The organism is Bacillus sp. 196mf, assembly GCF_003217275.1.
In the GTDB taxonomy this organism is placed as follows: domain Bacteria; phylum Bacillota; class Bacilli; order Bacillales; family Bacillaceae_G; genus Bacillus_A; species Bacillus_A thuringiensis_S.
Window position 1 is genome coordinate 115,343 of the sequence record NZ_QJTG01000001.1, and the last position, 112,182, is coordinate 227,524.

A 112,182-nucleotide genomic window follows, 5' to 3' on the forward strand; every position below is an offset into this window, starting at 1 on the left:
TCATAAGAAAGGCGGGGATAAATAATGACAGGATTAATTCAAAACCGTGATGCCTTTCTAGATAACATTGCAAAAGAACTTGGGCGCGCGCGTAAAACAGAAGGTGTAGAGCGACCAGTATGGAAAAGTAATGTGAATATAGAAACGTTAAAAGATTGTTCACAAGAAGAATTACTAGAAGTGTTTAAAAAGCAATGTACAAACATTCATACAACTGTAGTAGAAACGACAAATGACCGATTAGGTGAAGACCTTCAAAAAGTAATCATGGAAAACGACGGTGGACCTATTTTATTATCAGCAGATGAGCGTTTTGATGCATATGGTTTAACATCTTTATTTAAAGAAGAACTTCCAAAGCGAGACGTTGAAGTAAACGTATGGGATCCAGAGAGAAAAGACGAAAATATGCGTTTAGCTGAAAAAGCGAATATTGGTATTGCATTTAGTGATTATACATTAGCTGAATCTGGTACAATTGTTGTACAAAGTCATAAAGGGCAAGGACGTTCTTTACACTTTTTACCGACTGTATATTTTGCTATTATTCCACGTGAAACACTTGTGCCTCGTATTACACAAGCAGTTCAGGATATGAACTTACGCGTAGAAAATGGGGAGACAGCGGCATCTTGTATTAACTTTATTACAGGGCCAAGTAACTCGGCTGACATTGAGATGAATCTTGTTGTCGGAGTACATGGACCATTAAAAGCAGTATATTTCATCGTATAAAAGAGGGGAAAGCAGGCCAGAAAATGGCCTGCTTTTTAGTAGAATAAAGGATAATATGAAGTAGAAGTTCTCTCCTTTTTTTGCTATGTTTTTTGGGAAAGGAGAGGAAGGGATGTTCACTTATTTATATGCACTGTTAGCAGGGATGGTGTTTGGTTCTTTTTTTATGCTAGTTGCGATGAGGGTTCCATTAGGTGCGTCTATTATTACCCCGCGTTCACATTGTTATTATTGCAAATATGTGCTAAGGCCAAAAGAACTAATCCCCATCATTTCATTTTATATACAAAGAGGCTGTTGTACGAATTGTAAGAGGAAAATTCCAATTATGTATGTAGCATTTGAATGTATAACAGGAAGTATATTTCTTCTTACCGTGTATATGATTGGAATAGAACGAGAGCTTATTATCATTTTATCCCTTTTTTCGCTACTTCTTATTATTTCAGTTACAGATTACTTATATATGTTAATTCCTGATTGTATTTTAATTTCGTTTGCCATTTTACTCATTCTTGAAAGTGTTTTTGTACAATTAGTTACTTGGACAGATAGTATAGTTGGTAGTGGTGTTATATTCATTTTGTTATATTGCATGCAAAAGATATATCCAGAAGGGCTTGGCGGAGGTGATATAAAACTACTTTCGTTACTTGGGTTTATAGTAGGAGTGAAAGGCGTTTTTATCATTTTATTTTTAGCATCTTGTTTCAGTCTTTGTTTCTTTGGGGTGGGTATCGTATTAAAACGTATAGAAGTACGAAAACCAATTCCATTTGGTCCTTTTATTAGTCTTGGGGCAATATGTTATGTATTGGCCGCATATTCAAATTAGAGAGGGAATAGAAAATGAACGTATATATGGATGATCAAAGAAGTTGCCCGTTCGGGTATGTGCCCGCAACTACAGTAGAATGTGCTTTGCAAATGGTTCGGGATTATGATGTGAATATTCTTTCCCTTGATTTTAATATGGGGTGGGGAGCAAAAAATGGACTGGATTTTGTAGAAGCTTTTTGTACAGAGGGGTTATATGTAAATGAAATTCACCTTCATACGAATGATGTCATCGGTATGCACAAGATGAAACAGAGAATGGATAAGGGAAAGGAAGAAGGAGAAATTAATCCTCACCTTGTTGTTAAATACGTGGGAAGCTAAAAACTCCAAAGTAAAACTTTGGAGTTTTTAATGTTTCATATGTGCTTGTAAAGGAATAATCTCTTCTTGTTGAGCTGCTGCGATTTCAGTTTCTTCCTGTTGAACTTCAGGTGTTTTTTTTGTTAAGTAGTGGTATACCATACCGACAAATACTGATCCGCCAATAATGTTACCGATTGTAACAGGAATTAAGTTATGAATAGCACCTGAAAAAGAAATTGTCTCAGGATGTGGTGAAACTAAAGATAAAGCAAAGAGTGACAAGTTTGCAATACTATGTTCGTAACCAGATAAGAAGAATGTGAAAACAAGTAGCATCATGACCATTATTTTTGCCGTGTCGCCTTTAACCTGAGATGGTAAGAAGCAAGCAAGACATACGAGCCAGTTACATAAAATGGCTTTAAAGAATAACTGCATTGTAGGTGTGTTCATCTTTCCTTCAACGACTTTATTCATTAGGTGACCGTGATCAATTGCTTCAAAAATTCCAGTTGCGTAAAATAGTAAGGCAAAGAATAACGCGCCGGCTAAGTTACCTGCATAACAAGCAACCCAGTTACGAAGTGTATCAGAAATCGTTGTTTCTTTTCTTAAAGTTGCTACAGTAAAGTACATTGTGTTTCCAGTAAACAATTCAGCACCGCCATATATAATAAGTACGAGAGCAATCCCGAAAAACATAGAAGCAGCTAAATAAGTTGCTGGTGAATCTGCAATGTGAAAAAAGTTACCTAATTTAAAACATAGTACAATAATAAAACCGATATAAATACCCGCAAGTGCAGCACGAATAAAATATTGCATTGGGTTTGTATCTAGCATTTTCTTTTTGCTTTTAGCCAGTTTGACAACATAATCTAGTCCTTGTTCTAGCATGAGTAATACGCTCCTTTAGTAAATCTTCTATAAATACTCCTTATATGAATAAAGTACATGGAATTGTTCTCACTTTCAATAAGTTTGTGCAATGTTTCACAAAAAGGACATACATACGTTAAGAAAACGTTTACAAAAGGTAGTATAATGGAATTTTTTCTGGACATTGAGAGGAAGAAAGGAAAAAGAAAAAGCGCTGTAATTACAGCGCTTTTTCGTCTAAATTCTTTTCTACTTTTACTTCTACTTCTTTTGAGAAGAACCAACCACCAACTGCGATTCCGACTAATACAATCCAGAATGTAAGCTTCCACGGAGTGGATTCTGGGAATGAATGTGGAATTACATTTAATGCAGGGTGTGCTAATGTATAAACTGCTAGCTTCACACCAACCCAACCTACAATTAAGAATGCTGCAGTTTCAAGTCCTGGTTTACGTTTTAAGATTTGCACGAATGCAGTTGCTGCAAATCGCATAATGATTAATCCGATAAGTCCACCTACAAAGATAACAACGAATTGCCCAGTATCTAGACTACCAATTGTACCTAATCCTGTTTTTGGTAAAGTCATTGCTAGTGCAACCGCAGCTAAAATTGAATCAACTGCGAAGGCGATATCAGCAACTTCAACTTTAAATACAGTCCACCAGAAGTTCTCTTGTTTTTTCTTTGCTTCTTTTTCTTCTGTTTCTTCATCTGTATTCTTTTTAACATATGTTTTAAATAAGTGATTACCAGCGATAAACATAAGGTAGATGGCACCGATTGCTTGCACTTGCCATACATCGACTAAGAACGAAATCATAAATAACGATCCAAATCGGAAAACAAATGCCCCCGCTAATCCGTAAAATAGTGCTTTCTTTCGTTTTTCTTCTGGTAAATGTTTTACCATAATTGCAAGAACAAGAGCGTTATCAGCCGCTAAAATCCCTTCAAGTGCAATTAGGATGAGTAATACCCAACCATACTCCAATAATAATGATACATCCATGTACATTCTCCTCTCATCTCTATAAGTTCTAAATAAGTGAAGAATTTCCCCACTATTTAGTTTCCCCATACTCCTGCCTATTAACTTTGGAAGAATTTGGAAATGAATACAAAAAAGACCTCTGCCGTTAATAGGCAAAGGTCTTGCTAGACATATGTAATAAAAATGCCAACAAAGCCGGAAGAACTAAGTTCTACGTAATGACGACTTTGTTTCCAAGAAATATTCTTGGACGCTACTCCCCTTTGGAGATATGTTATTGTATTCTCATTATATGGATAATTGATACGGTTGTCAACCTGTTAAAATATCTTCATTAGGATATTTTATTTTCCGGTTCTTTTTACGAGCAAATGAAAAAGCCAATGTTAAAGGCCCCATTTTCCCAAAAAACATCATAAAGATAATAATAGCTTTTCCGATTATAGTTAAGTGGGGTGTTAAGTTCATACTGAGGCCAACAGTCCCGAATGCTGAAAATACTTCGAAAGCACTCATCAATAGAGGAACTCGCTCAGTAATACTCAAAATTAAAATAGCAAAAAAGATAAATGAAATGGAAATAATAGTAATGGTTAATGATTTGACAATGAGAGTATCTTTAATGGATTTTTTAAATACGACAATATCCTCTTGTTCTTGTAAAAATTTAAATACGCCAAAAAATATGATTAAAAATGTTGTTAACTTAATCCCACCACCCGTTGAAGCACTACCAGCACCAATAAACATAAGGAGCATCATTAATAGGAGGGAAGGTTTTGACAATGTAGAAATATCAACAGTATTAAACCCGGCAGTTCGTGTTGAAATTGCTTGAAAATAAGAGGCCATTCCTTCTTCAAATGGGGTAAAACCTCTCATAGAAAGGGAGTTATGGAACTCGAATATAAAAATAAAAAGGGTAGCAATAATGTTGACGATTAGAGTAGAAGTGAGCATAAGTTTTGAATGTAGTGTAAGGTTTTTAAAGTTTTTCTTTCTTTTTATGTCTACAATTACTGTAAAACCAATTCCACCTAAAATGATGAGAGAGGAAATGACGAAATTGACAAGAATGCTATGAGAATGGGACATTAAATTATCGCTCCACACAGAAAAACCAGCATTGTTAAAGGCTGAGATTGAATGGAAAAAACTATAATAGATCCCTTTGGCAACCCCATATTTGGGTACCCATTCAAAAGAAAGAATTAAAGTAGCGATACATTCGACTGTAAAAGAGAATAAAAATAATGCTTTGGCAAGACGGATAACGCCGCCGATATTCGTTTGATTTAATGCTTGTTGTAATAAAATACGGTTTTGAAGACCGATTTTTCTTCCGAGCATAATAGCAATTAAGACCGCAAAGCTCATAATGCCAAGCCCGCCAACTTGTATAAGCGTTAAAATGACACATTGTCCAAATAAAGTAAACACTTTTCCAGTATCCACAACACCAAGCCCAGTAACAGTACAAGCGGAAACGGTTGTAAATAAGGCATCGAGCCATGAAATGGACGTTGTCGTAGCAATTGGCAGTTTTAATAAGCATGTGCCGACAACTGATAATACAATAAAAGATAAAGTAAGAACGCGGGGAGGGCTCATGCTAATATTAATCCGTTTCATGTCACATATTGCTCCTTTCGTTTTGCTTTGATTAGTATGTGAAAAAGCACTATTATGTATGTTGAAAATAGAAAGAGGCAGATAATATCTGCCTCTAAGCCATATGTTATATAATTATCCACGTAATTGTTGTTGAGCTAAAGCAACAAGACGTTTTGTTACTTCACCGCCAACTGAACCGTTAGAACGAGATGCTGTATTAGAACCTAAGCTTACACCAAATTCTTGTGCAATTTCATATTTAAATTGTTCAAGCGCTTGTTCTGCACCTGGAACTAATAATTTGTTTGTTTTTACCATGTTGATACACATCCTTATGAGTAGTCCAGTTCAGCTAAGTTCTTATCTAAACTGGTAACGTTATTTTATGTGGAAATGACATACTCATACGCGGAAGTAATCGGTGCGATTAGAAGTTCTTGGATAGAAAAAAAGAGTAGCAACTTTGCTACTCTTTTTTTAGTATTGTCGCTGTTCCTTCCACGACAATATCATCTGATTGATTATATATGTTTGTTTGCAGCGTAATGATTTTTTTATCGTCACGCTTCTTAATAACCTCTGCCACAACGCGAAGTGTATCACCGATTTTGACAGGGGCACGGAATGAAACATTTTGGGATAAATAAATCGTATTTTTGCCTGGGAGTTTCGTTCCAAGGATGGTAGAAATAAAACTCGAAACGAGCATACCGTGAGCAATACGTTCTTTAAACATTGTCGTTTTTGCAAAAGAATCTAAAATGTGAATAGGATTCACATCTCCAGTCAATTTTGCAAAATTGATAACATCTTCATCTGTAATTGTTTTTGTAAGGGATGCTTGATCACCGACTTGAATCTCATCATAACGAAGCTCCGGAACAGTTTGTGCTTCTTGAAATGGATTCATTTTGTCCTCCTTCTTTTCCATATCGAAAAATGTTAGCCATCTTGATGTAGTAGGAGGAAGAAAGAGTTTTGTTTGTGCTGCAGTTAGCTCCCACATTTTTCTTACTTGATGGAAGTAAATAGATTTTTTGAGTTTTCCTCGAACTTTTTTGCGAGTTCCAACTGTTTTGACTTGAACTCTTCCAAAAAACCCTCTAACTGTTTTTGAGCCTCTTCACGTTGTAATTGTTGTTGCTCAATAAATTGTTTTGTTGTTTCTTCAAATTGACCGCTTGTTTGTGTAAGAATTGACAAAGATGTTTTTGTAGGAGAAACAGTCAGCTGCTGCATATGAGCAGAAAGTTCTTTCCACTTGTCTTGCCACTCGTTAATTTGATCATTTAAGGAGTTACCAGTTAATTGTTTCACGTAATCTGTATATTGGTTATTGAACTGAGCAGTGATTTGTTGTAGTTCTTTTTCTAGTTCATCTACTCCTGATGTTAATTTATGCAAAGCGTCTTGTTGTTGTTTTAATGTTTCTAAAGTAAGTTGCTCTAATTGTTTCCCAGCTGAAGAAAAAAGGGAAAGTGATTGAGACCAGTTTTTCCAAAATGCATCGACTAATTCGTATGGTTTAGTTTCCATTGTTTGACCCCCAAATGTTTTTTTACATATTGTGAACGCAGATTACTCTGCTGTACCACCAGGTGAAGATGAAGAATCCTTTTCATCCTTTTCTGGAGAAGTAGAAAATGGAAAGAATGCATTGGTGTATAACGTGAAAAACGTCCGCAACATATTTTGATAATGTTCAAAAGAAGTCGCACATGTTGTTAAATATTGCTCTCCATATTCAGTTAAAGAATAAATTCTTTTTGCCGGCCCTCCATCGCTTGTATCCCAAGTAGAAGAAATAAGGTTTTCTTTTTCTAATTTGCGTAGTGTTCTATAAACATTACCTTGGTCAACAGAAGAAAAGCCGATATCCATTAGCATTTGAATAAGTTTGTAACCATGAAGACTCCAGTCTTTTAGACAGAGAAGTAAGAAGGGAACTAAGAAGTTTTTTGGCATGGAGTTTGGTTGTTTCGCTTGGTTGTTCTCCAAACTTTCGCGTTGTTCTGGTTCATTTTGTAGCATGATTGTGCATCACCTCATGAATCAGTTAGATGGAATTTTTTGCTTATAAGTGCAATTTACACCTATCTGTTTTTAAAGTCAACATATTTGTTAGAAAATAGAAAAAAATAAAATATAGACTTGAAGTTTTATTCAGAATATTAGAAAATAGTGAATAGGTTGAATTGTTTCAAAAAAGAAAAAGGGAGTGTAGGTAAAGTGATTGATCAAAAATTCGATCCACTACAAGCATGGAAAAATGCTTATGAACAAACCGAAACATTTTGGGGAAAAGCGCTCAATGAAACAATTAAAACAGAAGAATATTCTGCTTGGATGGGCAGCGTTCTAGATTTGAATTTGTTTTATCAAAAAGCATTAAATGATACGACAAAAAACTATTTAGAACAAGTAAATGTGCCGACGAAAGAGGATATCGCAAGAGTGGCTACGCTTGTTATTAACTTAGAAAATAAAGTAGATAACATTGAGGAGTTTCTAGAGGAGAAAGTAGATTCTTTAGGACAAGCTCCTACATTAAAGCGTGATGTGACAAAAGTGAAACAAGATATTCGTACGCTTGAAACAAAAGTAGATCAAATTTTAGAATTGCTAGAAAAGCAAAATGCAGTACTAGCTAAACTACAAGTACCTGTAAAAGAAGAGATAAAGCCTGCGAATAAGCCGGAAAATAAAAAATGATAAAAGCGCTTGTTTATAACAGGCAAAAGAGAGAGGGAGAATCTCTTTTCACATGTAAACGGCGAAACATAATTATATAGGGACTCTACAGTATGAGTACCAAAATGATTCATAACAATCGTTCACAAATTCATTTAAGGGGGAAAAGAAATGGTTCAATTAAATGGAAAAGTAGCAATCGTAACAGGTGGAGCAAAAGGGATTGGAAAAGCAATTACAGTAGCGTTAGCACAAGAGGGCGCTAAAGTTGTTATTAACTATAATAGCAGTAAAGAAGCAGCTGAAAACTTAGTAAATGAACTAGGAAAAGACGGACATGACGTTTATGCAGTGCAAGCGGATGTTTCTAAAGTAGAAGATGCAAACCGACTTGTAGAAGAAGCTGTGAATCATTTTGGTAAAGTTGATATTCTTGTTAATAATGCTGGTATTACAAGAGATCGTACATTCAAAAAGTTAAATCGTGAAGATTGGGAGCGCGTAATTGACGTGAATTTAAGTAGCGTATTTAATACGACAAGCGCGGTTCTTCCATACATAACGGAAGCGGAAGAAGGAAGAATTATTAGCATTTCTTCTATTATTGGTCAAGCAGGTGGATTTGGCCAAACAAACTACTCAGCAGCAAAAGCGGGTATGTTAGGATTTACAAAATCATTAGCGTTAGAACTTGCAAAAACAAATGTCACTGTAAATGCAATTTGCCCAGGATTTATTGATACTGAAATGGTAGCAGAAGTGCCAGAAGAAGTACGTCAAAAAATCGTTGCAAAAATCCCGAAAAAACGTTTTGGTCAAGCTGATGAAATTGCAAAAGGTGTAGTATACCTATGCCGTGACGGTGCGTATATCACAGGTCAGCAATTAAACATTAACGGCGGATTATATATGTAATGAAGTAAGAAAAAAGTGCATATCCATAGCAGGAATGCACTTCTTTTTTTAAGAAGGAAATCGACCAAAAAGGAGATAAAAAAATGACTACATTCGCAACAGAATGGGAAAAGCAATTAGAGCTATACCCAGAAGAGTACCGAAAAGCATACCGCCGAGTGAAAAGGGCGAGTGAAATTTTATTACGTGAACCAGAGCCGCAAGTAGGATTAACGCCGAAAGAGGTTATTTGGACGAAGAATAAGACGAAGCTTTATCGCTACATTCCAAAACAAGAAAAAACACAAAGAGTTCCAATTCTGTTAATATATGCTCTTATCAATAAACCATATATTATGGATTTAACTCCTGGAAATAGTTTAGTGGAATATCTAGTGGATCGTGGTTTTGATGTGTATATGCTTGATTGGGGCACATTTGGTTTAGAAGATAGTCATTTGAAATTTGATGATTTCGTGTTTGATTATATTGCAAAAGCAGTAAAAAAAGTAATGCGAACTGCAAAATCGGACGAGATTTCTTTACTTGGTTATTGCATGGGTGGAACGCTAACTTCTATTTATGCAGCACTTCATCCGCACATGCCAATTCGTAATTTAATTTTCATGACAAGTCCTTTTGATTTCTCTGAAACAGGATTGTATGGTCCTTTGTTAGATGAGAAATACTTCAATTTAGATAAAGCGGTTGATACATTTGGAAATATTCCGCCAGAAATGATTGATTTCGGAAACAAAATGTTAAAACCAATTACGAACTTTGTCGGTCCATATGTTGCTTTAGTAGATCGTTCAGAGAATGAGCGCTTCGTCGAAAGCTGGAGATTGGTTCAAAAGTGGGTTGGTGATGGTATTCCGTTCCCAGGTGAATCATACAGACAGTGGATTCGTGATTTTTATCAAAATAATAAACTGGTTAAGGGTGAACTCGTTATTCGCGGACAAAAGGTAGACCTTGCAAATATTAAGGCGAATGTCTTAAATATTTCCGGGAAACGTGATCATATTGCTTTGCCATGTCAAGTAGAAGCATTACTAGACCATATTTCTAGCACAGATAAACAATATGTATGTTTACCGACAGGGCATATGTCTATCGTTTACGGTGGAACAGCTGTAAAACAAACATATCCGACGATTGGAAATTGGCTTGAAGAGCGTTCTAATTAAAAATAAAAAATCCAACTAGCCTATGTTAGTTGGATTTTTTTATGGAAAATAACAAAACATAGAAAGGAGAAACTTATATTTTAGGAGTATAATTATGAAACTTATGAATGGTAAGTTGTTTTGGAATACAGGAGTTTCTGTACCTTGTTATCCACTGTTAGAAAATGATATGATATGTGATGTGCTCGTAGTCGGAAGCGGCGAAGCTGGTGCTCATATAGCGCATTCGTTAGCGAAAATTGGCATGAGTGTTACGCTTATTGAAAAAAGAGCAATTGGGTGTGGTAGCACAGCTGCTAATACAGGTTTACTACAATTCCTTCATGATAAATCGTTAACCTCCCTTATCCATACATTTGGTAAAGAAAAAGGGGTACGAGCATATAAGCTTTGTTATGAAGCGCTAAGAACAATGGAAGAGGTTATACCGACTCTTGATATTGATCCCCATTTTATTCCGCGAAATAGTTTATATTATGCAAGTAAAAGTGAGGATGTCTCATTTTTACAAGAGGAATATAATACGTTACAGAATTATGGATTTCCAGTTGAATATTTTACAGAAGCTGATATTAAGAAACGTTATTCTTTTGCAAAACAAGCAGCGTTATATACGCAAGGTGATGCTGAGGTGAATCCGTATTTATTAGCGCATAGTTTTTTGCATAAAGCAAACCAAATAGGAGCTAATATATATGAACATACAGAGGCAATACATATAAAAAAACGCCAAAATGATTTAATTTGTTACACGAAAACAGGAAATCAAATTGTAGCAAAGAATATTATTATGGCGACAGGTTATGAAGCGCTTTTTGGAAAGAAAGAAAAAAATACAACAGTAGAAACTTCTTATGCAATTGTAACAAATGAAATAGATCAGTTTGAAGGCTGGCATGAGCGATCGTTAATTTGGGAAACGGAACGGCCTTACTTATATTTTCGAACGTATCGAAACCGCATTATTGTAGGCGGATTAGATGAAGCGATGCAAATTCAAACAATCGGTGATACGAAATTATTGCATAAGCGTGATATCCTTATTAATATTGTAAAAGAGATGTTCCCGCAGTATAAAAATATACAGGCAGACTACTATTGGGCAGCCGCATTTGGTGGTACTCATGATGGTCTCCCCATTTTAAAAGAAGACGAAAAGATACATAATTTGTTTTACGCATTGCCGTATGGAGGTAATGGAACTGTATATGGAATGGTCTTTGCCAAATTATTTGAACAGTTATTTACAAATAAAGAAAGGGAAGATTTTTCTTTATTTAATCGATAGAAAAAAGGTAGCGAAGTGATGGAATGAGAGATATAAAAAAGTTTTTACAAAAATTACGTCCAGTACAACTCATTGTTTTATTTTATTTATTAGCAGTAGTTGTATCGGTAATCTTGCTTAGTTTACCGTTTGTTACGAAACCTGGTGTGAAATGGACATTTATAGATGCCCTTTTTACATCGGTTAGTGCGGTAAGTGTTACGGGGCTGTCTGTTATTACGATTTCAGATACGTTTACTACAGCAGGAATTATTGTTTTAGCCCTTATTTTACAATTAGGCGGCTTAGGAATTATGGCGCTTGGTACATTTGTTTGGATCATTACGGGGAAAAAGATTGGTTTGCAAAGAAGAAGATTAATTATGGCAGACCATAATCAAGGAAATTTATCGGGTCTTGTAGAATTGATGCGTTCTATTTTAATTGTAATTATTTCGATAGAACTTATTGGAGCAATCCTATTAGGTACAAGATTTTTACTTTACTTTCCGACTTGGCAAGAAGCTTATTTTCACGGTTTCTTTGCAGCAGTTAGTGCGACTACGAACGGTGGATTTGATTTAACAGGACAATCGTTAATTCCGTATAAAAAAGATTATATTGTTCAAATGATTCATATGTTACTAATTATTTTAGGGGCGATTGGTTTCCCTGTGCTAATGGAAGTGAAGCAATTCCTTAGTAAAAGAGGACAACAATTATTTCGTTTTTCATTATTTACAAAATTGACGACAACAACATTTTTTGCACTCGTTGTTGTTGGTACAATTATGATTTTTTTACTGGAGAGAAATCACTTTTTAGTAGGAAAGTCATGGCATGAAACGGTATTTTATACATTATTCCAATCTGTGACGACGCGAAGTGGTGGACTTGCTACGATGGATATACGTGAATTGTCACAACCGACGCTTTTATTTATGAGTATATTAATGTTTATAGGGGCATCTCCAAGTTCGGTTGGGGGCGGAATACGTACAACTACATTTGCTGTTAGTATATTGTCACTATACACCTTTGCAAGGGGCGGTAGAACAGTTAGAGTCTTCAAACGTCAGCTACATGAAGAGGATGTACTAAAAGCATCTGTCGTTATGACGATGGGGATTTTGTTATGTGCTACTGCGCTATTCATTTTATCTATTACGGAAAATGTACCGCTTATGAGCTTAATTGTTGAAGTTTGTTCTGCTTTCGGAACGACGGGACTATCAACAGGTGTTACGCCTGATTTAACAACTGTTGGGAAACTTGTACTCATTGTGCTTATGTTTATCGGACGCGTTGGTATTTTAACATTTATTTTAGCTAGTGGTGGAAGGGAACAACCACCTCGCTATAAATACCCGAAAGAGCGGATTATTATTGGATAGTATGAAACCATTCTACCTACGTTAGGTAGAATGGTTTTTTAGTCGTTAATACCAAATTGTGGATGCATAAAAGCTTCATTTTTATTATCCACTTCGTTTTTTAGTAACTCTTGATTTTCTTCTGAAATCCACCCAATATCATTTGTCGGATGGATCCACTCATCGCCAGCCATAATGGCAGGATCTACTTCATCACTCCAATTGTTAAGCGGACTGTTCTCGGAATTATATTTACTGTCTCCAATTACAACATTATATTGATTCACAAAAGGTTGTTGCATCGTTTTTCCTGTTCCTTTAAAAGATGGAAAATTCATTTGATGCGGGAGCGTTTCGTCTAAAATTGGTGATTGAATCTTTTCTTTTTTCTTCAAAATTATCGCTCCTTTTTATAATGATTTCTTCATATGTAGTATTTCCATCTAACGCCCCTTATGTACTTGTTAACACTTGCCAGTAATAATTATTTTAAGTTGTTTCAAACTAGAGTAGAAAGTGATTTCTTGAGAGCAGGTGAATGTATTGGTAAAAAGAAAAGTGAAACAAAATGCGGCAATCAATAATAATAAAACTCCGAAAGAAAGCTTACCAGATGCAGAATTTGCATTAGAGTATGAAGGAGAAAATAGCGCAAAGTATGCTAATCGTAATTCAAAAAAAGGGAAACAAAAATGAGGCGTTTTTTACAAACGCCTCATTTTTTTGTGGGATTATAAAGGTTTTTTTTAATTATTTGTAAATTTAGTGTTTTCTATTAGCAGAAAAATGCGAAAAAACATAGAAGTAGCAACGTATTACACAAAAACAAACAACAAACAAAAGATTAATGTTGGTTTAATACTGCTTTTACACTAGTTGTTTATATTTGAGTTGTACATAAGATTTGTAAAAGGAGAGAGAAACAGTGAAAAAAACAATCTTTAAAGCTGTAGCGACTGGAATGGTATTTTCGTTATTAATGGGGTGTGGTGCAAAGAAGGAAGAAAGTGCTGGAGCGAAAGTGAAAGATGACAAATTATCTGGATCATTAACTGTTTACACAGCAATTGAAGAAGAGCTTGTACCAATTTATCTTGATTCCTTTAAAAAGAAATATCCTGATGTGAAATTGAACATTGTACGTGATTCAACAGGAGTTATTACTGCGAAATTGCTAGCTGAAGGGAAAAATACACAAGCAGATGTTGTATGGGGAACTGCGGCATCAAGTCTATTAGCTTTAGATAAAAAAGATATGTTAAAAGGATACTCTCCAAAAGGAGCAGATCGTGTTCTTCCACAATTTAAAGATGATAAGCAACCTGAAAAATGGGTAGGAAATACTGCATTTATGACGGGGATTGCTGTAAATAAAGAAGAGTTAAAGAAGAAAAATTTACCGATGCCAGAATCATATGAAGATTTAACGAAACCAGAGTATAAAGGAACACTTGTTATGCCACATCCAGCATCATCTGGAACAGGATTTTTAACAGTTTCTGCATGGCTACAAATCATGGGTGAAGATAAAGGCTGGGATTACATGAAGAAACTTCATGATAATATGGCAAGTTATACGCATTCAGGATCAAAACCAGCGAAATTAGCAGGAGCAGGTGAATATCCAGTCGGTGTATCAATGGTTTATAGTGCTTTAAAAGAGAAACAAAAAGGTGCACCAGTTGAAGTTGTACTGCCGAAAGAAGGATTAGGGTGGGAAGTAGAAGCGAACGCACTTATTAAGAAAGATAATGCGAAAAATGATAAATTAGCACAAGCATTTTTAGATTGGGCAATTACTGATGATGTAATGAAGTTATACTTTGAGAAAAATGGATTTGCGACAATTAAAAATGATTATAAACTTCCAGAGGGATTCCCGAAAGATGTTACTGAAAAATTATATAAAAAGAATGACTTTAAATGGGCAGCAGAAAATCGTGACAAAATCTTAGAAAAATGGGAAAAAGAGTTTGGCCAAAAAGCAGAACCGAAAAAGTAAGTGAGTGGGAGAGAGAAAAATGAGCGAATATTTATCAATTCAACACATTCAAAAACAGTTTGATGCATTTACAGCGTTAAAAGATATTTCTTTTACTGTGAACAAAAATGAGTTTGTTTGTTTATTAGGCCCGAGTGGCTGTGGGAAAACGACGTTGCTTCGCATTTTAGCGGGACTAGAGGAACCAACGACTGGCAGTATAGCTGTGAATGGAAAAGATATTACAGCATTGCCTCCTGGAAAGAGAAACTTCGGAATGGTTTTCCAATCGTATGCTTTATTTCCGAATTTAACAGCACTTGAAAATATTGAATACGGCTTAAAGACAAAAAAATATGGGAAAGCAGAAGTGAAAGAGAAAGCGCTAGATGCGTTAAAACTTGTAGATTTGCTGAATGTAAAAGATAAATATCCTGCTCAAATGTCTGGTGGACAACAGCAGCGAGTAGCACTTGCACGTGCGCTCGCTCTGTCTCCAGATATTTTGTTACTCGATGAGCCGTTATCAGCTTTAGATGCAAAAGTGCGTGAAAAATTACGTAGGGAAATGCGTGATTTGCAAGAGAAAATAGGAATAACGACGATTATGGTAACGCATGATCAAGAAGAGGCATTAACGATGGCTGATAAAATTGTTGTAATGAATCATGCGGAAATTATGCAGATTGGAACACCAGAGGAGATTTATCAAAGACCAGCCAATCCGTTTGTGGCAGATTTTATTGGTTCTATTAATTTCTTTTCGAAAAATAACGAAGAACATGCAATTCGTCCTGAACATGTAACAATTGTACAAAAGGACGGTATTAAAACAGTTGTGGAAAGTATGGAATTTCGCGGATCTGTATATCGGACGGAAGTGCGAGTCGTAGAAGAAAACACACACCTTTATAATGAGAAAATTGTAGTGGATATATTAGCATCAGAAGTAGAAGCAACGGCTATTAGAAAAGGAAAGCCGATTCAAATCTCTTTCTCAGAAAATCATATGTTGTCATATGGAAAGAAGGTCATTGTATAGATGGAGATGTTAGAAAACTATAAGGTAGAAAGTACGAAAAAAAAGATTAAGAGAAGTATAGGGAAAGAGGAATGGATCCAAAGGCTCGTAATTATCGGTATGATTCTTTCCTTCCTTATCATACTTGTATTACCGCTATTACAACTATTTACACAAGCTTTTTATAATAAAGATGGAGTTTTCATTGGTTTAGCGAATTTCAGTAAATATTTCACAACACCAACTTTAGTTCAGTCTTTACAAAATACAGTATGGATTTCGGGCGCAACAACAATGATTTCAGTTGCAATCGCATTCGTTTACGCATATGCAATTGCCCGTACGAATGTTTTTGGAAAGCGCGTATTTCAGTATGTAGCGTTATTACCATTGTTTGCACCAACGATGATGCACGGTATAGCACTTACATATTTATTTGGTAATCAAGGGCTAGTAACGAAAGGAATGTTTGGTTTATTTGAAGGTATACAAATCCCTTTATATGGACCAATAGGAATTGTAATAGCTGAAGTTATGTATACATTTCCGCAAGCCTTTCTCATATTGCTAATTGCCTTTCAAGGATCTGATTATCGTTTATATGAAGCTTCTAATATGTTAGGAGCCAGTAAAACAAAGCAATTTTTCACGGTTACTTTACCTAGTGTAAAGTACGGATTAATTAGTGCAATGTTTGTTGTGTTTACACTTAGTTTTACTGATTTTGGGGCACCAAAAATTGTTGGTGGGCAATATAATGTGCTTGCTACTGACGTATACAAACAAGTAATTGGACAGCAAAATATGCCGATGGGTGCAACTGTCGGAATGATTTTATTAATCCCAGCTATATTCGCATTTGTAGTTGATCGTATTACGCAAAGAAAGCAGGCGAATTTCTTATCTTCAAAAGCAGTACCATACAGAATAATAGCTAATAAGAAAAGAGATGTAATCTCATTCATATATTGTAGTGTGATTACCCTTATGATCATTCTATTATTTGTTGCAGTTGGTATTGCTGCAAGTGTGAAAGTATGGCCATATAATATGAGTTTTACATTTGAGCATTTTAATTTTTCCAGTTTAACAGGAGATGGACTTGAAGCATTTAAAAATAGCGTAATTGTTTCAGCAGTTACAGCAGTTATTGGGGCGATCTTAACATTTGTATTCGCATATGCAATTGAGAAAATAGACCAGCTACAATTTTTTAGAAAAACAGGTTACTTTTTCTCTATAGTGCCGTTAGCGATACCAGGTTTAGTACTCGGATTAGGATATGTCTTTTTCTTTAGTCAACCAACGATTCAAATTCTTGGACTATCAGTAACGAATCCGTTTCATTCTTTATACGGAACAATCGCTGTATTAGTACTAGTAAATATCATTCATTTTTATTCTGTAACATTTGTCACGGCAACGACTGCCTTAAAGAAATTAGACCGAGAGTTTGAGCTTGTTTCGCAGTCGATGGGTATTCCGTTTTATAAAACATTCTTCCGAGTAACAGTACCAATGTGTTTACCAGCAATTTTAGAAATGGTAATGTACTACTTCGTAAATTCAATGGTAACTGTATCGGCAGTTGTGTTCCTATATGCAGCTGATTTTAAACTAGCTGCCGTATCAATCGTAAATATGGATGATGCAGGAAATGTAGCGCCAGCAGCTGCAATGAGTGTACTTATTGTTGTTACAAATATTGTAGTGAGAGTTGTATATGAATGGGGAACGAAAGCACTTCGTAACCGAACTTCACAATGGCAAAAAAGATAAGTAAGAAGGGTGATGGACAGAATGAAAATTGAAGCAGTTATTTTTGATTGGGCAGGTACGACGGTTGATTACGGATGCTTTGCACCACTAGAAGTATTCATGAAGATTTTTCATAAACGCGGCGTTGAAATTACAGCAGAAGAAGCACGTAAGCCAATGGGATTATTAAAAATAGATCATGTAAGGGCACTAACAGAAATGCCTCGTATTGCGGATGAGTGGAAGCGTGTCTTTGGTCACTTACCAACAGAAGCAGACATTCATGAGATGTATGAAGAGTTTGAAGAAATTCTCTTTTCTATTTTGCCAAATTATGCTAAGCCGATTGATGGGGTAAAAGAAGTGATCGCTTCTTTACGTAAGAGAGGCATTAAAATCGGTTCAACAACTGGTTATACGAGAGAAATGATGGATATTGTAGCAAAGGAAGCAGCGTTACAAGGATATAAACCTGATTTTCTTGTTACGCCAGATGATGTTCCAGCAGGCCGCCCATACCCATGGATGTGCTATAAAAATGCAATGGAACTTGGTGTGTATCCGATGAACCATATGATAAAAGTAGGGGACACAGTATCAGATATGAAAGAAGGTAGAAATGCTGGAATGTGGACAGTTGGTGTAATTCTTGGAAGTAGTGAGCTCGGTTTAACGGAAGAGGAAGTGGAGAGTAATGAGGTGAATCTATGTCTGTAGTAGGAGAAGAAAGAAAGCGAACCATTCTTGAAAAGGTAGAATTTAAAGGAAAAGTAAAGGTTTCAGAATTAGCGAGAGAATTTGCTGTATCAACAGAAACGATTCGTCGATATTTAGAAGAATTAGATCGTGAAAAGAAGCTGAAAAAAGTGTATGGTGGAGCTGTTCAACTTCCAGGCGCTGGGGTAGAGGCGCCAATGTTAGAAAGAGAAATGCTACATATAGAAGAGAAGAAAAGAATTGGTTATAAAGCAGCGACATTTGTAGAAGATGGTGATGTCATTGCAATTGATGATGGAAGTACACCGCTTCAAATGGTTCCATACCTTGTTCATCGTAAAAACTTAACGATTGTAACAAGTTCATTTCCAGTCGCAACACAATTAATTTCTTCTATTAATAAAAAGATGTTTCACGGTGAAGTTTTATTTATAGGTGGAAAAGTATCTCCAAAGCATTCGCGTGTATCAGGGTCTATTTCTCAGCAAGTAATACAGCAATTCCATTTTCATAAAGCGTTCGTTTCGATTGATGGGTTATTACCTAGCTTTGGAGTTTCCAGCTTTGAATTAGAGAAAGCGAAATTGTCAGAGGCGATGATGAAATTAGCTGAGAAAACATATATTTTATGTGATCATACGAAGGTAGGCGTGAAAGGGAATTATCGTATAGCAGCATTTTCACGTATTCAACATGTAATTTGTGATAAAAAAATGCCATATAGTTTTGAAGAAGAACTTATGAAGCATAATATTCAGTGGACAGTTTGTTAAATAAAGTGAAAGTACCTAAACTCCCGCCTAATTTTTAGGAGGGAGTTTTATTGTCTGCAAATCGTAAAATAAAAGATTTGCATTTATGCAAAAAGTGGACACATTTTCTCATCTCTTTCATATAATTTACCAATACAAAAAAAGTTGGTCGAAGGAAAGAAGGGAGAACATGTCAGAACGAATATATAATAAACTTGTATTGTACGCGAATATTTTGCAAAAAATTGGTGTCATCAATGAGAAGGAAAAAAGTGAAATTCTTCATACGATAGGTAAAAAAGCCCTTTGAATAAAGGGCTTTTTATTTTTATCTTTAAAAATATAAATTTAATGTAATATTCTCATTGACAATGATAATGATATTCATTATCATTTATTTGTAGGTAATTGATAAGGGTTATCAATTATAAAAATTGTATATGATAGGGGATATTATTTTGAAAAAAAATTATATGAAGGCGCTAGTAGTAGCGACAACATTAGCAATTCCATTTGCTACGTATTCTACTCCAGCATTAGCGGCATTAAAAGTTGAAGCAAATCAATCGGTAGCAGCAGCGAGTGATCGCACGTATGATACTGAAATTAAAATATATAAGGACCAAAAAGACGAGCCATCTATGGTTTCTCAATATATAAAAGATCCTAAAGTAACGATTGCAGCTGGTAAAAAAATTGTCACTGTAACAATGCAAGATAGCGATTATTTTCAATATCTTAGAATAGAAGATAGAAACCAGCCTGGTGTATTTCATGATGTGAAGGTTTTGTCAGAAGATAAGAGGAAGAACGGAACGAAAGTAGTCCAATTTGAAATTGGCGAGTTTGAGAAGAAGCACAATATGCAAATGCATATACTTATTCCAGCTATTGGATATGATCACAAATATCAAGTTCAATTTGAAATTAAAGATCCAACTGTAGGTAACAAAGAAACAGAGAAACCAGATGATAACTCTAATTCAGGCAATACGGAAACGGATAATCCAGTTGATAATCAAAATATGATAACAGATAACAAATTAAGAGAACTTGTGAATAAAAAAGTATTTAATAGAAAAGATTTAAATACACCAATTACGAAAGAAGAGTTATTACAAGTAAAGGATTTATTTTTAAATACAAATGAGATACTTGATTATAGTGCATTAAAATATATGCCAAATTTAAAATCTTTAACAGTTGCGAATGCGAAGATAAAAGACCCGTCGTTCTTTGCGAACTTAAAGCAATTAAATCATTTAGCTTTGCGTGGTAATGAATTTGCAGATGTAACGCCACTTGTTAAGATGGATAATTTAGAATCTCTTGATTTAAGTAATAATAAAATTACAAACGTTACACCACTAACTGAAATGAAAAATGTAAAAAGTTTATATCTATCAGGCAACCAAATAGAAGATGTAACAGCATTAGCGAAAATGGAACAACTAGATTACTTGAATTTAGCAAATAATAAAATTACGAACGTTGCTCCATTAAGCGCTTTGAAAAATGTAACATACTTAACTTTAGCAGGTAATCAAATTGAAGATATTAAAGCGTTATATTCATTACCTTTAACAGACTTAGTATTAACACGTAATAAAGTTAAAGATTTATCCGGCATTGAGCAAATGAAGCAATTAGAAGAATTGTGGATCGGGAAAAATGAAATAAAAGATGTTACTCCTCTAAGTAAGATGACACAGTTAAAACAATTACACTTACCTAACAATGAGTTAAAGGATATTACGCCATTATCAAGTCTAGTAAACTTACAAAAGCTTGATTTAGAAGCGAATTATATTTCAGACTTATCACCAGTGAGCAATTTGAAAAAATTAGTATTTCTAAGTTTTGTTGCAAATGAAATCCGTGATGTCCGACCAGTTATAGAACTAAGTAAGACGGCTTATATTAATGTCCAAAATCAAAAAGTATTTTTAGAGGAAACAGAAGTAAATAAAGAAGTAAAAGTACCTATATATGAAAAAGATGGTGAGGTTTCTACGAAAATCCGTCTGAAGAGCGATAACGGTACATATAGTAATGGTGTAGTGAAATGGAGTACACCAGGTGAGAAAGTATATGAATTTGGTGTGAAAGATCCATTCGCGGATACAGGAATTTTCTTTACAGGATCTGTTATTCAAAATGTAGTAGAAAGTAAAGACGGTAATACATCTAAAGAAGATGAGAAAACAGAAGTGGTAGAATTTAAAGATGTACCAAAAGGACATTGGTCAGAAGAAGCAATTAATTACTTAGCGAAAGAAAAGTTATTTATAGGCTATGGAAATGGTGAATTTGGATTTGGGGATAACATTACTCGTGGACAAGTAGCACTTCTAATACAAAGGTACTTAAAATTAGAAAATAATCTAAAACCAAAAACGACATTTACAGATACGAAAGGAAATATGTATGAAACGGCTATTGATGCAGTAGTTCAAGCTGGTATTATGACAGGGTATGGAAATGATACATTCCGTCCAGATGGAGTATTAACTCGATATGAAATGTCAGTAGTACTACAAAGAGTATTTCAGTTAAAAGAAAATGAAAATAGTGCAGAGAACTTTAAAGATATACCAAATGGCCATTGGGCGAAAGGATATGTGAAAGCTTTAGTAGATAATAAAATATCAAAAGGTGACGGGGAAGGGAACTTTTTAGGAGATAATTTCGTAACACGTGAACAATACGCACAGTTTTTACATAATGCAATAAAGAAATAAGGTGAAACTTTAATCAGTGGGGGTCTTACTGTCCGGCAAATAGCGGGATAAAAAATGAGGGAAATAAGCTATTCTTTAATTAAAGAATAGCTTATTTTTTTATGTGCAAAATGAAATAGGCAATAGATAGAAGTATAGACATATGAATAGCCTATTTTAAAGAAGAACCACGAAACTATATTGACAAAAAAGCGTTCTCATGTGATAATTCAATTAAATTTTTAGAATAATCAAAAAATATTCCTTTTACATAGAAAGGATTCGAACCTTATATGAATATTATGCCGGGGGTGACGAAATGTTATTTTTTCTGAAGAAATGGAATGAATTAAAAGATGTGAAATCTGAATTGGCACTTCGTGATTGGTTTTATGGTACCAAAATTAGTTTATCGCTATGTACGTCAAAAGAGCCGTTAACATTCTTAGTAAATGTTGAGGGAAGAGATAAAGGGCTATTTTCGGAAGAAGATTTTATTGTCGTAAATTGCATGTGCGAGTCAGTATTTGAAAATGAAGAAAAACCAGCTGCAGAGTCATTTATGCATGCAGATATTTATAAAAAAAGTAGTGCAGGATGTATTTTACAAGTGCAGACTGTAGATAGTCATTTAATATCAGAGTTATATGGAGAAGAAGGAGAAGTAACGTTCGATAAACGCAGTGTGGAGCGTGTTTTCGGAAAAGAAGGTATAACAGAAATGACAATTCCAATTGTAGAAGATGAAAAAAAATTCGCTGATTTATTAGAAAGTAATGTTCCGAATTTCATTGAAGGTGGAGGAGTAGTTCTTGTTCATAATTATGGCATGATTGTGTGGGGGAAAACGCCAGAAGAATCGAAAAAATGGCTAGAGGGTATAGAATATTTAATGAACTATCATGTAAAGTTATTAATGATTAAGGGCGCAAGGAGCTCTGTTATATAAAAATGTATGTGATATGGATACAAGTTAATAAATAAATGAAAGCGTTTTAAAAATAATTTCACTCATAAAATATAGGTCTCCTTATTATATATAGATTACATGTTGACATGTAAGGAGGAACATATTTTGCGAGTTAAATATCATTTTCTGCCAAAGCAGCAAGTAACATTTTGCAAAATAAATGATTCTGGTGAAGAGGCACTGCAAATGATGAACGAAACGGGATTTCGAGCCATCCCGGTATTAGCAGAAGATGAGAAGAAATTCACGGGGATTATTTATAAAGTAGATTTATTAGAAAAAAAATGCAATAGCGGATTAGATCATGTAAGTGCAGGAGATATGCTTGACAATTCCGATGCATTTATTTTTGAAAAGGATTCCTTCTTCAGAGCCTTTTATGTAATTCGTCGGCTTCCGTTTTTAGCCGTGCTAAATGATTATAATGAATTTGTCGGTATGTTAACGCATTCGAATATATTTGATGTTATTGAAGATTCATTTGGTATGCGAACAGGTGGTTATATATTAACAATTGCAACACAAGATTGTAAGGGGACGATTAAAGAGCTTGGGACATTGTTAAAAGCATATAATATCGGTGGTTTGTTTACACTCGATAACGGTGATCAATATATCCGTCGGGTTATTGTAAATATATCAGATGAGTTAGATGAAACAGGATTAAAGCAATTAATCGGAAAAATAGAGAAAAAAGGATTCAGAGTGAGTCATGTAGATTATATTTAAGTTAAAAAGAAAAGTACCTATCTGTTATATACAGATAGGTACTTTTTTGTCCCGTTATTTGTGGGCGGTAAGATCCCCACCTCAAAATTCAGTGAAAGCAATGGGGGGCTTCCCGTAAAAGCCCGATTGGTGAGGGCTGGTTATATGTGAGTAATGAACTTTATTTTGAAACAGGAGGCGGGGATAATGCTAGATCAGATAAAAAAATAAAGTCTGCATGCTCACGAATTTTAGGGATAGAAGTTTCAATAACGCGTGATGTAATTTCACCTGGGGGGCCCACATGCCCGATAGCTACCATAATAGGCTTTTCTTGAATTTTTTTGATGAGTAATTGGGCTTGTTTTGAAATATGTCCTGCTGTATACACATCATCAAAAAATAGTTGGTTTTCAATAATAGGAACTCCTAATTCTTTTCCTATTTTTGGGACGACACTATTAGGATTCGTTTTACTATCTAAGTAAAATAAACCGTGTTTTTTACAAGCAGCAAGTATAAGGCGAACAATTCTTTCATCTGCTGTTACTTTTGACCCCATATGATTGTTCATTCCAATTGCATGCGGAACTTCTTGAATTGCTTGTTCAAGTCGGTTGTTTATTTCTTCATCGCTTAAATCGGTTGTAATGGCTTTTGGTCCAAGCCATTCTTTTTTACCTTTAATAGGTTCCATTGGCATATGTATAATAACTTCATGACCTTTTTTATGGGCAGCTATTGCATCTTCTTTTGTGGAAGGAAGAAAAGGCATAACAGCAACAGTTAGTGGAATTGGAAGTGACAACATTTGATTAGTCCCCTTCATATTATTGCCGAAATCATCAATGACAATAGCAACTTTATTCGTATGAGCAGTTGCTTGAATAGGAAATAAGAAGGACGGTAAAAACAAAACAATGATGAATAATGCAATCGTATATTTTCGCATATAAATATTTCCTTTCTCTTGTTATCCCGCTATTTGTGGGTAGTAAGACTCCCACCTCAACATTGGGCTGGATAGGTGGGAGATTCACTGTCAATAAACGCTCGATTGGTGAATGCTAATAATCAGTGGGGCTGAACAAAAAACACTGATGAAAGTTTCACTTTATCAATCATCATTATGTTTTGCTTTTTTATATAAATTAAACAAAAAATGTCGAAGAAAAGTAGGTGGAAAATTAAGAATCCCCGGTTTACGTAGAATTTGTAAAAAAAGAAGATGAAAAAAATGTCTATTATTGCGAATGTATTTACAAAGATAGAATAATTTGTAATAATTCTCAAAGTGAGGGTAAAGATTTGTAAATTACAGGGAGAAAATGTTAAATTTTCTGATTCTTCAAATTTGCATATGATTAAGTAGTTAAAAAAGTCAATGGAGAAGTGAACTTGAGAGCATGGAAGTATAATAAGGGGGATATGGATGTTTACTGTAAAAAGGAAGTACACATTAGAAAAGCTTTCACGTGATATTCATATGAAACGTGAAGAAATGATTCAACTAGGATTAACAAGTGGGCTAAATAGTAAGGAGACAATTCAAGTTAGTCAAGAATTGGACAAGCTTATTTTACAATATCAGTGTTATAAAGAAAAACAAACACCGAAATGGTTTTCAATTATAAAAATACCTATTTTCCAAATCGGGTATGAAGGAAAATCAAATAATTTTTGGCGAATGCTTGTCGCTGGTTTTATGAAATAAGTATAATTACCCTTATAGGATAAGGATAATTATACTATGTGTAACGGAATTTCGATATGAACTGTCGTTCCTTCGTTTTCTGTACTGTCAATAAAAATATGCCCATTATACATCTCTACAATTCGTTTACATATGACAAGTCCAAGACCTGTTCCAGTATCTTTATTAGTAAAGAACGGATGAAAGAGGTGTTTTTGAATATGTTGTGGAATCCCTTTCCCAGTATCTATAATCTGCAATTGTGCATGTGTTTCATTGTTTTTTACTACAATGGTTAGTGTATCATTAGAAGTCATAGCCTCAATTGCATTTTTTGTAATATTTAAAACCACTTGTTTCATATGGTCTTTCGAACAACGGATATGAACAGGATGGTCTGGCAAATGTAAATGGAATACAATGTTATGTAAATTCGCCTCAGATTGAATAATTAATGCTACCTCATTTAGAATTGTTCTTACATCATATGTTTGTTCGATGATGGCGGTTGGCTTTCCGAGAATAAGAAATTCACTTACAATTTCATTGATTCGCTCTATTTCTTGTTCAATTACGGAAAAGTAGAACTGATCTTGTTCATCTTTATATTTCTCTTTTAATAGAGCGACGAGTCCTTTAATTCCAGTAAGAGGATTACGGATTTCGTGTGCTGTACTTGCTGCAAAAGTTCCAACTAATTCAATTTTCTGTAGTTCGTTTTGTTGTCTTTCAATTTTTGTTTGACGTTTTAACAACATATATTGAGCAAGTAAAAATAAAATAGATATTAAAAATAAAGTAGCGATACACTCTATTGCAACCCACTGGTATAAGGTTTTCTGATGAATAGGTAATGGAGAAACAGAGACCTTCCAATTTAATCTTTGGAGTGGGGTAGTAAGCATATTAGAATGCGTATCACTTGTGTCGTTATTATCATCGGTTAGAAAAACTACATCATGTTTATCAGTTACCTCAAAATGGTATTGTGGTTTAATGGCATTTAAAGAAGATGAAATGTAATCAAAGCGTAAACTAGCTAATAATAATCCTGAGAGCTCTTTCTGTTTATTGAATATGGGGGTAGCAATCATAATAGCTTTATGTCCAAGAACGCGATCAGTAATGACTGATGATACAGTGGTTTTTTTAGTTTGTAGCACGTCTTGAATATATTTACGGTCTGAAACATCTATAGGCTTTGATTCATCTTCAGATGCGATTGTAATGACCCCTTCTGGTGTAGCGTAATATAAACCAGAAAAGCGTGCATCGTTCCCATCTGTATCATGTACAATTTGTTTAATGCCGTTTATATTACCAGTCTCGGTGCCTACAACTTTTGCAAGCATGTCTAAAGCAGAAATTGCTTCACCAAGATGATGATCTAAATAATCTCTATATAAAAAGAGAACTGTATGAGCGGATAATTTGTTTTCCTGTTTCATTTTATATGTATGATACGAATAAAATGTAGCACCAATCCCTATTGTCGGTAGGATAACAAGCAATATATATATAATTATGCTTTGGAATTTGACTTTCAAATGTGGTACTCCTTCTTTTTTTATTATCATTATATATAAACTATGTTAAAATTGTCATGTTTTTATTCAAGAATGATTCTTAATATATTAGGGGAGAGGAAATGGATGAGTGAATGCTCATTCGGAATTCACATGAAGTATGAAGTGGCATTTTCTTTTTATTGGTGAGAATTTAAGTGAAGGGTTGAAAGTTGTATGACATCAAATAATGAACGAGAAGATATTTCTCAATCTTTAAAAGTATTTATTGCATTATCTCGTGTACATCGTTCTGTTATGGATACTACAAATAAATCTATACAAAGTAACGGATTAAATCCAACTGAATTTGCTGTATTAGAACTGCTATATCATAAAGGCGGTCAACCACTCCAGCAAATTGGTGAGCGCATTTTAATAGCCAGTGGCAGCATTACATATGTTGTAGATAAGCTGGAGAAAAAGGGATTAGTAAAGAGAATCCCATGTCCGAATGACAGACGTGTTATTTACGCGCAATTAACTGAGTCTGGCGAGAGCTTTATTGCTTCTATTTTTCCGGGGCATGAGAAAGTTATACATCAGTCTTTTGAAATGTTAACGAAAGATGAAAAAGATGAATTACTTGATCTATTAAAAAAAATTGGGAAGTATGAAAAATAATAATATGTTCCAAAGGAGCTTTGGATAAATAAATCCAGGGCTTTTTTATTTGCAATGAACTCAGAGTAGTCACTGCCGAATTTTGTTGAAAATTAAGAGGGAATTCGAGAATACGTATTGAATTATAATAAAGGTATGTAATGGAGAGGAGGCTCGTTCATGTCATTTAAAGACTATGAATATAAACGCCCAAATATTGAAGAGTTAAAAGAGAAATTTACTATTGCTTTAGAGAAGTTTGATAACGCAAAAACTGTAGAAGAACAAAAACAAGTCATTCATTCAATTAATGAAATTCGCAACGATTTTGGTACAATGGGAAACCTTTGTTACATTCGCCATTCTGTTGATACGACGGATACTTTTTATAAGGAGGAGCAGGATTTCTTTGATGAATTCTCTCCAGTTGTACAAGGATATGGTACAAAATATTATAAGGCACTTATTAATTCTCCATTTCGTGAAGAATTAGAGGCGTATTATGGAAAACAATTATTTGCTCTAGCAGAATGTGATTTAAAAACATATTCAGATGAAGTCGTGAAAGATTTACAATTAGAAAATAAATTATCGTCGCAATATACACAGTTATTAGCATCTGCAAAAATTGACTTTGCTGGAGAAGAAAGAACGTTATCGCAATTGATTCCGTTTATGCAAGGAAAAGAAAGAAGCGAACGTAAAGCAGCAAGTGAAGCATACTACGGATTTTTAGCTGGAAATGAGGAAGAACTAGATCGTATTTATGATGAGCTTGTTAAAGTGAGAACGAAAATCGCAAAATCTTTAGGTTTCAAAACCTTTGTTGAACTTGGATATGCAAGAATGTACCGTACAGATTATAATGCGGAGATGGTGGCTAATTACCGTCAGCAAGTGCTGGATTATATCGTTCCCGTTACAACGGAATTAAGAAAGCGACAACAAGCACGTATCGGTGTAGAGAAGTTAGCTTATTACGACGAAAACTTTGAGTTTGCTACAGGTAACCCAACTCCAAAAGGAGATGCGGATTGGATTGTTGATCATGGAAAGACGATGTATAAAGAGTTATCGGCTGAAACAGATGAATTTTTCAATTTCATGCTAGATAACGATTTATTAGATTTAGTTGCGAAAAAAGGAAAAGCTGGTGGCGGATATTGTACATATATTGAGAATTATAAAGCGCCGTTTATTTTCTCAAACTTCAATGGAACATCTGGTGACATTGATGTATTAACACATGAAGCAGGTCATGCTTTCCAAGTATATGAAAGTCGTAAATTTGAAATTCCAGAATATAATTGGCCAACATATGAGGCATGTGAAATCCACTCTATGAGTATGGAATTCTTTACATGGCCATGGATGAAGCTATTCTTTGAAGAAGATGCAGATAAATATTACTTCTCTCACTTAAGTTCAGCACTTCTGTTTTTACCTTATGGTGTATCTGTTGATGAATATCAACATTATGTATATGAAAATCCTGAAGCATCACCTGAAGAGCGTAAGACAGCGTGGCGTAACATAGAGAAGAAATATTTACCGCATCGTGATTATGAGGATAATGATTATTTAGAGCGCGGTGGTTTTTGGCAACGTCAAGGGCATATTTATAGCTCACCTTTCTATTATATTGATTACACGCTTGCTCAAATTTGTGCGCTACAATTTTGGAAACGTGCAAGAGATAATAGACAAGAGGCATGGGAAGATTATGTGAATCTGTGCCAACAAGGTGGAAGTAAATCGTTCTTAGAATTAGTAGAAGTTGCAAATTTAACATCACCATTTGCTGAAGGCTGTGTGAAAAGTGTTATTACAGAAATTGAAGCATGGTTACATGCGATTGACGACACAAAATTGTAAAAAACATGCGCTTTTTTTCACATGTTTAACATCGACATAATGGGAAAATGATGAGATAATAAAAGAAAATTCAGAATACTAAAGAGGTGTTTCTAATAAGGAGCACCTCTTTTCACCAACAAAAAGGGGGGAAAGAAGTATGCTTCAATCTAATATGGATGTGAGTTTAGAAAGTTTAGTAAGCTCATTACAGTCTACTCGAAGCACGCTATTATCAGAAATTGAAATGTTAAATGATACAGAAGTGAATGTAAAGCCACGCCGTGATAAATGGAGTATTATTCAAATTTTACACCACTTGCATTTAGTTGAACAATCTGTCACGTCTGCCCTTGTATATGCTTTACAAAAAAATGAAAGAAACATGACTCCATTTAAAGACCTCCAACTTACGCTTGATCGCACACATAAACGAGAAGCTCCTCAGCAAATGCAACCAACAGAAACTTTAATGAAAAAACAGCAAGGAATTCAATTACTAGAACATTCACGACAAGAACTATTACATGCGCTTCATAGTGTTATAGATGAAAAAGATCTATTTGAAAATGGATTAAAGCATCCTGTTTTTAATGATCTGAATTTGTATCAATGGGTTCAATTTCTTGATTTGCATGAACAAAGACATCTTACGCAATTAAAAGAGGCGAAACATGCAATTTTGCAGCGCTAAAGTGGAAGAAGTGGGAAACCACTTCTTTTTTTGATACGTGCATAGTTTTCTTTCTTATTTTGGAATACTACATGGAGAAAGAAAAGAAGGAGTTGAAAAAATATGTCTAAGAAGAAGCGAGAAGAAGAGCGCGCCTGGAAAGCGCGTAAAGAAAATCAACAACCGCACGGAAAAGTGAAAGCTTTTGCTGAATTAGTTGAAGGAACAGAAAAAACGTGATGATTATTTCATCACGTTTTTTGTATGAGTGGAAAAGTTAATAAAAAGGTTGTACCGATTCCTTTTTCACTTATAATATCAATTTTTCCATTCATAGCTTGAACAACACTGAATACGACCATCATTCCAAGTCCAGTGCCTTTTTCTTTCGTTGAATAGAAAGGCGAGCCAAGACGTTTTACTTGTTCTGAATCCATACCGACTCCTGTATCTTTTATATATAACTGAATATGCTTATGATCAGGAACTAATGTGAAATAAAGATCACCGCCTTTTGGCATAGCCTCAATGCAATTTTTTAAAATATTTAATAAACATTGATTTAGTTTTTGCTTTTCTCCAGCGATAAAAAAAGAAGTGCTTTGCTTTATATAATGAGTACGTACATTTGTTAAATTAGCAAGCGGTGTAATTAACGACAATGCATGTAGTAATTCTTCTTCTAACTGTAATGTTTGTTCTTTTTCAATGCTTGGTTTAGCAAAGGTTAAATAATCTGTAAGAACATGATTTGCTTGTTCAATGCCGTTAATGGCAATGTCGATATATAATTTTCGTTCCTGCTCAGTGCATGTATCTGATTGTAACAGTTGTAAAAACCCTTTTGTTGAAGTTAATGGATTGCGAATTTCATGAGAGATAGACGCTGCCATTTCACCAATTAAATGAAATTTTTCAGCATTTATAAGTTCGTTTTGGAGACGAACTTGAGTTTGTAATATGTGTAGTAAATATAAAATTAGAATCGTACCAAGCATTGAACATAACTCATACACAATAATATGCGGTATATAATCAGTCTTATTTGTAACCTTTGAAAGGAAGAAGGGTATCCAACTAAATCCGTATGTGAGACTGTAGATAATAGCAAGTGTTATTTTTATACGATTAGAAGTTCGATTGAAAAATTTATATGTTAATAGTAGAACAATAAATAGAAGAACAGAACCGATAAGAGATGGGAAAACACCGATCCCACCTAATAATAAGCGATATATGTTTAATACAACTAAGATAGAACCACCAGCAATAGGCCCTCCCGTTAATGTACCGACAATTAATACAATATGGCGCATATCAAATTGAAAACCATTATTTGTTTTTGCTGCAAATGTAATACAGAGTACGGTAGCGAGGCAACAGAGTACAATGAATATAGCTGAATTTAATTTAGGAGAGCGTTTCCCTTTTTGATTCCAAAATAAATGATATACGAGCATTGTAATCAGGATGAATAATATATTTAAAAAGAGATAAATAATAAAGGATTTCAGTGGGATGCCTCCTCTCTTCTTATATTAAATTAATCATACTATAAAATGAAAGAAATGAAATGATAAATAGCGGAAAAATCAGAAATTTTTACGCTAGTATACAATATGTTACAATAAGCTGTGTCAATGAAAGAAGAAATTCCGTGCACCGCGCGGGAGAGGTTCGCGAACTCCCTCTATAAAAAACTATGGAAACAACAATATCCTTAGGTATTGTTTTGTTTTTTTATTGTGACAGTTCAAGAACGTTCTTTCTTCTTATTTATAGTAGAGAAGGAGAATGAGTGAAATGAAAAAAGAAAAAGCAGTTGTTGTTTTTAGTGGAGGACAAGATAGTACGACATGTTTATTTTGGGCAATAGAGCAGTTTGCGGAGGTAGAAGCTGTAACATTTAATTACAATCAACGTCATAAGCTAGAAATTGATTGTGCAGCGGAAATTGCAAAAGAGCTAGGAATAAAGCATACGGTACTAGATATGAGTCTATTAAATCAACTTGCTCCAAATGCGTTAACGAGAACGGATATGGAGATTACACATGAAGAAGGTGAATTGCCGTCGACATTTGTAGATGGACGAAATTTACTCTTCCTATCATTTGCTGCTGTATTGGCAAAACAAGTTGGAGCACGTCATATTGTAACCGGTGTATGTGAAACTGATTTCAGTGGTTATCCAGACTGCCGTGACGTGTTTGTGAAATCGTTAAACGTTACTTTAAATTTATCTATGGATTACCCGTTTGTCATTCACACGCCACTTATGTGGATTGATAAAGCTGAAACATGGAAATTATCAGATGAACTTGGAGCATTTGAGTTTGTTCGGGAAAAAACATTAACATGTTATAACGGAATCATTGGTGATGGTTGCGGTGAATGTCCAGCATGTCAACTTCGTAAAGCAGGATTAGATACGTACCTACAAGAACGCGAAGGAGCGAACAACTAATGGATAACTTTTTTGGATTTCGCATCGTAGAGAATTTGCAAAAAATGGACAAGGATATTCAGCGTAAACAACTCAAATACCATAATAAAAGAGTAATGGTCAGCAAGGAATTTACATTTGATGCAGCACACCATTTACACTGTTATGAAGGGAAATGTAAAAACTTACATGGTCACACATATAAAGTTGTATTTGGAATTAGTGGATATGTAAATGAAATAGGTCTTGCAATTGACTTTGGAGATATAAAAGAAATTTGGAAGAATGAAATCGAAATTTATTTAGATCATCGTTATTTAAACGAAACGTTACCTGCAATGAATACGACTGCTGAAAATATGGTCGTTTGGATTTATGAAAAGATGGCAGAAGCACTAACAAAAGAGAATCGAGTGAACGAATATAAAGGAGCTCGCGTTGAATTTGTTCGTCTCTTTGAGACGCCGACTAGTTATGCGGAAGTAAGACGGGAGTGGATGCTTGATGAGTAAAATCCCTGTCTTAGAAATATTCGGTCCGACTATTCAAGGTGAAGGAATGGTTGTAGGGCAAAAGACAATGTTTATCCGTACAGCTGGTTGTGATTATAGCTGTGCTTGGTGTGATTCTGCTTTTACGTGGGATGGATCAGCTAAAGATCAAATTAGACAGATGACACCAGAAGATATTTGGGATGAGCTTGTTGCAATTGGAGGAGAAAATTTTTCTCATGTTACGATTTCAGGCGGAAATCCGGCATTACTGAAAAATATTGAGTTTCTTCTTTCAATATTAAAAGAAAATGGAATGCGAACGGCAATTGAAACGCAAGGGAGTAAATGGCAAGATTGGTTACTTCAAATTGATGAGGTAACAATTTCTCCAAAACCACCAAGTTCGACGATGAAAACAGATTTTCAGAAGTTAGATGCTATTATTCAGAAACTAGCAGGAAAAGATATTAGTTTAAAAGTAGTAGTATTCGATGATCATGATTTTGAATATGCAGTTAAGATGCACGAACGTTATCCAGGTGTACCATTTTTCCTGCAAGTAGGAAACGATGATACAAAAACAGTGGATGATGCGATGCTTATTAAAAAATTATTAGATAAGTATGAGTGGCTGATTGATAAAGCTGTAAATTGTAAAGAGATGAATGATGCAAAAGTATTGCCTCAGCTTCATGCGTTAGTATGGGGAAATAAACGCGGCGTATAACGAGAAGGGATGTTTAAAATGACTGGAAGATTAGATGAAGATTTAAAAGATGTAACATTATTAGGAAATCAAAATACAAAATATTTATTTGAATATAGCCCAGAAATATTAGAGGTATTTGATAATAATCATCCAAACCGTGATTATTTTGTAAAATTCAATTGTCCTGAATTTACAAGTTTATGTCCGAAAACAGGACAACCAGATTTTGCAACAATTTATATTAGCTATATTCCAGAGCAAAAAATGGTAGAGAGTAAATCTTTAAAGTTGTATTTATTTAGTTTCCGCAATCATGGTGATTTCCACGAAGATTGTATGAACGTTATTATGAACGATTTAATTAAATTAATGGATCCACGTTATATTGAGGTATGGGGGAAATTCACACCACGTGGTGGCATTTCAATTGATCCATACTGCAACTACGGTCGCCCAGGGACGAAGTATGAACAAATGGCTGACTACCGCATGATGAACCACGATCTATATCCGGAAACAATTGATAATCGTTAATAGAAAGAAAGGGCCTGTATACTATACAGGCCCTTTCTTTCTATTATATTATGCATTTTGATTAATGACAGTATAGTTTTTATGACTTACAACTGTAAGAGGTTCCATATCTAGTTCTCTAAAATTCTTCATAATTGTTATATCAACAATAACAGAGTTTTGATTTACTTTTTGAACACGGCCTTGCATTCCACCTTTAAATTCGATGATATCTCCAGTTTCTGCGATCTGCATAAGCAACTCTCCTTGTTACAGTTTTCCCAAAAAAAGAATAAATTTGGGTTTTTTTTATTTCCTCCTATTTTGAACCATATTTCCTACTTTGTAAATGTTTCCAAAGTAAAAATTCGAAAAATATTCACTTTTTGTAAGAAAATATGTAGAAAATCCATGTTATTTGAAAAAAATAGCAAAAATGCGGGAATCTTTATATCGAGGTATAATGAAAAAGTAGAATAACCTGCTGAAGTGGGAGAAATTAGAGGCGGTAAAATGATGTTTGAATTTGTGGGGAGTGTTATAGCTTTAATTTTATTTTTATTTTCTTATATGCATTTAAAAAAGATTCGTCAATATGATACGAGTACATATTTTGATGGGATGGATGGTATCCATGCTTCGATAACGCATGATAGTGGTGGGGAGATGTAAAGGTATATGACTTTCTTTTCTTGCGTGGTATGATGTTTAGAACTAGTGCATAATAGAGTTCGTAAGTGATGAATGGAGAGTGAAAAGAATGAAGATTTCTTTTATTCGTCATGGTTGTTTAGGTCGTATAAGAGAACCGATGACAATTAATTCATTTCACGAATGGATGAAACAGTATGATTCCGAGTCAATGATACAAAAAGCTAAAATGCCGATAGAAACAATAGAGGCAATTGAAGCAGCGAAATTTGTCTTAACAAGTGATCAAAGGCGTGCTGTACAATCAGCAGCTGAATTAACGGATTCTTTATCTTTTATGCAAAACTCTCTTTTTAGAGAAGCTGAAGTTCCTTCATACTTTTTTGCTCCGAAGTGGTTGAAATGCACAATTAAGGTATGGATGTTCATTGGGCGCACATTATGGATACTTGGCTACCATAAAGATGTTGAGTCTTATAAGGAAGTAAGAGAGAGGGCAAAGCAAGCGGCTTACCTGTTACATCGTTATGCTCTCGTACATGGAAGTATTGCTCTTGTAGGTCATAATTATTTTAATTCGATGATTGGAACGGAGCTGAGGGCAATGGGATGGTCTGGTTCTCCTATTTTGCATAGAAAGCCATGGGGATGTACAACATATACGTTTCACGAGGCGATGGATGGAAATATATTAAATACGAATTTAACATAAAAGCACACGATTTATATAAATCGTGTGCTTTCTTTTTAAGATATAGAAATTTTGACGTTTAATGGTTTTACGAGATGAGCATAAGGTTCGCCTACTAGCATAACAATTTCATCTTTTTTATAACCTAACTTTTCGTATAGTGAATAGGCGCGTGTGTTTTCTAAATTAACAAGTAAAGCGATTTTTTCATGCCCTTTTTCAGTTGCATAGATTTCGGCAGCTTCAATTAATTTAGAACCAATACCTTTTCCACCGTGTGCACTTGAAACTGATAATGTATCAATGTAATACTCATCAAGCTCAGCTTCTTTTTCTAACGTAATTGATTCATCTTTATGTAATTCTCTTAAGTGATGTACAATTGGTGCGTCAAGCTGTGTTGCTTCACTACCGTGATAAGCGACAATAATTCCAACTGCACTTTCGTCTTGTTCATAAATAAAACAGTTTTCGTAGCTCAGACGGTTATTTTCTTTTGAGAACCATGTCTCAAGTCCTTGTAATACTTCTGCTTCAACTGTGCTACCTGTGATTTTTTCAGCAATTTCATGCAGAGCATTATACAATAAAGGAGCTATTGCCATTGCATCTGTCTTTTTTGCTTTCCGAATCATAGTATCCCTCCTAGTTCTATTTGTATATTGTAGCATAGTGGTATGGAACTTTGCATAATTGAATGCCGAAATGTTTGATATAGAGAAGTAGCTATGTTAGTATATGATATTTAGTGGACATATAGTAAAACGATATTGTTTGCGAAATAACGAAAATAAAATCATGGCATAACAACAAGATAAAGTGAAATGTTAATCAGTAAGATTTTTTGTTCATTCCACGACTGATTAGTAGTCAACACCAATCGGACTACCCGCAAATAGCGGGATAATTTTACAGTTGTTGACCTATAGAATATACGATAGAATAAAATATTGCAGAGAGGTGAAATACATGGATAAAGAATTAGCAAATACAATTTTAGATCAGCTGAAAAATGGTGAAATAACGGAGTATGTTGTTACGAAAGATGTATTTTATACGTTCAGAGAAGTTGTTGTAAATAGAGAAGACTTTAAGCATTTCATTGGTAACGCACAGCGAGGCGGGCAAGTGATTTATACATATTCAGAAACGCCACGTTCATAAAGGGGAATTTTGATCAGCAGGGCATCCCTCACTGATTAGTAACCTTCACCAACTGGACGTTTAATGCGGAATAAATAAAAGATAAAGGAGAGGGGAATTATGGGCGATTTTAAACAAGGCATTTTACCACATTGGGATTATATGTGGAAAGATAGAGCCGGCAATAGATTTATGGGAATGGTTATGTATCCAGAGAAACGAAAATGTTCAGCAAAAATGCTTCAGAAAATAAAAAGAGCATATGAAGAAGCGATAGAAATTAAAGTAACTGTACAAGTTCAACATACATATCAGTATGTAGAAGGAATGATTGTATACTTTGATGAAGAGGCTCCTGTATGTACAATGCTTGATAAAGATGAAAATCCACATCACATATTTGTAAAAGATATTTTGCGTATTGAGCACTCTGAATAAACTTTTCATAAATAAATTGAAGTTCCATAATAATAATCTTTTTCTATAATAGTTATCTTTTAGTATGTAACGAGAGACGAAAGTATATGTATAATATATTTAATAAGGTAAATTTGATAAATGTAATCGTTTTTTAGAGCAGATTATCGTTTTATATCTGTTCTTTTTTGCGTGATGCTGGAGAAATATATTTCTTCAGCATCTACCGTTTTATGACAAAATATATTGTTAACTTTTTTAAAAATAAGGTTAAATTCGTTGACAACTTTTTTGAAAAGCACTTTATTGACATGAGTTTTAGAATGTTGTTTCATAGTCATTGTATTGAAAAAAAACGGCTATCATGTCGAAAAGTAAAAGTTAAAAAAAGAAAGAATTTATACATATATCTTGTGTCTTATTTTGAAACGTAATACAATATATAGAGAAATCAAGAACAACATATAGAGAATATAGATTTGAGAGGGAGGGTCGGAAATGTTAGTTGCATATGATTCTATGACAGGAAACGTGAAGCGTTTCATTCACAAATTAAATATGCCGGCCGTTCAAATTGATGAAGATCTAGTAATAGATGAAGACTTTATTCTTATTACGTATACAACAGGTTTTGGCAATGTACCAGAACGTGTTTTAGACTTTTTAGAGCGCAATAATGAAAAATTAAAAGGCGTATCTGCAAGCGGCAATCGTAACTGGGGAGACATGTTCGGTGCAAGTGCTGACAAGATTTCTACTAAATATGAAGTGCCTATTGTATCAAAATTTGAGTTATCTGGAACAAATAACGATGTAGAATATTTTAAGGAAAGGGTGCGGGAGATTGCGACACATTGAACTGAATAATGAAATCACGCAAATGCAGGACGGTTTTTATCAGCTTCATAAAGATAAAGAGGCATTAGAAGTCTTTATGGAAGAAGCTAGAGAGAATACCGTTCCTTTTAATAGCGTGGCAGAGCGAATGGAGTATATGAAAGAACATGATTACTATTACAACGTTCTGGACGAGTATAGCTTGGAGGAAGTAGAGGAAGTATATAACATCGCTTATGGTGAAAACTTCGAGTTCCAATCTTATATGGCAGCATCTAAGTTCTACAAAGATTATGCGTTAAAAACGAATGATCAAAAACAATACTTAGAAAGCTATGAAGATCGTGTAGCAATTGTTTCATTATACTTAGGACGCGGTGATGTTTCGAAGGCAAGACAATTCGCAAGCATGATTGTAAAACAAAACTACCAACCAGCGACACCAACCTTTTTAAATGCGGGAAGAAGCAGAAGAGGAGAAATGGTGTCTTGTTTCTTGTTAGAGATGGACGATAGCTTAAATTCGATCGGCTTTAACATTAATACTGCGATGCAATTATCGAAAATCGGCGGGGGAGTAGCTTTAAACTTATCTAAGCTACGCGCACGTGGTGAGCAAATTAAAGGTATCGACAACGCTGCAAGTGGTGTAGTACCTGTTATGAAATTGCTTGAAGATTCGTTTTCATATGCGAATCAACTTGGCCAACGAAAAGGTGCCGGTGCAGTATATTTAAACATTTTCCATTGGGATATTATTGAATTCCTTGATACAAAAAAAATAAATGCCGATGAGAAGAGCCGTATTCAGTCTCTATCAATCGGAATTATCGTTCCAAGTAAGTTCTTTGAGCTTGCTGAGAAAAATGAGCCTTTCCATGTTTTCGCACCTTATACGGTTTATAAAGAATATGGCAAGCATTTAGATGATATTGATATTGATGAAATGTACGATGAATTAATGAGCAATCCGAAAGTGAAGAAGAAGCCACTAGATATTAGTGCACGTGATATGCTTATTAAAATCGCTATGATTCAGCTTGAGTCTGGTTACCCATACTTAATGTTTAAATCAAATGCAAATAATCAACATCCATTGAAGGATATTGGAACTGTGAAGATGTCGAACTTATGTACAGAAATCTTCCAGCTTCAAGAAACTTCAGAAATAAATGATTACGGTACAGATGACATTATCCGTCGTGATATTAACTGTAACTTAGGATCGTTAAATATCGTAAACGTAATGGAAAATAAAGAAATTCGTGAAGCGGTTCATGCAGGAATGGAAGCTTTAACAGCTGTTTCAGATATGACGATCATTCCGAATGCACCAACCGTGAAAAAAGCAAATGACGAGCTTCATTCAGTTGGACTTGGAGCAATGAATTTACACGGGTATTTAGCAAAAAATAAAATCGCTTATGAAAGTGCAGAAGCGAAAGAGTTTGCTCGTACATTCTTTATGATGTTAAATTACTACTCTATTGAGAAAAGTATGGAAATCGCTACAGAAAAAGGCGAGACATTTAAAGACTTCGATAAATCTGATTATGCGAATGGCACATACTTTGAAAAGTATGAAACGACAGATTACAGCCCAGTAACTGAAAAAGTTCAGCAACTATTTGAAGGAATTCATATTCCAACAAAAGAAGATTGGACAAGTTTAAAAGAGCAAGTGCAAAAGAATGGTTTATACAACTCATATCGTCTTGCCATTGCTCCAACACAATCAATCAGTTACGTTCAAAATGCAACTTCAAGCGTAATGCCGATCGTAAGTCAAATCGAATCAAGAACATATGCGAACGCGACAACATATTATCCAATGCCGTATTTATCAAAAGATACGTTCTGGTACTATAAATCTTCTTACGATATGAATCAGTTTAAATTAATTGATTTAATCGCAGAAATTCAAGAACATATTGACCAAGGAATTAGTACAATTCTTTACGTTAATAGTGATATTTCAACACGTGAATTAGCACGTTACTACATCTATGCACATAAAAAAGGCTTAAAGAGTCTGTATTATACGAGAACACGTAAATTAAGTGTGGAAGAGTGTGTGGCTTGTACCGTTTAATGGCATATTGCCATACTAAATGAATAACCCAATAGTATGAGCAGGGTTATGAACCCTGCTCATACTTGGTTTGTTCTACTAAACGGTTAGCTTTTCATTGTTAGATGGAAATTTAACCGTTCAGTAGAACAATAATAGATATAGGGGTGATTCAATGCGCGCTGTTAACTGGAATAAAAAGGAAGATGATTTCAGTTTAATGTTTTGGAAGCAAAACATCGCTCAGTTTTGGACAGAAGAAGAAATCGCGGTTTCGTCTGACAAAAATACTTGGGTGCAATTATCGAAAGAAGAGCAAATTGCTTATAAGCGTGTATTAGGTGGTTTAACACTTTTAGATACGAAACAAGGTGGCGAAGGAATGCCACTTGTACTTGTTCATCTTGAAAATTTACAAGCGAAAAGTGTATTAGCTTTCATGGGAGCTATGGAAGAAGTACATGCGAAAAGTTATAGTCACATTTTCACAACATTAGCTACAGAAGAAGAAATTGATGATATTTTTGACTGGGTAGACAATCATCCGTTACTTGAGAAAAAAGCTGGTATTATTACTAGTTACTATCGTCGTTTATTAAAGCCTGAAGTAACGAAAAAAGAGTTATACATGGCAATGGTAGCAAGTGTGTTCTTAGAAAGTTACTTATTCTATAGTGGATTCTTCTATCCACTTTACTTAGCTGGTCAAGGTAAACTGACGGCAAGTGGTGAAATTATTAACCTTATTATCCGTTAACTTATGGCGGCTTTTGGTAGAGATACCAATTGAAAAACCCTTTTAATTGCTGGGACCCCCTATTGTAAATTTATCTGTATTATTATTGATGAATATATGCATTCAGGTTATTCTCTAACTATCAATAGATGGAAAGGAGAATAGCTGATAGGGCAATCAGCAGCGAAGCCTTTATCTAGCGATAACATGTACGGAATTTACTATTTAAAAATCAATGGGAAGTATTATATTGGTAAAGATGTGAACGTTTCAAATTTAAAACGAATTAGGGAACATATGTGGATGTTAAAGAGTGGTACACATTATAATAGGTATTTACAAGCAGTATATTGTAAATATGAATCCACTTTAGAATATGGAATTCTAGAGGAAATAGAATGTTCATTGGAAGAATTGAGTGAGATTGAGCAACAGTATATTTGGCTGTATGATTCTTATAATAATGGCTATAACTTGACATTAGGCGGAGAAGGATTGGGTGGAATTAAATTCACTGAAGAACAATTAGAGAAGAAAAGGCAACGTGTTATAGGTGAAAAAAATCCACAATCAAAAATTACAGATGCACAATTTTTTGAGATTGTAGAACTACTAAAGTGCGGAAAGACAAATCCAGAAATTGCTGATATGTATAATCTTCATCCTAATTATGTATCTTTAATTCGACATAAGAAACGTTATAAATATCTTTGGGGAAAAGTACAAAATTATTTGCCGGTTAAATCTGAACACCAACTGAAAACAAGGGGACGTGTTACTCTTGAAATGTTTTTGGATATCGTTCAGATGCTACAAGCCGGTGAATCTAATGCATCCATTGAAAGAAAACATGGGTTATCGAGCGGCACAGGAAGCCGTATCAGACATCGAAAACTGTATAAACAGTGGTGGGTGCGATACGTAGATAAAGGAACGTTCAACGACTATCCCAATGGCGGTGAAATTCCGCAAGAGGAGTAGGGCCAAGCGGTGGGTGAGAATCCCTTAAATCGAAATGGAGGGCTACCTGAGAAGGTAGATGATATAGTCTCTTCTTACAGGAAACTGTAAGCTGTATAAACGGCATAGGAGTAGCGAACTTATGTGAAGGTAAAGGATGAGTCAATTCACGGCGTATTCGTCGGTATTTTAGCACAACAAATCTTCGCAGAACTTTCTGCAGAAGAGCAACAAGAAGTGCAAAAAGAAACACAAGAGTTATTAATGGAACTATATGAAATTGAAATGGCCTATACAGAAGAAATTTACACTTCTATCGGTCTTGTAGAAGATGTAAATCGTTTCGTTCGTTACAATGCGAATAAAGGGCTTATGAACTTAGGACTTGAGCCGAAGTTTGAAGAAGAAGAAATTAACCCAATCGTTTTAAATGGTTTACGTACAGATACGAAAAACCATGATTTCTTCTCTGTAAAAGGAAATGGTTACGTAAAAGCAACGAACGTTGAAAAGTTAGCTGACGATGACTTCGTGTTTAACTTTTAATATAGGATTATAAAGAAAAGCTGTCTTATTCATTGATAAGACAGCTTTTCTTTATAATTTTGTTTACATAACACTATTATTTCTATATAGCGATTTATGTTTGGGAAGTTCTATTCGGTTAACGGATAGAACTTTTTGTAATTAAATGGGTATTTACAAACTTTTTGTATCAGTGTATTATTTAACTGGTACACCGATACAAAAGGAGGGAAGAAATGAAAATAGAGTTTTCTCCAAATACACCAATTTACATTCAGGTAATGGAATACATAAAAAAAGAGATCGTAACAGGACATTTATTGCCTGGTGATAAAATTCCCTCTGTCCGTGAATTAGCGAGTGAATTACAAGTGAATCCAAATACGATTCAGCGTACATTTCAAGAGCTAGAACGGGATGGAGTTGTTGTAACACGTAGAGGAATGGGACGGTATGTAACGAATGAAGGGGAGAAAATTATGGAGCTGCGAAAAGAGATGGCGAAAGAATTACTTCATTCTTTTATAGATGGAATGGACAATTTAGGTTTTTCAGAAGAAGAAATTCTTACAATTCTTCGTTCTTCATTACATGATAAGAGGGAGGAGAGCCAATGACAGAGCTATTAAAAATAGAAAACTTATGGAAGAGATACGGATTAAAAGCAGTGATCCGTGAATTAAACATAGAGATTACGGAAGGGAAAATCGTTGGGCTTGTTGGAGATAACGGGAGCGGGAAAACGACGTTATTGAAAATGATTGCAGGCTTGCAACACCCTTCTGAAGGCAGTATCACAATAGACGGTAAAAAGGTAGGATTACAGACGAAAGAAATCGTTTCATTTATGTCCGATAAGCCAGTCTTTGATGATTGGATGACTGTAAAAGACGCTTTATTTTTCTACCGGGATTTTTATAAAGACTTTGATATTCAAAAAGCGGTAGATACGATTGCAGAATTTAAAATACCGTTAGAAGAAAAAATTACAGCATTGTCAAAAGGTATGATAGAGAAGCTGCAAATCATTTTAACATTTTCTCGAAAAGCGAAGCTATACGTACTGGATGAGCCATTGGGCGGGATAGATCCTCTTTCTAGAGAACATGTATTGGATCTAATTCTACAGTTCTATAGAGAAGATTGTACGATATTAATTTCCACTCACTTAATAAATGAAATTGAAAATATTTTTGATGAAGTGATCTTTTTAAAAGATGGAGAAATGGTTCTATATGAAAATGTAGAAGAAATTCGTTTTCAGAGAGGAAAAGCAGTTCATGAATTGTTTAAGGAGGTGTTTAGTAAGTGAAGTCAGTACTTTCCTATTTATGGAATGTAAATAAGAAAAGATATATTGTTACTTTTTTATTCTTTGTGCTAATTGAAGCTGTGTTATTTTCACAAATGATTGTAAGAAAAAGTGATGCGGCTATCAGTAGACAAGAGGGTATATTTGGAATCATTATGATTATATTTTTCTTTTATATTGTTTATATGTTTATACAAACAATGAAATCATATTCACGCTTACTAACTAATCCGATGTTACGACTTACAGCAATATCTGGGAAACAATATGTAATTTCTATGCTTATTTTCTCATTTATCGCAATGGCTATATGGTATGGGATATGTGGAATTCTTTTCTACGTAAGTTATATATTAGCTTTTCCTACGACTTCTGTATATGTAGAGGCAAAAGAGATTATGCAAGTAGGCATAATTAATAATTTAATATATACGATAAGCGATTTATTTGAGTTTTTGTTTAGTGTGTTACAAATCATATTAGTAATTACTCTAGTTAAGTTACTTACGAAAAAGAAAAAGGCGCAAAATATACTAATCGTTATTATTTTTCTAGTAATAAATATAGCGATTACTTTAGCGACAACCTTGCTAGGAAAATTAGCTCCAGCTTTCCAAGTATTGCGAAGAGTAGAATATCATAGTGAAAGCAAGAGTCTGTTTATTAATATGTTTCAAGAAAATGGATTTAACATTTTTAATATAAGTTTCATGGTAATGGTTAGTGCTCTAATAATATATGTAATTGCTTATATTATCGATAAAAAACTAGAAGTCTAAAGGAGGAATCAGCATTGGGAAACGTAGTAGTAAAGTTAGAGAATGTTCGAAAAAGGATTGGTGGAACGGAAATTATTCGTGGTTTATCATTTGAGGTTCGTGAAGGAGAAGTATACGGATTCCTTGGGCCGAACGGTAGCGGTAAGACGACGACGATCCGTATGATGACAGGTCTTATTTCAATGACAGAGGGCGATATTACAATTTGTGGACATAGTATTCGCTCGGAGCGTGAAAAGGCACTAGAGCAAATTGGAGCGATTGTAGAAAATCCTGAACTATATGATTATATGACAGGAATGCAAAACTTAAAGCATTTTGCGAACATGGCCATTACTCCAATTAGTAAAGAGCGCATTGCTGAGATTGTAAAGCTTGTTGAATTAGAGCATGCGATTCATAAAAAGGTGAAAACATATTCACTTGGTATGAAACAACGTTTAGGAATTGCACAAGCATTACTTCATCAGCCGAAAATCTTAATTTTAGATGAGCCGACAAATGGATTAGATCCAGCTGGTATTCGCCAAATTCGTGATTATTTACAACGTTTAGCGAAAGAAGAGAATATTGCTGTAATCGTATCAAGTCACTTATTGAGTGAAATTGAATTAATGTGTGATCGCGTTGTTATTATTAAACAAGGTGAGTTTGTACAAGAGTACAACTTACATGAAAAAGTGAAACATGATGAGGCAGTCGTTGTAGCGTTTGAAGTAGATGAAGTTCAGAAAGCAAATGAAATCATTAAAGGTAAAGCAAAAGGGAATGTAATTGTAGCATCTGTAACAAAAGACAACATTCCGCAACTTGTAAAAAAACTTGTTCATGCTGATGTGCTTGTATACGGAGTTACTGTTCAAAATAAAACGTTAGAGGATGAGTTCTTAGCGATTACTGGGGGAGTGAAAGCGTAATGTTTAAATTAATTCAAAATGAATTTTTAAAGTTGCATGCGAAAAAAGGTATGTATATTTTAATTGGTGTCATTGCGGCACTCGAAATTTTAGGTACTTTAGCAATGTTGAAGTGGGGAAAAGGTGATGAGTTTAAGGGATCATATTTAGATTATGCAAACTCAGAGATTGGCTTAATTGTTTTATTTACAACGATTTTTGGGATTACACTTGCTGCCCGTACTCTTACTGATGAGTTCCAAAAAGGTACAATTAAACAATTGTTAATCCGTCCAAGAAAAAGACTTGCAGTTTTATTTTCTAAATATATTACAGTGTTATTAGCAATGTTATTTATCGTATTAGCTGGTATGCTAATTGCAATGATTATTGGCGGTATTGTAATGGATGGTAGTAAAACAGAATTAACGTTAGGAATCGTAATGAAGTCCACTTTATATCAACTACTTTCACCATTCTTTTTTGCAACACTTGCATTTTTCCTAGCAAATGTCTTTAGAAAGTCTGTATTACCATTAATTATTACGATGTTCCTATTCTTCTTACAAGGTGCAATTAACATGGTATTAATAATGTTTGCAAAAGGTGTAGCGAAGTTTGTAGTATTCAACCATTTGGATTTAAGAGCTTACGATAGTAATAAATTAATCAATGGTGGAATGGAACCAACATTTACAGAATTTACGTTTACAACTTCATTATTACTTGTAGCTGCATACTTTGTTGTGTTACTTGTAGCATCAAGTGCATTATTCCAAAAACGTGACGTATTATAATAAAAGAAATCCCCGCTTGTAAAAACGGGGATTTTTATTACATAAATTTCACTTGGATTGCAACTTGAAGAACAGCGATATGGTATTTTAAGAGCTATGCTGTTTGAAATGATTTGAGAAAAATAGGAAGGATTTCAACTATATTCATATTATAATTTAGTTATCCTGCTATTTATAGGGAAAGGATTGCCTATAAAGTACTGATTAAAGTTTTATTTTATTTTTACTATCTTTGGGGGTGTTCTATATGCACTATGCATTTTCACGTATAAGGCTACGTAGCTTTTTTGGATGGATGATTATAGGGGTGTTCCTTATAATGATACCATTAGGTCTAGCAAATGTTTCTGAGAATACGATGGAGGTTATTTCACAAATAACTGTATTTTTTGTATTTCCGTTACTTTGGCTATACGTAAAAACAAATAAAAATAATGTTGTATTTAACAGTTTTTTTGATAAGCCAGGACGTTTATCTTGGGGATTAATTGTATTAGCAACGATAATGGGGATGATTTTTTCAGTTGGCATATCTCAGATTCAATTTTACATATTAGCACATACGTTACCGAATTTCTTAGTTACTATGCTAGAAGACGGAAATGTTATTAATACGAGTAACGTATATATGACGATATTTACTTTCATTTCAGCATGTGTGTTAGCACCTATTATGGAAGAGGTTATTTTTAGGGGATTTTTCTTACAGCGGATGGCTCATAAATGGGGAATTAAAAAAGCTGTAATTATATCTTCAATTATTTTTGGCCTAGGACATTTTGATGTTATTGGTGCGTTCATGTTTGGTGTCGTTATGTGTCTTTTATACATAAAAACAAAAAATATATGGACGAATATAGCTGTGCACGCTCTAAATAATTTGATTGCAACAAGTATGCAATTTTTCGGTGGAGAAGAAAGTGGTACAATCTCAATTACTGAATTACAAGCGCAAAGTAATTTATGGATTGGTATCGGTCTTACAGTTGTTGGATTACTATGGTTAATTCCGTATGTTTGGAAACAATGGCGTACAGTAAAAGAAGTTGGTGTGCCACCAGTACGTTTTATAAATGAGCAAAAAGTAGTGAATTCATCACAAGAAAATGAAGTGTATAGTCAAGTGATCGTAACCGATAGATTGATGGCCATAGAGTTACCAGATGAGGCTGTAAATAAGCTTCGGTTAGAAGAAAATGATTATGTAACAGTAGCTGTAGAAGAAGATAAAATCGTTATAAAGAAAGCACATAATAGATAATTAAAAAGTAGCTCTTAGGAGCTACTTTTTAATTTGTAATAATTTCTACACGAAAATTATTACCGTTCTTTACATATTTAATATCTGTAACAGTGCGGACTGTCTTTAAAATCTCCACTTTTTCACCAATTCGCGGGATGGTCGGAACATTGTCCCAAATACCAAGCAAGTCATCTAATTGTGCCGTTTTTTCATAAAACCAGATTTTCAATGTAAAGCCCCTTTCTCGAACTTTATGTATTTTAATACATAATATAGTATTTTTATTCTTATTGTAAGGGGTTTTTTTATATTTTATGAATAAAAATAAATTAATCTTCTGGGAAGATATGTTCAATATCAGGAGTAAGAGATACTTCTGATAATACGATATGAGAAACTGTCGTTGCATATGAAGAAACATCATTGATAAATTCTTCAAGTTCAACGAGTGAAGGAACAGAAATTTTTACAATGTAGCATAAGCTTCCTGTTACTCGGTAACAAAAACTTGCAGATGGATAAGACTGAATAAATTGTTGCATACGTGTTGTATCACCATTCTTTAAGGTGATTTCTAAAATACAATCTAAAACTAGTCCTGCCTTTTTATAATCAATATCAATTGTGTATTTTTGAATAACACCTTCGCTTTCGAGCTTACGAACACGTTCTGAAGTAGACGGAGCAGATAAGTTTACTCGTTTAGCCAATTCACGCATCGAAAGGCGACTATCATTATATAATTCATTTAAAATTTTTCGATCAACACGGTCTAATTGCATTTGTAAATATACCTCCAGTAAAATAATGATTTTTGTAAAGGGAAAATATAAATTAAGATTCATATGAAATGTAAAGTGAACGTTATTTATTTTACAATAAAACAGAAGGAAATAGGAGGGGAAATGATGGAGAGAATTTCATTATCAAATGTAGGAGATACAAAGTTTCAAAAGTTATTAGGGCATAATTCGGATATATTACACTCGTGGAGTAAGTTAGAAGATACACTGTACAATAAAGGAACTCTTTCAGCAGAGTTGAAGGAGCAAGTGAGAAGAACATTAGCGTATGGGAATGAATGTCTGTACTGTATGGCAAAGGGAAGACCAGATGATGTGCAAAAGGCAGAGGAGATTGGTGTAGCCGTTACTTTTGCGCATACATTTGTTCATGACCGAAAAGCAATAGATGATACTATGTTTCACGCATTAAAACAATATTGGACAGAAAAAGAAATTGTAGAGCTTTGCGCCTATGTTTGCTTTATTACTGCGTCACAACAACTTGGTTTTCTATTTCAATTACAGCCAAATTAAGGGGGAAATGATGACAAATCAAATAGCACTTATCATAATCGATGTACAAAAGGCATTTCAATTACCAGATTGGGGCGAGAGAAATAATATTTTTGCTGAAGAAAACATGAGAATTTTGTTAGAAGAATGGAGAAAAAGGAAACGACCAGTTTTTCATATTCAACATGTAAATAAAGAAAATGCTCAGTCAATGTTTTATGAGAGAGCGGAAACGGTAAACTTTAAAGAAGAAGTGCAACCACTACTTGGTGAAGTGGTTATTCAGAAATTCGTTAACAGCGCGTTCATTGGGACAAATTTAGAAGAGCGATTAAGAAAGAACAAATGTAATGCAGTAGTGGTTGTAGGATTAACGACAAATCATTGCGTGGAAACTACGACACGAATGGCAGGGAATTTAGGATTTACAACATATTTAGTGAGTGATGCAACGGCTACTTTTAACCGTAAAGGTTTAGATGGTAAGGAGTATAGTGCAGAGGATATTCACAATATGACACTTGTAAATTTACATGAAGAGTTTGCTACGATTGTGACGACAAAAGAAGTGTTAAAATTATTTTAAGAAAATAATTGCGAATTATGTAGAAAAAAATAAGAATATTTCGTATAATCTAAGTACAATCATTTTGAAAATAGGGGTGGCATCATATGGAGCAAATTTCAGTAAAGAAATTAGAAGAGGTACTTGTTGTAGCAGGGGATGATAAACAGAAGCAAAAGGAATTTTATGAATTGCTCTTATCTACTGAGTTTTATGTTGCTGGTTCACTAGAAGCAGAGGACGGGGCAACAGAAGGAATACTTCGTTTGCGTCATTTCCAAGGAGAAGGTAGATGGATCGTTCCGTTCTTTACACAAATGGAATTTGTAAAAGATGTGTTGCCAGAAGGAACGCCCCTTATTACGATACGTGGGAAAGAGTTATTTGGTAGCATTGAGAAAGATGCTACAGCTGTATTAAATGTTGGCACTGATATAAGTAAAACATTTATTCCAGAAGAAATTGCAGATATCGCATCTGGACGAATTTTTAATTATTATAAGTAAAAGTAAAAGTAAAAGGAAAAGCGTAATCGCTTTTCCTTTTACTTTTTAATTTGAATATGAAGTGGCTATACCAGAAGAAATAGAGACTGTTTTATTATTCGTGTTTATTGTCGCTGTAGCTCCAAGTGGAATACCGATGTTTGGACTTATATGTCCAATTGGTAAATCGAATAGAACAGGTATATGATATGGCGCGAAATATTCATATAATATTGTTTGCAATGATTGAGATGGCTTTGAAGGAGTGCAGTCGTGACAACTTGTGAAAATAACGCCCCTGCATTCATTAAACTTTCCAGATAAAAGTAGCTGATTTAACATACGGTCAATGCGGTACGGTTCTTCACCAATGTCTTCAAGTAATAAAAGTGTATTGTCCGTATTTATCTCATAGGGCGAGCCAATTATACTTGCTAACACAGCTAAATTTCCTCCAACTAACGTACTTGTAACTGTACTGTGAGAGCTAGGTACGATACATTCTGATGCAGATAAGATGGTTGAATACGGATGGAATAGCTGATTAAAAGAGGATAAAGATAGGGAATCAATACCTTTTCCTAGTTCTTCAATCATCGGACCATGAAATGTTATAAGCTTTGCATAACGTGAAACAGCAGTATGTAAAGCTGTAATATCGCTATATCCCCAGAAGATTTTTGGATTCTGCCTAATAACTTCATATTGAATGTGAGGAAGAAGACGAGCACTTCCATAACCACCTCGTGCACAAAAAATTGCCTTCACTTCATTATTTGTAAATGCTTCATGTATATCGTCAAGCCGAACTTGATCACTTCCGGCTAAAAATCCATATTTCTCGTAAACACTCTTCCCGATTATTACGGATAACCCCATCTCTTGTAATACATTCACACCTTTTAATACATTTTCGATTGTAGGTGGACCAGATGGTGCAATAATCATTACTGTATCACCTTGCTTTAATGCATTTGGATAAATCATTAAGCTCAGCCTCCTTCTCTTTCAATATATTCGCTTCATTTGAGGTCCAACCCTTGCATAAGCAGGGGAAAGCTTATCAAATAAAGAAGATATAAGGGAAATAGGAGGGAAAATGATGTTTACAAGTCGAGTAACAGACATATTAAAAATTGAGTATCCCGTTGTTCAAGCCGGTATGGCAGGCGCGATTACGACGCCAGAACTCGTTGCAGCAGTAAGTAATAGCGGAGGATTAGGGAGGCTTGGAGCGGGCTATATGAGCCCAGAACAAATTCGTGAAGCGATTTATAGAATAAGAGAACTAACAGATAAGCCTTTCGGTGTTAATTTACTTGTAACGAAAGAGATACAAATAGAAGAAGAGAAGGTAAATGAGGCGAAAGTATTACTAAGCGGAGTGAATAGAGAATTAGGTATAGAAGTAGAAGGAACGTTAAAGCTTCCAAAAAGCTATAAGGAACAATTACAAGTGCTATTAGATGAAAAAGTACCAGTCGTTAGTCTTGCATTTCAAACGTTAGAAAAAGAAGAAATAAATGATTTAAAAAGAAGTGGAATAAAAGTTATCGGAACAGCTACCCATGTGAAGGAAGCGAAAGTACTTGCCGAGCTAGGAGTAGATATTATTATCGGACAAGGTAGCGAAGCAGGAGGGCATAGAGGAACGTTTATTGGGAAAGAACGAGATGCTATGATTGGTACTTTTGCGTTAGTACCTCAGTTAGTAGAAGCTGTTCCGCATATCCCAATTGTCGCAGCAGGTGGTGTAATGAACGGACAAGGGCTTGTTGCGGCATTGGCACTAGGAGCAAAAGGTGTTCAAATGGGATCGGCCTTTTTAACAAGTGAAGAGAGTATTACGCACGATGTGTATAAAGAAGCGGTTTTACATAGTACAGATACGAGCACAACGGTAACTCGTGCGTTTTCCGGGAAATATGCACGGGGTATCCGGAATGACTTTATAGAGAGACATGAAGGAAAAGAAGAAGGGCTTCCGATGTATCCAGTGCAAAACGTATTAACTTCTAAAATACGCCAAGAGGCAGCGAAGCAAAATAAGGAAGAATATATGTCACTTTGGGCAGGACAGGCAGCATCGTTGGCACGAATCGAATCAGCTCAGCATGTAGTGGAGCGAGTTATGAAAGAAGCGGAGAATGCAATCGAGCAATTACAAAATATATATAAAAAGACCACTTGAGTAATTCAAGCGGTCTTTTCATTAGTTTGCTTTATAAAATTGTTGGATGGCTTCGTCGATGTAAACCCAGCCTTTCCAACCTAAGTGCATATGATCTTTTAAGAAGTATTTATCGTATTCATGATTTGAGAAGTCGGCAATTGGATAACCAGCTTTTTCGATTTGCTCATGAACTTTCTTATAGTATGCTTCGCGGCGTTCTTTCGGGAAGCCAGCGTAGTCGTACCAAGGACCTTTGACAGGAACAGAAATGAAGAGCGGTTTTGCACCAGATTGTTTTAATAAATCAAGTACAATTTGTAAATCTTCATATTCTGGCGATTGGTCATAAGCATCATTTTTTAAGTAACCTTCACGTTGCTTTAATTTTTTCTTAATTTTGCTATTGAAATAATCATCTTCAATACCGTATTCATTAGATCCAGATTCTACTGCACCTGTTTGATCCGCATGTTTACGAGCCTCTTCCCAGTTCATTTGTTTTAATGAAGGATCAAGCTTTTCTTTGTGCGGTTTAATATTAAACATAGCTGTAAATAAATCTTTACGATCTAAAATGTTACGATAAATATAAGCGAAAGGTTTAGCAGCAAGTGCTTTTACTTTATACTTCGTATCATCATAAGCAATGCCTTCAAGCGAAATTTTTAATAAAGTTTCTTTTTTTACAATCTCAAAGTTTAATAAACGCTTTGCAATTTGTTTTTTCATTTCAGGTTTTAAATCATTGTTGAAAATGAAATGGTAACCTTGTTGCTTTGAAAAGTTAGGTGCAAAGTGCGTTTCATCAATACCTTGTGGTACAAACCATTGCGGAGAAAGAACGAATACCATTTTCTTATCTTTCAATTGATCCATTGTAGATGCGAAGTTTAACACATGTACAAGGTCTTGTGTTCCGCCGCGTCCAAGAAGGAATGGTGTGAACCCTTCAGGCTTTACTTTAAAATAATTAGATGGATGGAAAGCATCCATACGTGCGAATTCCGATGAACCGTACATCGGAAGATATTTTGGATTTGCTAACATCTTTTGCTGTAAAATCATACTTTGAATTTTTTCTTCTTTTAAAGAAGTAGCAGCTTGTTCTACTTTTTCATCACTTAAAAGTGGAAGTAGGAAGCGCGTTGGAATAAGTAAGAATACAGCAAAAAGGGCCAATGCTAAAAGCATCGGACCAAATTTTGCTTTGTTCATCGGATTTCTTCCAACTTTTTAATAACCATGTTTGGTGTAGCCCACTCGTCACGGTCAAAATCAGAAATAGAAACTTCAATATCTAAACGCTCTTGGAATTCAACTAATAAAGATACTACAGCGAAAGAATCAAGGATACCTTCTTCAAATAATTGAACATCTAAGTTTTCTTTCACAATATCGTTTTCACATACTTCTTCTAAAATATCTAATACTTGCTCTTTGAATTCTGCCATTTTTAAAATCTCCTTTATATCCGAAATATATTATATGTGCAACTTCTTAATGGAATAAGAAGGGTGCATTAAAAGTATCTGTTAAGGTGTCCAGAGAAAATTAGGAAACCGAAACATACAACGTGGAACGTAATTACAATCGCAAGGACGTGTGTAAATTTATTGTTTGGCCAAAACTTATGCTTTTTGTTTTTTCGTTCGAAAATATCAAATAAAATAAACAGTGCGGCATGATATAGACCATAAATAACATACTGCGCAACAGCGCTTCCTTGGATGTGCCAAATTCCCATAATGAAGAAGTTTAAAAATGCACCGATATACGAAATTGTGTAACGGTTTTTAATTAACTTTTTCTTCGTTGCAAAAAAGACGAAACGCATGTAAATAAAATCACGGAACCAGAATGATAAACTCATGTGCCAGCGGTTCCAGAAGTCTTTAATATTACGACTAAGGAATGGCTTATTAAAGTTTTCTGGCGTTTTAATTCCCATCATATAACTGATACCAATTACGAACGCACTATAACCTGCAAAGTCAAAGAATAATTGCATGCTAGTAGCGTACATAAAAATCACATTAGATAAAAGTGTATCTTGATTGGCGAATACAGCCTTTACAAGATATGTTGTTATCAAGTGCGCGATTATAAATTTATACAGGAAACCTTGGAAAATACGGTTAAACCCTGTATATAGTAACTTTTGATATTCCTCAGCACTAGGCGGCTTTTGAATATCTTTTTGGAATCTACGGTAACGATCGATAGGTCCACTTGAAATCGCAGGGAAGAATAAAACGAATTCCCAGAAATTAAAGAAGGAAAGTTCTTTAATTAAATTATCACGAACTTCAAAGACCATTTGTACAGCTCTAAATGTTACATAAGACATACCTGCGAAAACAATAAAATGCAATTCAGGTACAAATGGTGCGACTTTTGCCAAAATAAGTGGCAAAATCGATAAAATAACAGCTACACAAAACATGAATGTACTATTATTTTGTTTTCTTAAAATTAAATAGCCTTTAATAAGGGCATATTGCCAAATAATAAATGCGGCTAACATAATCGCTTGCTTCGGTTTATCCGAGAAGATAATAGCAATCATGACTAATGTTAAAACGGCATTATATTTACGCAACATTTTACCTTTTAATCCAGCTATGATAGTAGGTATTAATAAAATGCCCACTATAGCGAAAAAATAAAATGATCCATATGCGGTCATGCTGTAACCTCACTCAATAATTTTTTGCGATCTACCTTTCCATTTGGTGTCATTGGAATAGAAGATTGATACATGAATTTACGTGGAATCATGTAGTTTGGTAATCGCTCATTGAGTTCTTTTTTGATTGCAGATGTTAATTTGAATTCTTTTTCAAACGAATGTTCTCCAGGAACAACAACCGCTAATAAATAATCGTATTTCTCACCTTTTTTAATTGGAACGATAACTGCACCTTCTACGTAAGAACACGCACGAAGGTGATGCTCAATTTCTTCTAATTCCATTCGATAACCATGCAGCTTAATTTGGAAATCAAGACGACCATTATAGAATAGAAGACCATTTTCAACATAGCCAGCATCGCCTGTTTTATAGGCGCGCTCACCGTCAATCATAGTAAATGCTTTTTCTGTTAATTCAGGGCTGCCTAAATATCCAACGCTTACGCTTGGACCGACAATTACGATTTCGCCTTTTTCACCATCAGGTGCAATCGTACCATCTTCTTTCATAATAAGAAGGCGACAGTCTGATTTACAGTAGCCAACTGGAAGTGATTTGTATTGATCAATCACTTCTTCTGTCACGTGAATACCTGTTACAGCGACAGTAGCTTCTGTTGGACCATACGTATTCATAATTGTTGCATTTGGGAAACGCTCAATTAATTTTCTAGCTACTTCATTTGGTAACACTTCACCGCAGAATAAGAATGTTTTCATGTTTGGTAGCATATTCTCAGAGAAAGATGCTTCCATTAAACACATCTCTGCGAAAGAAGGTGTGGAAGTCCATACTTGTATATCCGATTGCTCTAAAGAAGCAAACAAGTCTTTTGGACGCGCAATCATATCTTTATCGATTGCCCAAAGCGTACCACCTGTTACTAATGATGGGTAAATATCCATAACAGATAAATCGAATGAGAAAGGTGCTTGGTTTAAGAATACTTGCCCTGTTTGTAAGTTGAAATCTTCTACAGCCCATTTTGTAAAGCTAACAAGGCAGTTATAAGTAATCTGAACCCCTTTCGGATTACCTGTGCTTCCTGATGTGTAAATAATGTAGAAGTTCTCATCACCTTTTACCGCATGTTCAGGATTTGGAGTGTTCCCTTTATGAGTAAAGAAAATATCTTTTAAGTTGTCTTCACTTACGATGCGAACTGGCAAATCAGTTACAGTTACTTCTGCTGCCGATAAAAGCAATTTCGCACCAGAATTTTCAGCGATACGTTGTACACGATCAGCTGGGATAGATAAATCTACAGGAATGTAAGCATGTCCAGCTTTTACACATCCTAAAAAGTTAATAATCATTTCAGGTTGCATATGGCCATACACCATAATTGGTGAACGATCGTCTGGATACTCAGAAGAAATCCAATGTGCTAACGCATCAGAATCTTCCTTTAATTGTTTGTACGTAATTTTCGCATCTCGCCAAACAAAAGCGGTTTGATCAGGCGTTTCTGCAGCCCACTTTTCAATTTGTTCTAATAACTTCATAACGTTCCCACCCTAGAATTCATTGTAAATAAATGTACTTGTGTTTGTATCATGGAATCCATACAACCAAAGTAATGCAAATAAAATTGCAAGGTAATAAACCGTCTTTGCAACCCATTGTGTGAGTGGTCGAGACCATATCTCTTTTAATCTTTCCATGTCTTTCCCTCTCTTAATGAAATAATAGCTCTTTGTAGGTATCATGTCCTACATTATTGTGAAAAAAACAAAATCCCACATTTTAGGTAAAAATAAGTCAAAAGGCTCTTTTCTGATATTAGCACTAAATACTAAAAAAGAAAATCCCTAACTTAGCAATTATATTACATTCAGCATGAATTTGTAATGGGTTTGACATGTAAATAGAAAGTGGATTGTGTGAATACATAAAAGTGGACTATAAGAATACGTAAAAATGCAGTATTTGTTTTTATTAATCATTTAAGACGGAGTAAAATTTAAAATTTCTAGTTCTTTTGAAAAGGAGGAAATTATCATGAATAGAGTGTGGAAGAGTCTAATTTCGGAAGAAAATATCGTGAAATGGAGAAGGCATTTTCATAAGTATCCGGAATTATCATTTCATGAAAAAGAAACTTCGCAATTTATATATGATACACTATGCTCATTTTCTTCTTTTGAAGTAACGAGACCGACGAAGTATAGTGTACTAGCAATTAAAAGGGGTGTGAAGCAAGGGAAAGTAATTGCGATTCGAGCTGATATAGATGCTTTGCCAATTCAAGAGGAGACAAGTAAATCTTATACATCTGTGAAAAAAGGAATGATGCATGCATGTGGGCACGATGCTCACGCAGCTATTTTATTAAGCACTGCAGAGGTGCTTAATAATATGAAGGAAGAGTTTGTAGGAGAAATTCGTCTATTCTTTCAGCATGCAGAAGAAGTATACCCTGGTGGTGGACAAGAAATGGTTGAGGCTGGTGTTATGGACGGTGTTGATTATGTAATAGGTTTACATGTTATGTCTGGCTTGGAAAGTGGGAATGTAGGAATTGTATATGGACCGATGATGGCAGCACCAGACGTATTTACAGTTGAGATCCAAGGCAAAGGAGGGCATGCGGCGCGGCCAGAAGAAACGATTGATCCTATCGCTATCGGAGCGCAGATTATTACAAATCTACAACATATCGTATCTAGAAATACAAGTGCTTTCATGCAAAGAGTCCTTTCAGTTACTCAGTTTCATGGGGGAGTGGCTGACAATATTATTCCTAGTACAGCAACTTTAATGGGAACTGTTCGTTCATTTAATCAAGCATTGAGGGTGGAAGCAGAAGGGAAAATCGAAAAAATTGTGAAAGGAATTACAGAAGCACATGGAGGATCGTATACATATACGTATCGATATGGATATGATCCGGTTATTAATGATGAATATATTACGAAAATAGTAGAAGAAAGTGCACTACATTTGTTTGGGAATGAGCGTGTTGTGAAGCTTGAACCTTCTATGGGTGGGGAAGATTTTTCAGCATATTTAAGAAAAGCACCCGGTTGTTTCATTAAATTAGGAACAGGTAATGAAAATATATATACTTGTTATCCACATCATCATCCGAAATTTGACGTGGATGAATCAGCATTAATTTGTGGAGTGGAGCTATTCTTAGAGACTACTATAAGATTACTAAAATCATAGAAAAACAAAAAAAGGCAACTGCGCTCTATCGCAGTTGCTTTTATTTCTTTCCGTCAGAGAGGGCTGAGAAAGAACTATGCTCATTTATAGTATATGAATAGCTAACGGACAAGCTTGTACATTTTAATCATTTTTTTAAAAATAGTTATTGACATTGATAATCAATGTCAATTAATCTAAATATAGTTGAAATTGATAATTATTATCAATAGGATGGATGCGACATGTTAATGAGAAAAAAATTTCACCTTCTACGGAGGGGATTAAAAGATAAAAATAAAGATGTTAATCAGCATATGGAATGGCAACGAAATGTAATTCGGTCTGAATATGTAGATGAGAAGAAGAGCATTCAAACAGAAAAAGAGATACAAAGTAAAGGGAGAGGTTCAGTTGAGTAAGTTAGTAATGATTTTTGCAAGTATGAGTGGAAATACAGAGGAAATGGCTGACCATATTGCCGGCGTAATTCGTGAAACAGAAAATGAAATTGAAGTTATTGATATTATGGATTCACCAGAAGCTTCTATATTGGAACAGTATGATGGAATTATTTTAGGTGCATACACATGGGGAGATGGTGATCTTCCTGATGATTTCTTAGATTTTTATGATGCAATGGATTCTATTGATTTAACTGGGAAAAAAGCGGCAGTATTCGGATCATGTGATTCGGCTTATCCGAAATACGGAGTGGCGGTTGATATTTTAATAGAAAAGCTACAAGAGCGCGGAGCAGCAGTTGTGTTAGAAGGACTAAAAGTAGAATTAACGCCAGAAGATGAAGATGTAGAAAAATGTTTACAGTTTGGAGCTGAATTTGTAAAACACCTTTCTTAATGGCAGAAGGGAGCTGAAGAGCAAGTGCATGAGAAAATCTCAATCAAAACGATGACAGATTATCATTTGTATGATTTTATGCGGTGTCCGCATAAATTTTATTTTCGTCATATAAAAAGAAGAGAACCTTCTTCATTTGAATGGCAACAAATAGCGCAAATGATTGTGAATCAAATTATTAACGAGTATTACACGCTACCTGCGGGTCAACAAACGAAAATTGTACTTTTAATATTAATAGAAAAGTATTGGAAAAAAGTAAGGATTAATATGTTTGCTTCGAAGACGGAGTACTATATTGTATTAGCGAAGCTAACGGATCACTTATTACAGTTTGTTGAAAGGGATGATAGTCAGACACCACCATTGTTTTTATACGAGAAGTTTCAAACATATATGGAAGAGTTAGGTGTCCACATGTCATTGACATTTGAAGTTGGTGAGTGGAATGCTGAGTCGTTTGTAATTAAAAAGTATGTTGTCGATGCGGATGAGGAAATGCTTGCTCTTTGTCAGAAGCTAATGACAGTATTCAGTTATAAAGCTTTCGGCGTTCTTCCAGGAAAAATTGAAGTTATTAATTTAATAGAAGGAACTAAGTATGAGTACATTCCGAAACAGGAAGATATTATAACTGGAATGGCTGATTTATCTAGAATGAAAGAAATGTTACAGCAACCTGAGCACTATACAGAGCGTCATTTTCGTTCTGAGTGTATAAGTTGTGCGTTTCATAGTGAATGCCAAGGGGAAGAAGTAAAGAAAGAAGCGAAACAGAAGAAAAATATAGTTCATTAAAGGATGCAACTTTGCATCCTTTTTTGTTATTGACATGAAAAGCTTTTCATCATTTACGGTATATTTGTAGCAGATTTTAATAAAGTGAAACTTTAATCAGTGGGGGTCAATCGGGCTACCCGCAAATAGCGGGATAAAGGGAGGAATAATCAATGAAAGATGAAACGAAAGTATTTCAATGGTTAAAAGAACAAAATGCTCCTTTTGAAATTCAACTGCAAATTTTACAGGCATTTCAATTGTATAAAGTTATTGTTGAAATGGATAAAAAGTTAATGATGTATGAGGAGAGAGTATATAGGGAGAGAATGTAATCTCATCCCTGTAATATCGTTTTTAGTTGTTCTGTACTTGTAATGAATTCGAGTTCATTCTCTGATTCAAAGTTATAAATAATATTATGTAGTAAAGGACTATATTGATAAAAGGTAGTAATGCGGTGAATGAGTAATGGATCATGATGAGAAATAAGTGTACTGTACTGTTCATATACAGATGTAGTAAACTCATGTCCGAAATCATAATATAGTCCTGCAAAATCAAAAGCAGGATCGCCAATTTGCGCATCACCAAAATCGATAACACCTGAAATGCGTTTGTTCTGCTTGTTAAATAAAATGTGATGATGTGTAAAATCAGCGTGAATGATTGTATTTTGAAAATTAGATGTAGCTAGACAGGCAAAGAAATTCTTGAATAAACGATTTAAGGCTGATTTCTGGAACGAAGTAAGATTGTTAGTAACATACTGATTTAATTTAGTTTGTAGCTCTTTCCAGTAGGTAAGTGTTTTTTCAATAGGGAATCCTAACGCTGTAACACTTTTTAGAGGAATACTATGTAGAGCAGCAAGGAAAGTTGCTAATTGTGTAATAAGTGCTTTTCGTTCTTGTTTTTCTAGTGTAGTAACTATTTCTGTTTTTAAAGGTTTACCATGAATGAGAGTATAGTAACTACAAAGCGGAATAGCATCAGTCTCCTTTTTATAGAATAGGTGATACTTTGGAACTTTAATTTCATGTAGTGAACAAGAGAGAAGTGTGCATAGTTCTTTTTCTAACGGAATTCGCATTGCATATTCCTGTTTTCGCGGGAAACGAAACAGTAGCTCATCATTTACTATAATTGCTACATTATCCCAACCTTCTTCATTTTGTTTATATGAATGTATAGAAAGATTAGGCAAAGCTTCTTTTATATAATGTTTGTAAGAGTCCATAATTGTTCCTCGTTTCTGAGTTAAGTTATTCTACTTTATGATATCAGAATTTTCTTTCTGTATGTTAAAATATAGCTATCATTATGAAGAAGGGCGGGAGTATTACGAAAAAAAGACTGTTAATCATTTCTCTATGTATCGCTTTTGTATTGTTTTGGTCATATAAAGAGGAGGTTTTTGCTACCTTTAAACCGATTGATCAGTACGAGTTAAATAAGGAATTAAAGAACAAAAGTATAGAAAATTTAACTCATAATGAAATGAAAAAGGTAGGAGAGCATTTTGTGACCGAGCAACTATCCGTGTTTGAGTTTAATAATAAAGAAGATGTGAAACGAAAAGGTGAAGAACTATTTTTAAATAGAGGGTATGAACAATTAATAGAAAATTATTATCCCAATCGTTTTCAAGATTTAGAGTATAAATTTACAAGCGAGGAGATACGTGAAGAGACAGATGAGAGTTTTCTCTATCAAGCTGTAGCGTACGTTGCGGGTACTGAAAATGGTAAGAGAAGCGAAATGAAATTGAATTATGAAGTGAAAATTGTAAAGGTTAATAATATATTTATGGTGCTAGAACAAAAGCAGCGCGTACAATAAAGGAAATTCATTGCTCAATAGATCATTTGGGGGTGTACTACTTAATGCGGAATAAAAAGGCCCTCAAGGAATCAAGGACCTTTAAAGATTTTCATTTTGTTGACCAAGTTCTTTTTGAGCAATATATAAATTTCCTTGCTCTACTTGTTTAAGTGTATGAACAGAATCGCCTGCATATCCTTTTTGTGTTTTAACAGTTCTTTTGGAACGATTGGAATTTTGTTTCTTCATATAATAGGCCACCTTTCATCAAAAATAAACGAAAATGATAAGTATGAGTAATACAGCGGCGAAAATGGTAATGCCCATTAAAAACGAAGTGTTTTTATATTTAGGTGGCTTATGTACATCTTGCCGATATCCAGGTGAAATTTCAGGGGCAAATTCTTCATCGAATGATTGCTTTTTTTCTTTGTCGTCCATATGTACCCACCTTTCTTTTTCATTATATTATACGTTACAAGAAAAAATATGCATAAAGAAAACAGCCGCTTTATTATTAGCGGCTGTTTTGTGTTGTATATTTTCGTTGTACTTGAAAGAGACGGATAAGGAGGAAGGCAGCGCCAAATGCTAGACCGATAATAAGACCGATCCAATAACCTTTTGCGGCCCATTCTGTATATGTTGCTAATATGTAACCTAGTGGTAGACCTATTATCCAATAAGCAATTAAAGTCATAATTAGAGCAACATTTACATCTTTATACCCACGCAGAGCTCCTTGTACAGGGGTTGCAATTGCATCTGAAATTTGAAATAAAATCGCAAAGATAAGAAATTCTTTTGCTAAATGATGAACTTTTGCATCTGTCGTATAAATAGAAGCAATTTGATTATCAAAGAAGTAGAGAAGAATTGAATATAATAAAGCAAAGGCAAGGGCTAATCCAATTCCAATCAGTCCGTATTGTTTTGCATTATCGTAACGTTTTGCTCCAACTTCGAATCCGACTGCAATAGTCATTGCCATTGCTAAACTTAGCGGAGTCATATATAACAAGGAAGCAAAGTTCATAGCTGCTTGGTGAGCTGCAATAGTTGTCGTACTAAAATTACTCATCATGAGCGTTACCGCAGCGAAAATACTCGTTTCAAAAAAGATAGCAAATCCGATAGGAACGCCAAGCTTTAAGAATGTTGTCCAACTCGAAAGAGAAGGGCGATATAATTGTTTGAAAATGTTGAAAGAGGCAAAAGGCTCTTTCGTCTGAATAATAATGACTGTAATAATTAAAATGCACCAATATGTTGCAGTGGAAGCAATTGCTGCTCCGACACCACCAAGCTTTGGGAAACCGAAGTTACCAAAAATTAACAGGTAATTTAATATTACGTTAATTGGTAATGATAGTAATGTAATAATCATCGTTGTGCGAGTTTTTCCTAATGCATCAATAAATCCACGTAAAACAGTGTAAGTGAATAAAGGTATAATTCCTATTGCGATAATACTTAAAAATTGAGCTGCAATTCGTTCCACAGGTTCTTCTAAGCGCATGCCGTTTAAAATAGGTGAAACGACGAAGAAACCGATGAGGATAACAACGAAGCTAGCACAAATTGCTAAATAAACTGCTTGTATGACAACGTGGGGAACGTCCTTTTTTTTCTTGGATCCGACGAGCTGTGCAACAATGGGAGTAGTAGCCATTAAAATTCCTGTTAATCCCGTACTAACTGGAAGCCATATACTTGTTCCAATTGCAACACCTGCTAAATCAGTTGGACTTGCATGTCCTGACATTGTTGTATCAAAAAAACTCATCGCAAATAATGACATTTGCGTTACGAAAATCGGAAAAAATAGTAATACAAATTGCTTTAACTTTTGTGAAAATGAAGTAGTTTCTTTCATAAAATCCCCTTTCCATATAAAAAAACAAACTCTTACTATCATACAATTTAATCAAAGATTAGAAAAGAAATACGCGCCTACAACATATGAAACCAATAAAAAAAGGATGCACTTTGAAAAGGGATAAGGTATTATGATAAGGTGTGAAAAAATTACATATTATTTGTTATTAAGGAGGCACTACTTGTGGCTGATTGGTTAATTGGTTTAATCATGGGTGCTGTTGAAGGGTTAACAGAGTTTCTACCAGTATCATCAACAGGACATATGATTTTAACAGGACATTTAATTGGATTTGACGATGAGAGAGCGAAAGTTTTTGAAGTTGTTATCCAATTGGGATCGATTTTAGCAGTTGTTGTTATATTTTGGAAGCGTCTATGGTCGTTAGTTGGAATAGGTAAAGTAACAGACGGACCATCGTTAAATTTATTACATATTATTATCGGGATGATTCCTGCCGGGATACTTGGCGTATTATTCCATAGCACTATTAAAGAGGTTTTATTTGGTCCAGGACCAGTTGTTATTAGCTTAGTAGCCGGTGGTATTTTAATGATTGTTGCTGAGAAGTTTTCAAAACCAAGTACAGCAAGAACGTTAGATGAAATCACATATAAACAGGCATTTACAATTGGAATGTTTCAATGTTTAGCTCTTTGGCCAGGATTCTCTCGTTCTGGTTCTACAATCAGTGGTGGTTTATTAGCTCGCGTGTCGCATACAGCGGCAGCTGAATATACGTTCATTTTAGCGGTACCGATGATGGTAGCTGCAAGTGGATTAGATTTAATTAAAAGCTGGGATGTATTAAGCTCAGCAGATATAACGCTATTTGTAACAGGATTTGTAACTGCATTCGTTGTTGCGATGCTTGCAATTGTTTCATTCTTGAAATTATTATCTCGTGTGAAACTAACACCGTTCGCTTATTATCGTTTCATTTTAGCTGCGGTATTCTATTTCTTCATTATGTAATAAAAAAACCTGCCGAGCTCGGCAGGTTTTTTATTTTACTATTTTTTCCACCATATTTTCCATTACATGCTCCCAAAGAGAAGTATCATCAGCTAATGTAGCACGGAAATTAGCATACATTTCTTTTTGTTTTTCTTCGAATGTTGGATCTTCTTTTTCAGGTAATGTAGCGCGCATTGAAGTTACTAATTCTTGTACTTTTGGAGCGCGTGGTCCAAAGACGGCTTGTTCATTTCCATCTTTATCAATGAAAATAAAGATTGGAATCGCACGTGCTGTTCCATTTGTTAAATATTGATCCATTAATTCTAAGTTTTCGTCGCGAATTAATAAACTCATTTCAATATTTGCAACTTCAGAAATTCGTTTCATAACAGGTACGCATAAAAGAGCATCGCCACACCAATCAGCAGTTAATACGATAACACGCCAGCCGTCATTTTGACGTTCTTCTAATACAGGAAGTAATTCATTTGGAATTAAAAAGTTATTGTAAATGTGTAGTAGCTCGTATTGGTTTACTTGCATTTCATTCACATATGTATCAAAGGACATACCTTTATCAGCCCATTGTTGTAAGTTCATAATTAACACCTCTTTAGTAAGATTTGCTTTCATTGTACCAATTTTTATATAGAAAAGCTTGTATTCTTACTCTTTCTCGTCACTTAATAATTTATTTAAGAGGAAAAAGAATAGTACGACACATAATTCAGCTATGTTGGACATTTGTACGCTTTCTATCCAATCATCAGCAGTATGAATGACGAACCAATCTAGTGTAATTTCAATGAATGAGAAAAGAGTAATAGAAATCCAATTTGGCATGTTTTGTGTTAGTGGATATAGCAGCGTTTTGAAGAAACTGAAGATGAAAAAATGTAATACTGTCTAAGAAAGTGATTAATAAAAAAAAGAGAAGTAACGCAGTACGTGAACTATACTCTATACCTGTAATTTGAAAGATTCCTACATATACAAAAAATATAAATGCAAAAAATTATAATGAGAAAAAGAGCGATAATACTAATGATAATCGTTTTATCTTTTAGGCTGAGATTTGAGAATTTCTCCTCCTCATGCATTAAAATACCCCCTTTTTCTGGAAGTTAACTTCATTTTATCATGAAATACATATTAAAAAACTACGAATTATGGGAAAATAAGGTGACAAAAAGTAAGATTTCATGTAAAATTATTAATAAGGTTTTTATTTAACTAAATGAAATAAAAGGAGCTGTCAAAGTTGTCTCAAAATCGAGAGCAATTAATGGAAGAACTATCGACAAATGTGTTTGCTATGTTTCGCACATTGCGTAATGATATCGGAAAAATATTCGGTGGTTACATACCGTGGAATGAATTCATCGTTCTGAGAATATTAAATCGTACGAATAAAGAAATGGTATCGCGTGTAGCAAATGAATTAAATGTGTCGAATAGTCATATTACAGCTGTTACAGAAAAATTAATTAATAAAGGTTTTGTAACTCGTTCACGTTCTACATCAGATCGCCGAGTTGTGTATTTAGAGATTACAGAACAAGGGAAAGATTTAGTTGCGAAAATGGAAGATGCGAAAAAACAATATTTACAAGAAAGATTCTCTACACTTTCAGAAGATGAAATGAATGTAATGATTTCGATTTCCAAAAAACTTATTTAAGTGATTATAAACAAGAAAACGCTTACGTGATGAAAGAGAAGATCTTCCTTATATATGGAAGGTCTTCTTTCGTGTGTAATAGATGTTAAAAAATAAAATGTGTATGAAAAAAGATAGAGCGCCATACTACTAATACAAGGAAGGGAGGGAGAAATATGACGAATCGTAACGGTAGTAAAGGGAGCGGTAATCAAGGATCACCAAAGTCTGGCCAGTTTAATCAGGAATTTAGCACTGAATTTGAAACTGGTAATGATAATAAAGGGAAAGAATATCGTTCTAAAAAAGGGAGTAAATCAAAAAAGGAGTGAATATATTCACTCCTTTTTTGATTTACGATGCTGCCGATTGATCAGTATTATATTTTTCTTCTGATTTTGCGACAATCATTGCGCAAATTGCATCCCCAGAAATGTTTACAGCTGTTCTAGACATATCTAGAATACGGTCAATACCGATAATTAAAGCGATACCTTCTACTGGTAGATTTACTTGATTTAAAACCATTGTAAGCATTACAAGTCCAACACCTGGTACACCAGCAGTACCGATACTAGCTAGTACAGCAGTTAATACGACCATAGCTAATTGCGGTAATGTAAGTTCAACTCCGTATACTTGAGCGATAAATACAGTTGCCACCCCTTGCATAATGGCAGTACCATCCATATTAATAGTTGCCCCTAGTGGTTGTACAAATGAGCTTATCGCTTTTGGAACGCCAAGCTTATCTTGTGCTGTTTTCATTGCAAATGGAAGCGATGCATTAGAGCTAGATGTACTAAATCCAATTGCCATTACTGGTCCGAAATGTTTAAAGAAACGAACAATACTTTCTTTTGCTAATACCTTTAATAAGCCACCATATACAAAGACCCCGTGAATAATGAGTACTAACATAACGACAATCATATACTTGAACATCGCAGCGACGCCTGCAAGCCCCATTTTACCAACGGATGAAGCGAGCAAACCGAATGTTCCAATTGGGGCTAATTTCATAACGAGATTAACGAGATACATCATTAATTCGTTGCCCTGTTCAAGTAATGAATGGATACCTTGAACTCGTTTTCCTAAAATAGCTATACCGAGTCCAATCAATACGGCAAAGGCAATGATTTGTAACATGTTTCCGTCAGCCATCGCTTTTGCTGGGTTATCTGGTACGATATTTAGCAATGTGTCGACGAAAGATGTTTCAGTTTTTGCACCTTCATACTTAAGACCTTCTGTTTTAAAATTACCGCCAGCTCCTGGTTTTATAATAAGTGCAAATGTAACCGCTATAGAGATGGCAACCGCAGTTGTTACGAGAAAGAATGAAATTGATTTTAAACCGATTCTTCCAAGTTGTTTCGGATCTCCAAGGCCGGCAGCACCAAGTACGATAGAAATGAATACAACAGGAACAACTAGCATTTTAATAAGTCGAATAAACAATTGACCAATTGGGTTGAACACATATTGATTTAGTGGCTCAAAGATAGATGGAGCGGCTAAATTTAGAGTGAGTCCAACAACTAGACCTAGAAATAATGCGATTAAGATTGCTTTTGTTTGTTTCAATAAAATCCCCCTTTTGTTTTTGCGAAATTCCTTCCTAAAGTAATTATACCGAAAAAATACCTAATTTGACAATATTTTCTGAATTTTTAGGATTTTATTTAAGTACAGATAGATTGATTTTGTGTTTGGAAAATAAAAGAGACCATCACATAGGATGGTCAAGGGAAGGGGACAATTTATGTCAATTTAATTAGGGATGGAAGTTGCTTTAAGACACTGGGGAATGTCTTATAAATTAGGGAGGAACAACTTCGATACATATACTATAAAAGATAGGTGTGACTCTCATGTGAACATAGGGTGAAAGAGAGAGGGAGTTTTAAATAAAAGATAGAAAGACAAAAAAATAAGACCATCATTTATAAGATGGTCAAGGAAGGGGACAATTTATGTCAATTTAATTAGGGATGGAAGCTGTTCAAAGACACTGGGGAATGTCTTATAAATTAGGGAGGAACAACTTCGATACATATACTATAAAAGGTAGATGTGACCTCTGTGTGAACATCGAGTGAAAGAGAGAGGAAGTTTTAAATAAAAGATAGAAAGACAAAAAAATAAGACCATCACATAAGATGGTCAAGGGAAGGGGACAATTTATGTCAATTTAATTAGGGATGGAAGCTATTCAAAGACACTGGGGAATGTCTTATAAATTAGGGAGGAACAGCTTCGATACATATACTATAAAAGGTGAATGTGACCTCTATGTGAACATAGAGTGAAAGATATGGGGATTTGAAAAATAGTACATATGAAATTGTTATTGCTAGCAATATTGAGTTAGGATATATAGTTTTCCAGCATAAAAGAAAAAGAAGTCTGAATATAAATAAAAGTTGTAATCTATGAAAAAAAGGATTATGCTCAACTATATTATAAGAATATAAGGTTTGTCCCAATTCTTTAAGGGCTTTTAAAAAGCTTTTTATTTATGAGGGGAAAGCTTCACTTTAATAAGGGAGTTAGTGATATGGAAGTAACAAAAAAACAAGGGCTGTATAATCGTCTTATACGATTAAACCCACCACAAATATTAGCGTTAGGTTTTTTCTGCTTAATTGTGGTTGGCGGTTTGTTATTAAAGTTACCATTCGCAACGAAAGCACAAATTAGTTGGGTAGATGCTTTCTTTACAGCAACGTCAGCAGCGACCGTAACTGGTTTGGGAGTAGTGGATACAGCAAGTACATTTACGATGTTTGGCGAAATTGTTATTATGTTTTTAATTCAAACAGGTGGTCTAGGTCTTATGACAATTGCCATTTTAATTGTTTGGGTATTAGGCAAAAAAATCGGATTACGCCATCGTTTATTAATTGGAGAAGCGTTTAATCAAACAAATATAGGTGGTCTTGTAAAATTAGTAAAGCGTGTCTTTATATTTTCGATTTGTATTGAGCTTATTGGGGTCATCTTTTTATCGTTTCGCTTTATTCCAGAGTTTGGTTTTGGAAAAGGTTTATACTATAGTATTTTTCATGTAATTGCATCTTATAATAATGCAGGCTTTGCTTTATGGCCAGATAATTTAACAAGATATGTAGGAGATCCCATTATTAATATTGGGATTTGCTCTTTAATTGTAATAGGTGGACTCGGTTTTACCGTATTAATTGATATATGGTATAGTCGCAGTTTTCGAAAATTATCACTTCACTCAAAAATAATGATTATTGGAACAGTAGTGCTAAATGTTATAGCAATGATTGTAATTTTTGTATTGGAATATAATAATGTGAAGACGTTAGGGAATTTATCTTTAAATGAAAAACTATGGGCTTCCTTCTTTCAAGGTATTACCCCGCGGACAGCTGGATTTAATACGGTTGACTATGGAGGTATGGAAGAATCATCTATATTATTTACGATGATTTTAATGTTTATTGGTGCAGGAAGTGTATCAACAGGTGGAGGAATTAAATTAACAACGTTTGTTATCTTAATTACATCTGTCCTTTCTTTCTTTAGAAAAAAGGAGGAAATTGTTTTATTTCAGCGTACAATTAAAATGTCGACAGTAACGAGGGCCTTAGCGATTGCTGTTGCCAGTCAAATACTTATTTTTGCAGCGGTATTTATATTAATGCTTACAGAAAACTTCAGCTTTATTCAATTATTATTTGAGACAATATCAGCGTTTGGTACAGTCGGATTAACGATGGGAATTACTGCAAAGCTATCGGCATTCGGAAAATGTATTATTATGTTTGTTATGTTCTGCGGATTAATTGGACCATTAACACTTGTGTTCTCTTTAGCGCGACCAGCAAAACAAAAAATAAAATATCCATCGGAAGATGTGTTTACAGGATAAGGTATCCCGCGTTAAGCGAGATACCTTTTTCTTTTTTAGAAAAGGGAGAACAATAAACCAATAAGTGCTACTCGGAATAAAATTGCGATAAGTGCAGCAATCCCACCGACAACTGCAGCGATACCGCCAGTTACAGTAGCTCCGCGATTATAAGCGTAAATACCGAGTAAAACAGAAACAAGACCAAATAGTGTTGGGAATGTAAATAGCGATAAGATAGATAGCGCAAGAGCGATAAAACCAGCAGTTGATCCAGCAGCGGACGATTTTACAACATCTTTATCGTCTTTATCATCGTAATCATAATCAATGCGTTGTGGTGCAACCTCAGCGGCATACTCTTCTTTATAGTCACTATAATCACTATCTATTCTATCTCTTCTTTTATAATCATCAAATTTCTCAGTCAAAGTCATGGCTCCTTTCATAACAAGGTTCAATAGTAGTATGTATCTCTTTTTCTTTTTTATCCCGCATTAACGGGCAGTAATATCTATTAAAAGGAGGAAAATGTTTTCTTGAAATAGGAAAAGTTAGTATGACTTCCTCTATTTTGGAAATTATAAAAAGGAATAATGAGGAAAGGGTGCAATACATAATGGAACATCCAATTGAAAATTTAATGAAAACGGCAATGACAAATTTAAAAGAGATGGTAGATGTAAATACAATTGTTGGGAGCCCGGTTTCAACAGCTGACGGAAATGTTGTATTAACAGTATCTCAAGTGGCTTTTGGTTTTGGAGCTGGTGGAAGTGATTTTAAAGGGGGTTTCATTACTGAAAAACATAACGGTGGGCAAAATCAGCATAAAGAGAACAAGCAAGGGCATCCATTTGGAGGAGGAAGCGGGGCTGGGGTTTCTATTAGTCCAGTAGCTTTTTTAGTAGTTGGTTCTAATGGGGTGCAAGTATTACATCTCAACAGCAGTACACATTTAATTGAAAAGGCTTTAAACACTGTACCAAGCACTGTAGATAAATTTGTGAATGGTCGTCAAAAGTGAACTTGCATTTTTTAGGAATTATGATATATTAGAAAAAGTGCGCTTTAGGATGATCGGAATAATTGAAATGTAAATATATATGATGTGTGGAATAAGGGAGAGGAATTTATGATTAATATCAAAAACTTAGTAGTTGGCTTATTTATGTTAGTAAGCGGCTTTGTTGTATATGTAATAAAAGAAAAAGCTCCATTCTAAAACAGACAAACCGTTAATGTCTGTTTTTAATTTGCGGAAAAATATTGACAAGCTATTGTATTGGTGTTATAATTTTAATTCGTGTCTCGGTTACAGCTAGTGTAAAGTAAATATCTCTTATGAATGCAATACGAAAAGTTTGCGAAAGATCGGGTAATTTTATCAACAACTTTTGTGAACAAACCCTATAAATTGTATTTGTAAGCTATATATGTATACTAGTGAATCAAGGAGCGGTCAGTGGAACCGTAATGATGAGAGAGAGGTAGGGCTTTCATCCAGTATATGTTACTTTCCCGTTAGGTGAATATAAAAAAGAGGACTCCTTTTAAAAGGAGTCCTCTTTCATTTTTTAAGTGCGACTTTCAACTTGTTGACAAATTTCATCCGTTGTTAAACCGTGAGCTGTAATGACTGATCCTTTAATTGATGCATCTGCAATGCCCATCACATTAGAATCTTGCCCAGTTACAACGCAACAATCACACCCTTGTGCATCCTGTTCTGAGTTAAGTGTAACAACTTCATGACCTTGTTGCTGAAGAGCTTGTTGAACGTCTGTTAATGAGTTTTCAACGCCAATTCTAGCCATAATTCTCACCTCCTACCATCTAATTGCTAGTATGCTCAAGTTCACTGCATTTATGAAAAGACGGTAGGAAGTAAATCTTTGTTTAGTCGTTATATACGCCAGTAAGCATTTGACTAACGAATTGATCGTTTAATGTATCTTGGGCAGAAGAAGTATTTGAATGGATGTCGATTGAAGCAATAAAATGATTATGTTCTTGCGTATTTGGTTCTACCTCTACGTAATTATCGAATTTACAAAAACCTTTCGTATCCATTAGATCAAATAATTGCAGCATTTCTACTACCTCTTGTCTCGTTCCTTTAATTTGTACACACGCCATATTTATTTCCTCCTTCATTTTGACAAATTGTTTTTTAAAAATAGGATTATGATTACGAAATGAAAAATATGAATGTTATTTTTAGACAGCGCTATTTTTGTTATTTCCCCCCTTTTTCAGCAAAAGTCGTTATATATTCCCGGATTTATAAAATCGGACGTCCGTTTATTGAATACAATAGATTCGTATCAATTGATGAAAATCCTTCTTTTAAACAAATATTTTTTTAGTGGAAATTGGCGAAAAAAATTTTTTGACTTTTTGTAAACGTTAACAATGTTGTTAAATCAATATAAGTAAAGAAGTACGTACGATTAAAAATTATAAATTTTCTAAAAATTAACTTGATTTATTTAGAAAGGAGAGTAAACTAGGAAACAATAAAAAATTCATAGAACATAGGAGGCGCTTCTAGTGAATGAGCAATGGATTTTCTTAAATGGAGAATTTGTTCCAAAAGATGAGGCAAAAGTTTCAGTATATGATCATGGCTATTTATATGGCGATGGAGTGTTTGAAGGAATTAGAGTTTATAGCGGTAATGTTTTCCGTTTGAGAGAGCATCTTGTCCGGTTGTATGAATCAGCAAAATCAATCCTTTTAGAAATTCCATATTCATTAGATGAAGTAACAAATATTGTTGTTGAGACGATTCGACAAAATAAATTATCTAATGGATACATTCGCCTTGTTGTATCAAGAGGAGCAGGAAATCTTGGATTGGATCCCGATTCATGTAAGAAGCCGAATGTAGTAGTAATTGCAGAACAATTATCTTTATTCCCACAAGAATATTATGAGAAAGGGATTCCAGTTGTAACAGTTGCAACGCGCCGAAATCGTCCCGATGTTTTATCCCCTCAAGTAAAATCTTTAAATTACTTAAACAATATTTTAGTTCGTATTGAAGCGAAATTAGCTGGAGTACAAGAAGCACTTATGTTAAATGATCAAGGATATGTAGCTGAAGGCTCAGGAGATAACGTGTTTATTGTTAAAGGAAATAAATTAATTACACCACCAAGTTCTGCTGGAGCGTTAGAAGGTATTACACGAAACGCCATTTTAGAAATCGGCGAAAAACTTGGATATGACGTAAGAGAAGAGTTATTTACAAGACATGATGTATATGTAGCTGATGAAGTGTTTTTAACAGGAACAGCTGCTGAAGTTATTGCTGTTACGACAGTAGATGGTAGAACGATTGGCTTAGGGCAAACAGGTCCACATACGAACCGTTTATTAGAAGAGTTTCGTAAGTTAGTTGTAGAAGATGGAGAGAAAATTTACGAAGAAAATAAAGTTGGATAACAACTTTTTTAACATAAGAAAGCGTTGATAGGGAGGAGTAGTTGATTGTGAAGCCTCACAGAGAGTCGGTGGTTGCTGAAAACCGATGGTTCACGTCGACGAACATCGCCCTTGAGTGCTAAGCTAAAGCATTTGTCTAGGCTTAGACGGTAGCTCCGTTATTAGCTAGATCCATTTATGGATCACTGAGGCAAGAGTATTCTTGCAAAGAAGGGTGGTACCGCGAAATCTTTCGTCCCTTCAGCACATAGCTGGAGTGTGGACGTAGGATTTTTTTATTGTATAAAAGTTTGAAAAAGGGGGCTTATAAGAACAATGTCTTCAAAAACGGAAGAGAAACTGGCAACTGGTGCACAGCTATTGTTAGAAGCGCTAGAAAAGGAAGGCGTAAAAGTGATTTTCGGTTATCCGGGTGGTGCCGTTTTACCTCTCTATGATGCACTGTATGATTGTGAAATTCCGCATATTTTAACAAGGCATGAGCAAGGGGCAATTCACGCTGCTGAAGGGTATGCCAGAATTACAGGGAACCCAGGGGTTGTAATTGCAACGAGTGGACCAGGTGCTACAAATGTAATTACGGGTCTAGCGGATGCGATGATTGATTCATTGCCACTTGTTGTATTTACAGGCCAAGTAGCAACAACGTTAATTGGGAGCGATGCTTTTCAAGAGGCGGATATTATGGGACTTACGATGCCAGTGACAAAACATAACTATCAAGTGCGAAAGGCCTCAGATTTACCTCGAATTATTAAAGAAGCATTTCATATTGCTAAAACAGGAAGACCAGGACCAGTCGTTATTGACCTTCCGAAAGATATGGTAGTCGAGAAAGGTGAGCGATGTAGCAATGTACAAATGGATTTACCAGGATATAACCCTAATTATGAACCGAATCTACTTCAAATAAACAAATTACTACAAGCAATTGAAACCGCAAAAAAACCGTTAATTTTAGCTGGAGCAGGTATACTGCATGCGAAAGCTTCGAAAGAATTGACAAGTTTTGCCCGTAAATATGAAATCCCTGTTGTGCATACGTTACTTGGACTTGGTGGTTTTCCGCCAGATGATGGGCTATTTCTAGGGATGGGGGGAATGCACGGTTCTTACACAGCCAATATGGCGTTATATGAATGCGACTTACTCATTAATATAGGTGCGAGATTTGACGATCGTCTTACTGGGAATTTAGCTTTTTTTGCTAAAGGGGCGACTGTTGCACATATCGATATTGATCCAGCAGAAATCGGGAAAAATGTGCCAACAGAGATTCCTATTGTTGCAAGTGCTAAGCGGGCGTTAGAAGTATTGCTTCAATCAGAAGGAAAGAAAGAAAATCATCATGAATGGCTCTCTTTATTAAAGAGTAGAAAAGAAAAGTACCCATTCTTTTATAAACGAAATTCTGAAAGTATTAAACCTCAATATGCGATTGATATGCTATATGAAATCACGAAAGGAGAAGCGATTGTAACAACAGACGTTGGGCAACATCAAATGTGGGCAGCACAATACTATCCGTTGAAAAATCCAGATAAATGGGTAACTTCTGGCGGATTAGGAACGATGGGGTTCGGATTTCCAGCAGCAATCGGTGCGCAAATTGCAAAGCCTGAAGAATTAGTTATTGCAATTGTTGGTGATGCTGGGTTTCAAATGACTCTGCAAGAATTAAGTGTATTAAAAGAACACGCTTTACCCGTTAAAGTATTTATTTTAAATAATGAAGCTTTAGGAATGGTAAGACAATGGCAAGATGAATTTTACAATCAAAGATATTCACATTCTTTATTGCCATGCCAACCAGATTTCGTCGCTCTTGCGAATGCGTATGGTATAAAAGGTGTTCGTATTGACGATCCACTTCTTGCAAAGAAGCAAATCCAGCATGCGATCGAATTACAAGAGCCAGTCGTAATCGATTGTCGTGTACTTCAATCAGAGAAGGTTATGCCGATGGTTGCACCAGGAAAAGGTGTTCACCAAATGGAGGGAGTGGAAAAAGGGTGAAGAGAATTGTTACAGCGACAGTTCGAAATCAAAGTGGTGTGTTAAACAGAATTACAGGGGTTATGACACGAAGACATTTTAATATTGAAAGTATTTCAGTAGGTCATACAGAATCATCAGATATATCGCGAATGACGATTGTTGTACACGTTGAAAGTGAACAGCAAGTTGAGCAGTTAATTAAACAACTTCATAAGCAAATCGATGTTCTGAAAGTATCAGATATTACAGAAGAAGCAATGATTGCTAGAGAGCTTGCTCTTATTAAAGTAGCAACTTCTGTAGCGAGGGCAGAATTATATAGTTTAATTGAACCATTTCGAGCCGCTGTAATAGATGTTGGGAAGGATTCCATAGTTGTGCAAGTAACAGGTACGCAAGATAAAGTAGAAGCGTTAATTGAATTACTTCGTCCATACGGTTTAAAAGAAATTGCTAGAACAGGTGTAACAGCATTTACACGTAGTATGAAAAAACAAGATAAGCAAGTTATGTTAATTCAATAATCATTTAAATATAGGGGGAAATGAAAATGGCAAAAGTTTATTATGAGAAAGATGTAACAGTAAATGTATTAAAGGAAAAGAAAGTAGCAATCATCGGATATGGCTCGCAAGGTCATGCGCATGCGCAAAATTTACGTGATAACGGATTTGATGTAGTAGTAGGTTTAAGAAAAGGTAAGTCTTGGGATAAAGCGAATGAAGATGGGTTTTCTGTATATACAGTAGCAGAAGCAGCGGAAAAAGCTGATGTAGTAATGATTCTATTACCTGATGAATTACAACCAGAAGTATATGAAGCTGAAATTGCACCAAATTTACAGGCTGGAAACTCTCTCGTGTTCGCACATGGATTTAATGTTCACTTTGATCAAGTAAAACCACCAGCTAATGTAGATGTATTTCTAGTAGCGCCAAAAGGACCGGGGCATCTCGTACGCCGTACGTTCGCCGAGGGAGGGGCTGTTCCTGCATTATTTGCAGTATATCAAGATGCAACAGGAGTTGCGACTGAAAAAGCACTTTCTTATGCTGACGGAATTGGAGCAACGAGAGCTGGTGTATTAGAAACGACGTTTAAAGAAGAAACAGAAACAGATTTATTTGGAGAGCAAGCTGTACTCTGCGGCGGAGTAACTGCACTTGTAAAAGCAGGATTTGAAACGTTAGTTGATGCGGGATACCAGCCTGAACTTGCATATTTTGAATGTTTACATGAACTGAAGCTAATCGTTGACCTTATGTATGAAGGTGGACTTGAAAATATGAGATATTCAGTTTCAGATACAGCGCAGTGGGGAGACTTCGTATCAGGACCACGCGTTGTTACTGAAGATACGAAGAAAGCGATGGGGGCAGTATTAGCAGAAATTCAAGATGGTACATTTGCAAGAGGCTGGATTGCAGAGCATAAAGCAGGAAGACCAAATTTCCACGCGACAAATGAGAAAGAGAATGAACATGAAATCGAAGTAGTAGGACGTAAATTACGTGAAATGATGCCTTTCGTACAGCCGCGAGTAAAGGTAGGGATTAAATAATATGAAGCAGATTTTGTTCATGGATACAACGCTTCGTGATGGCGAACAATCACCAGGAGTAAATTTAAATGAACAAGAGAAGTTACAAATTGCTAGGCAATTAGAGAGGCTTGGTATTCATGTAATGGAAGCTGGATTCGCGGCAGCTTCCGAAGGTGACTTCCAATCGGTAAAACGCATCGCGAATACAATTCAAAATGCTACGGTTATGAGTTTAGCTAGAGCGAAAGAAAGTGACATTCGAAGAGCATATGAAGCTGTGAAAGGTGCTGTATCTCCTCGTCTACACGTATTTCTAGCTACGAGTGATATTCATATGAAATATAAACTTTGTATGTCAAAAGAAGATGTGTTAAATAGTATTCATCGTTCGGTTACGCTTGGAAAATCATTATTTCCGACAGTACAATTTTCTGCAGAAGATGCGACAAGAACATCGAGAGCATTTTTAGCTGAAGCAGTAGAAACTGCGATTCGCGCAGGAGCGAATGTAATTAATATTCCGGATACAGTTGGATATACGAATCCGGAAGAATATTATTCTCTTTTTAAATACTTACAAGAATCCGTTCCATCATATGAAAAAGCGATTTTTTCTTGTCATTGTCACGACGATCTTGGTATGGCAGTAGCAAATTCGTTAGCTGCGGTTGAAGGCGGAGCATTGCAAGTAGAAGGAACGATTAATGGCATTGGAGAAAGAGCAGGGAATGCAGCGTTAGAAGAAGTTGCGGTTGCTCTTCATATTAGAAAAGATTTTTATAAAGCAGAACCTTCGATGACTTTAAAAGAGATTAAGGCAACGAGTACATTAGTAAGCAGGTTAACGGGTATGGTTGTACCGAAAAATAAAGCAATCGTTGGAGCGAATGCATTTGCTCATGAATCAGGCATCCACCAAGATGGGGTTCTAAAAGAAGTAACAACTTATGAAATTATCGAACCAGCGCTTATAGGAGAATCTCAAAATCTCTTTGTACTTGGGAAACATTCTGGCCGTCATGCGTTTACGGAAAAAATGAAAGAGCTTGGTTATGAATTTACAAATGAAGAGCGAGATGCGGCATTCGAAGCATTTAAAAAATTGGCTGATCGTAAAAAGGAAATTACTGAAGAAGATTTACGCGCACTTATGCTTGGTGAAGCAGCATTTGCAGCTCAGCAATATAACATTACGCAATTACAAGTGCATTTCGTATCAAATAGTACACAATGCGCAACAGTTGTGCTGAAGGATGAGGAAGGAAATGTATATGAAGATGCAGCCACTGGTTCTGGTAGTATTGAAGCGATATACAATGCGATTCAAAGAATTTTAGAATTAGAATGTGAATTGGCAGATTATCGCATACAATCTATTACACAAGGTCAAGATGCACTTGCTCACGTTCATGTTGAATTAAAAGAAGGTAGTCACCAAATATCAGGTTTCGGAGTTGCGCAAGACGTATTGGAAGCGTCGGCGAGAGCTTATGTCCATGCAGCAGGGAAATTAAAATCTCTTATAGCGCTTGTGAAATAAATATTTGATAGGTGAGAGAAGCTTTCCTCACCTATCAAATTAAAGTTCTGAAAATTCAGTTAAAAGGAGTGTTAAAAATGGAAAAACGTATCGTTTGTTTAGCTGGTGATGGTGTTGGTCCAGAAGTAATGGAAAGTGCGAAGGAAGTATTGCATATGGTAAAAAGGCTATATGGACATCATTTTCATTTGCAAGATGAGTACTTTGGTGGTGTTGCTATCGATTTAACTGGGCAACCATTACCACAGCGAACACTTGCCGCCTGTTTAGCGAGTGATGCGGTTTTACTTGGAGCAGTAGGTGGACCAAGGTGGGATAGTGCGAAAGAAAGGCCTGAGAAAGGATTATTAGCATTAAGAAAAGGACTCGGTGTATTTGCGAATGTTCGCCCTGTAACGGTAGAAAGTGCAACTGCACATTTATCACCATTAAAAAACGCTGATGAAATTGATTTCGTTGTCGTTCGTGAATTAACAGGCGGAATTTATTTTTCTTATCCGAAAGAGCGAACGGAAGAAGTGGCGACAGATACACTTACGTATCATCGCCATGAAATTGAACGTATCGTTTCGTATGCTTTTCAATTAGCGAATAAGCGGAAGAAAAAAGTAACATCTATTGATAAAGCGAATGTTTTAGAGTCTAGTAAATTATGGAGAACTGTGACAGAAGAAGTAGCACTTCGCTACCCAAATGTGGAAGTAGAACACATTTTAGTAGATGCAGCAGCTATGGAATTAATTCGGAATCCAGGAAGATTTGACGTTATTGTAACGGAAAATTTATTTGGTGATATTTTAAGTGATGAGGCTTCAGTATTAGCTGGATCATTAGGAATGCTTCCATCAGCAAGTCACGCTGAAAAGGGGCCTTCATTATACGAGCCTATTCACGGATCAGCACCGGATATTGCGGGGAAAAATAAGGCGAATCCAATTGCGATGATGCGTTCTGTTGCAATGATGCTTGGGCAATCGTTCGGATTAACGAGAGAAGGATATGCAATTGAAGAAGCAGTTTCTGCAGTCCTTAAATCAGGAAAATGTACAGCAGATATCGGGGGGACTGAAACGACAACTTCATTTACAAAGGCAGTTATTCAAGAAATGGAAGAGCAAGCGTTAGTAGGGAGAGGAAGATAATGGGGAAAAGGTTACTAGATAAGCTTTGGGAAAGACATGTAGTTGCGACTAATGAAAATGGATTGGATTTATTATATATCGATCTACATCTTGTTCATGAAGTAACGTCACCGCAAGCCTTTGAAGGCTTGCGGCTTACAAATCGAACAGTCCGCAGACCAGATTTAACATTTGCAACGATGGATCATAATATTCCAACGAAAGATGTTTGGAATATTACCGACCGCATTGCGAAGCAGCAACTAGATACACTTCGGGAAAACTGTAAACAATTTCAGGTGCCATTAGCGGATATCGGAGATGAAGAGCAAGGGATCGTTCATGTAATAGGACCAGAACTTGGACTCACACAGCCAGGAAAAACGATTGTTTGTGGTGATAGTCATACAGCAACACACGGTGCTTTTGGCGCACTAGCGTTTGGTATTGGTACGAGTGAAGTGGAACATGTATTGGCGACGCAAACGTTATGGCAACGAAAGCCGAAAGCAATGGGCATTGAGTTAAAAGGAAAGTTACCGCAAGGTGTTTATGCGAAAGATATTATTTTACACCTTCTTTCAAAGTACGGAGTAGCAGTTGGAACAGGTTACGTAATGGAATTTTACGGAGAGGCCATTCATGCTATGGATATGGAAGAGAGGATGACGCTTTGCAATATGGCAATTGAAGGGGGAGCAAAGGCTGGCATTATTGCACCAGATGAAAAAACGGTTGCTTACGTAAAAGGGCGTAAATATGCACCGAAAGACTATGAATCTATTAAGAAAAAATGGTCAGAACTTTATACAGATTTAGATGCAGTTTATGATTTACATATTCTAGTAGATGTTACGGATTTAGCACCGTACGTTACGTGGGGAACAAATCCTAGTATGGGTGTTCGGATCGATGAGAAATTGCCAGAAAAGCATGATGCAAATGACGAAAGAGCGTTTTCTTATATGGGATTGAGTCCCGGACAAAGTACGTATGAAATTCCAGTTCAACATGTTTTCATTGGATCTTGTACAAATTCCAGGCTTTCTGACTTAGAAATTGCTGCATCTGTCGTGAAAGGTAAAAAAGTAAAAGAAGGTGTGCGAGCACTTGTTGTACCTGGATCTCAAAGGGTAAGAGAAGCAGCGATGCATAAAGGATTACATCGCATATTTGAAGAAGCTGGATTTGAATGGAGAGAGCCCGGATGCTCAATGTGTCTAGGTATGAATCCAGATCAAGTGCCTGAAGGGGAACATTGTGCCTCTACGTCAAATCGCAATTTTGAAGGAAGACAAGGAAAGGGAGCACGAACGCATTTAGTTAGCCCTGCAATGGCGGCAGCGGCTGCGTTATATGGTCATTTTGTTGATATTAGAAAGGAGAGTTATGATGGAGCCATTTCGTATTCATAAAGGTACTGCCGCAGTACTGATGAATGATAACATTGATACAGATCAAATTATTCCGAAGCAATATTTAAAGAGAATTGAAAGAACTGGGTTTGGGAAGTTTTTATTTGATGAGTGGCGATATGATAATAATCGCCAAGAAAACCCTAATTTCCCGCTTAATGCACAAGAAAGAAAAGGAGCCAGTATATTAATCACAGGCGATAATTTTGGATGTGGCTCGTCAAGAGAACATGCTCCATGGGCACTTGCTGATTATGGTTTCCGCGTTATTATCGCTGGAGGATTTGCCGATATCTTTTATATGAATTGTATGAAAAATGGCATGTTACCGATTGTAATGGATAAAGATATGCGTGAACAACTTGCTAAAACAGATGCGAGAGAACAAATCATAGTTGATTTAGAAAATGAAATAATGACAACGAATACGCATAGATTCCATTTTACAATCGAGAAAATGTGGAAAGAGAAGTTATTAAATGGTTTAGATGAAATTAGTATTACAATGCAATATGAACAAGAAATAAAAGAGTATGAAAGAAAAGTGGCTTTACATTAAAGAAAGTGACGGAATATTAAAAATGTATTTACATTCAAAATTAACTGTTATATACTATGTGAAAATCAGAGGAGAAAGGGAGTAAGTATTATGAATAAAATAAAATCTATTACAATGCTTACACAACTACATCATCATACATGAAACCCTTGAACCTAGCGTGAAAACGTGTAGGTACAAGGGTTATTCCCGTTGTACCTACACTCTACTGAAGAGCCTTGTAGGTATTTTGTCTACAAGGCTCTTTTTATTTTCGGCTTAGGGGAATGAAATAGGCATACATTAGAAGGGGAAAGGTGTGAAAATTTAGATGACAAAATGGAAACGGGCGAACCCGAATGGAACGAGAGATTATTTATTCGAAGAATGTACGTTAATTGAAGAAGTAGAACAAAAATTAAGGCTTACTTTTTTAGAGAGAGGTTATGAAGAAATAAGAACACCTACAATTGAATTTTATGACGTTTTTGCATTTCAAAATAGACCGATAGATGAAGAGAAGATGTATAAATTTTTTGATGAAAAGGGAAGGATTATCGTTTTACGTCCAGATATGACAATTCCTTTAGCGAGAGTTATTGGAACACAGAGATGGGATACGCCACTTAAAGTGACGTATAGCGGGAATGTATTTCGAGCGAATGAATCCCATTCTGGAAAATATAATGAAATCGTACAAAGTGGTATTGAAGTTATCGGGATTGATAATGTAAGAGCTGAAATTGAATGTGTAATAAGTGTCATTCAAGCACTTCAAAAGTTGAAGGTGCAATCTTTTACAATTGAGATTGGGCAAGTACAGTTATATAAATGTATTGTAAAAAAACTCTCCATCCATGATGAAGAAGAAAGGGTACTTAGAACGTATATAGAAAGTAAAAATTATGCAGCCCTCTCAAATTTTATCGGAGAAAAGAAATTAAATCGATGCGATGAGACAGTAAGGTTACTTGAGAAATTGCCAAGGCTATTTGGAAATTTAGAAGTTATTGAGGAAGCAGAAAAGCTTGCTTCAAGTAATGAAATGAAAATGGCAATTGCAAGAATAAAAGAAATGTATGAAACAATTGAAACGTTAGGATATGGTTCTTACATATCAATTGATTTGGGCATGATTCAACACTTAGATTACTATACGGGTGTTATTTTCAAAGGATATATATATGAAATTGGAGAAGAAATCGTTAGTGGCGGAAGATACGATGAGCTAATTGGCAATTTTGGAGAAATGCTGCCAGCTGTTGGACTCGCGGTACAAGTAAATCAAATTGTGAAGGCGCTGCAAGAGCAGCAAGAACCATATGAACGAAATCAAATTGATATTGTGATTCATTATGAGTTAAATAGATTAGCGGAAGCAGAAAGGCTACGAAATTTACTTCGAAAGGATGGGAAAAATGCTTGGTTATCTCTATTCTCTAATTTAAGCGATACCTTTCAATTCGCAAGAAAAAATAAAATAGGAACGGTCGTTGAGGCAAAGAATGAATACTTAGTGGAATATGTATGGAATGAGAAATGGGTAGTCCAGAAAGAAGGAGAGGCTTCATGCGTAACATTCAAATTGCGTTAACGAAAGGAAGATTAGAAAAACATGTCATTCCACTTTTTGAGCAGATTGGAATTGATTGTTCCGAGCTCAAAAATAAAGGTCGAAAGCTTGTATTTCAAAGTAAAAATACAAATGTTTCATTTATTTTAGTAAAAGCGGTTGATGTTGCTACTTATGTAGAACATGGGGTAGCTGATATTGGCATCGTTGGAAAAGATATTTTAATGGAAAACGAGAAAGATATTTATGAAATGCTGGATTTAGGAGTGGGGATTTGTAAGTTTTGTGTTGCTTCTATTCCTACGTATAATCCGAAGAGTTACCGGAAGAAAAGAATTGCTACGAAATACCCGCATATTACTTCTACTTATTTTCATGATAAGGGAGAGGATGTAGAAATTATTAAAATAGAAGGTTCTGTAGAAATCGCTCCTCTTCTTGGATTGGCAGATGCGATTGTAGATATTGTTGAAACAGGAAAAACATTACAAGAGAATGGACTTATTGTATTTGAGGAAATGTACTTTATATCGGCTCGGATGATTGTAAATAAGGCAGCCTTAAAAACTAAAAAAGACGAAATATTCAGTATTATAAATATGATGGAGCAAGAAATCTTATCAGGGAAATAGGAGGACTTAAAATGAAAATCATTTATGAAGACTTTAAGGAGGCATTATCTAAAGTAAAAGTGCTAAGAGAAAACGCTAATATAATAGAAGAAACTGTTCAAAGAAGTGTAAGAGAAATCATTAGAAATGTAAGGGAAGGGAAAGACGAAGCTTTATCTTTCTATACAAAAAAGTTTGATGGTGTAGAGATGAAAGATTTTCGTGTAAGTGAAGAAGAAATACAGCAAGCGAGTATGTTTGTAACGAATTCATTTTTAGAAGCTTTAAAAGAGGCGAAGAAAAACATTGTTTCGTATCACGAAAAGCAAAAGAAGCACTCAATATTTGATTGTGAAAGTAAAGGCATAATTAGAGGGCAACTCATTCGGCCGTTAGAAAATGTAGGTGTATATGTACCGGGTGGGACAGCCTCATATCCTTCTTCAGTATTAATGAATGTATTGCCGGCGAAACTCGCAGGTGTGAAAAAGATTGTAATGGTAACACCGCCGAGGAAAGGAGGAATTGATCCGCATATATTAGCTGCTGCAAATCTTGCGGGAGTAGATGAAATTTATACGATAGGTGGCGCGCAAGCAATTGCTGCTTTAGCATACGGGACGGAATCGATTCCGAAAGTGGATAAAATAGTTGGACCGGGAAATTTGTATGTCGCTCTAGCGAAGCGAGAAGTATACGGAATAGTAAATATCGATATGATTGCTGGTCCATCAGAAATTGTAGTTGTCGCGGATGAAACAGGTAATGCAAAATATATCGCAGCGGATTTATTATCGCAAGCAGAGCATGATGAGAGAGCAACGGCAATTTGTATTACAACGAATATGGAACTAGCTAAAGAAGTAGAAAAAGAGATAGAAAGACAGTTAGAAATGTTACCAAGAAGTGAAATTGCACGTGAATCAATAAATAGAAATGGAGCCATCTTTATCGTTCCTTCTTTAGAGGAGGCACTAAAGTTATCAAATGAAATTGCTCCAGAACATTTAGAGTTACATATAAAAGAACCGATGAATGCTCTAGATTATGTGAAACATGCAGGTTCTATTTTCCTTGGGTCATATGCACCTGAACCGCTCGGGGATTATTTAGCGGGACCGAATCATGTATTACCAACGAGCGGAACGGCAAGATTTTTTTCTCCGTTATCAGTCGATGATTTCGTGAAAAAATCAAGTTTTATTTCTTATACGGAGGAAGCATTAAAAAATGTACAGCATCACATTGTAGAGCTTGCAAATAAAGAAGGGTTACATGCACATGCGAGAGCAATCCAAATAAGGTTTGAGGAGGAAAAATAATGCGTCAGTCCAGTCAAGTACGTGAGACGACAGAAACAAAAATTAAATTAAATTTGCAGCTTGATGAAAGTACAAATGTATCTATTCAAACAGGGGTTGGTTTTTTCGATCATATGCTTACTTTATTTGCTAGACATGGAAGATTTGGATTGCAAGTTGAAGCAGAAGGGGATGCATTTGTCGATGCACATCACACCGTTGAAGATGTTGGAATTGTACTCGGAAATTGCTTGAAAGAAGCATTGCAAAACAAAGAGGGAATTAATCGTTACGGTTCTGCGTATGTACCGATGGATGAATCTTTAGGATTTGTCGCAATTGATATAAGTGGACGCTCATATTGTGTATTTCAAGGGGAATTAACAAATCCGAAGCTTGGGGATTTTGATACAGAATTGACGGAAGAATTTTTTAGAGCAGTTGCACATGCTGCCAATATTACATTACATGCGCGCGTTCTATACGGAAGTAATACGCATCACAAAATTGAAGCAGTATTTAAAGCTTTTGGTAGAGCGCTTAGAGAAGCGGTCGAAAAAAATGCCAACATTACTGGTGTAAATTCAACGAAAGGGATGTTGTAATTGATTGCCATTATAGATTATGGAATGGGGAATATTCGCAGTGTAGAGCAAGCATTAAAATATATTGGGGCAGAGTACATTGTAACGAGTGATAAAGAAGAGATATTGAGAAGCGATGGCGTGATTTTACCGGGAGTAGGTGCATTTCCGAAAGCGATGGACGTATTAGAAGAAAGAGATTTAGTGTGTGTACTAAAAGAGGTTTGTGATATAGGAAAACCTCTCCTCGGTATATGTTTGGGCATGCAGCTTTTATTTGAACGAAGTGAGGAACTAAAAGATTGTAGCGGGTTAGGTTTACTACCAGGGGAAATTCGTAAGTTAAAAGTTTCGTATAAAATTCCTCATATGGGATGGAATGAATTAAGGAAGGAAAGAGAATTTCCGCTTTGGAATGGATTAGTGGATGGTTCTTTCGTTTATTATGTTCACTCATATTACGCGGATTGTCCAGATGAAATTGTATGCGGAGTAAGTGATTATGGAATGCAAGTACCAGGGTTTGTAGCGAAAGGAAATGTATTTGGTGCACAGTTTCATCCAGAAAAAAGTGGTGAAATTGGCATGCAAATATTAAAAAATTTTCAAGGGGTGGTAGAAGCATGGAAATCTTCCCAGCTATCGATTTAAAAGAAGGACGATGCGTTAGACTTTATCAAGGAGAGTTTAGTAAAGAAACGGTGATGAATGAAGATCCGGTAGCGCAGGCAATCATATTTGAAAAGCTTGGAGCGGAAATACTACACATTGTTGATTTAGACGGTGCAATTGCTGGCGAGTCGTTAAATTTGCCCGTCATTGAAAAAATCTGTAAGGCGGTACGTATTCCTGTGCAAGTGGGAGGAGGAATTCGTTCACTTGTAGCGGTGGAGAAGTTATTGTCAGTAGGTGTAGAAAAAGTGATTTTAGGAACAGCAGCTCTTTATGATAAGTCATTTTTAGAGGAAGCAGTTCGTCTATATAAAGAGAAAATCATTGTTGGAATTGATGCGAAAAATGGCTTCGTAGCAACGAGAGGTTGGCTTGATCTGTCTGAAATTTCTTATATTAGTTTAGCGAAACAAATGGAAAGTTTAGATGTTCAAATGATTGTGTTTACAGACATTTCGAAAGACGGGACGCTTGCAGGGCCAAATTTTGAACAATTGGCGTTACTTCAAAAAAGTGTGGGCATTCGTCTCATTGCCTCTGGAGGAGTGGCATCTATTCAAGATGTGAAAAAGTTAAATGATATGAATATATATGGTGTCATAATTGGAAAGGCGCTTTACGAGAAAACGATTGATTTAGAAGAAGTGTTACAGGTAACGAAGTTATGTTAGCGAAACGAATTATTCCATGTCTAGATGTGAAAGAAGGGCGAGTCGTAAAGGGTGTAAATTTTATAGGATTACAAGATGTCGGTGATCCGGTTGAAATAGCTGAAGCATATAACGTGGCAGGGGCAGATGAAATCGTATTTTTAGATATTACAGCGACTCATGAAGGAAGAAAAACGATTATAGATGTTGTAGAAAAAACAGCAGCTAAAGTATTTATTCCTCTTACGGTTGGCGGGGGGATTTCAAGTGTGAAAGATATGTACAATTTACTAAGAGCTGGAGCAGACAAAGTTTCAATAAACTCAGCGGCAGTGCGAAATCCGAAGCTAATCGAAGAGGGCGCAGAACACTTTGGATCACAATGTATTGTCGTGGCAATTGACGCTAGAAAAGTAGCAGAAGATAAATGGAACGTATACGTCAACGGCGGAAGAGTTGACACAGGAATGGATGCCATAGAATGGGCGAAGCGTGTTGTTAAGCTCGGGGCGGGTGAAATTTTGTTAACGAGTATGGATGCAGATGGAACGAAAAGTGGATATGATCTTCGTTTAACAGAAGAAATTTCAAAAAGTGTTTCCATTCCAGTCATCGCATCAGGAGGCTGTGGTCATACGGATCACATTATAGAAGTTTTTCAAAAGACAACAGTTGATGCAGCATTAGCGGCATCCATCTTTCATTATGGTGAGGCGACAGTGCAGAGTGTAAAGCGAAAATTAAGAGATGCAAATGTTGAGGTGCGGTTATGAAACCTAATTTTTCAAAAGGATTAATACCGGCAATTGTCATCGAAGAAGGTACGAAAGAAGTTTTAATGCTAGCTTATATGAATGAAGAAGCATATGAAAAAACGTTAGAGACGAAAAGAACATGGTTTTACTCTCGTTCGAGGCAGTCGTTATGGAATAAGGGAGAAACATCAGGGAATGTTCAATATGTGCAATCTCTATACTTAGATTGTGATCAAGATTCAATTGTTGTGAATGTGAAACAAGTAGGACCTGCTTGTCATACGGGGGAGAAGACATGTTTTCACTATCAAATTATATAGGGGGATACATATGGAAAATGCCTTTAAGTTGCTGTATAAAACAATTGAAGAACGAAAGGAAAGCCCACTTCCTGAATCGTATACAAATTATTTATTTTCAAAAGGAGAAGATAAAATTTTAAAGAAAATTGGTGAAGAGTGTGCTGAAGTAATTATCGCATGTAAAAATAATGATAAAGAAGAAGTAGTGAAAGAAATGGTTGATGTATTTTATCACTGTTTCGTTTTATTAGCTGAAAAAAATATCGCATTGGAAGATGTCATGCGAGAGGTGAAAGAACGAAATGGAAAGCTTTCGAGAGTTGGGGATAGAAGGGAAATAGATACATTATAAGGGGGAATGTATATGAAAGTAGATTATCATCTTCACTTAGAAGAAGGACCGTATTCAATAGGATGGCTTGCTAAAATAAATGAAGCGTTGGAATGTTATGAACCGCTTCAAGAAAGGCATTCTATGGATTGGCTTATGAAAACACAAGAGCGTTTGCAAAAACGTGTGAAGGAAGGGCCATTTACAACAGAATGGATAGATCTATATTTAGAAGAAGCTGTGCGAAAAGGAATAAAAGAAGTGGGAATTGTTGATCATCTATATCGTTTTCATGAAGCGAAAGGATATTATGAAAAATATGTAGATATTAGTGATTCTAAGCTCGGTCGTATACAGAAAGAATGGTTAGATCAAGTAAGGATAGTTTCACTGTATGATTTTACAAAGGCAATTGAAGAGGCGAAAGAACGATGGAGTAAAAGAGGTGTCACACTTAAACTTGGAATTGAAGCGGATTATTTTATTGGTTGTGAAGGAGAGTTAAAAGAATTATTAGCGCTAGGAGACTTTGATTATGTAATTGGCTCCGTTCATTTTCTAAATGGCTGGGGATTTGATAATCCAGATACGAAAGAATATTTTGAGGTGCATGACCTACGCGCATTATACGATACGTTTTTTAAAACAGTTGAGAGTGCGATTCGTACCGAGTTATTTGATATTATCGCTCATCTAGATAATATAAAGGTATTTAATTATCGATTGGATGAGAATGAACAGCTTTCTTATTATAAGGAAATTGCCTGTGCGTTAGTAGAAATGAATACGGCAACAGAAATAAATGCAGGATTGTACTATCGTTATCCTGTTCGTGAAATGTGCCCAAGTCCACTATATTTACAAGTATTAGCTAAGTATGGTGTTCCAATTACGATTTCTTCGGATGCCCATTATCCAAATGATTTAGGGAACTATGTACAAGAGAATGTACAAACATTACGAGCGCACGGTGTTACTCAGATTGCAACATTTACGAAGCGAGCAAGAGTAATGAGGTCGCTTGAAGAAGAAGTAACAAATTCAAAATGAAACGCAATTTTTTGATGAAAACCACCCTTTTTGTTCAAAATAAGAAAGAATGAAAAGGAGGGTAAGAAATGGCGAAACAACAAAATAAACAAAATGTACAAGTTGCACAGCAACAAGCTTATACTTCTGAAACGAATGCTGCATCTCAATCGGTTATTGAGGAGCAAATTAGCGATACGGTTGCAGAAGGAACTATTGATGTGAAGCTCGGAAAAGAATCGCAGGAAAAAGCGTAAGAAGAGGGGAGAGTTGCATCTCCTCTTTTTTCATGGAAAAGTGTCGATTTTCAAAACTATAATCAAATTCCTTGGTTTTTATATGTGGATTTCTTACAATGAAATATAAGAGATATCTTATTTTCTATAGAAGAGGTGTTAGTAGTGGCAAAAATATTAGTAGCGGGAAAAATTCCGGAAATTGGATTAGAACTATTAAAAGATCATGATGTAGAAATGTACGATAAAGAGGAGTTAATTTCTATAGATGAATTAACAGAGCTTGTAAAAGATAAAGATGCATTGTTAAGTTTACTTTCGACAAAGGTGCCAAAAGAAGTTATTGATGCAGCGTCTCATTTAAAGATTGTTGCAAACTATGGTGCTGGTTACGACAATATTGATTACACGTATGCGGGTGAAAAAGGAATTGCAGTTACGAATACACCGAAAGTATCAACGGAAGCGACTGCCGAATTAACATTTGCACTTCTTTTAGCAGCGGCGCGTAGAATTCCTGAAGGGGATATGTTATGTCGTACGACTGGATTTAACGGATGGGCACCGTTATTTTTCTTAGGACGAGAAGTCCACGGTAAGACAATCGGAATTATTGGTCTTGGAGAAATCGGGAAGGCTGTTGCAAAACGTGCGAAAGCATTTGGAATGGATGTTTTATATACAGGGCCAAATCGTAAGTTTGAAGCTGAAAGTGAACTGGGAGCAACGTATGTGACGTTGGAAAAATTATTACAAACAGCAGATTTTATTACAATTAACTGTGCTTATAATCCGAAATTACATCATATGATTGATGAAGAGCAGTTTAAAATGATGAAGAAAACAGCGTATATTGTAAATGCTTCACGTGGACCAATTATGAATGAAGCAGCACTTGCTTATGCATTAAAAACGAATGAAATTGAAGGGGCAGCTCTTGATGTGTTTGAATTTGAACCGAAAATTACAGAAGAGCTAAAAGAGTTAAAGAATGTAGTACTTGCTCCACACGTAGGGAATGCAACGTTTGAAACTCGTGATGCGATGGCTGAAATGGCTGTCAGAAATATTTTAGCTGTATTAAACGGCGAAGAGCCAGTAACACCTGTAAATCAAAAGGTATTAGTCACAAAATAAAAAGAAACCTTCCGGACTCGGAAGGTTTTCTTATTTTTCTTTATTCGCTTTTTTAGACGGTCTTTGTCTAATGAATTGAGATAACATGTACAAAATATATAGTGGAATGGCAATGAATAAGAAAACAGAAAAATTGCCAAATCCTGTTTGATACATTGTAATAATGATTCCAACTAAAAATAGTGTAATAATGATGCTATATCGTGGAATTGGTACATCTTTTAAACTTGGGATACGAATGCGGCTCACCATTAAAAATGCGAACGTTACAAATACGGTAATAAGAACGATTTTTGGAATGGTATGTGAAAATAATGTTAAGAAAGCAACAAGCCCTCCCGCTGCTGTAATCGGTACTCCAGTGAAATATTTCATTGAAGTAGAAGATGGTGTTACATTAAATCGTGCTAAACGATATGCTCCGAAAAGAGGGAATAATCCCGCTATGTATAATCCGATGATTCCGTAGTTTGAGAAAGATGTGTAATACATTAAAACAGCAGGTGCTGCACCAAATGTTACGACATCTGCAAGCGAGTCGAGCTCTTTTCCCATTTGTGAATCAACACGTAATAAACGAGCAACACGACCATCAAGACTATCTAACATCATCCCGATAAGTACTAAAATAGCAGCTGATTTATAATATCCTAAAGATGCATAGCCGATTGATAAAAATCCGCTATATAAATTTCCGAGCGTAAATAAGTTTGGAATAGCTGCTCTATACAAAATCTGATCCCTTGCTTTCTGTAATAAATTCTTAATTAGTGTATGAAAGTTTACTTATTTTATCATACCATAAATTTATTCCTCATACGAAAGAAATTACCAATTTGTGAAAGATTTCATAGAAGGATGATTTAAAAATTAAGTGAAAATAAAAAGAGGAAGCAACTTGTATAAAGTTGCTTCCTTTACTATTCAAATTTCGTTGTCATCGTTCCAGTTTTATATTGATTATTAGGATCGAAACGTAATAAATCTCCATAAATTAATTTATCGGAGAGTTTTAATTCTGTTTTTGCTTTTTCAATATACGGCTGACATAGCGTCATATCAGCTTCTTCACCCGTACTTCTTTTGTAGCACATATTTTTTGTATAAACATACTCTTCAGAAACAAAGCTACCATCACGCATTACCATAAGCGGGTCTTTTTCTTTAATAAATAAGTCAGTTCCAAATTCAACGGATTTATTTGTTTTAATACCAAGTAAATGAAGGAGCGTTGGTTTAATATCAATTTGACCAGATACTTTAGAAACAACTTTTCCTTCTTGACCAGGCACATGAATAATAAGAGGAACTCGTTGTAATTGCATAGAATCGAATGGTGTAATAGTATCTTTTCCTAGGAACTGTGCCATAGCTGCGTTATGGTTTTCGGAAATACCATAATGATCACCATAAATGACAATAACGGAATTATCATACAGTCCTTCTTCTTTTAATTGTTTAATAAATAATTTAAGAGCTTCATCTGTGTAACGAACAGTTGGGAAGTAGCGGTTTACAACACCACTTTCTGAGTTGAATTCATCAACATATTGGTCTTCCGGATTTAGAAGAAACGGAAAATGATTTGTTAATGTAATAAATTTTGTATAGAACGGTTGCGGTAAAGATTTTAACTTTGGAATAGATTGTTCAAAGAACTGTTTATCTTTTAATCCCCAACCGACAGACATTTGTTCCGTTCCTGCGTAATCATTTAAATTAAAGTAACGATCATATCCAAGCGCAGGATACATTACATCCCGATTCCAAAACGTTTTATCATTTGAATGGAAGACGGCAGAAGAATATCCGTATTTCTTTAATTGTTCTGGTGTCGCTGTGTATTCGTTTGTTGCATGAGTAAAGAATACAGAACCACGATCTAGCGGATAAAGTGAGTTTTCAACGATAAATTCAGCATCAGAAGTTTTGCCTTGTCCAGTTTGATGATAGAAGTTATCGAAATAGAAACTATCCTTAATAAATTCATTTAAAAATGGGGTAATTTCTTTTCCATTTATTTTTTTATTAATAACAAAGCTTTGTGTAGATTCCATTGAAATTAAAATTACATTTTTACCTTTTGCAGCTCCAAATAAGTTTTTATCAACTTGTTTGTCTTTTGAGTCTGTATAGTTTTTGATTTCAGAAAATCCATCCCCACTTGCAAATACACGCTCAGCTGAAGACTTGGATTGAAGTGTAATATCAAATAGATGATATGTGTATAAACCTAAATTCTTTACGACAGTTTGACGGTCAAATGAGCGCGAGAACATTTGTGGTTTATAAATAACTGATACAACAATTTGTAGTGCTAATAAAGCTGTTACACCGCTAAAGAAAGTTCGCTTCTCTGAGCGGGAAAGTGGTGTTTTGTCGCCAAATGATGGGAATTTACGCGAAATAAACATTAAAATAATTGCATCTGCAAATAAAAGTAATGTTTTGTACGTAAAGAGTTCTTTTATACTTGTCCCTAAATCAGCCATATTGTTTGTTTGGAATAAAACCGGGAAAGTAACGAAATCGTTATAGAACCCATAAAACATTGCGTTTCCAAATAAAATAAATGACAGTATAAAACTGATTCCAATTATAATTCGGTTTCGGTACTTAGATGCAAGTAAAGCTAAGCCGAAAAATAAAAGTAACGCAGCTAGTGGATTAATAAAAAGCATGAATTCTTCAAAGAAATTATCAATTTTAATATCAAATGCTAGCTTGTACACAATATATGTTTTAATCCATAGTAAAACGACTGCAACGAGTGCAAATCGCAGTTTTGGAAACAGATGTTGTAGCATAATATACTCCTCTCCTAAAAAGCATGACAGTTCTTGTGAGTCAGTTTGCTTAACGACTCATTTTATATATACGAACAGTCCTTTGTTATTATGATTATTATACTATGAGTATAGTAGATTAAAGTCAATATCCCTTGATATATCAAGGTTTATCTAGTCTGATTTGCTTGTTTGCAAACATTTTGCAAACGTTGATTATCCAAAGATACTTTTGCCGAAGTTTTCAACGGCTTCTTTTTGCATGTTTGGTAATATGTGTGAATAAATCCTCAAGGTCATCGAAATGTCTGTATGACCTAATCTTTCGCTTATAATTTTGGGATTGACTCCTTGTTTTAATAATAAGGTTGCATGTGTGTGTCTTACATCATGAAACCTTATTTCTTTTACGCCCGCTTTTTTAATAATTTTCTTGAAATGAGATCTAAAAGTACATCTCTTCAAAACTTCTCCCACTTCATTGCAATTAATTAAATCTAAATCGCTATAAGCAGAGCCTAAGCGTAATTTTTCCTTATTCACTTGTGTTCGGTATTTTTTTAGAGCTTCTATAGTTTTTGCTGGAACGGGAATCGTACGCTTGGATGATTTGTTTTTTGCAGTTAATTTAACTTTGTTATCAAAACCAATAGTCTGATTGATTGTAACAGTGCTGTTTTTAAAATCAACATCTTGCCATCGTAAACCAAGAACTTCTCCTAAACGCATCCCTGTAGTAATTGCAATGACATAGCCGATATGGTATCGTGAATCTTGTGAATGAAATAAAAAACTCTTTACTTCTTCCTCTGTCCAGGGCTGGATAGAGGATTTTTCTTTTTTTGGTATTTCAGCAAAGTTAGCTGGGTTTTTTGTAATAACATTTTGTTTTACCGCTAAATTGAGAGCGCTCTTTAAAATTTTATGCATAAGAAGAATGGAGTTGTTACCGATCCCTTTATCTATTGTCGCCTTATAGCATTTTTGAATGTGTATTGCATTTAATTTATGGAGTGAAACCATCCCAATAGTTGGCATAATATACGCATTTATATAGGCTTTATAAGAAATATACGTACCGTTTTCTAAACTCATTTTTTTTACTTCTAACCATTCCAATAAATATTCTTTTAAGGTAAGTTTAGATGGCTCCACAAAAGTTCCTTCATTCAACTCTGTAATCTTCTTCGCTACATCAGCCTGTGCTTCTTTTTTCGTCTTATACCCAGAAAACCACTTCTGTCTTCTTTTTCCTGTCTCTGGATCTGGTCCAATATCAATAATAATGCAATATTTATTTCCTCTTTTTCGAATATGTCCTTTCACTTAAACCACTCCTTCATTTTTTGAATCATGTTGTATAAAGTCTAGTTGTAATTTTGCTGCTATGAAAATTACATAGTTGGACATATCAGCGATGGATACATTTTATCATATATAAACAAATTCGGTTATAGGATATGTTTGTCGGCTCTTGTTGAATAATAGTAAAATATTAATAGAATTAGATAGGAGGGGAAAGGATATGGGAGAATTCACAATGGACCCTGGCACTCATAAAGTTACAGATCCTGGTGGCTTGAAAGCAAGATTAGGACCAGGAACAGGTATATAGTACATAGAAGGAGCCTAACAGCTCTTTTTTTATTACATAAAAAAAGAGAGCATCGGCTCTCTTGATTAAATTGTAAAAGGAAGAGAATTTTACAATTTGAAATTGGAAATGATTTCTTCTACAATCAAATCATAACAATTCGTCAGTCTCTGCTAAGACTTTAGAATAAAACACGAGTTGTTTGCAAAAACGCTCTCGTTTAGGTTCTTTTAACGCCGCATACGTTTGTTGAACTTCTTCGAGAGTGTTACGCAATAATACGTCATTTGTGTTGTTATAACCATTACATAGTAGGTCTAACGATACATTAAAAAAAGAACTGATTTGAAGAAGTGTTTCCATGCTCGGTTCAAACATTGCATTCTCATAATTATTTATCTGATTTCGACTGAGGTTTAGTTGTTGACCGAGTTGTTCTTGTGTTAAATCCCTAGACTTTCTAAGTTTCTTTAAATTTTGACCAAACAATTCTAACGCTTTCATAATTCGAGTATAGTCTTTAAGTATTAAACATACTATAATTGATTGTAAAACAATCAAAATATTGATTTCGATTGTTTTTGTAAATAAAAACAAGCCAAAACCAAGAACTTACGTTCTTGGTTTTGGGTGATTGGTGGTAATATATACATATAGGTTTATGAAATGCAAAATTGCATATGTACCAAAATCTTGATTTATAGCGATAAAAAACTTTCTCAACAATTGTTTGCGGGATATTTTGTCGAATTTTCAAAAAACATGTTAGTATTAAAAATAACTATAATGAACGAAAAAAGACCCATATGAGCGTATTTTCAAGGGAGCTCCTACACACACCTTGAAAATCGTTCCCTAACCCATTTTAGGAAACACTTCGCTACAATACGAGTCACATCTAAGGATAACACAAAAATAAGATATTCCCTTCTCGTATGCAGTTTCCGACTTGAGAAATTTTTAGGGTGGTGTCCTGTGTTCAGGAAAGGGAAGTGTTATTGTGGAAAGGTTGATAAAGAAGTTAGAAGCTGAGAGAGCAAGTAAGGATATCAAAATTAGAGGATTAGCAAGGGTAACAGGCATAGATCGTTGTGTGATTGAAGATGGTTTATCAGGTAAAACAAATGAAATGAAACTAGAAAACTTTATCCCTGTTGCATCTAATGTATATGAAGACTATTCAATTAGAAAAGAAGAGATTAACAAGTTTATTCTTCTTTGTAAAAAGGATTTAAACATTATAAAAGCACTTTGCTATTGTCAAGGCCAAGGTGAATACAAAATTATTTCTCAACTCTTAGAGAAACATAAAGATACTAAGACATTGAAGAAATATCTAAATATTTTCGAATTATATAATCAACGAAATTTAAACCAAAAAACAGGAAGAGAATTAGAAAAAGCACTTGATGAACAAAAATTTTCTAATTTAGCAGACTGTCAGGTACTAGTAAAAATGTTATACGGATTCGCAATGTATGACATTCCTAATTGCCGAGCTATCATTCCTTATTCAGAGAAAGCAAAAGAACAAATACCTTTAATTGAGAATAAATTCATTCGAGAATGCCTTGAAATGCAGTATAAAGAAAGAGATGCGTTTATTCAACTACTATCTGACGAAGTTGAAAAAGCAAGAAAAGTATGTTGGGATATAATCGATTCGAACAACTCGAAGTTAGATTATCCAATAATAAAAGCCTCTGCCTACTGTTGCTTAGGGGAGTCCTACCAGTATGAATGCATGTACACTGCCGAAAAGTACCTTTTAAAATCTATTGAAGTGTTAGAAGAAAATAAAATTAGTAAACAATCTAAAAAATATCGAGCGTTCAAAACCACATTGGCACATGTATATATTGATAATGGATTTAATTTAAATAAAATTGAACACGAATATTTACATATTGGAGAAGAGGCGCATTTTCAATTGAAATTTGGAGATGAAGAGTTAGGTGAAAAATTGTATGTGGAACTGGAAAGAAAGGGGCTTACTCCTCATCAAAAAGCCTCGCGTGCTAAAGTCAAAGGTGATATAATGGGTTTAAAAGAAGCCTTGGTTGATTTTGGAAGAACAGGAAATTTATTCTATGCAAATGGCATAAAAAGAGAACTATTAAAGGACGAGGTGGAACTAAATGCATAACTTATTATTAAGCGTATTATTAACATTAGGAATAGGAACAGGTGCTGCAAGTACTCAAGAGGATGTACAAGTTGCGCAAGCATCTGTAGATCAACCAGTTTTACAATACATGATGTCTGACCCTGGAGGTCACTAAAAATAAGTTGATAACATTAATTTAGTAAATAACTACATATATTCAATTTGAAAGACGTTGCTATTAATTTAGCGACGTCTTTCCTACTTTCTGGGAAAGGCTGGTTTAATGTCTAACGATTAAAAAACCAGCCGCCTAAAATATTCCAATTAAAATAGGGAGGAAATCATTGTGATGAATAAAGGGGTAGAAGTACAGGTTAAACAAATGATACAAGTATTATTGGGGAGTGAAAATGTAGATGCAGATATAGTTTATGTGTTAGAAGAATTGCATAAACGAGGATTGTTGAATGAAATTGAATTACAATCATTTCAAAAAAAACTGCAACTAAAAAAAGGAATAGCATCTTGCTAATCCTTTTTTTCTTTATTTAAGCATTCTCTTGACCGCAACTTCTAATAAATCTTTAAGGCTTTCTACATCATCTTCAGATAATTCTTTTCCGTCCCAATGTAATTTTTGATTATCAAAGAAATCCTTAATATTAGAAGATGTTGCTTTATCTAGCGCTGGATCGTCAGTCTTACATAAAATATAATCAGTTGTTGTATTATGCAAGTCAGCTAATTTACAAATCATTTCCGCATCTGGCTTTCTATAATTAGTTTCGTATCCGCTATAAGTGGAGTCTCCTATTCCTAATTTGGAAGAAATATCTTTCATAGTCCATTTTTGTTTGTTCCTTAAATACTTTAAACGTTCCCCTATGTTCATATATAAAACCTCCCTACAAATAAAGATAACACTTCGCGGAACAAAATCAATATTTTTTTCGCGCTACGCGAATTTATTTTATTCAAAAAAATAAAAAAGATATTTACTTATTCGCGAAACGCGAGTATAATGAAATCAAGCAAACGACAGCGGAGGTAAACATGAAAAGAGAATGGTTAATCAAATTGCGCGAAAATAAAGGTCTTAAGCAATTTGAAGTAGCTAAAAAACTAGATATTTCTTCTAACTATTATTGTGAAATTGAAAAAGGAAAGAAGAATCCTAGATGGAATATAGCTATGCGAATTGCGGAGTTTTTTGGTGTATCTGTAGAGAATTTTTTTTATAATCCAACTCGCGTTTCGAGAGTAAAAAAGGGGACGGAGGCAGAAGGAAATGAATCAATTACAAGTTTTCAACAATAAAGAGTTCGGACAAGTTCGAACGGTGGTACAAGATGAAAATGTTTGGTTTGTAGCAAAAGATGTATCCGACATCTTAGGTTTTAGTGAAGCAAGCGCGATGACAAGAACATTAGATATGGATGAAAAGGGTCTGCAAGATATACAGACCGTTCAAGGGTCGCAAAAACTATCAGTTATCAACGAATCAGGATTGTATTCATCAATCTTACGATCACGTAAACCACAAGCAAAAGCATTTAAAAAGTGGGTAACAAGTGAAGTACTTCCTTCTATTAGAAAATACGGGGTATACATGACACCGAATACAATCAATGCACTACTTCAAGATCCAGACTTAATTATCGGTTTAGCTTCTCAATTAAAGCAGGAACAACAAGCTAGACAGGTTGCTGAACAAAAAAATCTTATGTTAACACAGCAGGTTGCAGAAAACGCATCAAAGATTACATACCTCTAGATCAGATTCTTCAATCGCAAGATACAGTCACAGCCTCACAGATTGCAGCGGATTACGGATTATCAGCTTTTAGATTAAATAAAATCTTAAATGACGAAAAAATACAGTACAAAGTGAACAAACAATGGCTACTTTATTCGAAATATCAAAATAAAGGTTATACAAAATCGCAAACAGTAGATATAATCCACTCCGATGGGAGTAGATCAGTGAAAATGAATACTCGTTGGACGCAAAAAGGAAGATTGTTCATCCATGAAATTCTAACAAGACGGGGGATTATCCCAGAGATGGACAAAAAGATAATTTGAAAGGAGTAGCAAAAATGAGCATTGAGCAAATCATTAAAGAATCAATTCGCGAAGTAGTTCGGGAGGAGATACAAGCAGCATTAGCTGCATTCCAACAACAAGCACAACCAAATAAAGTAATGAGAGTGAAAGAAGCGGCAGCTTATTTAAACATAGCAGTTTGTCGAATGTATGAATTAGCAAATCATCCACAGTTTCCAGTGATTAGAGACGGGCGTAAATTACTTTTTTTGCAAAAAGATTTAGAAGCTTGGCTTGAATCACAAAAGGAGGTGATCTAATGGAAGATACAACATCGTTAGTTATATTCGCAATGTTTATCGGATGCAGTGCTTGGTTAGGATACATCACTTATGAACCAATAAAACAATGGGCTTGGAGTGATGTGAAACAAAATAAAAAGGCCCATGGCAGTGGGTCCTTTGAAAAAAATAAGATGTTATAAGTATATCACGGAAAGTAGGGAAATAGTACATGGATTTAATTGAATATCAAGTGCTATTACCTAATAAGTTCTGGGATTTAGCAAAAAACAAAGATGAATTAAAGAAAATGATCGAAAAGTATTTCAAAATTGGTTATCCACATTATGAAATTCAGCGAATTATCAAAAGTGGACGAGCACATATTGCGGTTTGCATAAGGAGGTAAGGAAAATGTCTGAAGTAAATGTAAAATGGATCAAACTTTCAACTACCATGTTTGAAGATGAAAAAATCCGAATTATTGAGAGTATGCCAGAAGCTGACACATTACTAATAATTTGGGTCAAGCTATTAGCTCAAGCAGGGAAGATAAATGCAAGTGGGTACATCTTTCTAAATGAAAATATACCTTATACGGAAGATATGCTAGCAACTATTTTTAATAGACCATTGAATACAGTTCGGATGGCACTAAGCACATTTCAAAAATTTGGAATGATTCATATCGATGAAAATCATTACATTAATGTTGTTAATTGGGGAAAACATCAGAGTTTAGATAAGTTAGAACAAATGAAAGAACAAGATAGATTGCGCAAACAAAAGCAAAGAGCGAAGCAAAAACAGTTGAAATTGGGTATGTCACAGGACAGTCACGGGACAGGTCACGTTATAGTCACGGACATAGATAAAGATTTAGATAAAGATTTAGATAAAGAAATAAAAGAAGAATATAGTCCTGAAAAATCTCAGGACATCGTTCAATCAATTCCGTATCAAGAGATTGTTGATTATCTCAACATGAAAGCAAAAACCAATTATAAATATACCGCTAAGAAAACACAGGATCTAATCAAAGCAAGATGGAAAGAAGGGTTCAAATTATCTCATTTCCAACAAGTAATTGATACTAAGACTTCACAATGGATCAACAATACAGAAATGTGTGGATACTTGAGGCCAATCACATTATTTGGAAATAAATTCGAAAGTTATTTAAATGAAAAACCAAGTAAGGAATCTCAACAACAATACGGTAATATTCCGGGATTTAAAGGGAAAATGCCATTTTAACGAGGTGAACAGAAATGCAAAAAATGCAGAAATCATTTGAAAAACTTGCAGTATTAGATTTTGCGGATGAATATTGCGAAAATCATACATTCAGCAAAGGCGGGCAAGTAACTGTAAAGCCCGTAAGAATGATGATTGATAAAAATGATGGTTCGATTTATTGCCCAAGATGCAAAGTAGAACAGCAGGATTCAATCCTATTTCAGCAAGCAAACAATTACTACAAGAAGATCAATAGAGAACGACAGAAGAATCTTCTTTTTAAACATAGCGTTATCGAAAATCAGTCAATTACAGAATCAAGGCTAGAATCATATGAAACGGATTGCCGAGAGACTACAGCAAATAAGAAAAAAGCTATAGCGATTTTGGAGCGTATCAAAAAAGGTGAAACCTTAAATGTTTATATTGCAGGGATTCAAGGTGTAGGAAAAAGCCATTTAGCTTATGCAATGTTATATGAACTAGTAAGACATTATTGGACAATCTCTGATGGTGAAGCCCTTAATGATGAATATGCATTTAAGGAAATGAAAAGTTGTTTATTTGTAGAGATAGAAAAATTAATTCGTTTAATACAAGACTCATTTCGGAACAAAGAGTCGAAGTACACGATGGATTACTGTATTAGCTTGATGGTTGAAGCCGATTTTCTAGTTATTGATGATTTAGGGGCTGAAAGTGGTTCTATGAATAGAAACGGAGAAGCAAGCGATTTTGTCCATAAAATACTTTATGGTGTTGCTAATGGAAGACAAGGAGCAAATAAAACAACGATTACTACATCAAATTTAGCAAGCGGACAGCTGTTTCAAAAGTATGATCCGAAACTAGCGAGTAGGTTGTTAAATGGAGTATCAAAAGATGAAACAATCGTGTTTAAAACAACGACAGATAAAAGGATTTTAAATTTAGATATTGGTTTCTAAGGAGGAATAAGTATGTGTGTACTATGTCATGATACAGGGATTATTTTTAAAGAAACCTATCCAGGTGTAGTTGAACGAAACGGTTGTAACTGTGAAGTAGCAATAAAGATACAAGAAGAAAATGATAAGCGTTGGAAAGCGTACTTAATTAAATTCGAGTCAATGAAACAAGAGTTGCAACGGAATCAACAACAAAAAGTAAGTTAACAAGGGGGAGCAAGTTATGAAAAATACAACAGTTATGAAAGCTGAACAGTTTCAAGAGGATTTGTTAAAAGGTAAGAAATCATTAAATGATTTAAGAGAAGAACTTGGTTTAGAGAAGTTAAATGAACCGGCATTCAATACTTTATTGAAAGTCAAAGTAGAAAATAAAAGAGTTGTAAATTTGGTTCATCTTAATAGAGAAGAATTTAGTACGGAAACCATTCATACAAGAGTGATTCCAGCGATTAATGATTGTTTTAATGAACTAAGAGTTTTTAACTATGGGTGTGCAAATACGTTTGAAGAATATGAAGAGTTAGTACAAGAGGATTGTGAAATGATTAAAAAAACAATTAACAATTACATTGATGCAATGGGAAAAGCGATGTTGCATTTGGGTGAATCTGTAGAGAAATGGCAAGATTAACTTTTCTGAGAGTTAATGTTAAATGATTGGTTTATAAAAAGGAGGGAGAATTATAAATGCTGGATTGGCGCAAAGTTTATTTGAAAATCCCCTTTTACATCCCAAAATTTCTAATGGATTATTACATGATAAAAAAATACGATTACAAAAAATGTAGTTTCTGTAATCGTATCATTCATTCCGATGATCGTTATTGTCAATGGTGTGGAAATATTAACCGAAAATAGATTTCTTAACTGTTTCAGATAATACATCTACTAGTAAACTACGCATTCCGTTTTTCACAGTGGATGAAGCATTTTCAATATATTTCTTATATTTAGCCACTGCAATTGGAGTTGTCGGGCTATCTATAAGCAAATCGGGAATAGCATTTTGAATGATTTCTTTAGTTGTAGAGTCTAAATTATCATCTAGAGCTATAAGCTCCACTGCATTTGTTAAAATGCTTTCAGTCCATGGATAGGCACATCCACAGTTTTTACAGTAAGAGGGGATGGGGAATGTTTCGGGACCCATCGTAATTATTCTAGAAGGATAGAAATATCCTTCGATAGGGAATTTACAATTTTGACAAGTATTAATTGTACTTTCCCCGCATTTTTCACAAAATTTCACTTTATCATTATGTAAGTTATGAAAAAAAGAAATTTGGTGTCCATTTAAACAAATTAATTGAAAAAATTGCTTACCAGACATTGTTTTTTACCTCCTTTCCAAATATATGTTTATTTTACATGAATTTAGCAATGAGGTTGTCTGAAAAAATTAATAAGGGTGATAAAAATATGAAAAATACAGGTGTTACAAGAAAAGTGGACGAGCTAGGTCGCGTAGTAATTCCAGTTGAGTTACGCAGAACTTTGGGTATTGCTGAAGGGACAGCATTAGACGTTCATGTTGACGGAGAAAACATCGTTTTAAGAAAACCAGAAAAGTCATGTTTTGTAACAGGTGAAGTGTCTGAATCCAACATCGAATTGTTAGGCGGCCGAATGGTTTTGAGTAAGGAAGGGGCAAGTGAGTTATTGGACCTTCTTCAAAAGAGTGTGATGGAACATGCCTAAACAGCTAAATATTTTTGAAGTCGAGCCATCCATTTGTGAATTCGATGTAATGAAAGCAAATGTGAAAAGAGGAACTGGACGAATTACATATGCAGATGTACGCGTTCATGTTCCAAAGAATGCAAAGTGTACGGATGAGTTACCACGCACAACAAAACAAGATGATCGCTATGACATCTTCGAACAATATGTAATGGCAATTTGGAGATTTCAACGCACTGTAGATAAGCTTTTTAGTTGGGATACAGCGGAAGAGTTATGTAAGGCGGCAAGGGATAAAAAAGAAATAATTCCGGTACGGGTTTATTTAGGAAGTGGCTTTAAACCTGATGTTGTCGAGTACATGAAGTGAGAAAAAAGGGAGAGGAACATATGAAGAAAGAAATTGATGTTACAAGTAATAAAGTATATGTGGTGACGGATGGAAAAGTCCTTTCTTTTAACCCACCAGAAAGCGGTTATGGTGAACAAGTTGTAATTTGGGTTAACGGTAAGGCTGGCCATGTTAAAACTACTTCTAACGAAATGATAAAGTAATTAGCTTTTAAAAGGAGTGATCGAAATGTCGGCTTTTAAAGTTCAGGTCGCTTTAGAAGAAGTAGATTTCTTATGGGATCAAAGAGAGGTATTTCAATTCCGAGATTTTTGGAATAGTAATTACACACTCTTAGAGATTTCCAAAAAATTTAAAAGAAAGCAAATAGAAGTAGCGGCACTTATTTTAGATCAAGTGGATAAGTTTAAAATCTCCAAACGAAAAATGGGTTTAGGAGAAATTGGCGACAAAAGTATTCGGAATAAAAAGAAAAAAGAAATACCACCTTACGTCTACATTGCTTTAGAAGAAGTAAATTTCATTTGGAATGAGGACGATATAGAACAGTTTAAGGCTTTGTGGATGAAGCAACTTAGCCTTGAAGATATATCAAATAAACTAAGAAGACATCAAATTGAAATAGCAACATTAATACTGGATCAGTTCGGTTTAGAATACATGCTTGATTGCTTAATAGATACGAAAAAAAGAGTGGCTTAATTAAATTATTGAGGGAGCGAATGGAAATGAACTTAACTAAAATATTCGGAATGCAAAAGGTATTAGATACAAGAATTGTTAAGGAGCATGGATTGGAAGGACAAAATTTATTTTACAATATGATTCTTGCTTTACAGGTTGAAATTGGAGAACTTGCAAATGAAACAAGATGCTTTAAGCATTGGAGTAATAAAGGTCCTAGTGAAAAAGAAGTCATCTTAATGGAGTATGTAGATGGATTTCATTTTATAGCTTCATTAGGGAACGGCATCGAATTTAATTCTAATGAATATAGCCTGAAATTATTAGAACATAATGCAAAAGTTTATACCGCAAGTACATTAGTAAATCAATTTAACAATGTATATGAAGCTGTGTCAGAATTTCGTGCAACTCAAGATATTGAGCTTTATGAAGAATTATTGTACTCGTACTTAGGTTTAGGTAAGAAATTAGGATTCACATTTGAAGAAATTGAACAAGGTTATTACAAAAAGAATGAAGTGAACCACCAGCGCCAGGATAACGGATATTAAGACCAAATTTGAATTTTGTATAAAAGAGGGATATAGAATGAGCCAATTTATTCATTCTTTAAAGCAAGTCATACTGTTATTTGAATCTTTAAAAGTACCTTACAAAATCGGTGATGTGATTGAAGTGCAAAAGAAAAAGTTTCTTGTTATTGGAATTGAAAGCTTCAAAATATATGGAAGAGAATTAACCATATGGTATACCATACAGAATTTAGAAGTACATGATTATATCTCTATACCGTCTAAGCCTACATTGTGTAAGTTAGAAAAGTTATCAGTTTTGTACCAATATGACGATAAACGTTTTGAAGATTTACAACCGGGTAGGACAGTTCCGCATCGAGGGAAGCAATATAAAATTATTGAGCATGTCTCTCTCTCTTTAAACAAGCACATGATTAAGTTGCAATTTTTAGCAACGCAAGTTATACCGATTGAACGCAAATTTGTGAGAACTAAATATTTTGATGAAAAGAAAAAGCAATTAGACATTAATGTTTTTTAACAAAAGCGTTATTTGGTCGGAAAGGAGGATTACAATGTACCCGTTTTATGTAGATGGTGAAAAGGTATTTTCATTCTCTTACAAGCCAAGTAAAGGTGTTGTGAAAGATGATGATACTGGCACGTGGTACGAAATAACCAAAGTTGAGCAAGGGCGTGGGCGCAAAGTTTACGGAAAAGAAACTATTAATTTGGACGGTATGAATTGGCAACCTTATAAAGATTAATCGAAAAGGGGAATGAGCGATGGCTTTTAGAACAAAGGAAATCAAAACGTATCAAACAGTTGTGATTTGTGATGATTGCAGAAAGGAAGAACCACTATGTACAACGGATTGTCCGCCTAGTTTTAATACTAAAATGAACGGTGCGTTATCAAGGGGGTACACATTTAAAGATACAGGTAAACAGTTCAAAAATTATTGTAGAGATTGCAAAGGGAAACATGAAGTGATGGCAACAGTTATTAAAGGGTTCCTCGAAGATTATGATGGATTGATTGTTCTCAGTGATATTAGAAATTTTAAAGATGGAGAAGAATTTGTAGAACAAGCTGAAAAATACATCTTAGAAAACAGAGGGCATCGTATACCTGTTCTTCAACCGCAAGTAACGGAAATTATTATTGGAGATGAAGAGTGGAAACCTGGGGATGATCCGGATATTGAAGGCGAAAGAATTACAGTATTTTGTTCGGAACTAGATTGGGAGAACTTAGAAGAAAACCAAACAAAATAGTTATTTTGGAGGGAAATAGATATGATGAAAGTTTTTGCAATGAATGATTGTGATACGGTTTGTGCGGAAACAGAAGAACAGGCAAAAGAGTTTTATAAAAATGAATGTGGATTCGATGATGATGAAATTAATGAATACTTTGAAGGTGAGGTTAGTTTGTAAGATAAAGTCCATATCAGTATTGATGACTTGCCTGATGAGGAACAACGGATAGCAACAATTGAACCAGTATTCCAAAGAGGTGGGGATACATGCGTTTTAAGAACTTTTGAATGGGTAATAAAGCAAAACAACATTACAGGCCCATGCATCATTGCGTCAACAGAATACTAAACAAAATTCTTATTTTAAAAATAAAGAGCGCCTTGTAGAGCGCTCCTGATACCTAATCATGAATTTTTATGTTCCATCTTAGATTTCGGAATAAAATGCTCACGGACAAAGTTTTGATAAATCATACAGCTTATAAATGTAATATAAAACACTGCACAAAAGAAGATTAACATGTATTTAAATGTCTTTTTCATATTATTACCGCCCTAAAAGAGAATTACTTGGATTTTAATATGATATGTAAAAAAGTTGCGGTTATACAATGGACGAATAGCTCGCGAAATTAAAATAAAATCTTAATTTTGCAATGAATAAAGAGCATACAAAGTGCATGCTCTTTCAATGAGATGATAGCTCACAATGTCCAATTTGTCAGCTTAATATAGTGTATGTATTTGTTCTGGTAGAGTGACAAAGAAATATTGAAAAAATAGTCATTTTACCACAAATAAAAAAGAGCACACATGTAAGTATGCTCTTTAACAAGAAAGGTAGATTTTTATGAAAGGGTGCCTCCATACAATATCATATGCCTGTCCAATTAAAAAGGTGAAAAGTTTTTAATAAAATCGTTATTTGAAAGTAAATCAAAAAGAGCACACATATAAGTGTGCTTCTAGACTAAAAGGTTTGAACGTATGGACTGGAGTGCCCTACACAATAATATATGCTTGTCTGATTAAAAGGTGAAAAGTTTTTTATAAAAACGCTATTTGGTGAGTAACTTTAAAAGTAAAAAGAGCTCCGTCTACTGGTCGGAGGCTCTTTTATGGGAATCAGTGAGTTTCGTTCCTTAATTCAATATATGTATCACTTATTTTAGTGTGATAAGTATTATAAAAACTTCATTTGGATGGAAGTGAGGTGTAGGTATGGAATTAGTTTTTTGGATAGTTATCTTCATTGTACTGGGCCAAATTGTTTGTGCAAAGATGGATTTAAAACACTTAGAAAAACGTTTGGACATTTATAAGGAAATGCTGGATATACAAAATGAAAAAATTGATGACTTATGGAGATATATTAATAAATGTTAATTAGTAGAAAATATTAAAAAAGAAGGACCCACGTTGAGGGGGTGGGCCCTTTTAATGAAGCTAGGCATATATACTAAGCATATAGAGATTAACTGTATATTACCAAAAATGGATTGAGATTTCTATGTGTTAATTGTTGAGAAATAATTTATAAAAGTGTCATTTTGTAGAAAATCAACAAAATAAAACGAGCACTTGTGCCAGAGTGCCCGTTTTATAAGATGACGTCATTTATTATGTTATGTTTGTGAGTCATGAACAATTAAATGAGTCGAAAAGTAAGGTTCGAAATAGTCTATTCATCTGTTGATAAATGGGTGCTTGTACTAAAAAAGCAGTTAGCCAAAAGCTAACTGCTATTAAAAAGAAGTGAAGAAATACAAGGGAGGATTATTTGAGTTCCGGCTTATCGCCCATGTATAGTATGTGCTATGTATGAAAGGATATTCAAATTTGCAAAAAATAAAAAGAGCACCTTCGAACAGTGCTCTTTCCCGGAAGTGCATATTGCATGGACTTGCAAGAGGTTTTTAAGGAATAAAATGAATAAGCTCGCTCCTGAAAGGAAGAAGCCATACAATAACATATGAAAACGTCGTCGCAGGAGTGACAATGAAAGTATTTAAAACGCAACAAAATAATCCTTTGATGGAGAAAAGAGCTTAAAAAACAGGGACAATTCACGTTTAGATTATTTTTGAATGTAATGGGTATTAAAAGTGTTAAAATGCTTCAGAATGGAAAAGAGAGGCATTTAAATGAAGGGGTGAGAGAATTGGCGAGTATAAAGAAAAGGAAAGTGAAAAAAGCAATTGCGCGTCGTTCGAAAATTATAGAAGGTGCTGAGAAAGAAAGGGTTAAAAAAGCTTGGAGAAATATTTTTTTGCAGGCTGGTATTTTGAAGTGAAAAGAAATTGAATAGGGTCCGGCTAGAAAACTAGAGGACACCAATTTTTAGAACAGCAATTAAGCTGTTTTAAGAAATGGTGTCCTCTTTATTTTTGAAAGGGGATGTGAGAAATGAATGCATTAAAAGATCAACTACGTGAATGGAAAAAACAATCTACGCAAGTGGAGAAGAAACAGAAGAGAAAAAGAAAAGAAAAATTAAGCACTCGTGATATTGAAGATTTAATGGGGATTCATGGGCCACGTTATGAGCGTAGGCGTGGAGTTATAAGACAAAAGTAATGCAAAAATAAAAAGGAGTGATGTTACATGACGAAACAATTATCTTTCTTACCGAAAATAGATAGAGCAGCAACACAAGAGAAATTAGAGGGTATTCTGGAAAGTGTACGTATATATAAGCAATTTGGAATGATGCGTAAGGAAATGAAAGTCACTCCTTCTTATGAAAAGAGAGAGCATGGTCCTACACATGCAGTTGGCAAACCGTTAGAGGATGTAGCAATCTCTAATATTCAACAAAGCAAACGTGAAGAATGGTTAGAGAAAATGGCGTTTCGAGTTGAACAAGCATTAAGTCGATTCGGAAACAGTACAGCTGGAAAAAACCAGAGAGACATTATAGTTAAACGATATTTAGAAGACGAAGATGTGTGTGACTATATGGTGTATAACGAAATTGGCATGAGTGAACGTACGTATCGACGTGTGAAAGCTAGAGCGTTTTATAAACTGGCTTTTGCTCTTAGATTAGAAGTTTATGAAACCGAAGAAACTGGAGGGGATGAATTATGAATTTTGTCCAGCCCATACGTGATCCAGAGCAAATACAACAAATCAAAGAATATTTAAAAGAAAAGAATGCACGTAACTATATTTTATTTGTAATGGGAATTAATACAGGTTTACGTATAAGTGATATTTTAAAACTAAAGGTTGGAGATTTAAAAGGTAGTCATATCTCAATGCGTGAAATGAAGACAGGTAAGCAAAAACGCATACAAATTACAGCAGCACTAAAGAGAGAGCTTCGATGGTTTAATGAAAACAGAGAAGATGATGAGTACCTATTAAAAAGTAGGCAGGGAAAAAATCGTCCAATCGGTCGTAGCATGGCATATAAGATATTAAGTGGAGCGGCGGCGGAGTTCGGATTAGATGAAATAGGAACACATACGCTGAGAAAGACGTACGGTTACCATATGTACATGCAAACGAAAAACATAGCATTACTTATGGAGATATTCAATCACTCGTCAGAGAAGGTCACGTTACGTTATATAGGTGTAAACCAAGATGCAATGGATAAAGCAATGACTAGATTTAAAATCTAAGCATTGCTTTTTCTTTTTAAAACTATACAGTTACTCATAAATTTTGTACTGTGTAACTCAAAAGAGAAAGTGAAACGAAATCAATGATATCAAGGGATTTGGCGAAGGGGTCAGTTACACACAATTAAACATATGGGTAATTCAGACACATAAAATTGTCCTTTTACGTATACAAGTTATATATAATAAAGATGAGGTGAAGCAGATGGTGTGTGAAAAGCTGTTACAAGCATTGATTCAATTTCAAGTGAAGCAGGGTGGAAATCCCGGTACATTAAGGCTAAACCCAGATTACTATAAAATAATATTAGAACAGTTGGCATATCCAGAATGGTTAATAAAAAGGAAGATGCTGAATCTAGAGCAAACGTTTTTGGGGATTAAAGTCGAACTAACACATGAAGTTCAAACGTTTGAAATAAAATGATTGGCAGAGTCTTGACCGCTTTTTGGCAGGAAATGTGCCGGTTGTTTTGGAATTATCGTGTTATATTTGTATTGTGAGAAGTGGCGGAAAACACAACTCATAAAATTTCTTTATAATATATGTTGTTTAAACGGTTTCATAATAACGGCACATAAAATCCGAAACCAGCAGATGATACTGATTGAATGGTACCGTTATTAAGGAGAGCTTTTGCTCTTCTTTGAGCTAACAACACCCTAGGTAGACAGAATCAGGAGAAACTGATAAGTTTGCCGATAGTGTCTGTCATGGTTGTTAGCTGAAAGAAGGATAAAACTTCATTTACCGCAATTGAATCACTGAAAAAGAGGACATTCACAAACGTGGCTGTCCTCTTTTTATTAGAAAGCTTGTACCTTTACAAGAACAATAAAGAAAGTACCAGGATACCACCTAGAATGAAACCAATACATAGTGAAGAGTATTTAAGAAAAAGCATTGCGAACACTCCTTTTAGGTAAAGTATGAGTCAGTAATGAAGATTTTATTAAAAAAGCATCCATTCGGATGTTTTTATTTTTGAGGAGGATGAAAGATGGACGAACAAAAATTGACGGTAAAAAACAAAAATGAAATATACCTTAGACCTACATATTCGCACAAGATTGATCCCAATAAAATTAAAACATTGGATGACGTGATTCAAATTTTAAAAAGAGTAACTCTACATGTTGACGATGAAGGAGTAAAAGGAATTGAGCATTTGATTGAGAGGGGAGAAGTAGAAGATTACAAAATAACAGCAGGGGTAATTAAAGGTGAACAATTATAATTATGCTAATAGGGACTATCACAGGCACTACTGAAATCTGGGGCGTCCTATTTGTTGTTAGGCAAAGATAAGCGCAAACGTGTTGCATTTAGGGAGAAGGGGTGAGGGGATGGATTGGACAAATTTCATAAACGATATTTTATACGGTACTTCATTAGGGATCTTCCTAAGTATTTTCATTGATAGATTTTTTGATAAACAGTTTGAAAAGGAAGGATATCGAAAGGATTTCAAAATAAAACTTCTTGATGAAGATAAGGAGTGATGGTAGATGTGTAATGTTTCTAGATGTTGTTTAGCTTGTGACTATCAAATTAAAACATATCAAGCACTAGAAGATGAATATCAAGAAGTAACTGTTTGTCCGAAATGTAATGGTGCTTTTGTAGATGTGTTTAAGTTAGGAAAGTACATACAACTTAGTGGAAGAACGGAATGTAACGGTAAGCCATTAACAAAAGAACAAATAGATATGTTGGAATTCATGATCTATAACTATTACAAGAAGGACATGGACATCTGCTCGTGTGATGTGGAACGAGTAGTTAAAATGAAAGAAAAGGGGGCGAGGACGAATGGATAAAGCTAAACTTATCCAAGGTAAAATCGAAGAAGGTAAGTTGAGTATTAATGAGGCAAGGATATTAATGGGTTTGGAACCTATCGAGATGGATACGTGTAATTACTTTTTTAATTCGCAAGGATAAAGGCTGGTGTAACTATGCAACCTTTAACAATACAAGAGATTAATAAACTATATGAGGAAGATAATATTATTAAGTTCTATAAGCATCCTTATTGGAGAAGGAACATTAGGATTAAAGCATTAGAGAGGGACAATAGCGAGTGTCAGGAGTGCAAGCGCAAAGGTAAGTATAGCAAGGGTCGTAACGTCCATCACATCAAGGAGTTACGTGACAGACCAGACTTAGCATATATACTAAGCAACCTAGAAACACTATGCATTCAATGCCATAACAAAGAACATAACAAAGAAAAGAACATAGTGAAGAAGCGTTGCACGATAGTAGATGAAGAGAGGTGGTAAGTGTGGACAGCATAACTATACAAGGTAACACATATGACTTAGATGATATTGAAAGAATATGCAACACTAATGTGAAAGGTATGAACGCTTTAGAGATCATGTTATTCGAACAGTTTACTAAAGACATCTATAAAACATACACACAGATACGACACATACATAAGCCTAAAGCATGTGAGAAGCTATCACTTGAGAAGGTTAAAGCTAACCTAAGAGATCATTGGTTAGAGATATACTTAAACCTAACAAGAGAAGAAGCTGAAACAGTTATCGAATACGCTGAGCTATTCTTCGGTTTAGCGATCAAATAATAAATTTAAAGTAAAAAAATTCTGCTTCACACACGTATAACACCCCCCACTCTTTTTTTAGAGATTAAATTGTTGGGGGACCAGGCAACGCGGGGGGGAGATTTGTCTTTTTATTTTTTGCTTTTCGCGCGTGAGACAGAAAAAAACACAAAAAAATATCTTCCTTTTACTTGGATGATGAAAATTTTTGATATGTATTTGTGATCAGTATGCAGTTGCTACTGTTTCCTGTTAAGTAAAAATATACACGACTATTTTTGTTCTTTTAAGTAATGTTTTTAAAATTAATCTTCGAAAAAATCTAATGAAAAAGCGGGGTGATGATATTGTGAGCGGAAAACAAAGTAAATATAAATTAGCGTTCAAAGATTTCTTAGAAGGCGTTAAATACAAGGATATTGCGAATAAATATAGTGTATCTGTTAGCACTGTTAAATCATGGCG

General features: G+C 34.9%; 143 protein-coding genes, 6 pseudogenes, 2 riboswitches and 1 other annotated feature (2 of these 152 only partly in view). Of the genes and pseudogenes, 112 read left to right on the plus strand and 37 right to left on the minus strand.

Annotation, left to right across the window (positions count from 1 at the left end; translation table 11 throughout):
* The 4 genes from ATL10_RS00595 to ATL10_RS00610 all read left to right on the plus strand — a co-directional run.
* Positions 1–25, plus strand: partial view of a LutB/LldF family L-lactate oxidation iron-sulfur protein gene (locus tag ATL10_RS00595; protein ID WP_000061930.1) — the 3' portion only. The gene continues 1,397 nt to the left of window position 1, outside the view; only the last 25 of its 1,422 coding nucleotides appear in the window; its start codon lies off the left edge, out of view; it ends in the stop codon at positions 23–25.
* Positions 25–735: a LutC/YkgG family protein gene (locus ATL10_RS00600; RefSeq protein ID WP_098566881.1), complete on the plus strand. Its 711-nt coding sequence runs from the start codon at positions 25–27 to the stop codon at positions 733–735. The genes ATL10_RS00595 and ATL10_RS00600 overlap by 1 nt, the downstream gene beginning before the upstream one ends.
* 112 nt (positions 736–847) lie before the next feature.
* The gene (locus ATL10_RS00605; protein WP_090975878.1) at positions 848–1,570 is read left to right on the plus strand and encodes a prepilin peptidase; all 723 of its coding nucleotides are present in this window, start codon (positions 848–850) and stop codon (positions 1,568–1,570) included.
* Between the two features lie 14 nt (positions 1,571–1,584).
* Complete coding sequence (locus ATL10_RS00610) at positions 1,585–1,896, plus strand: cyclic-phosphate processing receiver domain-containing protein (protein WP_001103762.1); 312 nt, start codon at positions 1,585–1,587, stop codon at positions 1,894–1,896.
* 27 nt (positions 1,897–1,923) lie between these two features.
* Here ATL10_RS00610 and ATL10_RS00615 read toward each other — a convergent pair whose 3' ends face one another.
* The 7 genes from ATL10_RS00615 to phaQ all read right to left on the minus strand — a co-directional run bounded on the left by ATL10_RS00615 (position 1,924) and on the right by phaQ (position 7,399).
* A complete protein-coding gene (locus tag ATL10_RS00615) occupies positions 1,924–2,775 on the minus strand; it encodes a formate/nitrite transporter family protein (protein WP_000893034.1) in 852 nt (283 codons plus the stop codon).
* Between the two features lie 202 nt (positions 2,776–2,977).
* The gene (locus ATL10_RS00620) at positions 2,978–3,772 is read right to left on the minus strand and encodes a TerC family protein (protein ID WP_000383326.1); all 795 of its coding nucleotides are present in this window, start codon (positions 3,770–3,772) and stop codon (positions 2,978–2,980) included.
* A 90-nt stretch (positions 3,773–3,862) separates the two neighbouring features.
* Positions 3,863–4,028: riboswitch (yybP-ykoY riboswitch) on the minus strand.
* 38 nt (positions 4,029–4,066) lie between these two features.
* Positions 4,067–5,386, minus strand: a complete 1,320-nt coding sequence (locus ATL10_RS00625; RefSeq protein ID WP_000822356.1) for a TrkH family potassium uptake protein — start codon at positions 5,384–5,386, stop codon at positions 4,067–4,069.
* A gap of 114 nt (positions 5,387–5,500) precedes the next feature.
* Positions 5,501–5,686, minus strand: a complete 186-nt coding sequence (locus ATL10_RS00630; protein WP_000241212.1) for an alpha/beta-type small acid-soluble spore protein — start codon at positions 5,684–5,686, stop codon at positions 5,501–5,503.
* A gap of 148 nt (positions 5,687–5,834) precedes the next feature.
* Positions 5,835–6,278, minus strand: a complete 444-nt coding sequence (locus ATL10_RS00635; RefSeq protein ID WP_001067916.1) for a MaoC family dehydratase — start codon at positions 6,276–6,278, stop codon at positions 5,835–5,837.
* Positions 6,279–6,379: 101 nt separating this feature from the next.
* Positions 6,380–6,904 (minus strand): polyhydroxyalkanoic acid inclusion protein PhaP, encoded by a 525-nt coding sequence (gene phaP / locus ATL10_RS00640; RefSeq protein ID WP_000448592.1) that lies wholly within the window; start codon positions 6,902–6,904, stop codon positions 6,380–6,382.
* A gap of 42 nt (positions 6,905–6,946) precedes the next feature.
* Entirely contained in the window at positions 6,947–7,399 is a 453-nt protein-coding gene (gene phaQ, locus ATL10_RS00645) for a poly-beta-hydroxybutyrate-responsive repressor (RefSeq protein WP_000939954.1), read from the minus strand.
* 198 nt (positions 7,400–7,597) lie between these two features.
* Here phaQ and phaR point away from each other — a divergent pair, with 198 nt between their 5' ends.
* From phaR to ATL10_RS00670, 5 genes are all read left to right on the plus strand, one after another.
* Positions 7,598–8,080 (plus strand): polyhydroxyalkanoic acid synthase subunit PhaR, encoded by a 483-nt coding sequence (phaR, locus tag ATL10_RS00650; RefSeq protein WP_000566941.1) that lies wholly within the window; start codon positions 7,598–7,600, stop codon positions 8,078–8,080.
* A 150-nt stretch (positions 8,081–8,230) separates the two neighbouring features.
* Complete coding sequence (locus ATL10_RS00655; RefSeq protein WP_000250407.1) at positions 8,231–8,974, plus strand: acetoacetyl-CoA reductase; 744 nt, start codon at positions 8,231–8,233, stop codon at positions 8,972–8,974.
* A gap of 83 nt (positions 8,975–9,057) precedes the next feature.
* Entirely contained in the window at positions 9,058–10,143 is a 1,086-nt protein-coding gene (gene phaC, locus ATL10_RS00660) for a class III poly(R)-hydroxyalkanoic acid synthase subunit PhaC (protein WP_000206336.1), read from the plus strand.
* A 94-nt stretch (positions 10,144–10,237) separates the two neighbouring features.
* Positions 10,238–11,431 carry an NAD(P)/FAD-dependent oxidoreductase gene (locus tag ATL10_RS00665; RefSeq protein ID WP_000772526.1) on the plus strand — a complete coding sequence of 398 codons (1,194 nt, stop codon included), beginning with the start codon at positions 10,238–10,240 and terminating at the stop codon, positions 11,429–11,431.
* Positions 11,432–11,454: 23 nt separating this feature from the next.
* Complete coding sequence (locus ATL10_RS00670) at positions 11,455–12,804, plus strand: TrkH family potassium uptake protein (RefSeq protein ID WP_001204706.1); 1,350 nt, start codon at positions 11,455–11,457, stop codon at positions 12,802–12,804.
* A gap of 38 nt (positions 12,805–12,842) precedes the next feature.
* Here ATL10_RS00670 and ATL10_RS00675 read toward each other — a convergent pair whose 3' ends face one another.
* Positions 12,843–13,178, minus strand: coding sequence for a DUF3905 domain-containing protein (locus ATL10_RS00675; RefSeq protein ID WP_000726028.1), 336 nt, complete (start codon positions 13,176–13,178; stop codon positions 12,843–12,845).
* A gap of 148 nt (positions 13,179–13,326) precedes the next feature.
* Here ATL10_RS00675 and ATL10_RS31020 point away from each other — a divergent pair, with 148 nt between their 5' ends.
* The 9 genes and pseudogenes from ATL10_RS31020 (at position 13,327) to cbpA (ending at position 23,431) form a co-directional block, all read left to right on the plus strand.
* Positions 13,327–13,479, plus strand: a complete 153-nt coding sequence (locus ATL10_RS31020; protein ID WP_000240799.1) for a hypothetical protein — start codon at positions 13,327–13,329, stop codon at positions 13,477–13,479.
* Between the two features lie 229 nt (positions 13,480–13,708).
* Positions 13,709–14,785 carry a putative 2-aminoethylphosphonate ABC transporter substrate-binding protein gene (locus tag ATL10_RS00690; RefSeq protein ID WP_000750893.1) on the plus strand — a complete coding sequence of 359 codons (1,077 nt, stop codon included), beginning with the start codon at positions 13,709–13,711 and terminating at the stop codon, positions 14,783–14,785.
* 19 nt (positions 14,786–14,804) lie between these two features.
* Positions 14,805–15,806, plus strand: a complete 1,002-nt coding sequence (locus ATL10_RS00695; protein ID WP_000006196.1) for a putative 2-aminoethylphosphonate ABC transporter ATP-binding protein — start codon at positions 14,805–14,807, stop codon at positions 15,804–15,806.
* Positions 15,807–17,564, plus strand: a complete 1,758-nt coding sequence (locus tag ATL10_RS00700) for a putative 2-aminoethylphosphonate ABC transporter permease subunit (RefSeq protein WP_000425531.1) — start codon at positions 15,807–15,809, stop codon at positions 17,562–17,564.
* 21 nt (positions 17,565–17,585) lie between these two features.
* A pseudogene (gene phnX / locus ATL10_RS00705) lies at positions 17,586–18,236 on the plus strand (phosphonoacetaldehyde hydrolase); the annotation flags it as partial.
* A 14-nt stretch (positions 18,237–18,250) separates the two neighbouring features.
* Positions 18,251–19,033 (plus strand): DeoR/GlpR family DNA-binding transcription regulator, encoded by a 783-nt coding sequence (locus ATL10_RS00710; RefSeq protein ID WP_000117666.1) that lies wholly within the window; start codon positions 18,251–18,253, stop codon positions 19,031–19,033.
* A 419-nt stretch (positions 19,034–19,452) separates the two neighbouring features.
* Positions 19,453–21,753, plus strand: a complete 2,301-nt coding sequence (locus ATL10_RS00720) for an NEAT domain-containing leucine-rich repeat protein (RefSeq protein ID WP_110496240.1) — start codon at positions 19,453–19,455, stop codon at positions 21,751–21,753.
* A 298-nt stretch (positions 21,754–22,051) separates the two neighbouring features.
* On the plus strand, positions 22,052–22,681 hold the full coding sequence (locus ATL10_RS00725; protein ID WP_053564937.1) for a class II aldolase/adducin family protein: 630 nt from the start codon (positions 22,052–22,054) through the stop codon (positions 22,679–22,681).
* Between the two features lie 126 nt (positions 22,682–22,807).
* Positions 22,808–23,431, plus strand: a complete 624-nt coding sequence (gene cbpA, locus ATL10_RS00730; protein WP_098566878.1) for a cyclic di-AMP binding protein CbpA — start codon at positions 22,808–22,810, stop codon at positions 23,429–23,431.
* Positions 23,432–23,591: 160 nt separating this feature from the next.
* Here cbpA and ATL10_RS00735 read toward each other — a convergent pair whose 3' ends face one another.
* Positions 23,592–24,362, minus strand: coding sequence for a divergent polysaccharide deacetylase family protein (locus ATL10_RS00735; RefSeq protein WP_001234112.1), 771 nt, complete (start codon positions 24,360–24,362; stop codon positions 23,592–23,594).
* 480 nt (positions 24,363–24,842) lie between these two features.
* Between ATL10_RS00735 and ATL10_RS00740 the strand changes: the two genes are divergently transcribed.
* Positions 24,843–25,124 (plus strand): aspartyl-phosphate phosphatase Spo0E family protein, encoded by a 282-nt coding sequence (locus tag ATL10_RS00740; RefSeq protein WP_000495527.1) that lies wholly within the window; start codon positions 24,843–24,845, stop codon positions 25,122–25,124.
* Between the two features lie 29 nt (positions 25,125–25,153).
* Here ATL10_RS00740 and ATL10_RS00745 read toward each other — a convergent pair whose 3' ends face one another.
* Positions 25,154–26,650: a DUF3149 domain-containing protein gene (locus ATL10_RS00745; protein WP_110496242.1), complete on the minus strand. Its 1,497-nt coding sequence runs from the start codon at positions 26,648–26,650 to the stop codon at positions 25,154–25,156.
* A gap of 195 nt (positions 26,651–26,845) precedes the next feature.
* On the opposite strand from ATL10_RS00745, the gene ATL10_RS00750 reads away from it, so the two are divergent.
* The 4 genes from ATL10_RS00750 to ATL10_RS31580 all read left to right on the plus strand — a co-directional run bounded on the left by ATL10_RS00750 (position 26,846) and on the right by ATL10_RS31580 (position 30,038).
* Positions 26,846–27,292, plus strand: a complete 447-nt coding sequence (locus ATL10_RS00750; RefSeq protein ID WP_090975890.1) for a MarR family winged helix-turn-helix transcriptional regulator — start codon at positions 26,846–26,848, stop codon at positions 27,290–27,292.
* A gap of 159 nt (positions 27,293–27,451) precedes the next feature.
* Positions 27,452–29,146 (plus strand): M3 family oligoendopeptidase, encoded by a 1,695-nt coding sequence (locus tag ATL10_RS00755; protein ID WP_097925260.1) that lies wholly within the window; start codon positions 27,452–27,454, stop codon positions 29,144–29,146.
* A 139-nt stretch (positions 29,147–29,285) separates the two neighbouring features.
* Positions 29,286–29,819: a DinB family protein gene (locus ATL10_RS00760; RefSeq protein ID WP_000941977.1), complete on the plus strand. Its 534-nt coding sequence runs from the start codon at positions 29,286–29,288 to the stop codon at positions 29,817–29,819.
* Between the two features lie 102 nt (positions 29,820–29,921).
* Positions 29,922–30,038, plus strand: coding sequence for a DUF6254 family protein (locus ATL10_RS31580; RefSeq protein ID WP_000038355.1), 117 nt, complete (start codon positions 29,922–29,924; stop codon positions 30,036–30,038).
* Between the two features lie 11 nt (positions 30,039–30,049).
* Here ATL10_RS31580 and kinB read toward each other — a convergent pair whose 3' ends face one another.
* Positions 30,050–31,258, minus strand: coding sequence for a sporulation sensor histidine kinase KinB (kinB, locus tag ATL10_RS00770; protein ID WP_000964151.1), 1,209 nt, complete (start codon positions 31,256–31,258; stop codon positions 30,050–30,052).
* 206 nt (positions 31,259–31,464) lie between these two features.
* A riboswitch (PreQ1 riboswitch) is annotated at positions 31,465–31,508 on the plus strand.
* Positions 31,509–31,601: 93 nt separating this feature from the next.
* On the opposite strand from kinB, the gene queC reads away from it, so the two are divergent.
* From queC to queF, 4 genes are read left to right on the plus strand one after another with little or no spacing between them, the layout of a single operon-like run.
* Complete coding sequence (gene queC, locus ATL10_RS00775) at positions 31,602–32,264, plus strand: 7-cyano-7-deazaguanine synthase QueC (protein ID WP_000711595.1); 663 nt, start codon at positions 31,602–31,604, stop codon at positions 32,262–32,264.
* Positions 32,264–32,755 (plus strand): 6-carboxytetrahydropterin synthase QueD, encoded by a 492-nt coding sequence (gene queD, locus ATL10_RS00780; RefSeq protein ID WP_000368414.1) that lies wholly within the window; start codon positions 32,264–32,266, stop codon positions 32,753–32,755. Before queC ends, queD begins: the two co-directional genes overlap by 1 nt.
* On the plus strand, positions 32,748–33,464 hold the full coding sequence (gene queE / locus ATL10_RS00785; RefSeq protein ID WP_000036299.1) for a 7-carboxy-7-deazaguanine synthase QueE: 717 nt from the start codon (positions 32,748–32,750) through the stop codon (positions 33,462–33,464). The genes queD and queE overlap by 8 nt, the downstream gene beginning before the upstream one ends.
* 18 nt (positions 33,465–33,482) lie before the next feature.
* On the plus strand, positions 33,483–33,980 hold the full coding sequence (gene queF / locus ATL10_RS00790; protein ID WP_001986050.1) for a preQ(1) synthase: 498 nt from the start codon (positions 33,483–33,485) through the stop codon (positions 33,978–33,980).
* 48 nt (positions 33,981–34,028) lie between these two features.
* Here queF and ATL10_RS00795 read toward each other — a convergent pair whose 3' ends face one another.
* Positions 34,029–34,214, minus strand: a complete 186-nt coding sequence (locus ATL10_RS00795; protein ID WP_001165082.1) for a YkvS family protein — start codon at positions 34,212–34,214, stop codon at positions 34,029–34,031.
* 234 nt (positions 34,215–34,448) lie between these two features.
* Here ATL10_RS00795 and ATL10_RS31025 point away from each other — a divergent pair, with 234 nt between their 5' ends.
* Entirely contained in the window at positions 34,449–34,631 is a 183-nt protein-coding gene (locus ATL10_RS31025) for a hypothetical protein (RefSeq protein WP_002004691.1), read from the plus strand.
* A gap of 88 nt (positions 34,632–34,719) precedes the next feature.
* The gene (locus ATL10_RS00805; protein WP_075720137.1) at positions 34,720–35,322 is read left to right on the plus strand and encodes a histidine phosphatase family protein; all 603 of its coding nucleotides are present in this window, start codon (positions 34,720–34,722) and stop codon (positions 35,320–35,322) included.
* A 35-nt stretch (positions 35,323–35,357) separates the two neighbouring features.
* Here ATL10_RS00805 and ATL10_RS00810 read toward each other — a convergent pair whose 3' ends face one another.
* Positions 35,358–35,936 carry a GNAT family N-acetyltransferase gene (locus ATL10_RS00810; RefSeq protein ID WP_110496244.1) on the minus strand — a complete coding sequence of 193 codons (579 nt, stop codon included), beginning with the start codon at positions 35,934–35,936 and terminating at the stop codon, positions 35,358–35,360.
* Between the two features lie 334 nt (positions 35,937–36,270).
* Here ATL10_RS00810 and ATL10_RS00815 point away from each other — a divergent pair, with 334 nt between their 5' ends.
* The 13 genes and pseudogenes from ATL10_RS00815 to ATL10_RS00880 all read left to right on the plus strand — a co-directional run bounded on the left by ATL10_RS00815 (position 36,271) and on the right by ATL10_RS00880 (position 47,035).
* The gene (locus ATL10_RS00815; protein WP_000356686.1) at positions 36,271–36,465 is read left to right on the plus strand and encodes a hypothetical protein; all 195 of its coding nucleotides are present in this window, start codon (positions 36,271–36,273) and stop codon (positions 36,463–36,465) included.
* Positions 36,466–36,564: 99 nt separating this feature from the next.
* Positions 36,565–36,882 carry a hypothetical protein gene (locus tag ATL10_RS00820; RefSeq protein WP_000502199.1) on the plus strand — a complete coding sequence of 106 codons (318 nt, stop codon included), beginning with the start codon at positions 36,565–36,567 and terminating at the stop codon, positions 36,880–36,882.
* Positions 36,883–37,359: 477 nt separating this feature from the next.
* Positions 37,360–37,719, plus strand: a complete 360-nt coding sequence (gene nrdI, locus ATL10_RS00830) for a class Ib ribonucleoside-diphosphate reductase assembly flavoprotein NrdI (RefSeq protein ID WP_000959447.1) — start codon at positions 37,360–37,362, stop codon at positions 37,717–37,719.
* Complete coding sequence (nrdE, locus tag ATL10_RS00835; protein ID WP_001215839.1) at positions 37,706–39,790, plus strand: class 1b ribonucleoside-diphosphate reductase subunit alpha; 2,085 nt, start codon at positions 37,706–37,708, stop codon at positions 39,788–39,790. Before nrdI ends, nrdE begins: the two co-directional genes overlap by 14 nt.
* Positions 39,791–39,944: 154 nt before the next feature.
* Positions 39,945–40,523: pseudogene (locus ATL10_RS00840) on the plus strand (ribonucleotide-diphosphate reductase subunit beta); the annotation flags it as partial.
* A gap of 189 nt (positions 40,524–40,712) precedes the next feature.
* Positions 40,713–41,486, plus strand: coding sequence for a GIY-YIG nuclease family protein (locus ATL10_RS00845; RefSeq protein ID WP_065228499.1), 774 nt, complete (start codon positions 40,713–40,715; stop codon positions 41,484–41,486).
* A 129-nt stretch (positions 41,487–41,615) separates the two neighbouring features.
* Positions 41,616–42,011, plus strand: a pseudogene (locus ATL10_RS00850) (ribonucleotide-diphosphate reductase subunit beta); the annotation flags it as partial.
* Between the two features lie 215 nt (positions 42,012–42,226).
* On the plus strand, positions 42,227–42,607 hold the full coding sequence (locus ATL10_RS00855) for a GntR family transcriptional regulator (RefSeq protein ID WP_000687512.1): 381 nt from the start codon (positions 42,227–42,229) through the stop codon (positions 42,605–42,607).
* Positions 42,604–43,302 carry an ABC transporter ATP-binding protein gene (locus ATL10_RS00860; RefSeq protein WP_000137747.1) on the plus strand — a complete coding sequence of 233 codons (699 nt, stop codon included), beginning with the start codon at positions 42,604–42,606 and terminating at the stop codon, positions 43,300–43,302. Before ATL10_RS00855 ends, ATL10_RS00860 begins: the two co-directional genes overlap by 4 nt.
* On the plus strand, positions 43,299–44,081 hold the full coding sequence (locus tag ATL10_RS00865) for a hypothetical protein (RefSeq protein WP_000843919.1): 783 nt from the start codon (positions 43,299–43,301) through the stop codon (positions 44,079–44,081). The genes ATL10_RS00860 and ATL10_RS00865 overlap by 4 nt, the downstream gene beginning before the upstream one ends.
* A gap of 14 nt (positions 44,082–44,095) precedes the next feature.
* The gene (locus tag ATL10_RS00870) at positions 44,096–44,998 is read left to right on the plus strand and encodes an ABC transporter ATP-binding protein (RefSeq protein WP_000528820.1); all 903 of its coding nucleotides are present in this window, start codon (positions 44,096–44,098) and stop codon (positions 44,996–44,998) included.
* Positions 44,998–45,774: an ABC transporter permease gene (locus ATL10_RS00875; protein WP_000475427.1), complete on the plus strand. Its 777-nt coding sequence runs from the start codon at positions 44,998–45,000 to the stop codon at positions 45,772–45,774. The genes ATL10_RS00870 and ATL10_RS00875 overlap by 1 nt, the downstream gene beginning before the upstream one ends.
* 247 nt (positions 45,775–46,021) lie before the next feature.
* Positions 46,022–47,035 (plus strand): CPBP family intramembrane glutamic endopeptidase, encoded by a 1,014-nt coding sequence (locus ATL10_RS00880; protein WP_000558812.1) that lies wholly within the window; start codon positions 46,022–46,024, stop codon positions 47,033–47,035.
* 28 nt (positions 47,036–47,063) lie between these two features.
* On the opposite strand, the gene ATL10_RS00885 is transcribed toward ATL10_RS00880, so the two are convergent.
* Both ATL10_RS00885 and ATL10_RS00890 read right to left on the minus strand, forming a co-directional pair.
* Positions 47,064–47,246: a DUF3913 family protein gene (locus ATL10_RS00885; RefSeq protein WP_000707107.1), complete on the minus strand. Its 183-nt coding sequence runs from the start codon at positions 47,244–47,246 to the stop codon at positions 47,064–47,066.
* A 100-nt stretch (positions 47,247–47,346) separates the two neighbouring features.
* On the minus strand, positions 47,347–47,799 hold the full coding sequence (locus tag ATL10_RS00890) for an Lrp/AsnC family transcriptional regulator (RefSeq protein ID WP_001175505.1): 453 nt from the start codon (positions 47,797–47,799) through the stop codon (positions 47,347–47,349).
* Positions 47,800–47,922: 123 nt separating this feature from the next.
* Here ATL10_RS00890 and ATL10_RS00895 point away from each other — a divergent pair, with 123 nt between their 5' ends.
* The 3 genes from ATL10_RS00895 to ATL10_RS00905 all read left to right on the plus strand — a co-directional run bounded on the left by ATL10_RS00895 (position 47,923) and on the right by ATL10_RS00905 (position 49,386).
* A complete protein-coding gene (locus tag ATL10_RS00895; RefSeq protein WP_072939645.1) occupies positions 47,923–48,336 on the plus strand; it encodes a carboxymuconolactone decarboxylase family protein in 414 nt (137 codons plus the stop codon).
* Positions 48,337–48,346: 10 nt separating this feature from the next.
* A complete protein-coding gene (locus ATL10_RS00900) occupies positions 48,347–48,901 on the plus strand; it encodes a cysteine hydrolase family protein (protein WP_000184438.1) in 555 nt (184 codons plus the stop codon).
* Positions 48,902–48,987: 86 nt separating this feature from the next.
* A complete protein-coding gene (locus tag ATL10_RS00905; protein WP_000435265.1) occupies positions 48,988–49,386 on the plus strand; it encodes an SseB family protein in 399 nt (132 codons plus the stop codon).
* Between the two features lie 45 nt (positions 49,387–49,431).
* Here the strand turns inward: ATL10_RS00905 and ATL10_RS00910 are convergent, their stop codons facing one another.
* Positions 49,432–50,352, minus strand: a complete 921-nt coding sequence (locus tag ATL10_RS00910) for a S66 peptidase family protein (protein WP_000640064.1) — start codon at positions 50,350–50,352, stop codon at positions 49,432–49,434.
* Positions 50,353–50,467: 115 nt separating this feature from the next.
* On the opposite strand from ATL10_RS00910, the gene ATL10_RS00915 reads away from it, so the two are divergent.
* Positions 50,468–51,556, plus strand: a complete 1,089-nt coding sequence (locus ATL10_RS00915; protein ID WP_142669921.1) for an NAD(P)H-dependent flavin oxidoreductase — start codon at positions 50,468–50,470, stop codon at positions 51,554–51,556.
* Positions 51,557–51,577: 21 nt separating this feature from the next.
* Here the strand turns inward: ATL10_RS00915 and dltD are convergent, their stop codons facing one another.
* The 5 genes from dltD to ATL10_RS00940 all read right to left on the minus strand — a co-directional run bounded on the left by dltD (position 51,578) and on the right by ATL10_RS00940 (position 55,894).
* Complete coding sequence (gene dltD, locus ATL10_RS00920; protein ID WP_001030287.1) at positions 51,578–52,753, minus strand: D-alanyl-lipoteichoic acid biosynthesis protein DltD; 1,176 nt, start codon at positions 52,751–52,753, stop codon at positions 51,578–51,580.
* On the minus strand, positions 52,750–52,989 hold the full coding sequence (gene dltC, locus ATL10_RS00925) for a D-alanine--poly(phosphoribitol) ligase subunit DltC (protein ID WP_000807310.1): 240 nt from the start codon (positions 52,987–52,989) through the stop codon (positions 52,750–52,752). Before dltC ends, dltD begins: the two co-directional genes overlap by 4 nt.
* A 68-nt stretch (positions 52,990–53,057) precedes the next feature.
* Positions 53,058–54,224 carry a D-alanyl-lipoteichoic acid biosynthesis protein DltB gene (gene dltB / locus ATL10_RS00930; protein ID WP_053564929.1) on the minus strand — a complete coding sequence of 389 codons (1,167 nt, stop codon included), beginning with the start codon at positions 54,222–54,224 and terminating at the stop codon, positions 53,058–53,060.
* Positions 54,221–55,735, minus strand: coding sequence for a D-alanine--poly(phosphoribitol) ligase subunit DltA (dltA, locus tag ATL10_RS00935; RefSeq protein ID WP_110496248.1), 1,515 nt, complete (start codon positions 55,733–55,735; stop codon positions 54,221–54,223). The genes dltB and dltA overlap by 4 nt, the downstream gene beginning before the upstream one ends.
* Before the next feature lie 12 nt (positions 55,736–55,747).
* A complete protein-coding gene (locus ATL10_RS00940) occupies positions 55,748–55,894 on the minus strand; it encodes a teichoic acid D-Ala incorporation-associated protein DltX (protein WP_000440293.1) in 147 nt (48 codons plus the stop codon).
* Positions 55,895–56,231: 337 nt separating this feature from the next.
* Between ATL10_RS00940 and ATL10_RS00945 the strand changes: the two genes are divergently transcribed.
* The 5 genes from ATL10_RS00945 to ATL10_RS31030 all read left to right on the plus strand — a co-directional run bounded on the left by ATL10_RS00945 (position 56,232) and on the right by ATL10_RS31030 (position 59,353).
* Entirely contained in the window at positions 56,232–57,401 is a 1,170-nt protein-coding gene (locus tag ATL10_RS00945; protein ID WP_090975907.1) for an amidohydrolase, read from the plus strand.
* 224 nt (positions 57,402–57,625) lie between these two features.
* Complete coding sequence (locus tag ATL10_RS31585) at positions 57,626–57,802, plus strand: hypothetical protein (protein WP_090975909.1); 177 nt, start codon at positions 57,626–57,628, stop codon at positions 57,800–57,802.
* A complete protein-coding gene (locus tag ATL10_RS00955) occupies positions 57,795–58,241 on the plus strand; it encodes a flavodoxin (RefSeq protein ID WP_000041153.1) in 447 nt (148 codons plus the stop codon). The genes ATL10_RS31585 and ATL10_RS00955 overlap by 8 nt, the downstream gene beginning before the upstream one ends.
* A 24-nt stretch (positions 58,242–58,265) precedes the next feature.
* Positions 58,266–59,039 (plus strand): hypothetical protein, encoded by a 774-nt coding sequence (locus ATL10_RS00960; protein ID WP_090975911.1) that lies wholly within the window; start codon positions 58,266–58,268, stop codon positions 59,037–59,039.
* Positions 59,040–59,191: 152 nt separating this feature from the next.
* The gene (locus ATL10_RS31030) at positions 59,192–59,353 is read left to right on the plus strand and encodes a hypothetical protein (protein ID WP_000651086.1); all 162 of its coding nucleotides are present in this window, start codon (positions 59,192–59,194) and stop codon (positions 59,351–59,353) included.
* Between the two features lie 2 nt (positions 59,354–59,355).
* Here ATL10_RS31030 and ATL10_RS00970 read toward each other — a convergent pair whose 3' ends face one another.
* Complete coding sequence (locus tag ATL10_RS00970; RefSeq protein WP_110496250.1) at positions 59,356–60,258, minus strand: aminoglycoside phosphotransferase family protein; 903 nt, start codon at positions 60,256–60,258, stop codon at positions 59,356–59,358.
* Between the two features lie 83 nt (positions 60,259–60,341).
* Between ATL10_RS00970 and ATL10_RS00975 the strand changes: the two genes are divergently transcribed.
* On the plus strand, positions 60,342–60,860 hold the full coding sequence (locus ATL10_RS00975; RefSeq protein WP_097924968.1) for a biotin transporter BioY: 519 nt from the start codon (positions 60,342–60,344) through the stop codon (positions 60,858–60,860).
* A gap of 81 nt (positions 60,861–60,941) precedes the next feature.
* On the opposite strand, the gene ATL10_RS31035 is transcribed toward ATL10_RS00975, so the two are convergent.
* From ATL10_RS31035 to ATL10_RS00995, 3 genes are all read right to left on the minus strand, one after another.
* Positions 60,942–61,091, minus strand: coding sequence for a hypothetical protein (locus ATL10_RS31035; protein WP_000744623.1), 150 nt, complete (start codon positions 61,089–61,091; stop codon positions 60,942–60,944).
* An 18-nt stretch (positions 61,092–61,109) separates the two neighbouring features.
* Positions 61,110–61,283, minus strand: coding sequence for a hypothetical protein (locus ATL10_RS00985; RefSeq protein ID WP_000341062.1), 174 nt, complete (start codon positions 61,281–61,283; stop codon positions 61,110–61,112).
* Between the two features lie 76 nt (positions 61,284–61,359).
* The gene (locus ATL10_RS00995) at positions 61,360–62,718 is read right to left on the minus strand and encodes an MATE family efflux transporter (protein WP_029441800.1); all 1,359 of its coding nucleotides are present in this window, start codon (positions 62,716–62,718) and stop codon (positions 61,360–61,362) included.
* Positions 62,719–62,904: 186 nt separating this feature from the next.
* Here ATL10_RS00995 and uppP point away from each other — a divergent pair, with 186 nt between their 5' ends.
* The gene (uppP, locus tag ATL10_RS01000; protein ID WP_000796253.1) at positions 62,905–63,696 is read left to right on the plus strand and encodes a bacitracin resistance undecaprenyl-diphosphatase; all 792 of its coding nucleotides are present in this window, start codon (positions 62,905–62,907) and stop codon (positions 63,694–63,696) included.
* Positions 63,697–63,726: 30 nt separating this feature from the next.
* On the opposite strand, the gene ATL10_RS01005 is transcribed toward uppP, so the two are convergent.
* Positions 63,727–64,314, minus strand: coding sequence for a thioredoxin family protein (locus ATL10_RS01005; protein ID WP_002040836.1), 588 nt, complete (start codon positions 64,312–64,314; stop codon positions 63,727–63,729).
* 33 nt (positions 64,315–64,347) lie between these two features.
* A pseudogene (locus ATL10_RS01010) lies at positions 64,348–64,684 on the minus strand (YrvL family regulatory protein).
* A 258-nt stretch (positions 64,685–64,942) separates the two neighbouring features.
* On the opposite strand from ATL10_RS01010, the gene ATL10_RS01015 reads away from it, so the two are divergent.
* Positions 64,943–65,362, plus strand: coding sequence for a MarR family winged helix-turn-helix transcriptional regulator (locus tag ATL10_RS01015; protein ID WP_000081434.1), 420 nt, complete (start codon positions 64,943–64,945; stop codon positions 65,360–65,362).
* Positions 65,363–65,517: 155 nt separating this feature from the next.
* A complete protein-coding gene (locus ATL10_RS01020) occupies positions 65,518–65,673 on the plus strand; it encodes a hypothetical protein (RefSeq protein ID WP_000184928.1) in 156 nt (51 codons plus the stop codon).
* Between the two features lie 22 nt (positions 65,674–65,695).
* Here ATL10_RS01020 and ATL10_RS01025 read toward each other — a convergent pair whose 3' ends face one another.
* Positions 65,696–66,931 carry a dicarboxylate/amino acid:cation symporter gene (locus ATL10_RS01025; RefSeq protein WP_000814809.1) on the minus strand — a complete coding sequence of 412 codons (1,236 nt, stop codon included), beginning with the start codon at positions 66,929–66,931 and terminating at the stop codon, positions 65,696–65,698.
* A gap of 973 nt (positions 66,932–67,904) precedes the next feature.
* Here ATL10_RS01025 and ATL10_RS01030 point away from each other — a divergent pair.
* A complete protein-coding gene (locus tag ATL10_RS01030) occupies positions 67,905–69,248 on the plus strand; it encodes a TrkH family potassium uptake protein (protein WP_090975918.1) in 1,344 nt (447 codons plus the stop codon).
* Positions 69,249–69,283: 35 nt separating this feature from the next.
* Here ATL10_RS01030 and ATL10_RS01035 read toward each other — a convergent pair whose 3' ends face one another.
* A complete protein-coding gene (locus tag ATL10_RS01035) occupies positions 69,284–69,658 on the minus strand; it encodes a hypothetical protein (protein WP_000136546.1) in 375 nt (124 codons plus the stop codon).
* 128 nt (positions 69,659–69,786) lie between these two features.
* On the opposite strand from ATL10_RS01035, the gene ytfJ reads away from it, so the two are divergent.
* Both ytfJ and ATL10_RS01045 read left to right on the plus strand, forming a co-directional pair.
* Positions 69,787–70,254: a GerW family sporulation protein gene (gene ytfJ / locus ATL10_RS01040; RefSeq protein WP_090975920.1), complete on the plus strand. Its 468-nt coding sequence runs from the start codon at positions 69,787–69,789 to the stop codon at positions 70,252–70,254.
* A 108-nt stretch (positions 70,255–70,362) separates the two neighbouring features.
* Positions 70,363–70,452: a hypothetical protein gene (locus tag ATL10_RS01045; protein ID WP_000608227.1), complete on the plus strand. Its 90-nt coding sequence runs from the start codon at positions 70,363–70,365 to the stop codon at positions 70,450–70,452.
* A gap of 352 nt (positions 70,453–70,804) precedes the next feature.
* Here the strand turns inward: ATL10_RS01045 and ATL10_RS01055 are convergent, their stop codons facing one another.
* Together ATL10_RS01055 and ATL10_RS01060 are read right to left on the minus strand one after the other, a co-directional pair.
* Positions 70,805–71,044, minus strand: coding sequence for a YkuS family protein (locus ATL10_RS01055; RefSeq protein WP_000101021.1), 240 nt, complete (start codon positions 71,042–71,044; stop codon positions 70,805–70,807).
* An 82-nt stretch (positions 71,045–71,126) separates the two neighbouring features.
* Positions 71,127–71,366, minus strand: coding sequence for a DUF3911 family protein (locus ATL10_RS01060; RefSeq protein WP_000752514.1), 240 nt, complete (start codon positions 71,364–71,366; stop codon positions 71,127–71,129).
* A gap of 414 nt (positions 71,367–71,780) precedes the next feature.
* Between ATL10_RS01060 and ilvE the strand changes: the two genes are divergently transcribed.
* From ilvE to ATL10_RS01165, 20 genes are all read left to right on the plus strand, one after another.
* Positions 71,781–72,677 (plus strand): branched-chain-amino-acid transaminase, encoded by an 897-nt coding sequence (ilvE, locus tag ATL10_RS01070; RefSeq protein WP_001005486.1) that lies wholly within the window; start codon positions 71,781–71,783, stop codon positions 72,675–72,677.
* A gap of 15 nt (positions 72,678–72,692) precedes the next feature.
* Positions 72,693–72,920: a binding site (T-box leader), on the plus strand.
* Between the two features lie 72 nt (positions 72,921–72,992).
* Positions 72,993–74,693, plus strand: a complete 1,701-nt coding sequence (gene ilvB / locus ATL10_RS01075; RefSeq protein WP_090975924.1) for an acetolactate synthase large subunit — start codon at positions 72,993–72,995, stop codon at positions 74,691–74,693.
* Entirely contained in the window at positions 74,690–75,199 is a 510-nt protein-coding gene (gene ilvN, locus ATL10_RS01080; protein ID WP_000822952.1) for an acetolactate synthase small subunit, read from the plus strand. Before ilvB ends, ilvN begins: the two co-directional genes overlap by 4 nt.
* Positions 75,200–75,225: 26 nt before the next feature.
* Positions 75,226–76,236 carry a ketol-acid reductoisomerase gene (gene ilvC / locus ATL10_RS01085; RefSeq protein WP_001151740.1) on the plus strand — a complete coding sequence of 337 codons (1,011 nt, stop codon included), beginning with the start codon at positions 75,226–75,228 and terminating at the stop codon, positions 76,234–76,236.
* A 1-nt stretch (position 76,237) separates the two neighbouring features.
* Positions 76,238–77,758 (plus strand): 2-isopropylmalate synthase, encoded by a 1,521-nt coding sequence (gene leuA / locus ATL10_RS01090; RefSeq protein ID WP_090975926.1) that lies wholly within the window; start codon positions 76,238–76,240, stop codon positions 77,756–77,758.
* 77 nt (positions 77,759–77,835) lie between these two features.
* Positions 77,836–78,900 (plus strand): 3-isopropylmalate dehydrogenase, encoded by a 1,065-nt coding sequence (leuB, locus tag ATL10_RS01095; protein WP_090975928.1) that lies wholly within the window; start codon positions 77,836–77,838, stop codon positions 78,898–78,900.
* Positions 78,900–80,294, plus strand: coding sequence for a 3-isopropylmalate dehydratase large subunit (gene leuC, locus ATL10_RS01100; RefSeq protein ID WP_097924966.1), 1,395 nt, complete (start codon positions 78,900–78,902; stop codon positions 80,292–80,294). Before leuB ends, leuC begins: the two co-directional genes overlap by 1 nt.
* The gene (leuD, locus tag ATL10_RS01105) at positions 80,272–80,853 is read left to right on the plus strand and encodes a 3-isopropylmalate dehydratase small subunit (protein WP_000433186.1); all 582 of its coding nucleotides are present in this window, start codon (positions 80,272–80,274) and stop codon (positions 80,851–80,853) included. Before leuC ends, leuD begins: the two co-directional genes overlap by 23 nt.
* Before the next feature lie 310 nt (positions 80,854–81,163).
* A complete protein-coding gene (locus ATL10_RS01110) occupies positions 81,164–82,426 on the plus strand; it encodes an ATP phosphoribosyltransferase regulatory subunit (RefSeq protein ID WP_000170293.1) in 1,263 nt (420 codons plus the stop codon).
* Positions 82,402–83,037 carry an ATP phosphoribosyltransferase gene (gene hisG, locus ATL10_RS01115; protein WP_001244493.1) on the plus strand — a complete coding sequence of 212 codons (636 nt, stop codon included), beginning with the start codon at positions 82,402–82,404 and terminating at the stop codon, positions 83,035–83,037. Before ATL10_RS01110 ends, hisG begins: the two co-directional genes overlap by 25 nt.
* Before the next feature lie 11 nt (positions 83,038–83,048).
* Positions 83,049–84,338 carry a histidinol dehydrogenase gene (gene hisD, locus ATL10_RS01120; protein ID WP_000692518.1) on the plus strand — a complete coding sequence of 430 codons (1,290 nt, stop codon included), beginning with the start codon at positions 83,049–83,051 and terminating at the stop codon, positions 84,336–84,338.
* The gene (gene hisB / locus ATL10_RS01125; RefSeq protein WP_053564914.1) at positions 84,338–84,922 is read left to right on the plus strand and encodes an imidazoleglycerol-phosphate dehydratase HisB; all 585 of its coding nucleotides are present in this window, start codon (positions 84,338–84,340) and stop codon (positions 84,920–84,922) included. Before hisD ends, hisB begins: the two co-directional genes overlap by 1 nt.
* Positions 84,923–85,552 (plus strand): imidazole glycerol phosphate synthase subunit HisH, encoded by a 630-nt coding sequence (gene hisH, locus ATL10_RS01130; protein WP_053564913.1) that lies wholly within the window; start codon positions 84,923–84,925, stop codon positions 85,550–85,552.
* Entirely contained in the window at positions 85,525–86,244 is a 720-nt protein-coding gene (hisA, locus tag ATL10_RS01135; RefSeq protein ID WP_110496252.1) for a 1-(5-phosphoribosyl)-5-[(5-phosphoribosylamino)methylideneamino]imidazole-4-carboxamide isomerase, read from the plus strand. Before hisH ends, hisA begins: the two co-directional genes overlap by 28 nt.
* Positions 86,238–86,996 carry an imidazoleglycerol phosphate synthase cyclase subunit gene (gene hisF, locus ATL10_RS01140; protein WP_023521478.1) on the plus strand — a complete coding sequence of 253 codons (759 nt, stop codon included), beginning with the start codon at positions 86,238–86,240 and terminating at the stop codon, positions 86,994–86,996. Before hisA ends, hisF begins: the two co-directional genes overlap by 7 nt.
* Positions 86,993–87,298, plus strand: a complete 306-nt coding sequence (hisI, locus tag ATL10_RS01145; protein ID WP_000803964.1) for a phosphoribosyl-AMP cyclohydrolase — start codon at positions 86,993–86,995, stop codon at positions 87,296–87,298. Before hisF ends, hisI begins: the two co-directional genes overlap by 4 nt.
* Positions 87,299–87,308: 10 nt before the next feature.
* Complete coding sequence (gene hisE, locus ATL10_RS01150; protein ID WP_000426355.1) at positions 87,309–87,632, plus strand: phosphoribosyl-ATP diphosphatase; 324 nt, start codon at positions 87,309–87,311, stop codon at positions 87,630–87,632.
* 12 nt (positions 87,633–87,644) lie between these two features.
* A complete protein-coding gene (locus ATL10_RS01155) occupies positions 87,645–88,661 on the plus strand; it encodes a histidinol phosphate phosphatase domain-containing protein (protein WP_110496254.1) in 1,017 nt (338 codons plus the stop codon).
* Between the two features lie 68 nt (positions 88,662–88,729).
* The gene (locus tag ATL10_RS01160; protein WP_001118893.1) at positions 88,730–88,897 is read left to right on the plus strand and encodes a DUF4025 domain-containing protein; all 168 of its coding nucleotides are present in this window, start codon (positions 88,730–88,732) and stop codon (positions 88,895–88,897) included.
* 144 nt (positions 88,898–89,041) lie between these two features.
* Positions 89,042–90,013 (plus strand): NAD(P)-dependent oxidoreductase, encoded by a 972-nt coding sequence (locus ATL10_RS01165; protein ID WP_110496256.1) that lies wholly within the window; start codon positions 89,042–89,044, stop codon positions 90,011–90,013.
* Between the two features lie 30 nt (positions 90,014–90,043).
* Here the strand turns inward: ATL10_RS01165 and pssA are convergent, their stop codons facing one another.
* From pssA to ATL10_RS01185, 4 genes are all read right to left on the minus strand, one after another.
* A complete protein-coding gene (pssA, locus tag ATL10_RS01170) occupies positions 90,044–90,745 on the minus strand; it encodes a CDP-diacylglycerol--serine O-phosphatidyltransferase (protein WP_000285417.1) in 702 nt (233 codons plus the stop codon).
* Positions 90,746–90,933: 188 nt separating this feature from the next.
* Entirely contained in the window at positions 90,934–92,820 is a 1,887-nt protein-coding gene (locus tag ATL10_RS01175) for an LTA synthase family protein (RefSeq protein WP_000939088.1), read from the minus strand.
* A gap of 195 nt (positions 92,821–93,015) precedes the next feature.
* A complete protein-coding gene (locus ATL10_RS01180; RefSeq protein ID WP_110496258.1) occupies positions 93,016–94,125 on the minus strand; it encodes a site-specific integrase in 1,110 nt (369 codons plus the stop codon).
* 418 nt (positions 94,126–94,543) lie between these two features.
* Positions 94,544–94,897 carry a helix-turn-helix domain-containing protein gene (locus tag ATL10_RS01185; RefSeq protein WP_110496260.1) on the minus strand — a complete coding sequence of 118 codons (354 nt, stop codon included), beginning with the start codon at positions 94,895–94,897 and terminating at the stop codon, positions 94,544–94,546.
* Positions 94,898–95,393: 496 nt separating this feature from the next.
* Here ATL10_RS01185 and ATL10_RS01190 point away from each other — a divergent pair, with 496 nt between their 5' ends.
* The 3 genes from ATL10_RS01190 to ATL10_RS01195 all read left to right on the plus strand — a co-directional run bounded on the left by ATL10_RS01190 (position 95,394) and on the right by ATL10_RS01195 (position 97,032).
* Positions 95,394–96,539, plus strand: coding sequence for an AimR family lysis-lysogeny pheromone receptor (locus tag ATL10_RS01190; RefSeq protein ID WP_110496262.1), 1,146 nt, complete (start codon positions 95,394–95,396; stop codon positions 96,537–96,539).
* On the plus strand, positions 96,532–96,675 hold the full coding sequence (locus tag ATL10_RS31040) for a hypothetical protein (protein WP_176549445.1): 144 nt from the start codon (positions 96,532–96,534) through the stop codon (positions 96,673–96,675). Before ATL10_RS01190 ends, ATL10_RS31040 begins: the two co-directional genes overlap by 8 nt.
* Before the next feature lie 174 nt (positions 96,676–96,849).
* Entirely contained in the window at positions 96,850–97,032 is a 183-nt protein-coding gene (locus tag ATL10_RS01195) for a hypothetical protein (protein ID WP_110496474.1), read from the plus strand.
* 12 nt (positions 97,033–97,044) lie between these two features.
* Here the strand turns inward: ATL10_RS01195 and ATL10_RS01200 are convergent, their stop codons facing one another.
* Positions 97,045–97,392, minus strand: coding sequence for a helix-turn-helix domain-containing protein (locus tag ATL10_RS01200; RefSeq protein WP_110496264.1), 348 nt, complete (start codon positions 97,390–97,392; stop codon positions 97,045–97,047).
* Between the two features lie 161 nt (positions 97,393–97,553).
* On the opposite strand from ATL10_RS01200, the gene ATL10_RS01205 reads away from it, so the two are divergent.
* The 9 genes and pseudogenes from ATL10_RS01205 (at position 97,554) to ATL10_RS01245 (ending at position 101,647) form a co-directional block, all read left to right on the plus strand.
* Positions 97,554–97,817 carry a helix-turn-helix transcriptional regulator gene (locus tag ATL10_RS01205; protein ID WP_110496266.1) on the plus strand — a complete coding sequence of 88 codons (264 nt, stop codon included), beginning with the start codon at positions 97,554–97,556 and terminating at the stop codon, positions 97,815–97,817.
* Positions 97,789–98,585, plus strand: a pseudogene (locus ATL10_RS01210) (phage antirepressor KilAC domain-containing protein). The gene ATL10_RS01205 and the pseudogene ATL10_RS01210 overlap by 29 nt, the downstream one beginning before the upstream one ends.
* Positions 98,586–98,599: 14 nt before the next feature.
* On the plus strand, positions 98,600–98,866 hold the full coding sequence (locus tag ATL10_RS01215) for a helix-turn-helix domain-containing protein (protein WP_098782717.1): 267 nt from the start codon (positions 98,600–98,602) through the stop codon (positions 98,864–98,866).
* Positions 98,866–99,030, plus strand: coding sequence for a hypothetical protein (locus ATL10_RS31045; protein WP_110496268.1), 165 nt, complete (start codon positions 98,866–98,868; stop codon positions 99,028–99,030). Before ATL10_RS01215 ends, ATL10_RS31045 begins: the two co-directional genes overlap by 1 nt.
* Before the next feature lie 29 nt (positions 99,031–99,059).
* Entirely contained in the window at positions 99,060–99,236 is a 177-nt protein-coding gene (locus tag ATL10_RS31050) for a hypothetical protein (protein ID WP_110496270.1), read from the plus strand.
* Positions 99,237–99,241: 5 nt separating this feature from the next.
* The gene (locus ATL10_RS01230) at positions 99,242–100,084 is read left to right on the plus strand and encodes a phage replisome organizer N-terminal domain-containing protein (protein WP_110496272.1); all 843 of its coding nucleotides are present in this window, start codon (positions 99,242–99,244) and stop codon (positions 100,082–100,084) included.
* A gap of 14 nt (positions 100,085–100,098) precedes the next feature.
* A complete protein-coding gene (locus ATL10_RS01235; RefSeq protein ID WP_110496274.1) occupies positions 100,099–101,013 on the plus strand; it encodes an AAA family ATPase in 915 nt (304 codons plus the stop codon).
* A gap of 12 nt (positions 101,014–101,025) precedes the next feature.
* Positions 101,026–101,220: a hypothetical protein gene (locus ATL10_RS01240; RefSeq protein WP_110496276.1), complete on the plus strand. Its 195-nt coding sequence runs from the start codon at positions 101,026–101,028 to the stop codon at positions 101,218–101,220.
* A gap of 16 nt (positions 101,221–101,236) precedes the next feature.
* Complete coding sequence (locus ATL10_RS01245; protein ID WP_110496278.1) at positions 101,237–101,647, plus strand: hypothetical protein; 411 nt, start codon at positions 101,237–101,239, stop codon at positions 101,645–101,647.
* 213 nt (positions 101,648–101,860) lie between these two features.
* On the opposite strand, the gene ATL10_RS01250 is transcribed toward ATL10_RS01245, so the two are convergent.
* Entirely contained in the window at positions 101,861–102,346 is a 486-nt protein-coding gene (locus ATL10_RS01250) for a DUF2321 domain-containing protein (protein ID WP_110496280.1), read from the minus strand.
* Between the two features lie 89 nt (positions 102,347–102,435).
* Here ATL10_RS01250 and ATL10_RS01255 point away from each other — a divergent pair, with 89 nt between their 5' ends.
* The 22 genes and pseudogenes from ATL10_RS01255 to ATL10_RS01350 all read left to right on the plus strand — a co-directional run.
* Positions 102,436–102,714, plus strand: coding sequence for an AbrB/MazE/SpoVT family DNA-binding domain-containing protein (locus tag ATL10_RS01255; RefSeq protein WP_110496281.1), 279 nt, complete (start codon positions 102,436–102,438; stop codon positions 102,712–102,714).
* Positions 102,707–103,066: a cell division protein SepF gene (locus ATL10_RS01260; RefSeq protein WP_110496283.1), complete on the plus strand. Its 360-nt coding sequence runs from the start codon at positions 102,707–102,709 to the stop codon at positions 103,064–103,066. The genes ATL10_RS01255 and ATL10_RS01260 overlap by 8 nt, the downstream gene beginning before the upstream one ends.
* Before the next feature lie 20 nt (positions 103,067–103,086).
* Positions 103,087–103,251 carry a DUF3954 domain-containing protein gene (locus ATL10_RS01265; RefSeq protein ID WP_000711474.1) on the plus strand — a complete coding sequence of 55 codons (165 nt, stop codon included), beginning with the start codon at positions 103,087–103,089 and terminating at the stop codon, positions 103,249–103,251.
* 25 nt (positions 103,252–103,276) lie between these two features.
* Positions 103,277–103,750 (plus strand): sugar ABC transporter substrate-binding protein, encoded by a 474-nt coding sequence (locus ATL10_RS01270; RefSeq protein ID WP_110496285.1) that lies wholly within the window; start codon positions 103,277–103,279, stop codon positions 103,748–103,750.
* 20 nt (positions 103,751–103,770) lie between these two features.
* A complete protein-coding gene (locus ATL10_RS01275; RefSeq protein ID WP_110496287.1) occupies positions 103,771–104,286 on the plus strand; it encodes a dUTP diphosphatase in 516 nt (171 codons plus the stop codon).
* Positions 104,287–104,323: 37 nt separating this feature from the next.
* Positions 104,324–104,791 carry a LacI family transcriptional regulator gene (locus tag ATL10_RS01280; RefSeq protein WP_110496289.1) on the plus strand — a complete coding sequence of 156 codons (468 nt, stop codon included), beginning with the start codon at positions 104,324–104,326 and terminating at the stop codon, positions 104,789–104,791.
* A 34-nt stretch (positions 104,792–104,825) separates the two neighbouring features.
* Positions 104,826–105,017 (plus strand): hypothetical protein, encoded by a 192-nt coding sequence (locus tag ATL10_RS01285; RefSeq protein ID WP_110496291.1) that lies wholly within the window; start codon positions 104,826–104,828, stop codon positions 105,015–105,017.
* A gap of 19 nt (positions 105,018–105,036) precedes the next feature.
* Positions 105,037–105,528, plus strand: coding sequence for a hypothetical protein (locus ATL10_RS31700; protein WP_258375760.1), 492 nt, complete (start codon positions 105,037–105,039; stop codon positions 105,526–105,528).
* Between the two features lie 21 nt (positions 105,529–105,549).
* Positions 105,550–105,861, plus strand: a pseudogene (locus ATL10_RS01295) (hypothetical protein).
* 872 nt (positions 105,862–106,733) lie between these two features.
* Positions 106,734–106,898, plus strand: a complete 165-nt coding sequence (locus tag ATL10_RS31055) for a hypothetical protein (protein ID WP_181419315.1) — start codon at positions 106,734–106,736, stop codon at positions 106,896–106,898.
* Between the two features lie 775 nt (positions 106,899–107,673).
* Complete coding sequence (locus ATL10_RS01300; RefSeq protein ID WP_033691069.1) at positions 107,674–107,805, plus strand: DUF3983 domain-containing protein; 132 nt, start codon at positions 107,674–107,676, stop codon at positions 107,803–107,805.
* Between the two features lie 113 nt (positions 107,806–107,918).
* The gene (locus ATL10_RS31060; RefSeq protein ID WP_098398687.1) at positions 107,919–108,089 is read left to right on the plus strand and encodes a hypothetical protein; all 171 of its coding nucleotides are present in this window, start codon (positions 107,919–107,921) and stop codon (positions 108,087–108,089) included.
* Between the two features lie 27 nt (positions 108,090–108,116).
* Positions 108,117–108,602 carry an ArpU family phage packaging/lysis transcriptional regulator gene (locus ATL10_RS01310; protein WP_110496293.1) on the plus strand — a complete coding sequence of 162 codons (486 nt, stop codon included), beginning with the start codon at positions 108,117–108,119 and terminating at the stop codon, positions 108,600–108,602.
* Positions 108,599–109,141 carry a site-specific integrase gene (locus tag ATL10_RS01315; RefSeq protein WP_001012128.1) on the plus strand — a complete coding sequence of 181 codons (543 nt, stop codon included), beginning with the start codon at positions 108,599–108,601 and terminating at the stop codon, positions 109,139–109,141. Before ATL10_RS01310 ends, ATL10_RS01315 begins: the two co-directional genes overlap by 4 nt.
* Before the next feature lie 205 nt (positions 109,142–109,346).
* Positions 109,347–109,568: a hypothetical protein gene (locus ATL10_RS01320; RefSeq protein ID WP_088114138.1), complete on the plus strand. Its 222-nt coding sequence runs from the start codon at positions 109,347–109,349 to the stop codon at positions 109,566–109,568.
* Between the two features lie 574 nt (positions 109,569–110,142).
* Entirely contained in the window at positions 110,143–110,379 is a 237-nt protein-coding gene (locus ATL10_RS01330; protein WP_110496295.1) for a hypothetical protein, read from the plus strand.
* A 109-nt stretch (positions 110,380–110,488) separates the two neighbouring features.
* A complete protein-coding gene (locus ATL10_RS31065; RefSeq protein ID WP_172452185.1) occupies positions 110,489–110,644 on the plus strand; it encodes a hypothetical protein in 156 nt (51 codons plus the stop codon).
* A gap of 6 nt (positions 110,645–110,650) precedes the next feature.
* Positions 110,651–110,962, plus strand: coding sequence for a hypothetical protein (locus ATL10_RS01335; RefSeq protein ID WP_088114896.1), 312 nt, complete (start codon positions 110,651–110,653; stop codon positions 110,960–110,962).
* Positions 110,955–111,086: a hypothetical protein gene (locus tag ATL10_RS31705; protein ID WP_254913574.1), complete on the plus strand. Its 132-nt coding sequence runs from the start codon at positions 110,955–110,957 to the stop codon at positions 111,084–111,086. The genes ATL10_RS01335 and ATL10_RS31705 overlap by 8 nt, the downstream gene beginning before the upstream one ends.
* Positions 111,087–111,100: 14 nt before the next feature.
* Positions 111,101–111,427 (plus strand): HNH endonuclease signature motif containing protein, encoded by a 327-nt coding sequence (locus tag ATL10_RS01340; RefSeq protein WP_088114897.1) that lies wholly within the window; start codon positions 111,101–111,103, stop codon positions 111,425–111,427.
* Between the two features lie 2 nt (positions 111,428–111,429).
* Positions 111,430–111,738, plus strand: a complete 309-nt coding sequence (locus ATL10_RS01345; RefSeq protein ID WP_110496297.1) for a hypothetical protein — start codon at positions 111,430–111,432, stop codon at positions 111,736–111,738.
* 328 nt (positions 111,739–112,066) lie between these two features.
* Positions 112,067–112,182: the 5' portion of a P27 family phage terminase small subunit gene (locus tag ATL10_RS01350; protein WP_060851594.1), read on the plus strand. 385 nt of this gene lie beyond the right edge of the window; the window shows 116 of its 501 coding nt (coding positions 1–116); the start codon lies at positions 112,067–112,069; its stop codon lies off the right edge, out of view.

Coding starts and splice junctions, on each gene's coding strand:
- ATL10_RS01240 (WP_110496276.1), top strand. CDS start 101,026: ATGTGTGTACTATGTCATGATACAGGGATTATTTTTAAAGAAACCTAT.
- ATL10_RS31050 (WP_110496270.1), top strand. CDS start 99,060: ATGGATTTAATTGAATATCAAGTGCTATTACCTAATAAGTTCTGGGAT.
- dltD (WP_001030287.1), bottom strand. CDS start 52,753: ATGAACAAAGCAAAATTTGGTCCGATGCTTTTAGCATTGGCCCTTTTT.
- ATL10_RS01045 (WP_000608227.1), top strand. CDS start 70,363: ATGATTAATATCAAAAACTTAGTAGTTGGCTTATTTATGTTAGTAAGC.
- ATL10_RS00615 (WP_000893034.1), bottom strand. CDS start 2,775: ATGCTAGAACAAGGACTAGATTATGTTGTCAAACTGGCTAAAAGCAAA.
- queD (WP_000368414.1), top strand. CDS start 32,264: ATGGATAACTTTTTTGGATTTCGCATCGTAGAGAATTTGCAAAAAATG.
- ATL10_RS00895 (WP_072939645.1), top strand. CDS start 47,923: ATGATGGAGAGAATTTCATTATCAAATGTAGGAGATACAAAGTTTCAA.
- ATL10_RS00700 (WP_000425531.1), top strand. CDS start 15,807: ATGGAGATGTTAGAAAACTATAAGGTAGAAAGTACGAAAAAAAAGATT.
- queE (WP_000036299.1), top strand. CDS start 32,748: ATGAGTAAAATCCCTGTCTTAGAAATATTCGGTCCGACTATTCAAGGT.
- ATL10_RS01285 (WP_110496291.1), top strand. CDS start 104,826: ATGTACCCGTTTTATGTAGATGGTGAAAAGGTATTTTCATTCTCTTAC.
- ATL10_RS00695 (WP_000006196.1), top strand. CDS start 14,805: ATGAGCGAATATTTATCAATTCAACACATTCAAAAACAGTTTGATGCA.
- ATL10_RS01250 (WP_110496280.1), bottom strand. CDS start 102,346: ATGTCTGGTAAGCAATTTTTTCAATTAATTTGTTTAAATGGACACCAA.
- ATL10_RS00795 (WP_001165082.1), bottom strand. CDS start 34,214: ATGCAGATCGCAGAAACTGGAGATATCATCGAATTTAAAGGTGGAATG.
- ATL10_RS00860 (WP_000137747.1), top strand. CDS start 42,604: ATGACAGAGCTATTAAAAATAGAAAACTTATGGAAGAGATACGGATTA.
- ATL10_RS00975 (WP_097924968.1), top strand. CDS start 60,342: ATGAAGAAGGGCGGGAGTATTACGAAAAAAAGACTGTTAATCATTTCT.
- ATL10_RS01185 (WP_110496260.1), bottom strand. CDS start 94,897: ATGAAAGCGTTAGAATTGTTTGGTCAAAATTTAAAGAAACTTAGAAAG.
- ilvC (WP_001151740.1), top strand. CDS start 75,226: ATGGCAAAAGTTTATTATGAGAAAGATGTAACAGTAAATGTATTAAAG.
- ATL10_RS00755 (WP_097925260.1), top strand. CDS start 27,452: ATGTCATTTAAAGACTATGAATATAAACGCCCAAATATTGAAGAGTTA.
- ATL10_RS01335 (WP_088114896.1), top strand. CDS start 110,651: ATGTGTAATGTTTCTAGATGTTGTTTAGCTTGTGACTATCAAATTAAA.
- ATL10_RS00605 (WP_090975878.1), top strand. CDS start 848: ATGTTCACTTATTTATATGCACTGTTAGCAGGGATGGTGTTTGGTTCT.
- ATL10_RS01055 (WP_000101021.1), bottom strand. CDS start 71,044: ATGGCTAGAATTGGCGTTGAAAACTCATTAACAGACGTTCAACAAGCT.
- ATL10_RS01310 (WP_110496293.1), top strand. CDS start 108,117: ATGACGAAACAATTATCTTTCTTACCGAAAATAGATAGAGCAGCAACA.
- ATL10_RS00625 (WP_000822356.1), bottom strand. CDS start 5,386: ATGAAACGGATTAATATTAGCATGAGCCCTCCCCGCGTTCTTACTTTA.
- nrdI (WP_000959447.1), top strand. CDS start 37,360: ATGTTAGTTGCATATGATTCTATGACAGGAAACGTGAAGCGTTTCATT.
- ATL10_RS01060 (WP_000752514.1), bottom strand. CDS start 71,366: ATGGCGTGTGTACAAATTAAAGGAACGAGACAAGAGGTAGTAGAAATG.
- ATL10_RS01265 (WP_000711474.1), top strand. CDS start 103,087: ATGAAGAAAGAAATTGATGTTACAAGTAATAAAGTATATGTGGTGACG.
- hisA (WP_110496252.1), top strand. CDS start 85,525: ATGGAAATCTTCCCAGCTATCGATTTAAAAGAAGGACGATGCGTTAGA.
- ATL10_RS00610 (WP_001103762.1), top strand. CDS start 1,585: ATGAACGTATATATGGATGATCAAAGAAGTTGCCCGTTCGGGTATGTG.
- ytfJ (WP_090975920.1), top strand. CDS start 69,787: ATGACTTCCTCTATTTTGGAAATTATAAAAAGGAATAATGAGGAAAGG.
- ATL10_RS00665 (WP_000772526.1), top strand. CDS start 10,238: ATGAAACTTATGAATGGTAAGTTGTTTTGGAATACAGGAGTTTCTGTA.
- ATL10_RS00970 (WP_110496250.1), bottom strand. CDS start 60,258: ATGGACTCTTACAAACATTATATAAAAGAAGCTTTGCCTAATCTTTCT.
- ATL10_RS01205 (WP_110496266.1), top strand. CDS start 97,554: ATGAAAAGAGAATGGTTAATCAAATTGCGCGAAAATAAAGGTCTTAAG.
- hisE (WP_000426355.1), top strand. CDS start 87,309: ATGGAAAATGCCTTTAAGTTGCTGTATAAAACAATTGAAGAACGAAAG.
- ATL10_RS00900 (WP_000184438.1), top strand. CDS start 48,347: ATGACAAATCAAATAGCACTTATCATAATCGATGTACAAAAGGCATTT.
- ATL10_RS01270 (WP_110496285.1), top strand. CDS start 103,277: ATGTCGGCTTTTAAAGTTCAGGTCGCTTTAGAAGAAGTAGATTTCTTA.
- leuC (WP_097924966.1), top strand. CDS start 78,900: ATGGGGAAAAGGTTACTAGATAAGCTTTGGGAAAGACATGTAGTTGCG.
- hisF (WP_023521478.1), top strand. CDS start 86,238: ATGTTAGCGAAACGAATTATTCCATGTCTAGATGTGAAAGAAGGGCGA.
- ATL10_RS01255 (WP_110496281.1), top strand. CDS start 102,436: ATGAAAAATACAGGTGTTACAAGAAAAGTGGACGAGCTAGGTCGCGTA.
- ATL10_RS00740 (WP_000495527.1), top strand. CDS start 24,843: ATGTTTACTGTAAAAAGGAAGTACACATTAGAAAAGCTTTCACGTGAT.
- ATL10_RS00630 (WP_000241212.1), bottom strand. CDS start 5,686: ATGGTAAAAACAAACAAATTATTAGTTCCAGGTGCAGAACAAGCGCTT.
- ATL10_RS00735 (WP_001234112.1), bottom strand. CDS start 24,362: ATGCGAAAATATACGATTGCATTATTCATCATTGTTTTGTTTTTACCG.
- ATL10_RS00815 (WP_000356686.1), top strand. CDS start 36,271: ATGGATAAAGAATTAGCAAATACAATTTTAGATCAGCTGAAAAATGGT.
- ATL10_RS00760 (WP_000941977.1), top strand. CDS start 29,286: ATGCTTCAATCTAATATGGATGTGAGTTTAGAAAGTTTAGTAAGCTCA.
- ATL10_RS31585 (WP_090975909.1), top strand. CDS start 57,626: ATGTTAATGAGAAAAAAATTTCACCTTCTACGGAGGGGATTAAAAGAT.
- ATL10_RS31705 (WP_254913574.1), top strand. CDS start 110,955: ATGGATAAAGCTAAACTTATCCAAGGTAAAATCGAAGAAGGTAAGTTG.
- ATL10_RS00855 (WP_000687512.1), top strand. CDS start 42,227: ATGAAAATAGAGTTTTCTCCAAATACACCAATTTACATTCAGGTAATG.
- ATL10_RS00600 (WP_098566881.1), top strand. CDS start 25: ATGACAGGATTAATTCAAAACCGTGATGCCTTTCTAGATAACATTGCA.
- phaQ (WP_000939954.1), bottom strand. CDS start 7,399: ATGCTACAAAATGAACCAGAACAACGCGAAAGTTTGGAGAACAACCAA.
- ATL10_RS01195 (WP_110496474.1), top strand. CDS start 96,850: ATGAATAAAGGGGTAGAAGTACAGGTTAAACAAATGATACAAGTATTA.
- ATL10_RS31700 (WP_258375760.1), top strand. CDS start 105,037: ATGGCTTTTAGAACAAAGGAAATCAAAACGTATCAAACAGTTGTGATT.
- ATL10_RS00725 (WP_053564937.1), top strand. CDS start 22,052: ATGTTATTTTTTCTGAAGAAATGGAATGAATTAAAAGATGTGAAATCT.
- ATL10_RS01315 (WP_001012128.1), top strand. CDS start 108,599: ATGAATTTTGTCCAGCCCATACGTGATCCAGAGCAAATACAACAAATC.
- hisG (WP_001244493.1), top strand. CDS start 82,402: ATGCGTAACATTCAAATTGCGTTAACGAAAGGAAGATTAGAAAAACAT.
- ATL10_RS01245 (WP_110496278.1), top strand. CDS start 101,237: ATGAAAAATACAACAGTTATGAAAGCTGAACAGTTTCAAGAGGATTTG.
- leuA (WP_090975926.1), top strand. CDS start 76,238: ATGAAGCAGATTTTGTTCATGGATACAACGCTTCGTGATGGCGAACAA.
- ATL10_RS00710 (WP_000117666.1), top strand. CDS start 18,251: ATGTCTGTAGTAGGAGAAGAAAGAAAGCGAACCATTCTTGAAAAGGTA.
- ATL10_RS00945 (WP_090975907.1), top strand. CDS start 56,232: ATGAATAGAGTGTGGAAGAGTCTAATTTCGGAAGAAAATATCGTGAAA.
- ATL10_RS00750 (WP_090975890.1), top strand. CDS start 26,846: ATGACATCAAATAATGAACGAGAAGATATTTCTCAATCTTTAAAAGTA.
- ATL10_RS00940 (WP_000440293.1), bottom strand. CDS start 55,894: ATGGAAAGATTAAAAGAGATATGGTCTCGACCACTCACACAATGGGTT.
- hisB (WP_053564914.1), top strand. CDS start 84,338: ATGCGTCAGTCCAGTCAAGTACGTGAGACGACAGAAACAAAAATTAAA.
- ATL10_RS01330 (WP_110496295.1), top strand. CDS start 110,143: ATGGACGAACAAAAATTGACGGTAAAAAACAAAAATGAAATATACCTT.
- ATL10_RS01020 (WP_000184928.1), top strand. CDS start 65,518: ATGACGAATCGTAACGGTAGTAAAGGGAGCGGTAATCAAGGATCACCA.
- ATL10_RS00820 (WP_000502199.1), top strand. CDS start 36,565: ATGGGCGATTTTAAACAAGGCATTTTACCACATTGGGATTATATGTGG.
- ATL10_RS01110 (WP_000170293.1), top strand. CDS start 81,164: ATGACAAAATGGAAACGGGCGAACCCGAATGGAACGAGAGATTATTTA.
- ATL10_RS00915 (WP_142669921.1), top strand. CDS start 50,468: ATGTTTACAAGTCGAGTAACAGACATATTAAAAATTGAGTATCCCGTT.
- ATL10_RS01175 (WP_000939088.1), bottom strand. CDS start 92,820: ATGCTACAACATCTGTTTCCAAAACTGCGATTTGCACTCGTTGCAGTC.
- ATL10_RS00880 (WP_000558812.1), top strand. CDS start 46,022: ATGCACTATGCATTTTCACGTATAAGGCTACGTAGCTTTTTTGGATGG.
- ATL10_RS00720 (WP_110496240.1), top strand. CDS start 19,453: ATGATAGGGGATATTATTTTGAAAAAAAATTATATGAAGGCGCTAGTA.
- ATL10_RS31055 (WP_181419315.1), top strand. CDS start 106,734: ATGGAATTAGTTTTTTGGATAGTTATCTTCATTGTACTGGGCCAAATT.
- ilvB (WP_090975924.1), top strand. CDS start 72,993: ATGTCTTCAAAAACGGAAGAGAAACTGGCAACTGGTGCACAGCTATTG.
- phaP (WP_000448592.1), bottom strand. CDS start 6,904: ATGGAAACTAAACCATACGAATTAGTCGATGCATTTTGGAAAAACTGG.
- ATL10_RS01280 (WP_110496289.1), top strand. CDS start 104,324: ATGAGCCAATTTATTCATTCTTTAAAGCAAGTCATACTGTTATTTGAA.
- ATL10_RS00805 (WP_075720137.1), top strand. CDS start 34,720: ATGAAGATTTCTTTTATTCGTCATGGTTGTTTAGGTCGTATAAGAGAA.
- ATL10_RS31045 (WP_110496268.1), top strand. CDS start 98,866: ATGGAAGATACAACATCGTTAGTTATATTCGCAATGTTTATCGGATGC.
- ATL10_RS00635 (WP_001067916.1), bottom strand. CDS start 6,278: ATGAATCCATTTCAAGAAGCACAAACTGTTCCGGAGCTTCGTTATGAT.
- ATL10_RS01230 (WP_110496272.1), top strand. CDS start 99,242: ATGTCTGAAGTAAATGTAAAATGGATCAAACTTTCAACTACCATGTTT.
- ATL10_RS01030 (WP_090975918.1), top strand. CDS start 67,905: ATGGAAGTAACAAAAAAACAAGGGCTGTATAATCGTCTTATACGATTA.
- ATL10_RS01215 (WP_098782717.1), top strand. CDS start 98,600: ATGAGCATTGAGCAAATCATTAAAGAATCAATTCGCGAAGTAGTTCGG.
- queC (WP_000711595.1), top strand. CDS start 31,602: ATGAAAAAAGAAAAAGCAGTTGTTGTTTTTAGTGGAGGACAAGATAGT.
- leuD (WP_000433186.1), top strand. CDS start 80,272: ATGGAGCCATTTCGTATTCATAAAGGTACTGCCGCAGTACTGATGAAT.
- ATL10_RS00810 (WP_110496244.1), bottom strand. CDS start 35,936: ATGATTCGGAAAGCAAAAAAGACAGATGCAATGGCAATAGCTCCTTTA.
- ATL10_RS01160 (WP_001118893.1), top strand. CDS start 88,730: ATGGCGAAACAACAAAATAAACAAAATGTACAAGTTGCACAGCAACAA.
- leuB (WP_090975928.1), top strand. CDS start 77,836: ATGGAAAAACGTATCGTTTGTTTAGCTGGTGATGGTGTTGGTCCAGAA.
- dltB (WP_053564929.1), bottom strand. CDS start 54,224: ATGACCGCATATGGATCATTTTATTTTTTCGCTATAGTGGGCATTTTA.
- ATL10_RS01005 (WP_002040836.1), bottom strand. CDS start 64,314: ATGAAAGCAAATCTTACTAAAGAGGTGTTAATTATGAACTTACAACAA.
- ATL10_RS31035 (WP_000744623.1), bottom strand. CDS start 61,091: ATGAAGAAACAAAATTCCAATCGTTCCAAAAGAACTGTTAAAACACAA.
- queF (WP_001986050.1), top strand. CDS start 33,483: ATGACTGGAAGATTAGATGAAGATTTAAAAGATGTAACATTATTAGGA.
- ATL10_RS00985 (WP_000341062.1), bottom strand. CDS start 61,283: ATGGACGACAAAGAAAAAAAGCAATCATTCGATGAAGAATTTGCCCCT.
- ATL10_RS00655 (WP_000250407.1), top strand. CDS start 8,231: ATGGTTCAATTAAATGGAAAAGTAGCAATCGTAACAGGTGGAGCAAAA.
- kinB (WP_000964151.1), bottom strand. CDS start 31,258: ATGCTCGTATATCATTTATTTTGGAATCAAAAAGGGAAACGCTCTCCT.
- ATL10_RS01340 (WP_088114897.1), top strand. CDS start 111,101: ATGCAACCTTTAACAATACAAGAGATTAATAAACTATATGAGGAAGAT.
- dltA (WP_110496248.1), bottom strand. CDS start 55,735: ATGAAGTTATTAGAACAAATTGAAAAGTGGGCTGCAGAAACGCCTGAT.
- ATL10_RS00890 (WP_001175505.1), bottom strand. CDS start 47,799: ATGCAATTAGACCGTGTTGATCGAAAAATTTTAAATGAATTATATAAT.
- ATL10_RS00910 (WP_000640064.1), bottom strand. CDS start 50,352: ATGATTTATCCAAATGCATTAAAGCAAGGTGATACAGTAATGATTATT.
- ATL10_RS31065 (WP_172452185.1), top strand. CDS start 110,489: ATGGATTGGACAAATTTCATAAACGATATTTTATACGGTACTTCATTA.
- ATL10_RS00845 (WP_065228499.1), top strand. CDS start 40,713: ATGTACGGAATTTACTATTTAAAAATCAATGGGAAGTATTATATTGGT.
- ATL10_RS31580 (WP_000038355.1), top strand. CDS start 29,922: ATGTCTAAGAAGAAGCGAGAAGAAGAGCGCGCCTGGAAAGCGCGTAAA.
- ATL10_RS00620 (WP_000383326.1), bottom strand. CDS start 3,772: ATGGATGTATCATTATTATTGGAGTATGGTTGGGTATTACTCATCCTA.
- ATL10_RS00905 (WP_000435265.1), top strand. CDS start 48,988: ATGGAGCAAATTTCAGTAAAGAAATTAGAAGAGGTACTTGTTGTAGCA.
- hisI (WP_000803964.1), top strand. CDS start 86,993: ATGAAACCTAATTTTTCAAAAGGATTAATACCGGCAATTGTCATCGAA.
- ATL10_RS01260 (WP_110496283.1), top strand. CDS start 102,707: ATGCCTAAACAGCTAAATATTTTTGAAGTCGAGCCATCCATTTGTGAA.
- ATL10_RS31030 (WP_000651086.1), top strand. CDS start 59,192: ATGAAAGATGAAACGAAAGTATTTCAATGGTTAAAAGAACAAAATGCT.
- ATL10_RS01200 (WP_110496264.1), bottom strand. CDS start 97,392: ATGAACATAGGGGAACGTTTAAAGTATTTAAGGAACAAACAAAAATGG.
- ATL10_RS00670 (WP_001204706.1), top strand. CDS start 11,455: ATGAGAGATATAAAAAAGTTTTTACAAAAATTACGTCCAGTACAACTC.
- ATL10_RS31060 (WP_098398687.1), top strand. CDS start 107,919: ATGAATGCATTAAAAGATCAACTACGTGAATGGAAAAAACAATCTACG.
- ATL10_RS01155 (WP_110496254.1), top strand. CDS start 87,645: ATGAAAGTAGATTATCATCTTCACTTAGAAGAAGGACCGTATTCAATA.
- ATL10_RS01235 (WP_110496274.1), top strand. CDS start 100,099: ATGCAAAAAATGCAGAAATCATTTGAAAAACTTGCAGTATTAGATTTT.
- phaC (WP_000206336.1), top strand. CDS start 9,058: ATGACTACATTCGCAACAGAATGGGAAAAGCAATTAGAGCTATACCCA.
- ATL10_RS00995 (WP_029441800.1), bottom strand. CDS start 62,718: ATGAAAGAAACTACTTCATTTTCACAAAAGTTAAAGCAATTTGTATTA.
- dltC (WP_000807310.1), bottom strand. CDS start 52,989: ATGGCAGAATTCAAAGAGCAAGTATTAGATATTTTAGAAGAAGTATGT.
- ATL10_RS31040 (WP_176549445.1), top strand. CDS start 96,532: ATGCATAACTTATTATTAAGCGTATTATTAACATTAGGAATAGGAACA.
- hisD (WP_000692518.1), top strand. CDS start 83,049: ATGAAAATCATTTATGAAGACTTTAAGGAGGCATTATCTAAAGTAAAA.
- ATL10_RS00875 (WP_000475427.1), top strand. CDS start 44,998: ATGTTTAAATTAATTCAAAATGAATTTTTAAAGTTGCATGCGAAAAAA.
- ATL10_RS01320 (WP_088114138.1), top strand. CDS start 109,347: ATGGTGTGTGAAAAGCTGTTACAAGCATTGATTCAATTTCAAGTGAAG.
- ATL10_RS01275 (WP_110496287.1), top strand. CDS start 103,771: ATGGAAATGAACTTAACTAAAATATTCGGAATGCAAAAGGTATTAGAT.